Below are 114,359 nucleotides of genomic sequence, written 5' to 3'. Positions count from 1 at the left end.
ACGCCGTACCACTTGCCGGAGCCCATCACGCCGCGCTCGTCGTACTTGGCGGTGGTCTGCAGGCCGCCGGGCAGCAGCTTGTCCCAGCCGCGCTTGGTGGCCTCCTCGCTGAGGTCGGTCAGCAGGCCCTGCTTCGACAGCAGCCCCGACGTGGCGTTGCCCTTGTTGTACTCCATGAGGTCGGGCGCCTCGTCCGAGTTGAGCACCATGCTCGCCGTCTTCTGGATCTGCTCGAAGCCCTTCTCCTCGAACTCGACCTGCACGTTCGGATGCGACGCCTCGAACTTCTTGATCGCCTCGGCCCACGCCTTGCCCATCGCGCTCTCGGCGCTCTCGTAGTGCCAGAGCTTGAGCACGCGCGGCTCCGTGCCGCTAGGGGCGGGGGTCTCCGAGCCGCCCGAACCGCAGGCCGACAATGCCGACAGGGCGAGCACGGCGGCGGCCAGCACCGCCGCGCCTCGTGATCTGACCATGATCCCTCCAGGGGGTGTTACGAGATGACGGCCCGCGCGGGAGCTCCGGCCACCGGGACGATGTCCACCCCGGTGACGCGCTTCGGGCCGGTGACGGCGACGCGCAGCTCGTCGCCGTCCCTGGTGGCGACCGCGACCGTCAGGCCGTCGGCGTCGTGGATGTGGACCGTGCCGTCGCCGCCCCCGAAGGCGACGAGCGTGATCTCGGGCGGCACGTCCACCGTGTCCCCTTCCTCCTGGACCGGGATGAGCGCGCCGTAGCGGACGAAGAGCGGGATCTGGTCGAGCGGCCTGCCGATCCGGACGTAGCGGGCGCCCTCCAGCACCTCGCCCGTCCAGTAGTCCACCCACCGGCCATGCGGCAGGTAGACCTGCCTGACGCCGTCCGGCGCGGTCATGGGGGCCACGAGCAGGTCGCGGCCGAGCAGGTACTCCAGGTCGGCCTGCCAGGCCACCGGGTCGTCAGGGTGGTCGACGCACAGCGCCCGCATCATCGGCGCCCCCGTACGCGCGGCCTCGACGGCCGCCGAGTAGAGGTAGGGCATCAGCCGGTAGCGCAGCCTGAGCGCGGCCACCGCCTCCGCCTCGACGGCGGGGAACTCCCACGGCTCGCGGGTGGTGGTGCCGTGCAGGCGCAGCAGCGGGGACAGCGCGCCGAACTGGGTCCAGCGGACGTACAGGTCGTCGGTCGGGCGGCCGGTGAAGCCGCCGGCGTCGTGGCTCCAGAACGGCACGCCCGACAGGCCGTGCGCCAGGCCGCCCCTGATCGTGCTGCCCATGGCGGCGTAGCTGGTGTAGGTGTCGCCGCCCCACTGGGCGCTGTGGCGCTGCCCGCCCAGGTACGACGAGCGCGCCCACACCAGGTCGTGCCCGTTGACCTCACGGGTGACCTCGGCCACGACGTCGTTGAACAGCAGCGTGTAGACGTTGTGCAGGTCGGAGCCCGACATGCCGTTGAAGGCGACCGCGTCGGCGGGCACGCCCTCGGCGAAGTCGGTCTTGAACGCGGCCACGCCCTGGCGCAGCAGCGGGCGCAGCAGGTCCTTGAACCAGGCGACGGCGGCCGGATTGGTGAAGTCGACGATGCCGCAGGCGGGGAAGGAGCCGTGCCAGCAGTCGGCGACGTAGACGAGCCCCGCCTGATTCTTCAGGAAATATCCGGCTTCGGCGGCCTCGCGGAAGGCCGGGCTGAGATGCGAGACGTACGGGTTCATCCACAGGCAGACCTTGAACCCCATCGTGTCCAGCTCGGCCAGCATGCGCTCGGGGTCGGGGAAGTTCTTCGCGTCCCACCGCAGGTCCGACCAGTGCCCGTCGGTCTGCCAGTACGTGTCCAGGTGCAGCACGTCGCACGGGATGCCGCGCTCCCTGATCGTGCGCGCCCTGGCCAGCACCCGCTCCTGGCTGTCCACGCAGAACCCCGACGAGATCCACGTGCCGAACGCCCACTTCGGCGGCAGCGACGGCCGGCAGGTCAGCCGGTCGTAACGCGCCAGCACCTCGGGCGGCGTCGGCCCGGCGATCACGTAGTAGTCGAGCACGTCGTCGGGCACCACGATCTGCACGACGCTGTGCGTGGACTGGCACACGTCGAACTCCACCGGCGCGCCGCTGTCCACCAGCACGCCGTAGCCGCGGCTCGACAGGTAGAGCGGCACGTTCTTGTACGCCCGCTGCGACTCGGCGCCGAAGGCGTCGAAGTTCCACATCACCGGCCGCTGGCCGCGCTTGTCCAGCCGGGTGAACGACTCGCCGAACCCGCTGAACGCCTCGTCCGGCGCGGCGGCGAAGCTCTCGTGGTAGGCCACCGGGGTGCCCGCGGCGCGGGAGCGGCCGAACGGCAGCGTACGCAGCCGGCCGCTGATGTCGGTGTGGCCGCGGTCCTGCTCGACCAGCGTGGCGCCGGAGGCGCCGGTGAAGCGCAGGTGCCAGGGCGACAGGCCGATCTCGGCGCGCAGCGGGCCCGCGTCGATCACGATCGGCTCGCCCGGCTCCGTCGCCGCTCGCGCTTCGGCGTACGTGCCGGGCTTCACCAGCGCGATCGCCCCCTCCGAGCGGGGGCGCGCGGTCGCGTCCTCCGACAACCTGACCCTGATCACGCCCTCGCCCGCCACGCCCACCTGCACGACCAGCGTCTCCTGGGCCGTGGTCACCGCCTTGAGCAGCACCTCCGCTCCGTCGGCCGCGAGCAGCTCTGCCGAGGCGAGCGCCGACAGGCCGCCCTCGCCCCGCTCGCGGACCGGCAACTCGGGCGGGTCCGCGACGAAGTACTCGTGCGCGACCAAGGGAGGGCGATAGGGCATGGAAGCTCCTTCAACGCGGGCGCCAAACTCGTGAATTAGTTTGCTGTCCATACCAACAAACGTCAACGGTGCAAGCCCGCAGGAAGGCCCAAACAAAAAGGCCGAGGCGGTTTGCCTCGGCCTGTGCGAGCGCCCCCGGTGGAGCGCGGGAGGGTTAGATGGACACGCCCGGCTGCATCAGGCGGCGGGCGGCCTCGGTGATCGAGCCCGACAGGGACGGGTAGACGGCGAACGTGTGGGCGAGCTGGTCGACGGTCAGCCGCTGCTGCACCGCCACCGACACGGCCAGGATCAGCTCGGAGGCCCGCGGCGCCACCACGACGCCGCCCAGCACGATGCCGGTGTGCGGCCGGCAGAACACCTTCACGAACCCGTCGTTGAAGCCCTGCATCTTGGCGCGGGCGTTGGTGGCGAGCGGCAGCTTGACCACGTTCGCCTCGATCTCGCCCGCCTCGATGGCCCGCTGCGCCACGCCGACCGCGGCGATCTCGGGGTCGGTGAAGATGTTGGAGGCCACCGTGGCCAGCCGCAGCGGCTGCACGGCCTCGCCCAGCGCGTGCCACACCGCGATGCGCCCCTGCATGGCGGCGACGGAGGCGAGCATCAGCACGCCGGTGCAGTCGCCGGCCGCGTAGACGCCGGGCGCGGACGTGCGCGAGACCTTGTCGACCTTGATGAAGCCGCCCCTGTCGAGCTGCACCCCGGCCTCCTCCAGGCCGATGCCGGAGGTGTTGGGCACCATGCCGACCGTCATCAGCGCGTGGGAGCCCTCGGCGGTGCGGCCGTCCTCCAGCGTCACCACCACGCCGTCGGCGGTGCGCTTGACGGAGGCGGCCCTGGAACGGCCCATGACGTTCATGCCGCGCCGCCGGTAGACCTCTTCGAGCACCTCGGCGCCGTCGGCGTCCTCGTTGGGCATCATGCGGTCGCGGCTGGAGACCAGCGTGACCTCCGACCCCAGCGACCGGTAGGCCCCGGCGAACTCGGCGCCGGTCACCCCAGACCCGATGACGATGAGGTGCTCGGGCAGCTCCTCCAGGTCGTAGAGCTGACGCCAGTTGAGTATGCGCTCGCCGTCGGGCTCGGCGCCGGGCAGCACGCGGGGCGTCGCCCCGGTGGCCACCAGCACCACGTCGGCCCTGATCGTCCGGTCGCCGGCCCGCACCACCTGCGGATCGACCAGCCGGCCCCGCGCCCTGATGATCTCGACGCCCTCGGCCTCGACCCGCGTCGCGATGTCGGCCGACTGCGCCTGCGCCAGCTCCTTGACCCGCTTGTTGACCAGCGGCAGATCGACGCCCACCGTGCCGGCGTCGCCGTCGGGCCCGCCGGAGAACGACACGCCCAAGGAGGGGGCGTCGAGCAGCGCCTGCTTACGCACGGAGGTCGCGATCAGGGTCTTGGACGGCACGCAGTCGGTCAGCACGCACGCGCCGCCGGGGCCGTCCTGCTCGACCATCGTGACTTGTGCGCCTAGCTGAGCGGCCACCAGCGCCGCCTCGTAGCCGCCTGGTCCACCGCCGATGATCACGATCCTCGTCACGTCACCCATTGTCCCGCATGCCCCGGCCCGAGGTCGAAACGGGGCGCGGTCTCAGGCGCTACTCTTGTCAGCTGTGCCTGTCTACGCCGCCTACGGCAGCAACATGGACCCTGAGCAGATGGCCATGCGTGCCCCGCACTCCCCCATCAGGGGCGTCGGATGGCTGCCGGGCTGGCGCCTGACGTTCGGCGGCATGGACCTCGCCTGGGAGGGCGCGGTCGCCACCATCGTCGAAGATCCCGACGAGCACGTCTTCGTGGTGCTCTACGACGTGCCCGAGTGGGAGGAGACCTCGCTCGACCAGTGGGAGGGCGCCGTACGCGGGGCCTACCACAAGGTGCGGCTGCGGGTGCAGACGCTCGACGGCGAGGTCGTGGCCTGGTTCTACGTGCTCGACGGCTACGAGGGCGGCCTGCCGTCGGCCCGCTACCTCGGCAGCCTGGCCGAGGCGGCCGAGCGGGCGGGCGCTCCCGACGACTACGTCAAAGAGCTGCGAGAGCGCCCCTGCACCTCCTACGGCGGCTAGCTGAGCGGCTTGTCCTTGGTCTCCCTGAGCACGAAGAGATAGACCAGGGTCGAGATCAGCGCCAGCGCCGACATGTACCACGGGAAGAGCCCGGGGTTGCCCGCGTCCTTCAGCGCCGTCCCGATCAGCGGCGCGGTGCCACCGAAGATCGCCACGGTCAGCGAATACGGGAACCCGGCCCCCGCCGCCCGCACCCGGGTGGGGAAGAGCTCGGCGTTGACCGCCGCCGAGATCGAGGTGAAGCAGCCGAGGAAGACCATGCCGATGAGCTGGACGACCAGCAGGCTCGCGTAGGCGTCGGTGAGCAGCCCGAGCATCGGCACCGGCAGCACGACGAACCCGATGCCGAACGTGATCAGCATGGGCCTGCGCCCGATCCTGTCGGACAGCATGCCGAGCAGCGGCTGCAGGATCATGAAGAAGACCAGCGAGATCGTGCCGATCTGCAGCGAGTCCGCCACGTCGAAGCCGACGGTGATCTGCGCGTACGTGGGCAGGAACGTGGTCCACGTGTAGTACGCGACGGTGCCGGCGATCGTGATGCCCACGATGGTTGCCGCGGACCTCGGGTAGTTCTTGAGGAACTCGAACATCTTGGGCCGCTCGGCCTTGCCGCTCTGGATCTCGCCGGCGACGGCGGAGGTCTCGTCGGCGCCCCTGCGGATCCACAGGCCCACGAGGCTGAGCAGGGCGCCCACGAAGAACGGGATCCGCCAGCCGAAGGAGTCCATGTCGGCCTTGATCAGGAGGGTCGCCAGCAGGGCGGCCAGGCCCGAGGCCAGCAGCTGGCCGATCGTGGTGCTGACGTACTGGAAGCTCGAGTAGAGGCCGCGGCGGCCGTGCGGGGCCGACTCGACGAGGAACGTGGTGGCGGCGGCGAACTCGCCGCCGACCGACAGGCCCTGGATGAGCCTGGCCAGGGTCAGGATGACGGGCGCGAGCAGGCCGACCGACTCGTACGTGGGGGTCAGGCCGACGATCAGCGAGCCGACGCCCATCAGCATGATGGTGAACGTCATCGCGGCCTTACGTCCGTAGCGGTCGGCGAACGCCCCGACCACCAGGCCGCCGAGCGGACGCATGAAGAAGCCCACGGCGAAGACGGCGAACGAGCTGAGCAGCGGCACCAGGCTGTTGCCCGAGCTCTCGGCGAAGATCTGAACGGAGAAGATGGGAGCGAGGAAGCTGTAGGCGTACCAGTCGTACCACTCGACGACGTTGCCGATGCTGGCCGCCGTGAGCTGGCGGACACGGCTCTTGGGGATGCCGAGTGGTGATTGCGCCACCGGGGAGGTCGCCACGTGGGCTCCTTTGCTGACAACTGCAGAGATGGCTTACTGTGCATTCGGACGACCGAAACAGTCAAATGTCTCGGCAAACATTTACAAACCAGACATAGAAACGGCCCTAGGTGGATGTTCTCGACCGGCGTCTCGTCGCCGCCCTGCAAGTCAGCCCCCGAGCGTCGTGGGGCGAGCTCGGCCGGGCCGTGGGCGAGCACGAGCGCACGGTCGCGCGGCGGCTGCAGCGGCTGATCGCCGACGGCGTCGTCCGCGTCACCGCCATCTACGACGACCTGCGCACCGGCCACGGCCGTCCCGTGCACCTGCACGTCCAGGTGCGTCCCGGCACCGTGCCGGAGGTGGCGAAGGCGCTGGCCGGCCGGGCCGACACCCGCTCGGTCTACGCGCTGACCGGAGCCGCCGACATCGGCTGCGAGCTGGTCGCCCCCACCAGGGAGGACCTGCACCACATCCTGTCCGCCCAGGTCACCGGCATCGACGGCGTGCTGCAGACGCAGACCCAGGTGGTGCTCCACACGTTCAGGACCGTCGCCGAGTGGCATGCCCCCTACCTCACCGAGCGGGAGGTCGCCGAGCTGCGGCCGGGCCCGCTCCCCGAGTCGGAGCCGGAGCCGCCGCCCGACGAGGAGGGCCTGACACCGCTGGAGCAGGAGATCGCCGAGCTGCTCGCCGGCGACGGGCGCATCGCGTTCACCGCGGTCGCCGAGCGCCTCGACATCTCCGTGCCGACCGCCCGCAGGCGGGTCACCTCGCTCATCGAGCGGCGGCTGCTGCTGCCCCGCGCCGAGGTCGAGCCCGCGCTGCTCGGCCTGGAGGTCGAGGCCATGCTCTGGCTCAAGGCCCGCCCCCACGGCCTCGACCGGGTCGGCCGGCAACTGGCCGCGCACCCCCACGTCCGTTACTGCGCCGCGACCACGGGCACGCATTCCCTCATCGTGCAGGTCGTGGCGGCGCACGAGGCGGCGCTCTACCGTTTCATGACCGGCGTCGTCGGCCGGTACGACGAGATCACCGACGTCGACCTCACCCTGATCACCCGTGCCTACAAGCGCGGTCACCTCCACAAGTCCGGACTGCTCACGCTCGACCACCGTTGGGAGAACACACCATGACCCCTGCTGAGAGGGAAGTCGCCGACCTGTGCGTGGAGCTGATCCGCGCCGACAGCAGCAACTACGGCGACGGCAGCGGCCCCGGTGAACGCGCCGCCGCCGAGGTCGTCATGGCCAGGCTGGCCGAGGTCGGCATCGAGCCGACGTACATCGAGAGCGAGCCAGGCCGCGGCAACGTGATCACCCGCGTCGAGGGCACCGACTCCTCGCTGCCCGCCCTGCTCGTGCACGGCCACCTCGACGTCGTGCCGGCCAACGCCGACGACTGGTCGGTCGACCCGTTCGCGGGCGAGGTGCGCGACGGCTACATCTGGGGCCGCGGCGCCGTGGACATGAAGGACATGGACGCGATGATGCTGGCCGTGCTGCGCCGCTTCAAGCGCGAGGGCATCAGGCCGCGCCGCGACATCGTCTTCGCCTGGGTGGCCGACGAGGAGGCCGGCGGCGTCTACGGCGCCAAATACCTCACCGCCCACCACCCCGAGCTGTTCGAGGGCGTCACCGAGTCGATCAGCGAGGTCGGCGGCTACTCCCTTGAGGTGGACCCGTCACTGCGGCTCTACCTCATCGAGACCGCCCAGAAGGGCCTGGCCTGGATGAAGCTGATCGCCGACGGCACCGCCGGCCACGGCTCCATGCTGAACGACGACAACGCCGTCACCGAGGTCGCCAAGGCGGTGGCCAGGATCGGCGCCCACGACTGGCCGCTGACCTACACCGAGACCGTGCGCCGCTTCCTGACCGAGGTGGCCGACGCCTTCGGCATCCCGTTCGACGAGAACGACCCGCAGCCGATCCTCGACAAGATCGGGCCGCTGGTGCGCTTCGTCGGCGCGACGCTGCGCAACACCACCAACCCGACCCAGCTCGGCGCCGGCTACAAGTCGAACGTCATCCCCGGCCAGGCCACGGCCGTGGTGGACGGGCGGTTCCTGCCGGGGCACGAGGAGGAGTTCTTCAAGACCATCGACGGGCTGCTCGGGCCGAAGGTGCGCCGCGAGTTCGTGCACCACGACATCGCGCTGGAGACCTCGTTCGACGGGGCGCTGGTCGAGTCGATGATCGCGGCGCTGAAGGCCGAGGACCCGGCGGCGCGGGCGATCCCGTACTGCATGTCGGGCGGCACCGACAACAAGACGTTCTTCGCCGACCTCGGCGTGCGCGGGTTCGGGTTCGTGCCGCTGCGGCTGCCCGCCGACATGGACTTCGCCGCGATGTTCCACGGCGTGGACGAGCGGGTGCCGGTGGACGCCCTCCAGTTCGGCGTGCGGGTACTGGACAGGCTGCTCCTAAACTACTGAAGGTGACCAAAGACGCATACACCCTGGCCAGTGAGGCCGCCGCGGCGCTGCGCCGCGCCGCGGGCCTCGACAAGCTCGACGTGCCGCTCGACGTGGCGCTCGTCATGGGGTCGGGGTGGGTGCCCGCCGCCGACGCGCTCGGCGAGACGGTGAGCGAGATCCCCTTCACCGACCTGCCCGGCTTCCGCGCCCCCGCCGTCGCCGGGCACGGCGGCAAGATCCGCGTCGTGCGCACCCCGTCCGGCCGGCACGCGCTGATCTTCCTCGGCCGCACCCACCTCTACGAGGGGCTCGGGGTGGACGCGGTCGTCCACGGCGTGCGCACGGCGGCCGCGGCCGGCGTGCGCACGCTGGTGCTCACCAACGCGGCCGGCGGCCTGCGGCCCGAGACGCAGAACGTCGGCGACCCGGTCCTGATCAGCGACCACATCAACCTGACCGGTGCCAACCCGATCACCGGCACCACCTTCATCGACCTCACCGAGGTCTACTCGCGGCGGCTGCGGGCTCTGGTGCGCGAGGTGGACCCGACCCTGGCCGAGGGCGTCTACGTCGCCTTCAGGGGCCCGACGTACGAGACCCCGGCCGAGATCCGCATGCTTCGCACGCTCGGCGGCGACATGGTGGGCATGTCCACCGTCCTGGAGGCCATCGCCGCCCGCGAGGCGAATGTCGAGGTGCTCGGCCTCTCCCTGGTCACCAACCCGGGCGCCGGGCTGTCCGGCGAGCCGCTCGACCACGAGGAGGTCCTCCAGGTGGGCCGGGCGACGGCCGCCCGCATGGGCGTGCTGCTCGCCAAGGTGGTGGACCGGCTGTGAGCCCGGCGATGAGTCTCGTGGACGAGGCCCGCGCCTGGCTGGCGCAGGACCCCGACCCCGACACCAGGGCCGAGCTGGCCGGGCTGATCGAGCGCGACGACCTGGACGCGCTGCGCGAGCGGTTCGGGGCGCGGCTGGAGTTCGGCACCGCGGGCCTGCGCGGCGAGCTGGGCGCCGGGCCCAACAGAATGAACCGGGTCACCGTGATGCGCGCCGCCGCCGGTCTCGCCGCCGTGCTCGGTCCCGGCCGGCACGTCGTCATCGGCTACGACGCGCGGCACAAGTCCGACGTGTTCGCCCGCGACACCGCCGCCGTGCTGACCGGCGCCGGGCTGCACGCCACCCTGCTGCCACGCCCGCTGCCCACGCCGGTGCTCGCCTTCGCCGTCCGCCACCTGGGCGCCGATGCCGGGGTGACGGTCACGGCCAGCCACAACCCGCCGCGCGACAACGGCTACAAGGTCTACTGGGGCGACGGGTCCCAGATCGTGCCGCCCGTCGACGGCGACATCTCCGCCGCCATCGACGCCGTCGGCCGGGTGGACGAGCTGCCGCTCGGCGGCCCCGGCACGCTGACGGAGCTGGGCGAGGACATCGTCGACGACTACATCGAGGCCGTCACCGCGCTGCCCCTCGGTGACGCGCGCGAGCTGCGGGTGGCGTACACGCCGCTGCACGGGGTCGGCGCGGCCACGCTGACCGGCGCGTTCCTCGCCGCCGGGTTCGAGAGCCCGATGGCGGTCGAGGAGCAGCGCAACCCCGACCCCGACTTCCCCACCGTCGCCTTCCCCAACCCGGAGGAACCGGGCGCGATGGACTTCGCCGCCGCGCTGGCCGGCAAGATCGGCGCGGACCTGGTGCTGGCCAACGACCCCGACGCCGACCGGTGCGCGGTGGGGGTGCCGCTGCCGGGCGGCGGCGTACGGATGCTGACCGGCGACGAGATCGGCGGCCTGCTGGCCGAGCACGTCATCACGCACACCACCGGCGACCGCATGGTCGCCACCACCATCGTCTCCTCCACTCTGCTCGCCAAGATCGCCCGCGCCCACGGCGTGCGGTACGGCGAGACGCTGACCGGCTTCAAGTGGATCATCAAGGCCGGGCCAGGGCTGGTGTTCGGCTACGAGGAGGCCATCGGCTACAGCGTCGGGTCCGACGCGGGGCTGCCGGTCCGGGACAAGGACGGCATCGGCGCCGCGCTGACCGTGGCGGGCATCGCCGCCGCCGCCAAGCGCGACGGGCGTACGCTGCTCGACCTGCTCGACGACCAGGCCCGCCGCTACGGCCTGCACGCCACCACCCAGCTCTCCTTCCGGGTCGCCGACCTGTCGCTCATCACCGACGCCATGTCCCGGCTGCGGGCCGAGCCTCCGGCTGGTCTCGGCGGCCTTGAGGTGACCGCCGCCGACGACCTCGCGCGCGGCGACGGCGGCCTGCCGCCGACCGACGGGCTGCGCTACCGGCTGGCGGACGACGCCCGCGTGGTCGTCCGGCCGTCCGGCACCGAGCCCAAGCTCAAGTGCTACCTGGAGGTGGTCGTGCCGGTCACCACGACGCCCGGCGAGGCGCGAGCGGCTGCCGCGCGGCGGCTCGATGCCGTCAAGTCCGACCTCGCCGCACGGCTGGGGCTGGGGTGACGGAGTCCGAGGATGGCGCCGAGACGGTCCCGGCCTACCTCGTGTACGTGTTCGCGCTGCACGGGCGGGTGCGGCCGTACAGCAAAGTACCTGGAGTGGGAGCTGCGGCGGCATCCGCTGGGCGCGCCGCTGTGGGCGGCCGACGCGCTGCTGCCCCTGCTGGCGGCGGCTCTCACCCTTGAGGCGGGCGGCGCCGTACGGACGCTGCTCAACGACCTCGAACCCCATGCCAGGGCGGCCGGGCACGGCGAGATCTACGACTCGTGGGGCGCGGACCTCGCGTTCCTGCGGGGCCGCTGACCACCTCGCGTTCCCGCGGGGGCGCTGACCGCCTCGGCCGGCAGCCGCGCCGCCAGCCTGAGCAGCCCGGCGGCCGCGAGCGCCAGCAGCGTGCCGAGCGCCGCCCAGAGCAGCGGCGGCCACAGCACGACCAGCGCAGAGAACCCGGCCGGCGCCACCACCTGCCCGACCGCCCACGTCATCTGGTGAATCGCCAGGTACCGCCCCCGCATCGCGGCAGGCGCGGCCCCGGCCGCCAGGGCCGCGGCGGGCGCGGTGTGCAGCAGTTCGGCCAACGTGAACACCAACGTGGCCGCGACCAGCACCGCCACCCTGGCGAGGCCGGCCGGGACCGCCGCCGTCACCGCGTACAGACCGCAGGCGACCACGAAGACCCCGCCCGCGAGTGCCATCGCGTGGGTCCGTCGAGCATGCCGCTGCACATGCCGCACCGGCATCTGCCCCACCGCCACCAGCAGCGTGTTGACCGTGTACAGCACCCCCAGCAGGGCGGGAGGCAGCTCAAGGACGGAGACCGCTTAGAGAGGGTCGCCTGGGTCGCGTAGAGGCGGTCCCGGCCGCCGCCCTCGCTGATCACCGCCACGTAGCTGCTTGAGGCGGGGTAGTAGGCCCGGTCGCCGGCCGCGATGACGGCGGCGATCGCGATGAGCGCGCCGAAGCCGTCCACCAGCGGGTAGACGGCGAAGCCGAGTGCGCGGATCACGTACGTGCCGACCAGCACCGTACGCGCGTCGAACCGGTCGATGAGCATGCCCGCCACGGGATTGGCCGCGAGCCCCAGCCCCGCCGCCACCGTCACCCCCAGCCCCACCGTCGCCGGCGGCAGGCCGGTCACCTGCTGGATGAACAGGAGCGTCAGTGGGACGTACAGGCCGTTGCCGAGAGCGTCCACGAACATGCCGACGAGAAAGGGACGCACGGCACGGCTGCCCGATGAGGTGAATCGCACCCGCAGCAGTGTCCAGGCCGGCCACGCCCGCGCGGATCGGCCACCGGGCCGGGACCGATTCGGCCATCCGTCCTAGGACCGGCCCGCCCCCAGCCACCCCTCGGAGCCGACCACACCGGACCGACGGACGGCGCGTCGGCCCGGCCTCAGGTGCCGCGGCCGGCCGTGCGGCCGGCCGTGCGGGCGGTCAGGACAGGCGGAACTGGAGGTCGGTGAGGAAGTTGGCGGGGTCGTTCTCGACGCGGGGGTCGGTGTTGTAGACCTCCAGGCGGCAGCCCCAGTGCTCGGCGCCGTCGCCCTCGGTCATGTCCCACTTCAGGCCCTGCTCCTCGCCCCACGCCAGCAGGACACGGGTGGCCTCGATGAGGCCGTCGAAGTGGCCGCGGTGGGTCAGGGTGGCGTAGCGGCCGGCGGGCAGGACGGCGGCGAAGTAGTCGCCCTCGCTCTCCACAGGCTCGGCGACCGGCACCCCGGCCTGCATCACCAGCCCGTCGCCTGCCGTGTCGAAGCTCTCGTAACGCAGGAACGGCGCCCCGGCGATGGCGGCACCGCGTCCCAGCAGCCAGCCGGCGATCTCGCCGATCCGGTCCGCGACGACCGGGATGGTGTTCATGGTGATGGCGCCGCGCACCCCGACGTACGGACGGTCGGGGAGTTCCACGATCTCCGGCATAGGTGAACGCATAGGTGAAACCTCCTTCTCCCCGAGTAAGACCGGCCAGGCCCGCGAAACTCATCGCACGCTCACGCCACGACCGCGGCGACCACCAGAGCGAGTGCGACGACCAGCGCCGCGATCGAGTCGTACGACAACGTCACCCGGGCGGGCCCGGCCTCCTGGGAGCGGCGCTTGGCGGACTCGGCGCGGTCGCGGATCTGGTCGCCCACCCAGTCGGCGTGGGTCTTGCCCGCGAACGCCTCGGCCGCCGCCTGCTCGCCCTTCGACAGGGTCGGCTCGGTGGCGAAGCGCCCCCGCTGCTGGGCGGGGGTGCCGCGCCGCTGCGCCTTGGCCCGTTCGCGCGCGCTGCTCATCGGCGTCCACAGCCGCAGCACCTGGTCGTCGCCGTAGCGCACGTTGATCGAGTGGGAGACGCCGACGTCCTCGATGGAGGCCCACGGCAGGAACGTGGTGCGGAACGGGTTGCGCCCCACCAGCCCCTCCTCGGTGAGCACGGTGGCGGGCCGCAGCGCGACCGCGTAGACCAGCGCGGTCAGCACGGCGAGCACGGCCAGCGCCACCAGCGACGCCTTGCCGCTGAAGCGGACGACCAGGTCGACGACGTTGAGCGCGACGAACACCAGCCAGACCCACGCCAGGACGTAGGCGGTCTTGGAGCGGTAGGTCTGCTTCACGGCTGCCACTTGAGCTGTGCGAAGCCGGGCTTGATCACGCCGTTGATGAGCGCCAGCCGCTCGTCGAACGGCAGGAACGCCGACTTCATCGCGTTGACCGTGAACCACTGCAGGTCGTCCCAGCCGTAGCCGAACGCCTCGACCAGCTTGCGGAACTCGTCCGACACGGTGGTGGAGCTCATCAGCCGGTTGTCGGTGTTGACCGTGACGCGGAAGTGCAGGCGCCGCAGCAGCCCGATGGGGTGCTCGGCGATCGACGCGGCGGCGCCGGTCTGCAGGTTGGAGGTGGGGCACATCTCCAGCGGGATGCGCTTGTCGCGGACGTACGCCGCCAGCCGCCCCAGCTTGGCCGTGCCGTCATCGGAGACCGAGATGTCGTCGATGATGCGCACGCCGTGGCCGAGCCGGTCGGCGCCGCACCACTGGATGGCCTGCCAGATCGACGGCAGCCCGAACGCCTCGCCGGCGTGGATGGTGAAGTGGGCGTTCTCCCGCTGCAGGTATTCGAACGCGTCGAGGTGGCGGGTGGGCGGGTAGCCGGCCTCGGCGCCCGCGATGTCGAAGCCCACCACGCCGCCGTCGCGGTAGCGCACCGCCAGCTCGGCGATCTCGCGGGAGCGCGCCTGGTGGCGCATGGCGGTCAGCAGCGTGCCGACGCGGATGCCGCGCCCCTGGGAGCCGCGCTCGAACCCGTCGAGCACGGCCTCCACCACCTGGTCGAGGCTGAGGCCCCGGGTGGTGTGCTGTTCGGGGGCGAAGCGCACCTCGGCGTAGACCACGCCGTCGGCGGCCAGGTCTTCTGCGCACTCCTGGGCGACCCTGGCGAGCGACTCGCGGGTCTGCATGACGGCGACCGTGTGGTCGAAGGTCTCCAGGTAGCGTTCGAGCGAGCCGGAGTCGGCCGCCTCCTCGAACCACTGGCGCAGGTCGTCGGGGTCGTGGGTGGGCAGCCGGCCGTAGTCGGTCTCCCGGGCCAGCTCGACGATCGTCTCGGCGCGGAGCCCGCCGTCGAGGTGATCGTGCAGCAACACCTTGGGAGCCCGCCGGATCTCGTCAAGCGTGGGGCTCATCCGCCCATGATATGAGGACGGCCCGGCTTTCACTCGCCCCCACCGGGCCCGATCCTGGCGCGCGGCCCGCCGTCACTCGCGTCCGGCGGCCTCGGGAGCGAAGGCGGGCAGGCACACCGCGATGTACTCGGCGCCCTCGGGGCCGACGCTGTAGCGGACCTTCTCGCCCGGCGAGGTCACCACCGACTGCCCGGCGTCGACCCGCGTGGTGCCCTCGTCGTGCTCGACCAGCACGGTGCCGCGCAGGACCACGGTGTACTCGGTGAAGGCCGGCGTCTGCGCGGGCTCCTCCCACCCGGGCGGCGCGGTCATGTGGGCGATGGACACCGCCTCGTCGCCGCTGTTGACGCGGCCCACGTGCTCGTCGATCACTTTGCCACCGGGTACGGGGATGCGCGAGGCCCCCTCGATCTTTCTCACCACGACGGTCAGTGTGCCACGTCGAGCACGAGCCGGTCCGGCGACCCCTGCTCGGTGACCCGGAACCCGGCCCGCCGGTCGAGCGCCAGCCCGATCCCGACGCGGCCCTCGAAGTCGCCGGTCCTGACGACCTTGGTGAGGTTGCCGAGCCCGGCGGCGTAGACGGGGCCGCCGCCCCAGGTGGGCTCGCCCTCGTCGTCGTGGGCGTGCGCGGGGAAGAGCGTGAGCTGCAGGTACGCGCCGCCGCTTACGTCGATGGGCTTGCCCGAGCCGTCCTGGACGAACCCGTCCACCCATTTCACGTCATATCCGGGTATGCCGCCGCGCAGATCGACCACGAGCCGGTCATAGGTGTCGTGAGCCGCATACCGTACGTTCGTCACGACCGCCGGCTCCATGCCGCCCCGATCGACCTCCACCTCGGCCGTACGCGTCGGGCCCGGCTGCGCGGCCGGCCCGGAGGAGGACGGGCTCTGCGGCAGCGTGGCCTGCTGCGCGGTGCCGCACGCGGTGAGCACGCTCAGCAGGGCGAGTGGAAGCAGCAGGCGGACACTCGACGGGCGCATGCCCGGTATTTGCCCAGCGTGCGAACCTGCAAGCGCTCATCTCCCGACTCTGCAAGCGCGTCATCTCCCGACGACTCCCGGATGCGCCTCCTCCAGCGCGGCGCGCCCCTCCGGCGTGAGCCGCAGGTAGAGCCCACGGTCCACGTCGAGCACGAGCGGCGTCCCCTTGCCCCTGACCACGACCTGGATGTCGCACTCCAGGTAGGTGTTGACGTGCTCCTGCTCCAGGTAGTTGCGTTCGAGCACGTCGCCGTTGCGCGACCCGGCCTCCTCCCTGGTCTTGGAGGCGCCGCCGACGCCGCCGTACCCGACCGTCGGTGGCCCTTCGTGCCCGCCGCCGGAGTGCGCGCCCCCGTCCGACGGGTTGCGCAGGTTGCCGGAGACCCCGGCGCGGGCCGCCAGGCCCCGGCCCTCGCCCTGGCCGTGCCCTGCCGTGTCCAGGGTCTGCGCGTAGACGCGCTGCTTGACCCGCGCCTCGGCGACCTCGCGGACGCCGGTGACCTCGATGCCGACCGTGCCGACGCCGGGCAGCTCGTACGTGTGCCCCAGCAGGGACCCGAGGTGCGCCCGCATGGTCCGTTCCTTGGTGCCCTCGGTCAGCGCGATGCCGTCCTGACGGGACAGCTCGAACCCGCCGGGCCGGTCGGCCACCGCCGGCGCCTCGCCGCGCAGCCTGGGCGGCACCGTGGCCAGCGGCGCCCACTCCTCGACCAGCCTGGCGGCGGGGAAGGCGACCTGGCTGACGTCACCCTTGGGCATCGCGTCGCCGAGCATGGCGGTCAGCGGGCCTGGCCCGCCCTGCTCCGCCCAGCGCGGCCGGGTGGCGACGACCTCCGTGTGCGCCGCGACCGGCGTGCCGTGCGGGACCTCCGTGGTCAGGTGGCCCGCCACCAGCAGGCCGACCTCGCCGTGCGCCACCGCGCCGGACGTCGTGGTGACGCCGACGTGCCGGTCGAAGAGCCGTACGGCGCCGTCGTGGCCGGTCAGCTCGCCCGCCTTGAGCAGCACGCCGCGGGCCGCGCCCTGCACCGGCTCCATGACGGGGCTGACCTTGGAGCGTTCGAGCGTGATGTCGTACGTGACCGGATGCCGGAACTCCTGCGGCGCCTCCCGCGTCTGGAAGCGGTTGATGTCCTTGACGTTGGTGCCGCGGGCGTCCACGGCGTGACCGTCGCGGGAGGTCGTGACCCCGGCCTCGCCACCTGCGATGTCACCGTCCGAGGTCCTGATGTAGCGGGCGAGCGCCTCCTTGCCGCGGTCCGACCCCTTCTCCTGGAGGTTCAGGTCGCCACTGAGCCGCTCGCTGCGCAGCATGAGCCCCGTGTCGGCCCGCTCGCCGACGTGCACCCCGTCGCCCAGCCTGGCCGTGACCCTGATCCCCACGCGCTCGCTGACCCGGCCCGCCTCGTCGGTGACGAACAGCCAGGACGTCACGCCGTTCCCGCGCAGCTCGCCCAGCTTCGTCCCGAGCGCCTCCTGACCGAAGTGGCCGCGCAGCTGCTCGGCCACCGGGTGGGCGGTCAGCTCCTGGCCGGGGAAGAGCAGCCCCTCGCCGCGCAACGTCTCCACGATCGCGGGCAGGACGCCGCGCGCGTCGAGGTGGTGCACGGAAGCGGTGCTCATCGCCGCCTCAGGCGCCACATAGGTACGGGCGACGTCCACGGGCTGCTCCGGGGCGTGTCCCGGCTCGGGGGCGGGAGGTTCTGGGACGTCCAGGTCGTGGCGGCGGGCCACCTCGTCGGGCAGCACGACGTCCATGATGTCGGACACGCGCAGGTGAACGGGCTCCCCGTGCTCGACGACCGTCCCGGCGGTCCTGCTGGGCGTCACGGTCAGCACCAGGTCGCCCCGGTACCAGTGCGAGGCGCCGCCGTCCCCGTACGTGACCCGGCTGATGTCCCCACCACCCCGGTACGAGCTCTCCAGGGACATCCGCTTGGCGGCGGCGTGCCCGCCCACCCGGGCCAGCACCTTGTGCTCGGTCCCCGTCACCGGGTGGCCGCCCTCGGGGGAGCCGCCGAGTGTGACCCGCACGCCGGCCCGCGCGTGCCCGCCGACGCCGCGCGCGCCCCGCTCCCCCTCGACGACGCGCGAATTGCTGTTCGCGTACGCCTCGTGCTCGACCCCGGTCTCCGACTTCACGTACGTCAGCCCCGCCACGTCGGCCTGCACGTGCAGCTCGTAGCGCCGGCCGCCGTGCTCGGCCACCACGTGCCGCAGCCCGCCGGGATGGGACGTGATCATGGTCTCCAGGGTGATGACGTCCACCACGTTCTCGATCGTGACCGGCACGTCCAGGCGGCCCGCGGGCGCCGGCAGGTCCGCCCAGGCGGCGTGCACCTCGGCCACCGCCCGCGCCAGGTCCGGCATCGCGCCCAGGCGGACGATCGCGTGCAGCCGGTCGTCGTGCGCCCACACGTCGCGGGGCGGCCCGTCGAGCCGCTCCATGCGGCCCACGGCCGTGACGTCACCGGCCAGCAGCGGCGTCTGCTGCAGGTGCGGCTCGGGGACGACGATCTCCGCCCGGCTGCCGTCCACCCGCCACGACGTGTCGGCCACCACCGCGCCGTCCTTCGAGACCCGCAGCTGGACGTCGAACGACAGGTCCCTGGTGAAGGTGAAGCCGCCACCCGCCTCCGTGCGGTCGTATCGCGTGTGCCCCGCGCCGACCGCGACCGTCTCCGCCTTGGAGCCGCTCGCGATGCCCGCGATGTTGGGGGCGTCCACCTTCAGCATGCCCTCGGGCACGCCGGTCCTGAGCGCCCTGCCCACGTCCACCCGCGCCACGGCGGCCACCTCGCCGCGCACGCCGTGCGAGACCTCGCGCTGGCTGGTGCCGTTCCATGAGGTGAGCCTGCGCTCGTTGATCGTCACGGCCGTCGCGCCGACCTCGTGCCGGTGGCCGAGCACGCCCTGCGCCACGACCTCGACCGTGTGGCCGGCGATCGTGGTCTCGTACCTGACGCCGTGCAGCGCGTACGTCAGGTCCGCCTCCAGGGCGGCGCCCCCGTACCTGAGCTCCAGGTCGCGGACGATCTGCCGCCTGATGCTCTGCGGCAGGTCCGGCAGCGCCCCCTCGACGGCCTGGCGCAGCTCGGCGAACAGCCGCGTGTCCGCGTGCACCCTGATGCCGGTGCCGAGTCCTGGCCCGCGACCGGCGGCGAGCGTCCTGGGCTCCAGCGGGTGCGGGTCGTAGCCCGTCCTGTCCTGGGCGAACTCCTGGCGTACGCGCTCCATCTCGCGGTGCAGGCCGGCCAGCTCCCACTGGATCCTGTTGAACTCGCCGGGCGGATGCAGGTCGTGGCCGAAGACGTCCCGTTCGAGGCCGGGCGCGTCGCGCGTCGGCAGGGCCAGCTCGGCCGGCACGTCCACGGTGAACGTGCCCATCGTCTCCGTCTCGACCTTCAGGCGCAGGTGGGCGTCGTACATGGTGAGGTCGGCCCGGTTGGTGACCACGGTGTGGTTGCCGTGGGCCCGGTTCGCCGTCGCGACGTGGTCGGAGCCGAAGCCGAAGCCGACGATGCCGCGCCCGATCGCCTCCGCCCAGTGGCCGGCGCGCACGCCCAGCCTGCCGCCCACGTGCAGGTTGAGGTCCCTGCCCTGCCGGTACGCCACGCCCTCCGCGTTGCGCCGCCCGAGGTCGTCGCGGAGCATGCCCTCGACAGGGGGCTGCCCGTCGCCGTCCACCCGCTCGATCCTGGTCACCTCGCCGGTGATCCTGATCGACTCCTCCGCCGACCGCAGCGCCGACGTCCTGAACCTGACCGCCTCCGTGACCGCCCCGCTCGACAGCAGCGCCTGGCTGCGGTTCTTGATGCCCTGCTCGTGCAGGATGGTCGAGGTGAGGTGGTCGATGATCTTGACGACCTCGCGGGCGGGCACGCCCTCGGCCAGCGCGCGGCGCTGCACCTCCAGGACGAGCGGCGTCAGGTCGAGGCCGCTGACCGTGATGCCGTGGTCGCGGAACCTGCCCGCCGCCCCCTGCGGCACCTCATGACGCGGGCGGGCCGGCGGGTGGTCGGACGGGCGCGGCGGGCCCTCCCTGGTGAACTGCTCGGGGAAGGGCAGGGTCACCGCCAGGTCCTGGATCCTGCCGGCGGTCGCGAGCTTCGTGCCGTCGCGGTAGACGTCCACGGCGACGTCGGCGAGGAAGTAGTCGTGTTTGGGGCTGATGACCTTGTGGCCGCTCATCAGCTCGATGCTGCTGGTGTGCGTGGTCCTGGAGGTGTCGAGCAGTCCGGTACGCGGCAGCGCCGTCGACTCCTCGGCCGCGTCAGGCGACTCGGTCAGGTTGCGGACGAGGCCGCCGCTCACCTCCCTCGACGTGGCGCGTACCGACTTGCCCTCCACGCCGTCGCCGCCGAACGCGACCGGCTTCTCCGGCGCCAGGGCCGGGTGCTCCACGTGGGTGAACCCCTCGGGGCGCAGCTTGACGTAGATCGCCTTGTCCCCGACGTCCAGGGCCACGCCCTTCGCCAGGCGCTGGGTCCAGGCGTCGCGGTCACCGTCGGCGAGCACCTGCTCCAGCCAGTCGCGGACGGCCGCCCGCTCCCGCTTCGTCGCGCCCTCGATCCCGTCGGCCAGCGCCCGCGCCGCCGCCTTGGCGTCCTGCGGCACCTTGACGTCATGCACGGCCGTCTCCCCGAGCGCCCCGATCTCGGTGGTACGCGGCGGCCGCACCGGCCCCCGCCCCGCCTCACTCACATCAGGCCGCACCACCCCGTCAGGCCGCGCCGCCTGGACGGCTCCCTCCGCCCGGGGCGCGGGGGCGCCGCCCTCCGGGGCGTGCGGCGGAGGGGCCGCGTTGGTGCCCTGCTGCTGCGAACCGGGCTGCTGGTGGGCGGGCTGTGGGTCCGGGCTGGACGCGAGTGTGGTCGTGGGGACCTGACCGGCCTGATGCGCCGCCCCGCCGGAACGGGGCTCGCCGCCGCCCGCGGCCGGGCCGGGGTCGGGGGTGGGGGGAAGGCCGCCTGAGGGCGGAGGCGGGGTGTCGGCGGGCAAGCCTCTGACCAGGTGCTGGCCGTCGGCGCCGAGTGCGCTGGACGTGATGCCCTTGGCCAGCAGCTCCCAGCTGAAGTGCCCCTGCGCCAGCATGGTGCCGGCCGTGGTGAGGCCGCCGGTGACGGCGTACTGGGCGGCCTGACCGTACAGGGAGGAGTCGGCCGCGGCGAGCAGCTTCTCGAACGTGGACATCTCCGCCCGGGTCAGCCCGGCCCGCAGGGCGGGCGTGGCCAGCCGGGACAGCGCGCCCGACATCAGCCCCATCATGCCGCCCATCGCGGCACCGCTCGCCGCCGAGATCGCGAGCTGCTTGACGTCGAACTCGTCCCTGCGGTTGGTCAGCTGCAGCGCCTGGATGCCCGCGTCCATCCCGCCCATGATCCCGGCGAAGATGGCGATGTTGCGCAGTGTCCGCCGGGCGATCTGCGCGACGGTCAGCCGCGCGATCTGCACGCGTGGCGGGATCAGGCCCAGGGCCGCGGGGTTGGTGACGGCGAGGTGCAGCAGCACCACCAGGGTCGCGATCAGCAGCCACACGGTGGCCTCGATCATGTACTTGGCGTACTGGATCTGCACGCCCACGCCGTTGAGCGCGACGGCGGTGTTGACCAGCCGCTCGACGAGGTTCGCCACCTTCTCGTCCGCCGTCTTCCTGACGTGGCCGACGAAGGCGAGGTGCGCGTCGCCGTCCCAGTCGGCGCCGATGAGGCGGGCGCTGCCCGGCAGGTGGGCGTCGGTGCCCTCGACGATCCGGTACGCGGCCGTGATGCACGCGTCGGCCATCCGGAAGCAGCCGCTCTCGTCGCCTTCCGGCCAGTCCATGCCGACGACCCAACCCACGTACGGCTTGGCCCAGTCGGGCGTGAGGAACCCGTCGAAGCCCATGGTCGCTCAGTCGCGGCGGGCGGGCGGCCGGTCGGCGGCCTCGTAGTTGCGGCTGGAGACGTGCAGGCCGGTGGTGAGGTCGTCGAGGTCGTCCAGGTAGTCCTTGAAGGCGTCCTGGATGGCCTGCTCCATGCCGGGCAGCTTCTTGGCGAGCTCGGCGCCGTACATGTCGTCGCCGAGCGTCTTCCTGTCCAGGTCGAAGGCGGCGCGCAGGGCGGTTCTCGCCTCCTCGGCGTTGCTCTTCAGCTCCTGGTAGACGGCGCTGTGCCGGCGCAGCGCCGCCGCGCGTACGGTGAATCCGTCGCTCACCTGGAACCCTCCTGCGGGCCGGGGAGGAACGCGTCGAGCCCCTGTCCGAAGACCCCGTCGAGGAGCTCGGGGTCCGGCATGAGCGGCTCCATGAGCGTCCTGCTCCGCTCGGCGACCTCGCCCGCCGCCGCCTCGGCCTGCCGCATGATGGCCTCGGCCAGCTCGGACGGCGACAGGCTGCGGTAGACGCGCGGGTTCAGCTCGATGCCGCGCAGCCGCCCGTTGGGGCCGACGGTGACGCTGACCATCCCGTCCTTGGAGCGCGATGTACGCTCGACGGCGTTGTACTCCGCGTACGTCTCCCGCAGCCGGGCGACCTGCCGGTCGATGTCCCGTGCCATCTCCTCGATCGTCGCCTCGAACGCGTCGGTCACCGAAGCACTCTCCCCCTGTGAATGATCACCGGGATCGTATTATGAGCAGGAACGGACACGACGTCACGTTCGGGCGCTGTTAGCAGAGAATTAACGTCTTTGACGCAAAGCCAGGGCCACCGACCAATTTGCGAAAATTACACCGTTTCGTAGGTCCGCACCGGCTCCGCCGCAGGGATCGCCTTGCGCGCCCGCAGCCCCGTCGCCGAGATCGCCAGCCCGGCCAGCGCCAGCACCAGCGACACCACGATCGCCGCGCGCAGCGAGCCGATCGAGAGCGTCTCGCCGCCGCCCGAGGTGAGCACGGCGGTCACCACGGCCAGCACGATCGCGCCGCCCACCTGCCCCGAGGTGTTCAGCAGACCGGAGGCGAGGCCCTGCTCGTCGTCGTCCACGCCGTTGGTGGCCTGGATGTTGAGCGCGGGGAACGACAGCGCGAACGCGATGCCCAGCAGGACCATACCGGGGATCACCATGCCGCCCAGGCTGGGGGTGCGGTCGATGCCGAGGAAGATCGCGTAGCCGCCGGCCAGCGCCGCCGCGCCGATCACGATCAGCTTGCCGGTGCCGAACCTGTCGGCGAAGTCGCCCATCTTGGTCGAGGTGAGCGCGACCAGCACGCCGGCGGGCAGGAACGCCATCGCGGTGCCGAGCGCCGACCAGCCCAGCAGGTTCTGGAAGTACTGCATGGCCACGAACTGGAAGGCCACGTACGAGCCCATGAGGATGACCAGCCCGAGGTTGGCCCGCACGATGTGCCCGGAGCGCAGGAGGCCCAGCCGCACCAGCGGGTGGCGCACCTTCAGCTCGGTGAACACGAACAGCCCGAGCAGCGCGGCCACCCCGGCGAGCGAACCGATCGTCCGCGCGGACGCCCAGCCGGCCTCGGGAGCCTGCACGACCGTGAAGACCAGCAGCAGCATGGACCCCGTGATCGTCACGGCGCCGACGAGGTCGTGGCCGCCCTCGGCCCGCTCCTCACGGCCGCGCGGCAGCACCTTCAGCGCGGCGATCAGCGCGACGACCGCGACGGGCACCGGCATCAGCAACGTCCACCGCCAGCCGATCTCGGTCAGCAACCCCGACAGCACCAGGCCGAGCGAGTAGCCGCTCGCGCCCGAGGCGGTGAAGAAGCTCAGCGCCTTGTTGCGCTGCGGACCCTCGGGAAACGTGGTCGTGATGATCGACAAGGCGGCCGGGGCGGTGAACGCGGCGGCCACGCCCTTCACGAACCGCGCGGCGATCAGCAACCCGCCGTCGTCCACCACACCGCCCAGCAACGACGCCACGGCGAAGACGCCCAAGGCGACCAGGAACACCCTGCGCCGCCCGAGCAGGTCGGCGGTCCTGCCGCCGAGCAGCAGCAGCCCGCCGTAGCCGAGCACGTAGCCGCTGACCACCCACTGCAGCGAGGACGTGGTCAACCCCAGGTCGTGCTGGATGGCCGGCAGCGCGACACCCACCATCGAGACGTCAAGCGCGTCAAGAAAGATCACTGCGCAGAGCACGGCCAAGGCGGCCCAGCGCGAAGAAGGAGAAGTCATGAGCCAGAACAATACATGCACTCGCATCTAATGCAAGCGCATTTAATTCCGTTGCATGAGAGTTGGGCTGGTGGTAACCTGCGCGACATGGACGCGGACGACGTGGTCGAGACCTGGCACTACGTCCTGGCCAAGCACGCCAAGGCGATGTGCGCGCTGGAGCGCGAGCTGGGCGCGCGGCACGGGCTGGGACCCAGCGAGTTCGAGGTGCTCGACCGGATCGTCCGCCACGACCGCAAGCTGCGCATCCAGGAGCTGTGCGACGAGGTCCACCTGAGCCAGAGCGCACTGTCGCGGGTGGTGGGCCGCCTGGAGAAGGCCGCGCTCGTCTCGCGCGACGTCTGCCGCGACGACCGGCGCGGGGTCTACGTCCGCATCACCGACCAGGGCCGCGCCCGCCACGCCGAGGCCGTGCCCACCCACCGCGCCGTCCTCGCCGAGATCTTCAGCGAAGCCCCCGCCTTCACGAGCTGACCTCCGCACCCCGCACTCCCCGCCTTCCTGGCGAAGGCGGGGATTCGTCATGTCTTCCCTCAGGCTTGTACATTCCGCTTGAGGCGTGCATACCGAGTATGCATACTTAGTACGCATGTCGGTCGATGGAGGAGCGATGACGTTCGTACGGCTGGCCGATGTGGCCAGGGTGCACGGCGAAGGGGCGGCTGCCGTGCACGCGCTGAAAGGTGTGAGCCTCGAGGTGGGACTGGGGGAACTGGTCGCGGTCATGGGCCCGTCGGGGTCCGGCAAGTCGACCCTGCTCAACCTCGCGGGCGGCCTCGACCGGCCCACGTCGGGGACGGTGCACCTCGACGGGCAGGACCTCGCCGCCGTACGCGACCTGGCGGCGCTGCGGCGGCGCAGCGTCGGCTACGTCTTCCAGGACCTCAACCTGATCCCGTCGCTGACGGCGGCGGAGAACGTGATGCTGCCCCGCGAGCTCGACGGCGTGCGCTCAGGCCGGGCCCGCGATGAGGCCATGGCCGCCCTGGCGGAGGTCGACGCGGCCGATCTGGCCGGCCGCTTCCCCGAGGAGCTGTCCGGCGGCCAGCGCCAGCAGGTCGCGATCGCCCGCGCGCTGGTCGGTGAGCGGCGGCTGCTGCTGGCCGACGAGCCGACCGGCGCGCTCGACACGCGTACCGGCGACGAGATCCTGCGCACGTTACGGGCGCGCTGCGACGCGGGGGCCGCAGTGCTGCTCGTCACCCACGAGCCGCGGTACGCCGGCTGGGCCGACCGGGTGGTGTTCCTGCGCGACGGGATGCTCGCCGAGTCCACGGACGTGCCGCTGGAGAGCGCTCGATGAGCGCGATGAGCGCCGCGCTGCGCATCTCCCGCCGCAGCGCGTGGCGGGCCAAGGGCCGAAGCGCGCTCATCATGGTGATGATCGCGCTGCCCGTCCTGGTGATCACCGGGGTCGCCACGTGGTTCGCGACCGTGAGCGTCTCCGGGCCCGAGATGGTGCAGGCCGAGCTGGGCACGGCCGACGCCCGCCTCGTGCAGTTCCCGGAAGGCACGACGATTCACCAGGACCCGCGCGGCACGGCCTGGCAGGGGGACGGCGACAAGCGGGCCATCCCCGAGCGCAGTGCCGCCGAGGTGGCGGCGCTGCTCGCGCCGGGCACCCGGGTCATCCCCTGCAGCGCCGGCGAGATCGAGCTGGGCGCCGGACGGATGGACGCGCTGGAGACCGACCTGCGCGACCCCCTCACCAAGGGCATGCTGATACCGGCCGAGGGCCGGCTGCCCGCCGGGCCGGGCGAGGTCGCGGTGACCCCCGCCACCGGCCTGCGGCCCGGCGACCTCCTGCGGCCGGCCGGCGCGACGCCGCTGAAGGTGGTGGGCGTGGTCGAGCACCCGTACCGCCCGGCACTGCGGCAGGTCGTCGGGCCCGACCTTCCGCTGGTGCCGTCGGAGAGGATCCACTTCAGGAACGAGTACGGCGCCGCCTGGCTCGTCGACACCCCCGCCCCGGTCACCTGGACGGACGTGGCCGCGCTGAACACCGCCGGCATCCACGTCACCTCCCGCGACATGCTCACGAACGTGCCCGACAGGACGGCGATTCGCGGCCTGCCCCAGACGGTCGCGCTCGGCGCGATGGTGATCATGCTGGTGCTGGAGACCGTGCTGCTGGCCGGCCCCGCCTTCGCGGTCGGGCTGCGGCGACGGCGGCGGGAGCTGGCCGAGATCGCGGCGCAGGGCGGCTCGGCCGGGCACCTGCGGCTGATCGTGCTGGCCGACGGCGTGGTGCTCGGCGGCACGGCCACACTGGTGGCGACGGCGCTGGGCGTCGGCGCGGGAGGGCTGGCCGCCGAGATCGGGGCGCACTGGGGCGGGCAGGTCGGCCCGCTGGACGTGCCGTGGCTCACGGTCCTGGGTGTCGCCGTACTGGGCCTGGTCTCCGGGATCGTGGCGGCGCTGGTGCCCGCCGTGCAGGCGGCCCGGCAGGACACCGTGAGCGTGCTGGCCGGCCGCCCGCCCGCCGTGGCCATCCGGCGCGGCTGGCCGCTGGCCGGGGGCGTGCTGGTGCTGGCCGGGCTGGTGGCGACCGTACTGGCCCGCCGCCAGCAGGACCCGGCGACGGTGTGGACCGCCGCGCTGCTGATCATGATCGGCCTGGTCGTGCTGACGCCGTGGCTGATCGGCCTGACCGGGCACGTGGCCGGCCGGCTGCCGCTGTCGCTGCGGGTGGCCGTCCGCGACGCGGTACGCCACCGCTCCAGGACGGCGAGCGCGGTGGCGGCCGTCACGGCGGTCACCGCCACGGTCGTCGCCGTGGGCATCAGCGCGCAGAGCGAGTACGCCGACCAGCAACGCGCCTACACCTCGGCGCGCCCGACCGGCACGCTGGCCGTCTGGGGCGGCGTGATGAGCGACAAGACCTGGACCAGGCTGCGCGCCGAGGCGGTACGGGGGCTTCCAGGAGTGCCGCTCGCCTCGGGCTACCAGGTGCAGGACACCCAGGGCCGCCGCTACGCCCTGCGCTACTCGGTGCGCTGGAACGGCACGCGCACCCGCCGTACGGTGGCCGTCGGCGACCAGCCCCTGCTCACCCTCCTGCAGGGACGCCACGACCCGCGGGCGGCCGCGGCGCTGGCCAGCGGCAAGGCCGTGGTGTTCGACCCGGCCGCGGTGCGCGACGGCAAGCTGCGGCTGCGGGCCGGCTCGACGTCGGGCCCGCCGCGCACCTTCGAGGTGCCCGCGGTGGCGGCCACCCCCGCCGACGAGCACCAGGGCGGGGCCCTGCTGCCGCGCGGCCTGGTCGAACAGGCCGGTTTCACGACCCTGGAACGCCAGCTCTACGCCATGCACCGGCCGCCGGACACACTGGCCGGCGACCTGCACGAGGTGACCTCCCGCGTGACGGTCGCCGTGGAGGACGGGTACCAGCACCTGCCCGGCACCGGCCTGGGCGGCTGGCTCGTGGGCGCCCTGGTGCTGGTCGTCGGCGGCACGCTGGCCGCCACCGGCCTGGCCGCCGCCGACATGCGGCCCGAGCGCTCGACGATGATGGCGATCGGCGCCCCGCCGAGGACGTTGCGGATGGTCGTGGCCTGGCAGGCGCTCTACATCGCCGGTCTCGGCGCGCTGATCGGGCTGGCGGCGGGAGGGGTGACGGGCGTGGCGCTCAGCCGGCCGATGACGTCGCGGGGCTCCGGCGACCCGGCCACGCTCGCCCTGCCGTGGCCGTTCCTGGCCGCCGTCGTGGTGGGGCTGCCCCTGCTCGCGACCCTGGTGTCGCTGCTCACCAGGACCAGGCCGTCCCTCACGCCCCGGCGCTCGTGACGCACGACCCACCGGGCGCCGGTGGGTCGTGCGCTCAGGGGGTGATGCGATCGATGACGAGCGGCAACTGCTGCCCGGCCACCTCGCCCACCTCGTACGCGCCCTCCAGCGCCGCAAGAGCGCGCTCGAAGCGCGAGGTCTCGTCGGCGTGCAGGGTCATGAGGGGCTGACCCTGGCGTACCAGGTCGCCCGGCTTGGCGTGCAGGACGACGCCCGCGCCGAACGACACCGGGTCCTCCTTGCGCGCCCTTCCCGCGCCGAGCCGCCAGGCGGCCAGGCCCACCGCGTACGCGTCGAGCCTGGTCAGCACGCCGGAGGCGGGCACCTCGACCGTCATGGTCTCGGCCGCCCGCGGCAGCAGCGCGTCGGGGTCGCCGCCCTGGGCGGAGATCATCCGGCGCCACACGTCCATGGCGGAGCCGTCCTCCAGCGCCTTGGCCGGGTCCTTGGCACCGGTGATCCCGGCGGCCTCCAGCATCTCGCGGGCCAGCCGTACGGTGAGCTCGACCACGTCGGCGGGCCCGCCGCCCGACAGCACCTCGACCGACTCGGCGACTTCCAGCGCGTTGCCCACGGCCCGGCCGAGCGGCCGGTCCATGGCGGTCAGCAGGGCGACCGTGCGCACGCCCGCGTCGGTGCCGAGCGCGACCATGGTCTCGGCCAGTTCCCTGGCGTCGGGCACGGTCTTCATGAACGCCCCCGAGCCGACCTTGACGTCGAGGACGAGCGAACCGGTGCCCTCGGCGATCTTCTTCGACATGATCGACGAGGCGATGAGCGGGATCGACTCGACGGTGCCGGTGACGTCGCGCAGGGCGTACAGCTTCTTGTCGGCGGGGGCGAGGCCGGAGCCGGCCGCGCAGACGACGGCGCCGGCGGCACGCAGCACGTCCAGCATCTCCGCGTTGGACAGCGAGGCCCGCCAGCCGGGGATCGACTCCAGCTTGTCGAGCGTGCCGCCGGTGTGGCCGAGCCCGCGCCCGGACAGCTGCGGCACGTACGCCCCGCAGGCCGCCACCAGCGGCGCCAGCGGCAGCGTGATCTTGTCGCCGACCCCGCCGGTCGAGTGCTTGTCGGCGGTGGGCCGGTCGAGCGCCGACCAGTCCATGCGCTCGCCCGAGCGGATCATGGCCAGGGTCCAGTCGGCGATCTCGCGGCGGTCCATGCCGTTCAGCAGGATCGCCATGGCCAGGGCCGACATCTGCTCGTCGGCCACCTCGCCGCGCGTGTACGCGTCGATGACCCAGTCGATCTGCGCCGTGGTCAGCTCACGCCGGTCCCGCTTGGCCCTGATGACCTCGATGGCGTCCATCAGGAGCTCCTGCTGAGGTCCTGCGGGCCGAACGCGTACGGCAGGATCTCGGCCATGCGCTTGGGCCCGTCCTCGGTCTCGACGAGCAGGTCCTCGCCGCCGAACTCGTAGAGCAGCTGGCGGCAGCGCCCGCACGGCATCAGCAGCTCACCGTGGCCGTCCACGCAGGTGAAGGCGACCAGCCGGCCGCCGCCCGAGCGCTGCAGCGCCGAGACCAGGCCGCACTCGGCGCACAGGCCCACGCCGTAGGAGGCGTTCTCGACGTTGCAGCCGGTGACGATCCGGCCGTCGTCGACCAGCGCCGCCGCCCCCACGGGGAATTTCGAGTACGGCGCGTACGCGTGCCGCATGGCTTCTGCGGCCTCGTCGCGCAGGCCGTCCCAGTCGATGCTCAATGTTGTTCCCCCCGGCGATAGCTCACGCCGTCCGCCTTGGGCATCCGCAGCCGCTGCGAGGCGACCAGGAGCACGAGCAGCGTGAGCACGTGTGGTGTCATGAAGACGAAGTCGTTCGGCAGCACGTCGATGACCAGCCAGAGCCAGAACAGCACGGCCGCGCCCGCGACGGCCACGGCCATCATCACATACTGCTTGACACCCGGCGCGGCCAGCTCGGCGGGCCGGTCGGGCGCGGTCAGGCGGCGGATCTGCAGGACGAGGTAGGCCAGCAGCAGCACCGCGCCGAACAGGAAGAACGTGGTGACGGTCTGGGCGCTGCGCAGCTGCAGGCTGTTGGCGTAGCCGAACAGGACGGAGCCGGCGGCCAGGCCGCCGGGACGCCAGTTGCCGAAGATCATGGAGGCGAGGCCGATGAAGCCGCGGCCCTGGGTCTGGCCCTCGACGTACTTGCCGGTGAAGAAGACCAGGAACACGCCGCCGAGCCCGGCGAAGGCGCCGGACAGGACGACGGCGACGTACTTGATCCGGTAGACGTTGACGCCGAGCGACTCGGCCGCCCACGGGTTCTCACCGGCCGAGCGCAGCCGCAGGCCGAAGGCGGTGTGCCAGAGCACGTAGAACGTCAGCGGCAGCAGCAGCACGGCCAGGATCACCAGCACGCTGATCCCGTGGGTGAGCCCGCGCAGCACACCGGCGAGGTCGGCCACCAGGAACCAGTGGGTGCTCTCCAGCTTGCCGAGCAGGTCGGGCCCGGCGGACAGCAGCGGCAGGTCGAACGTGGGCGGCTCCCCTTTGACCGCGGGCGAGCCGGTGATGCCGGCGCCCGCCGCGGAGGCGGGCGTGCCCTCCTTGTAGAGCACCTCCGACAGGAAGCGGGTGACTCCGGGGCCGAGCAGGTTGATGGCGACGCCGCTGATGATGTGGTCGACGCCGAACGTCACGGTCGCGACGGCGTGCAGGAGCCCGCCGAGCGCGCCGCCGATCAGCCCGGCGGCCAGCGCGGCCCACGGACCCCACTGGTATCCGGCCCAGCCGGCGAACCAGGTGCCGAGCACCATCATGCCTTCGAGGCCGATGTTGACCACGCCGGCCCGCTCGGCCCACAGGCCGCCGAGACCGGCCAGCGCGATCGGCACGGCCAGGGCCAGCGCGGCGCCGACGGTGCCGGACGAGGTGAGGTCGTCGTAGCCGGTCAGCACGCGGACCAGCGACACCAGCAGGATGAGCCCGGCGACGGCGATCAGCGCGAGGTGGTATTTGCGGACCCTGGTCATGCTGCCACCTCAACGGGGGTGTTCCTGCCGAGCTGCTGGGCCGCTCGCCGTTCCTCGATCCTGAGCGCGATGCGGTTGGTCAGCTCGTTGGCCACGACGACCAGCAGCACGATCGCGCCCTGGATGATGGTGACGACGGAGGCGGGGATGTCGGCGAACTGCAACGGGCCCTGCGCCCGGTCGAGGAAGGCGAACAGCAGCGCGGCGAACGCGATGCCGACGGGCTTGTTCCTGCCGAGCAGCGCCACCGCGATGCCGAGGAAGCCCAGGCCGGCGGTGAAGTTGTTGGTGTAGGCGCCCCGGTCGCCGAGGATCTCCGGCAGGCCGATGAGCCCGGCGATGCCGCCCGACAGCACCATGGCGGCGATGATCATCTTCTTGGGGTTGACGCCGGACGCCTGGGCGGCCGGGCCGTTGAGCCCGCTGGCCTTGACGTTGAAGCCGAACCTGGTGCGCTCCAGCACCACCCAGATGACCACGCCCAGCACGACGGCCACGAGCAGGAAGCCCCACAGACCGCCGTTGCGGGTGGGCGGCAACATGCCGAACCACTCGAAGACGAAGTTCAGGTCGGGGAACATGCCGGACTCGGGCAGCGGTGGCGTGGTCGTGTTGAGCTGGCCCGCCGCCCGCTCACCCGCGAACGGCTCGCGCAGCAGGTACGCCGACAGCGCGATCGCGATGTAGTTGAGCATGATCGTGGAGATGACCTCGTTCACGCCCCTGGTCACCTTCATGACGGCGGGGATGAGCGCGTACAGGCCACCGACCGCGGCCGCCACGAGGATGATGACCGCGATCTGGACGGGGGCGGGCGCGGTGAAGGTGGAGCCCACGAACGCCGCGCAGATCGCGGCGATGCGGTACTGACCCTCGACGCCGATGTTGAAGAGGTTCATGCGGAAGCCGACGGCGACCGCGAGACCGGCGATGAACAGCGGCACGGCCCGGTTGAGGAAGGTCGCGACGGAGTTGGACTCCGCCCGCGCGCTGTTGCCGAAGTCGAAGAAGGCGACCAGCGCGTCGAGCGGGCTGCCGCCCGCGACCACGATGGCCACGCTGCAGATGGCGATCGCCAGCACGACGGCGATGGCGGCGCCGGCGACGGTGAGCAGTGCCCGGTTGAGCCCGGCGGGCATCACGTCTCCTCGTTTCCGGCGATGGCGCCGGTCATGTAACCGCCCAGCTGTTCGGGCGTGATCTCGCGGGGGTCGAGCCCGGCGACGAGCCGGCCCCGGTAGATGACCTGGAGCGTGTCGGACAGGCCGATCAGCTCGTCGAGGTCGGCGGAGATGAGCAGCACGGCGAGGCCGGCGGCGCGGGCGTCGCGCAGGTGGTCCCAGATCGCGGCCTGGGCGCCGACGTCCACGCCGCGCGTGGGGTGCGCGGCGATGAGGAAGACGGGGTCGCCGCTCATCTCGCGGCCCACGATCAGCTTCTGCTGGTTGCCGCCGGACAGGGCCAGGGCCATCGTGTCCACGCCGGGCGTACGCACGTCGTACGCGTCGATGATGCGCTGGGTGTCGGCCTTGGACGCCTTCCTGTCCACCCAGATGCCCTTGCGCGCGGGCTTCCTGGTCTGGTGGCCGAGCACCCGGTTCTCCCACAGCGACGCCTCCAGGAGCAGACCCTGGCGGTGGCGGTCCTCGGGGATGTAGCCGATGCCGGCCTCGCGGCGGCGCAGTGTGGCCCAGGAGCTGATGTCGCGGCCGTCGAGCTCGACCAGGCCGTGCGCGGCCCTGATGCCCATGATGGCCTCGATCAGCTCCGACTGGCCGTTGCCCTCGACGCCGGCGATGCCCAGGATCTCGCCCTTGCGCACCTGGAACGACACGTCGTCGAGCAGCAGCCGCTTGCCCTGGTCGCGCAGCCTGGCGGCGTACTCGGTGACGGCGACGCCCTTGGGGGCCGGGTGGTGGCCGTCGGCCTCCACGGTGAGGTGGGAGACCTGCAGCGCGACCGTGTCGGTCACGGTGGACTCGCGGGTCTCCGGCGTGGGCAGCTCGCTGCCCACCATCAGCTCGGCGAGCCGGCGCGCGGTCACCTCGCGGGGATCGACGCTGGCCACGGTGGTGCCGCGGCGGATGACGGTGATCGCGTCGGCGATGCCGAGCACCTCGTCGAGCTTGTGGGAGATGAAGATGACCGTCAGGCCCTCGGCCTTGAGCTCGCGCAGGTTCTGGAAGAGCTCGTCCACCTCCTGCGGCACGAGCACGGCGGTCGGCTCGTCGAGGATGAGGATGCGGGCTCCGCGGTAGAGCACCTTGAGGATCTCGACGCGCTGGCGGTCGCCGACGCCGAGGTCCTCCACCAGCTTGCCGGGGTCCACCCGCAGGCCGTGGGTGGCGGCCAGCTCGGTGATGCGCCTGCGGGCCGAGGCGGTGTCGAGCCGGCCCGCCCGCTTCGGCTCGGCGCCGAGGACGATGTTCTCCAGCACCGTGAAGTTGTCGGCGAGCATGAAGTGCTGGTGCACCATGCCGATCCCGACGTCGATGGCGTCGCTCGGCGTACGGAAGCTGACCTCCGTGCCGTTGACCTTGATCGTGCCCTCGTCCGGCTTCTGCATGCCGTAGAGGATCTTCATCAGGGTGGACTTGCCCGCGCCGTTCTCCCCTACGATGGCGTGCACCGTGCCGGGCTGGACGGTGATGCGGATGTCGTGGTTCGCGACGACACCGGGGAAACGCTTGGTGATGCCCTCCAGCTCTACGGCGGGTCGCGCCGTGGCCAGGGTGTCAGCACTCATTTCGCCTCTCCTAGAGCGGGTGGGCGACATAGACAGAAGGCCCGAAGTTTACGGACTCCGGGCCCTCAGCTGTCCCTCGTACCCCGATTACGGCTTGGCAGGAACCGTGATCTTGCCGTCGACGATGTCCTTCTTGGCAGCGTCGAGCTTGTCCTTGATGTCGTCGATCTCGCCGCCCGTGGTGGACAGGCCGACACCGTCGACCTTGAGGTCGTACGTCACGTTCGTGCCGCCCTTGGCGCCGCCCTGGAAGGCCTTGATGAACTCGAACACGCCGACGTCGACGCGCTTGAGCATCGAGGTCATGATCACCGACTGCAGGTCGGTCTCCTTGACCGTCTGCCGCTGGTCGGAGTCGACGCCGATGGCCTTCTTGCCGGCCGCGGCGGCCGCCTGGAACACGCCGAGGCCGGAGTCGCCGGAGGCGTGGTAGACGATGTCGGCGCCGTCCTGGTACATCTTCTCGGCCGCGACCTTGCCCTTGTCAGGGGCCTTGAAGCCGCTGAAGTCGCCGTCAGGGGTGAGGTAGGTGACGTCGATCTTGGCGTCCGACTTGACCGACTTCACGCCGGCCACGAAGCCCGCCTCGAACTTCTTGATCAGGTCGGACTCGACGCCGCCGACGAAGCCGACGTGGCCGCTCTCCGACTTGGTCGCCGCGGCGACGCCCGCCAGGTACGAGCCCTGCTCCTCGGCGAACAGCAGGCCGGTCACGTTGGGCGCGTTGGAGGCGGAGTCGACGACCGCGAACTGCAGGTCGGGGTATTCCTCGGCGGTCTTCTTGACGTCTTCGGCGTAGGCGAAGCCGACCCCGATGATCGGGTTGTAGCCGGCGTCCGCGAGCTGACGCAGCAGGTCACCGCGGTTGGAGCCGTCGGCGGAGGGGCTCAGCTCCTTGATCTCCGCGCCCAGCTCCGTCTTCGCCCTCTCGAGGCCGGTGTAAGCCGCGTCGTTGAAGGACTTGTCACCGCGCCCGCCGACGTCGAACGCGAGGCCGACCTTCAGCGAGCCGGTGCCCGCCGCGGAACTCGTGCCCCCTGTCGGCTCTTCGCTGGCTGTGGTTCCCCCACCATCGCCGCCACCGCAGGCGGCCGCTGCCATGAGCATGACGCCGGCGACCGAGCCGAGCATCAGCTTGTTGAATCGCTTGCCGAGCAAGGCGACTCCTTCCATTTCCCCGCCGCCGAATCTCATCGCAGGCGCGAAGAAACGAACGGCACCTGCACGGAAGATAGTTGCTTGACCAGGGACAACCAAACCGGCGCACAGGGTCGCAACCGCTCCGTTATCGACATCACTCGCGTCCGTGACCTGGGACCTGAATCCGGCACGAAGCAGGCACACCGTACGACATCAGGAAAGATTTCCCCAACTTCGCCCCATGGACACCCCTTGCTCCAGCGCTCATCGTGACGGAGATTCCCAGCGAAGGTCGAAAACTCTCATCGGAGCCCGCATGCATTCTCGTAAGGCCCGCAGGAGGCTCGCCGTGCCGCTGGCCGCGTTACTCGTGGCCACCCTGACCGGCACAGTGACCGGCACGACGCCCGCCTCGGCCGACACCCCCGCTATCAAGATCGAGAACAACGCGACCCAGCCCGTCTTCTCCCGGGCGGACGCCATCCAGCAGACGGTGTTCGTCGAGGTCAAGGGTACCGACAGTGACAACGACGGCGAACCGGACAGGGTGGCCGTGGACATCCTCCGGCCCAAGGAGACCGACCAGGGGCTCAAGGTCCCGGTGATCATGGAGGCGAGCCCGTACTACGCCCCGGGCAACGACGTCGCCAACCACCCCGTGGACGTGGACGAGCACGGCAACCCGCTGCCCGCGCTCACCGCGCTCAGCGCCCGCCAGGACGCCGGGCCGTTCGACGGCTACTACGACAACTACTTCCTGCCCCGCGGCTACGCCATCGCCCTGGTCGAGAACGTCGGCAGCGCCCGCGCCACCGGCTGCCCCACCTCGGGCGACCGCAACGAGACGGCCGGGCCGAAGGCCGCCATCGACTGGCTCAACGGGCGCGCCAAGGGCTTCGACGCCGCCGGCAACCCCGTCCACGCCACCTGGTCCACCGGCAAGGTCGGCATGATCGGCGTTTCGTACAACGGCACCCTGCCCAACGCCGTCGCCGCCACCGGCGTCGAGGGCCTGAAGACGATCGTCCCGATCGCCGCCATCTCCAGCTGGTACGACTACTACCGCGCCAACGGCGGCGTCCTGGCCCCCGGCGGCTTCCAGGGCGAGGACCTCGACGTCCTCGCCAAATACGTCCTGACCAGGGAGAACGGCCAGGAAGCATGCGGGGCCGTCATCGACGACATCGCCGCCGAGCAGGACCGGATCACCGGCGACTACAGCGCCTTCTGGGACGTCCGCAACTACATGAACGGCGTGCGCAAGGTCAAGGCCAGCGTGTTCGTCGTGCACGGGCTCAACGACTGGAACGTCAAGACCAAGCAGTTCGCCCAGTGGTGGTACGCGCTGGCCAAGCAGAAGGTGCCGCGCAAGATCTGGCTGCACCAGGGCACCCACATGAACCCGTTCAGCCTGCGTACCGTCGAATGGCTGCGGCAGCTGCACGGCTGGTTCGACTACTGGCTGCACGGCATCGACTCCGGCATCATGCGCGAGCCGCAGGCCGACGTCGAGGCGGCCGCCGGGCAGTGGGAACAGCACCGCTCCTGGCCGCTCCCCGGCACCGTGACCGTCCCCCTGCACCCCGGCCCCGGCTCCTCCCTCGGCCTGCTCCCCCGCCCGCGCGCGGCCAAGGAGACCTTCGTCGACCAGAAGACGCGAACGGCCGAGCAACTGGTCGAGGCCACCGGCCCCGACCCGAACCGCCTCGCCTACACCACCCCCGCCCTCCCCACGGACGTCCGCATCTCCGGCACCCCGACGGTGAAGGTCCGCGCCTCCTTCAAGGACGGCGCCTCCCCGTACCTGACCGCTCTGCTGGTCGACTACGGCACCGACACCCGCCCGAACGGCAGCCTGCTCTCAACCGGCGAGAACTACTGCTACGGCCAGGGCGTCCCCGGCGACACCGGCTGCACGGTCCTCCGCACGCTGGGCACCTCCGTGACCCCGTACAAGATCGTCACAAGAGGCTGGCTGGACACCCGCAACCGCCACCGCCCCGACCGCACCGACGCGCTCCGCCCAGGCAAGGACTACGACTTCACCTGGGACTTCCAACCCACGGACTACACCTTCAAAAAGGGCCACCGCCTAGGCCTGGTGATCATCTCAACCGACCACGACTACACCCTCCGCTACCCGGCAGGTACCAAGATCACCATCACCCCCACCCACAGCAAACTCAACCTCCCCATAACCCTGGGCCGCCTCCCGTAGGAGGGGAAACCCCGCCGCACTTCGGCGGGGGCCCTCAAGGGGGTGGGGTACGGAGCCCCCAGGCATGCCTACCGAAGCACGGCAGGCCCCACTCCCCAACACCAAAAGGACCCCAGCCAAGGTACGGCGGGACCCCCACCCCCAACACCAAAAGGACCCCGGCAAGGTACGGCGGGACCCCCACTCCCCAACACCCAAAAGGACCCCGGCAAGGTACGGCGGGACCCCCACTCCCTAACACCCAAAAGGACCCCGGCCGAAGTGGGGCGGGGTCCTTTTGCGACAGGAGTGGTCAGGCCATGGCGTTGGTGATCGAGTCGAGGGGGCCGACCTCCCACAGGGAGGTCAGTGCCGTGGTGGCCATCACCCGCACCCCCATGGCGATCGCCTTCTCGTCCACGTCGAACGTCCCCTGGTGGATGTCGTACGTCACCCCGTCAGGCGACCGCGTGCCGAGCCGGGCGAAGGCACCCGGGATCGACTCGAGGTACCAGCCGAAGTCCTCGCCCCCGAGCGACTGCTGGGTGGGGACGACGGCCCCGGCCCCGAGGGCCTGCTCGGCGGCGGCGGCCAGCATCTCGACGCTGAGCTCGTCGTTGACGACGGGCGGCACCCCGCGGGTGTAGTCGAGGGCGGCCTCGACGCCGTAGGCGCCGGCGACGGACTCGAGCAGCGACTTGATGAGGTCGGGCGCGGCGTGCCAGGCGTCCTCGTCGAGGCAGCGTACGGTGCCCTCGGCGACCCCGTCGTCGGGGATGGCGTTGGCCGCGGTGCCGGCCATCACCTTGCCCCAGACGAGGCTGAGCGAGGAGCGCGGGTCGACGCGCCGCGACAGCGCGGCGGGCAGCTCGGTGAGGATCTTGGCCAGCGCGAAGACGAGGTCGGCGGTCAGGTGGGGGCGGGCGGTGTGGCCGCCGGGCCCGGACACCCGCACGGCGATCTTGTCGCAGGCGGAGGTGATGGGACCGGTCCTGAGGCCGAACTGGCCGACGTCGACGCGCGGGTCGCAGTGGAGGCCGAAGATGCGGTCGACGCCGCTGATGCCGCCGTGGGCCATGACCTCGAGCGCGCCGCCGGGCAGCTCCTCGGCGGGCTGGAAGATCAGGCGTACGCGGCCGGGCAGCGACCCGGCGGCGGCCTGCTGGGCCAGGAAGAGCGAGGTGCCGAGCAGGACCGTGGTGTGCACGTCGTGGCCGCAGGCGTGGCAGGCGCCCGCCACGGTCGAGCGGTAGGGCACGTCCTTCTCGTCCTGCAGCGGCAGCGCGTCGATGTCGGCGCGCAGGGCGATGGTCGGGCCGTCGCCGCTGCCGACGTCGCAGATCAGCCCGGTGCCCTTGGGCAGCACCGAGGGGGTGAGGCCGGCGGCGGTGAGCCGCTCGGCGATGCGCTGTGTCGTGCGATATTCGGCGAAGGCCAGCTCAGGATGCATGTGGAGGTCGCGGCGGAATGCCACGAGATCCTGCTCGGTCTCCGCCAGGAACGCGTCGAGTTCGCCTCGAAGCTCACGTCCCCGCATATGTCACCGTCCCGTCCGATGCCATGCGCTCCCGGCGAACTGCTGGGCTGCACGGCTCATGCGCTCCAAAAAACTCTCCATCGCCGCCGCGGCCACCTGGTTGAGCGGCCGGTGTGCGGCGGAAACCAAAGATCGGCCCGCCGGATTCGGTGCGCGGATCGTCAAGCACGGGCTTCGCATTCCATCGATCGCGAGTGCCGCCGCAGCCAGGGAGCACGGCGGTCGGCCGTGTGCCTGATGGCGATGCTTCGACTTTATCGCCCTCTCGCGCCTGCACGCCGACAGATACCCCAAATGTTGGCCCGCGGCACGTCCGAAATCGCAGGTTGTCACGTTCCGTGCGGGCGCTGGTGACCCCTAAATAGTCACAAGGGATCAGTAGATCGTGACCCGATGCTGCCAGTTCAAACGTGGTCAGCGATTCCGAATCCTGTCACCTTCCGTCATGGTCATCACACTTCAGCGGTTGCTGTTTTCGGGGGGATTGCGTGTTTCACTCGCTATATGATCACTAATATCCCGTTCGGGGAGAAGTATGCTGGGTTGAGCATCTTCGAGCCGGGCGAGGGGACCCTGGTGGTCGTGCCCTCGCTCTCCCTTCCACAGGATGAGCTCCGCCGGATCACGGGGGCCAGGTCCTACGAGGAGCGCCTGCTGTTCCTGCTCCTGACGCTCCGGGAGCCCGGGGTCAAAGTGGTCTACCTCTCCTCCGCGCCGGTCGATCCCGAGATCGTCGGCTACTACTTCGGCTTCCTGCCCGATCCGGACGACGCCGCCAAGCGTCTGACGCTGATCAGCCTCGACGACCCCTGGTCCCAGCCGTTGACCAGGGGTGTGCTCGACCGTCCCGACGTGATCGAACAGCTGCGCGCGGCGATCGACGGGGACGCTTGGCTGGTGCCCTTCGTGCTGAGCGAGCTCGAGGAGGAGCTGGCGTCGTCACTCAGCGTGCCCCTCTACGGACCCGCCACGTCCCTTTCCTATTACGGCTCCAAGAGCGGGGCCAGAGAGGTGGGACATGAGGCGGGCGTCCCGATGGCCAGGGGCTTCGGTGACGTGCGCACGGCGCTCCAGATCGAGGAGGCCATCGAGGCCCTGCCGGGCGACCGGGTGATCGTCAAGCTCAACGACGGCTACTCGGGGCTCGGCAACGCCATCGTCACCAGGTCAGACCGGTCGCTGATCAGCTTCTCCGCCGACGGCGAGGACTGGGGCAGCTTCACCGCGAAGATCAGGGAGCGGGGTGCGGTGGTCGAGGAGTTCATCGAGCACCGGCCGCTGTACTACCCGAGCGCGCTGGCCGGCATCACGCCCGGCGGGCACGCCAGGGTGCTGGCCACCCACGACCAGGTGCTCGGCGGCCCGAACGGCCACGTCTACCAGGGCTGCACGTTCCCGGCCGCGCCGGAGTACCGCGCCGAGGTGGGCGCGTCGGCGGGCCGCATCGCGCAGGTGCTCGCGGAACGCGGCGTGGTGGGCCTGTTCGGGATGGACTTCTTCGCGCTCAAGGCCGACGCCGGGTACGCGGCGCTGCTCTGCGAGATCAACCTGCGCATCGGCGGCACCACGCACCCGTACGGCGCCGCCGTCCTGACGACCGGCGCCACGTACGACCAGGCCACCGGTCACCTCATGTCAGGCGACCGGCCGAAGTACTACACCGCGACCGACAACTGCGCCTCGGCCTGCCTGCGCGGGCGCACGCCCGGCGAGGTGATGCGGAAGGCCGACCGGCTGGGCGTCGGCTTCGACGCCGAGCGGCGTACCGGCAACGTGTTCCACCTGCTCGGTGCCATCCCCGAGCACGGCAAGCTGGGCTTCACCACGATCGGCGACTCCCGCGAGGAGGCCGACGAGCTGCACGCGCTCACCCGCCGCCTCCTTTGCGGCCCTTGATCCCACTGTCCCCGCCGCGCAACGCGCGCCAGCCGATCACCCCCAGGACGACCCCGAGCACGATGTTCACCGCGATCAGCACGCCGTGCACCACGTAGAACGCGGTGGGGTGGCCGTCGGCCAAGTTAAACCCGAGGTTCACCCACTCGAAGATCATGAATGCGCCTAGGATGATGAGGAATCCGGCGATCTTTCGTGACACATGTGCCTCTCTAGCATCGAACGTGGATCTTCGGGGGATGTGTCGCCACATGTGCACTATCACGGAGCTACGCTGAGACCGCCATGTGGACGAAACTCGTGCCGGTCACGGCACTCATCGCCTCGGTCGCGCTCACCGGCGGGACCGCGCACGCCGAACCGACGACGCCGGTCGGCGGCGAGGCGCTGGGCAGCCGCGGCCTGGTCGCCCCCGCAGGCGTCAAGAAGCCGCCCAAGAGCAAGGCTACTTCGTACGTCATCGCGGACGCCGACACGGGCCAGGTGCTCGCGGCCAAGGACGCCCACGGGCGCTACCTGCCGGCCAGCACGCTGAAGACGCTCACCGCGCTCACGCTGATCCCCAAGCTGGACAAGAACCGCAAGATCAAGCCCAGCAGGAACGCGTGCAACCAGGAGGGCAGCGCGGTCGGCCTGTCTCCGAAGGTGTCGTACAAGATCGAGGACCTGTTCAGGGCGCTGATGATGTCGTCCGGCAACGACGCCGCGATGGCGCTGGCCGAGACGAACGGCGGCGTGGCCAAGACCATGGCCGACATGAACGCCGAGGCCAAGCGGCTGCAGGCGCTCGACACGGTGGCCAAGACGCCGAGCGGCCTCGACGAGAAGGGGCAGAGCAGCTCGGCGTACGACCTGGCGCTCATCGCCCGCGCCGGCCTGGCCAACCCCGACTTCCGCCGCTACATCAGCACCAAGACCGCGAAGTTCCCGGCGCCCAAGGGCCACTACGAGATCAGCAACCACAACAAGCTGCTCTGGCGCTACGACGGCATGATCGGCATCAAGAACGGCTGGACGTCGAAGGCTCGCGCCAGCTTCGTCGGCGCGGCCTCCAGGGGCGGCCACACCATCGTGGTGAGCATCATGCGGCACGAGGGCTTCTTCTGGGACGAGGTGTCCAAGCTGCTCGACTGGGGCTTCTCCGTACGCGGCAAGGCGGCCCCCGTAGGACGCCTCGTGGACCCGTTGCCCGCCACCGCGCTCGCGGGCCCGCACACGGCCGCCACAGCCGCTCCCACGACGGCTCCGTCCGGCGGGGCGTCGGTCACTCCGGCCGCGCAGCCGCCGCTGCTCGACACCGCCGCGTCCAAGCAGACCGACTCCACCAAGATGGTCGGCTCGATCGTGATCGGCGGCGGGCTGCTGTTCGGGCTGATCTGGCTGGGCTTCGGCATCCGCCGCAGGCGCGGCCGCTCAGGTCTCTGACGCCTGCGCCCGCTCCGCCTTCTCCTGAGCCTGCTCGACGGCGGGAATCGGGGACGGGGCGGGCGGCGGGCTGAACCCCGCGGTGGCCGTCCACGCGGCCACGAACAGCACGAGCCTGGCCGAGAAGTTCATCCACACCAGCAGGCCCACGATGACGGCGAAGACGCCGTACAGGGCGGAGTTGCCGAGCGTGGTGGCCAGCAGCAGCGTCGCGATCTGCTTGAGCACCCCGAACCCGATCGCGCCCAGCAGCGCGCCCTTGGCGATCACCCGGAACGGCTGGTCGGTCCGCGCCACCCAGCCCAGCAGGATCACGAACAGCAGCCAGTCGGCCCCCAGCCCGGCGCCCACGCCCGCCGCGCGGAAGCCGAGGTTGGCGAGCACCGACTCCTGGCCGAACAGGAAGTGCATGACGTTGTTCGTCGCCGTGGTGGCGAACCCGGCGACCAGCACCGACGAGATCGCGGTCACCCCGATGAGCAGCAGCGAGGCCAGGTCGCGCAGCTTGCCGACGACGAAGCCGAGCGGCGGCACGGTGGTCATGTACATCTCGCGCAGGGCGCCGCGCAGCGCGTCGAGCGCGCCGAGCCCCGCGTAGAGCAGGCCGAGCAGGCCGATGATGCCGGCGGTCTCCTTGGCCGTGGCGATGGCGGTCAGGTCGAGCTGGTCGGAGATGCCGGGCAGGCGTTCCTCGATGGCCTTGGTGAGCGCGTACTTGGTGGTCTCGCTGGTCGCCACCACGAAGCCGAGCACCGCGTACGAGAGCGCCACCAGCGGGAAGAACGACAGGAACGCGAAGTAGGTGACCGCGCCCGCCAGCCGGTCGCCCGACTGGAGCTGGAAGCGCTGCACCGCCCTGATGAGGTGGTCGAGCGCGGGCCGGCGCACCCGCCAGTCGTTCAGCCTGCCGCGCCCCCGCGCCTTCACCGCCGCCACGCGCTCCGTCAGACTCGCCATCTCACCCTCTCACCCGGGCCCGGGGCGGTGATCAGGCTGCGACCACCGCGCGGGCGCTGTCTGCCAGGGCGGCGACGACCGTCGCCACCTCATGATGGAGCACCTGCCCAGCACGCCTGGCGGCACGCCCGGCGACGAGGACGGTGTCCACGCAGGAGGTGTCGGCGTTCAGCACGAGCCGGCCGGCCGCGTGCCCGACGAGGCCGTCAGGCACGCTGCCGACCCCCTTCCGCGAGGTCCTCGCGCCCCTCGGCAGGCGCCGCCTCCGCTGACCGAAAAACGCGAGCGTTTCACGCGTTCCACGCCCCCGGAAAGGGCCTCTGAGCAGGGCGGAAACCAGGACGGGCGGACAGCGGGAGCCCTAGCCTTTGGGATGTTCCGACCGACCCAGGAGGCGTCCCGCCCATGGCCGAAATCAGCACCGGGCACATGGTCAGGCTCCAGCGCGAGCGAAGAGGCATGAGCACCACCGCGCTGGCCACGCAGTCCGGCTGCACCCCCAGGCACATCGAGCTGATCGAGCACGGCAAGCGCACCCCCTCGCTCCCCCTGCTCAGGGAGATCGCCAAGGTGCTCGGCGTCCGCACGGCGGTCCTGCTCGGCGAGACCCCGCGCGACTCGCACGAGCCCAGCAGGCCGCAGATCGGCGACATCGAGCGGGCCCTGTTCACCAGCCGCTCGCAGACGCCCGACATCGAGCCGCCCGACGCCGACCAGCTGGCCGAGCGGGTGGCCGCCGCCCGCAACGCCTGGTTCGCCTCGACGCGCCGCTACTCCATCCTCATGGCCGCGCTGCCGTCGATCATCACCGACGCCGAGAGCCTCGCCCTGGAGCGCACGCCACGGGCCTGCGGCGTGGCGACCGACGCGTACCTGCTGGCCAGGGGTGTGCTCAAGCATCTGCGCAGGGTGGACCTCGCGCACCTGGCCGCCGACCGGGCGATGCGCTTCGCCGAGGAGTCGGAGGACCCGCTGATGACGGCGTGGGCGTACTGGAGCCTCGGGCAGTCGATGCTCTCCGACGACATGCACGAGATCGCGTACGACGTCGCCCGGCGCGGACTCGAACTCCTCGAACCCCACATCGCCGAGGGCGACGAGCGGCACATCAAGGCGCTCGGCGCGCTCCACCTGCTCGCCGCCATCGGCGAGGCCCGCATGGGCGACGACGACACCGCCAAGGAGCGCCTGCGCGGCGCCGCCGCCCGGCTGGCCGAGCGGGTCGACGACGCCTCAGGCGGCTACGACCTGGCCTTCTTCGGGCCCACGAACGTCGCCATCCACATGGCCAGCATCGAGAACGACATCGGCCGCCCCGAGGCCGTGCTGCGCATCGCCGACGACATCGACCTGCGCCGCACCCCGTCCATCGAGCGCCGCACCACCCATCTCGCCCAGGTCGCCCGCGCCTGCGAGGACCTCGGCGACGACGCCGCGAGCCTGCTCCACCTGCTGCGCATCGAGCGGGAGAGCCCCGAGGAGCTCGACCACAAGCTGCTGCTGCGCGAGATGGTCAGGTCGCTGGCGCGGCGGGCCCGCCCGTCGTGGGCCCCCGAGGTACGCCACCTCGCCGAGCGCCACCACATCACGGTCTGAACCCCGAACTCCGAGTTCGGTCAGTGCGAACGGGGAGATCCTTCGCCCGAGTTCGTCACCGTCAGGCGCTGGAGTGCCACGCTGCGTCCATGACCACAGCGCCGAGTGCCGATTTCGTCATGGAACACCTGCTCCAGGAGGCCACGCGGGAGTTCCCCGGATGGTCGTTCGAGCGCGACCGCTCGGGCTGGACCGCCACCCGCGACGAGACCCGCCTGCGCCGGCCCAGCCTGGCCGCCCTGCGCGCCATCCTGCGCGTGCACCGGGCCGTCCGCCACGACCCGGAGTGCCCGTGCGCCTAGGTGCGCCCGTCGCGAGCCGGTGCGGTCAGAGCAGGAAGCCCACGCGGTCGCGCACCTGCTCCATCGTCTGCCTGGCCACCGCCGACGCGCGCTCGCCGCCGATCGCGAGCAGCCGGTCGAGCTCCTTCTCGTCGGCGAGCAGCTTCTCCGTGCGCTCCCTGATCGGCGTGAACGTCTCGACCACCGCTTCCGCCACGTCCTTCTTGAACGTGCCGTAGCCCTGGCCCTCGTAGCGGGCCACCAGCTCGGGGATGGGCGTTCCGGTCAGCGCGGACTGGATGCGCAGCAGGTTGGAGATGCCCGGCTTGTTCTCCTCGTCGAACAGCACCTCGGAACCGGTGTCGGTGACCGCGCGCATGACCTTCTTGCGCAGCGGCCCCGGCTGCTCCAGCACGTCGAGGATGCCCGCGGGGCTGGAGGACGACTTCGACATCTTCGACGTCGGGTCCTGGAGGTCGGTGATCTTCTCGACCTCCTTCGGGATGAACGGCTCGGGCAGCGTGAACGTGTCGCCGAACCGGTGGTTGAAGCGCCCCGCGAGGTCGCGGGTCAGCTCGAGGTGCTGCTTCTGGTCGGCGCCCACCGGCACGCTGTCGGCCTGGTAGAGCAGGATGTCGGCGGCCTGCAGGATCGGGTAGGTGAACAGGCCCACGCTGGCCGCGCTCTCACCGAACTTGGCCGACTTGTCCTTGAACTGCGTCATCCTGGCCGCCTCGCCCATGCCGGTGAGGCAAATGAGGATCCACGCCAGCTCGGTGTGCTCACGCACGTGCGACTGCACGAAGACCGTCGACCGCTCGGGGTCGAGCCCGGCGGCGAAGAGCTGGGCCGCGGCCACGCGGCTGCGGCGGCGCAGTGCGGCGGGCTCGGTCGGCACGGTGATCGCGTGGAGATCGACCACGCAGTAGAACGCGTCGTGGGTCTCCTGCAACGTGACCCACTGACGGAGCGCACCCAGGTAGTTGCCCAGGTGGAAAGAGTCCGCTGTGGGCTGGATGCCGGAGAGAACACGAGGTCTGGCCATAGCAGCCAATTGTGTCAGGAATCCTGCTCAGGTGCCGACTCGGCGGCCGGTCGGCGTTTCACCCTGACCCGGGCGATCCTGCGGCCGTCCAGCTCGGTCACGGCCAGCTCGAAGCCGCTGAACTCCACCCGCTCGCCCACCGCGGGCACGTGGCCCAGCATGGCCATGACGAAGCCGGCCAGCGTCTCGTACGGGCCGTCCGGCAGCCTGATGCCGGTCTCGGTTGCGAAGTCGTTGAGGTTCGTCAGGCCGTCGATCTCGATCTCGCCGGCGGGCAGGACGACGACGTCCTCCTCGATGTCGTACTCGTCCCTGATGTCGCCGATCAGCTCCTCCACCAGGTCCTCCATGGTGACGATGCCGGCCGTGCCGCCGTACTCGTCCACCACGATCGCCAGGTGCTGGCCCTCGTCGCGCATCTCGTTGAGCGTGGTGAGCAGGCGCTTGGACGCGGGCACGAACTTGGCCGTCCTGATCGGCACCACCGCGCTGATCGGCTCGGTCCGCCCGATCAGCTCCGGGTCCAGCAGGTCGCGCACGTGGACGAAGCCCACCACCTCGTCGTACGACTCCCGGTAGACGGGGAAGCGCGAGTGCGGCAGCGTGGCGGCCAGCCTGGCGGCCTCGGTCAGCGGCGTGTCCGCGTCCATGAACTCGACCTCGGTACGCGGCAGCATCACCTCCCTGAGCTGCCGTTTCCCGGCGGCGAACACCTCGGCGATGAGTTTGCGCTCGTCGGCGGTCAGGTCGGTGTGCCCCACGACCATGTCGCGCAGTTCCTCGGTGGTGACCTCCTCCCTGTCGGCCGCCGGGTTGCCGCCGAGCAGCCGGACCACGAGGTCGGTCGACTTCGACAGCATCCAGATGACCGGGCGCGACAGGGCGGCGATGCGGTCGAGGAACGGGGCCACGACGAGCGACAGGCCCTCGGTGCGCTGCAGCGCCAGCCGCTTGGGCGCCAGCTCGCCGAGCACCAGCGACACGTACGAGATCGCGAGCGTCACCAGCACCAGCGCGAGCACGGGCGCGACGGCCTCGGGCACCCGCCAGCCCACCAGCACGGGCTCGAACTGGGCGGCGAGCCGGTCGGCGCCGAACGCGGCCGACAGCATGGTGGCCACGGTCACCCCGATCTGCACGGCCGACAGGAACCTGTTGGGGTCCTGGGCCAGCTTGGCCACCCGCTCGCCGCGCCTGCCCTGCTGGGAGAGCTTGCGCACCTGGCTGTCGCGCAGGGAGACCATGGCTATTTCGGCGGCGGCGAAGAAGCCCCCGATCAGAATGAACAGCAGGACCAGGGCGATGTTGGCCGCGACGGTGTCAAACATGGTGGTTGGCAGCGTACTCGTCGGGTTTCCCGCGTATGCTGAACGGCAAGCCTTACAAAATCAAACATATCTCCACAGGAGTACACATGAGACTGCTGGTCACCGGAGGGGCCGGATACGTCGGCAGTGTCGTCGCCGCCCAGCTCGTCGAGGCGGGACACGAGGTGACCGTGCTCGACGACCTGTCCACCGGGCACGAGGACGCGGTGCCCGAGGGCGCGCGGTTCGTGCGCGCCGACATCGCCGAGGCCGGGCAGGCGCTCGACGGCGTGGACGCGGTGCTGCACTTCGCCGCCAAGTCGCTGGTCGGCGAGTCGGTGCAGCAGCCTGCGCGCTACTGGGCCAACAACCTGGGCGGCACGCTGGCGCTGCTCGACGCCATGCGGGAGCACGGCGTGGACCGGATCGTGTTCTCCTCGACGGCGGCGACGTACGGGGAGCCCGAGCGCTCGCCCATCGAGGAGAGCGATCCCACGCGCCCGACCAACCCCTACGGCGCCACCAAGCTGGCCGTGGACAGCGCGCTCACCGCGTATGCGGGTCAGCGCGGCCTCGGCGCGGTGAGCCTGCGCTACTTCAACGTGGCCGGCGCCTACGGCCGCTACCGCGAGCGGCACGCCGTCGAGACCCACCTGATCCCCAACGTGCTCAAGGTCGCGACCGGCGAGCGGGAGTCGGTCAGCGTGTTCGGCACCGACTACCCCACGCCCGACGGCACCTGCGTGCGCGACTACATCCACGTCGCCGACCTGGCCAGGGCCCACCTGCTCGCGCTGGGGTCGATCACGCCCGGCCGGCACGAGATCTACAACCTGGGCAGCGGCGCCGGCTTCTCCGTGCAGGAGGTGATCTCGGTCTGCCGCGAGGTCACCGGGCACGAGATCCCCGCGGTGGTCGGCGAGCGGCGGCCCGGCGACCCCGCCGTGCTGGTGGCGTCGTCCGCGAAGATCCAGCGTGAGCTGGGGTGGAAGGCCGAGCGGCCGGCGCTGCGCGACATCGTCGCCGACGCCTGGGGAGCGCTTTCTCGGAAATGACCCTACGCGTGCGCGATCTATGCTGTGATACCCAAATGTGAGGAGCTTTTCACCAAGGGTCACGAAGCTGCTCTTCGTCGCCCTCGTCGTGACGGGCAGCCTCCTGGCCGCCGCCGGTGTGGTGTTCGCCACGCCCGGCCCCGTACCGGCCGCCGACCCCGTGCCGAGCGACCAGGCGGCCACTCCGTGACCGGCTGACCCCCGAGACGCGAACGCGCGCCCCCGCGAAGCGGAAGGCGCGCGTCAGCGAAAGCACGTCAAATGAGGCCGAGGTCCTTGACCGCCTGGCGCTCCTCCGCCAGCTCGCGCACGCTGGCGTCGATGCGCTCGCGGGAGAACGGGTCGATCTCGAGGCCCTGGATGATCTCGAACCTGCCGCCGGCCGCACGCACCGGGAAGGACGAGATGAGACCCTCGGGCACGCCGTAGGAGCCGTCGGAGACCACGGCGGCGGAGGTCCACTCGGTGCCGTTGACCCAGTCGAAGACGTGGTCGATCGCGGCGTTGGCCGCCGAGGCGGCCGAGGAGGCGCCGCGCGCCTCGATGATGGCCGCGCCGCGCTTGGCCACGGTCGGGATGAACGTCTCGCGCAGCCAGTCGCCGTCGACCTGCTCGGCCGCGACCTTGCCGCCCACCTCCGCGTGGAACAGGTCCGGGTATTGCGTCGCCGAGTGGTTGCCCCAGATCGTCATGTGCTTGATCTCGGTGACCGGCACCTGGAGCTTGGCCGCGAGCTGCGACAGCGCGCGGTTGTGGTCGAGGCGGGTCATCGCGGTGAAGCGCTCGGCCGGGACGTCGGGAGCGTTCTGCTGGGCGATGAGCGCGTTGGTGTTGGCCGGGTTGCCCACGACCAGGACCTTGATGTCGTCGGCCGCGTGGTCGTTGATGGCCTTGCCCTGCGGGCCGAAGATGCCGCCGTTGGCGCCCAGCAGGTCGCCGCGCTCCATGCCGGCCTTGCGGGGCATGGCGCCCACCAGCAGCGCGACGTTGGCGCCGGCGAAGGCCACGTTGGGGTCGTCGGTGATCTCGATGCCGGACAGCAGCGGGAACGCGCAGTCGTCCAGCTCCATCGCGGTGCCCTCGGCCGCCTTCACCGCCGCCGGGATCTCCAGCAGGCTCAGCTTCACCGGCGTGTCGGCGCCGAGCAGCTGCCCCGACGCGATGCGGAACAGCAATGCGTAGCCGATCTGGCCGGCGGCTCCGGTGACGGTCACCTTGACAGGCACCTTGACGGGCTCAGTGGCTGACGACGCCATGGCCTTCCCCTAACTCGCAGCGTGAATCATTGACGTTCGGGATGTTACCCGCTCGTCATCAGCAGGTTTCCATCGCGGGCACCTTGAGCTCCTCCTTGAAGTCGACCTTGCCGAAATAGCTGGTCAGGAGCTGCTCCATGACGCCCTTGGCGTACATGTCGGCGATCACGCCCGACACGGCCTTGCACGTCTTGACGTCGCCGTCCTTGATGCCGACCGCGTAGCGCTCGTTGCTGAGCTTGGCGCCGAGGATCTTGAAGCGCAGGTTCTCACGGGCCGCGAACCCGGCGAGTATCAGGTCCTCGCCGGGCACCGCGCTCACCTTGCCGGTGCGCAGCAGGTCCATGCAGGCGGCGTAGTCGCTCGCCGCGACCGGCTTGACCGGCACGCGGTCCTGGACGGCGCCGACCGACGGGCTGTTGAGCGCGCACACCCGCTTGCCCTTGAGCTGGTCGATGTCGTCGATGTCGCCGGCGCGCACCAGGACGTCCTGGTGGGCCAGGTAGTAGGGCCCGGCGAACTGGGTATCACTCCTGTCGATCGAGTACGTCGCCACGACCAGGTCGACCCGGCCTTCGGCCAGCGCGGACGCCCGGTCGTCCCGCCCGACCCTGACGAACGTCGTCTGCCTGGCACCCAGCTCGGCCGCGATGCGCTTGGCGACGTCGACGTCGAAGCCCTCGAAGGAGCCGCCGTTCTGCAGCCCGATGCCGGGCAGGTCGCCCTTGACCCCGATCACGATCTTCCCGGTCTGGGCCACCTTGTCCACGACCGACGTGGCCGCACCGCCGGAGTCCTCCGGCGGCGCATCGACCTGCTCGAAGTAGGCGAGCGGGCGCCAGCCGTTCGCTAACAGCGCCAGCGCCGCGGCGGCGAGCAGTACGAGCACGGTGGCCACCGCGATCCACAGCCCGGCCCGCCCGCGCCGGGCGGGCGCGGCGGGCCCGGTCGGCGCGTACGGCGCCGCACCCCCCTCCGGCGGCGCCACGCCGCCAGGGTGCTGCCCCGGGCCGGTCGGCGCGTTCTGGAGCGCGGAGGCCCCGGTGTGGGGCGCCGGCAGGTGCGGGACCTGGGCGCCGGTGTGCGGACCTGGGACAGCCTGCGAGCCCGTGTGGGAGCCGGTCGGAGGGCCGCCGGTCGGGGGGCCGGACTGAGGGCCGGTCTGAGGGCCGGTCTGAGGGCCGGTCTGAGGGCCGGTCTGGGAGCTCTGCGCGGACTGGGGGCTCTGCGCGGACTGGGGGCTCTGCGCGGACTGGGGGCTCTGCGCAGTCTGGGGGCCGGTCGGGGCGGGCGGGGCCGGGGAGGCGCCCGTCACGCCGGGACGGTCGGTGATCGAGCCCGCCGACACCCGCAGGAACGGCGTGGTGTCGTCGCTCGCCACCTGCACGCCCTTGGTCAGCACCGCCGTCGAGGCGCCCGCCGTGGACGACTGGCCGAGCAGCCGCAGCAGGATCTGGTCGGCGGACGGCCGGTCGGCCGGGTTCTTCGCCAGCGCCGAGCTCACCACGCCGCGCAGCGGCTCGGCCATCATGGTGACGTCGACCTCGTGGTTGAGGATGCGGTTGAGCACGACCGCGATCGACTTGCCCTCGAAGGCGACCTGCCCCGTGGCGGCGAACGCGATGGTCGCGCCCCAGGAGAACACGTCGGTGTAGGGCCCGATGTCGTCGCCGGCGATCTGCTCGGGCGCCATGTAGGCGGGCGTCCCGATGGCGCGGCTGGTGATCGTACCGGTGGAGTCGATGATGCGGGCGATGCCGAAGTCGACCACGCGCGGCCCGTCGGCGGCGATCAGCACGTTGTCGGGCTTGAAGTCGCGGTGCACGATCGAGGCGTGGTGGATGGCGGTGAGCGCGGTGGCGGTGCCGATGGCCAGCCGGTCGAGCACGGTGCCGGTGAGCGGCCCGTCGGTCTCGACGATCTCGCGCAGCGGCCGGCCGTCGATGTACTCGCTCGCGATGTACGGCGTGTCACCGTCGAGGTCGGCCTCGATGACCCGCGCCGTGCAGAACGACGCCACCCGCTGCGCCGCCTTCAGCTCCCGCGCGAAGCGCGAGCGCGCGATCGTGTCGCCGCTGAACTTGACGTGCAGCAGCTTGATCGCGGCCCGCTCACCCTGGTTGTTGACCCCCAGATAGACGATGCCCTGCCCGCCCTCCCCGACCCGTCCTGACAGCCGGAAGGACCCCAGCTCGGTGGGATCGCCGGCGACCAGCGGCGAGATCTGCGGCATTCGTCATCCCCACGTGTACTGAACCCATCGACGCAAACTTTACGACGCTCAGCAACTTCTCAGGGATCGGTTGAGGCTTAGGTACGTCACGGGTTCGCCTCTTTCCTGCCCCGGCGCCGATCTCAGACGCCGGGGTCGACGTGGGTCGCGGGTGGGGCCGGTCAGTAGGGCAGGCTCCAGGTCGCGAACGCCTTGCGCAGCGAGGGCGCCTTGAACTTGGGATACGCCACCGTACGCGGGTCACCGTCGGAGGTGTAGCGCATGTCCGGGTTCTTCTTCAGCCAGTCGAGCCACGCCTCGGAGCAGAACTGGGCGCAGTCGCCCTTCTTCTCCATGACCTTGATCCTCGGGATGCCGGCCGGGTCGAACGCCTTGCTGAACGGCGCCGGTGCCGGGGTGTAGCCGGCCAGGAACGCGCCCGCGTGCTTGTACGCCTTGCCGCGCAGCGCCCAGTTCTTCTTGCTCGGCTGGTTGCCGTACGGCAGGGCGATGGTGACGGGCTTGACGTACGACAGGGACTCGATCTCCTTGCCGATCGAGCCGATCTGCTCCTCGACCTCCTTCTGCGAGCGGCCCCGCAGGTTGAAGTGGTCGCGGGTGTGGTTGCCGAGCTCGAAGCCGTTGTCCTTGAGCCACAGCAGCGCCTGGGCCTGCTCCTCGCGCACGGTCTTGCCGAACATGTCGCGCGTCACGTAGAAGGTGGCCTTCGGCTTCCAGCCGGGGTGCGCGGCGGCCACCTCCTTCAGGATCGCCACCGCGGTGTCCTTCTGCGGCACGCCCATCGCGTTCAGGGTGAGCTGAGAGGGCGACGAGTCGTCGAACGTCAGCACCACGGGATGCTTGCCCGCCGGGATGTCGATCTTGCCGGTCACCAGTTCGGCGGCGGAGACGGGCACGTAGCCCTCCTTCACCAGGCGTTCGAGATCGGCCCTGAACTGCTGGGGCGACCGGTCGTCGGTGGTCTGCGGCTTGGGCACGATGCGGTGGAACATCAGCACCGGGATCTGCCCCAGCTCGTTGGCCTTCACCGCGGCGGCCCGCTTCACCTTGGCCGCCCTGTCCGCCTTGGCCTTGGCCGCCGCGTCGACCTTGTTGTTGGTCAGCTTGGCGGTCTCGGGCTGAGAGTCGCAGCCCGCGAGGAGAGCGGCGGCGATGAGCGCCCCCAGCCCACTCAGATAACGCAGTCGCATCCTTACCCCCCGAAACGCGTACGACTGTTCTGAGCTGGCTCTTACCCACGTGATCAACTACGCCACGCCGTCCCTGGGGTCAAGAGCTGGGAAAACGCGCCGCGTCCGACAAAACGAACGGCCCCTGCCGGGGGAGGCAGAGGCCGTAGCGCGGAGGAGGAGGTCCTTCAGGCGGACATCTTCTTCTTGAGGTTCTCGTCGAGCGCCGCGAGGAAGTCCTGCGTGGTGAGCCACTCGGCGTCGCCGCCGACCAGGAGCGCGAGGTCCTTGGTCATCTGGCCGCTCTCGACGGTCTCGATGCAGACCTGCTCCAGCTTGTCGGCGAAGTCGGTGACGGCGGGGGTGCCGTCGAGCTTGCCGCGGTGGGCCAGGCCACGCGTCCACGCGAAGATCGAGGCGATCGGGTTGGTGGAGGTGGGCTTGCCCTGCTGGTGCTGGCGGTAGTGGCGGGTCACGGTGCCGTGGGCGGCCTCGGCCTCGACGGTCTTGCCGTCGGGGGTCATCAGGACCGAGGTCATCAGGCCGAGGGAGCCGAAGCCCTGCGCGACGGTGTCGGACTGGACGTCGCCGTCGTAGTTCTTCGCGGCCCAGACGTAGCCGCCCTCCCACTTGAGGGCCGCGGCGACCATGTCGTCGATGAGGCGGTGCTCGTAGGTGAGGCCGGCCTTCTCGAAGTCGGCCTTGAACTCGGTCTCGTAGACCTCGGCGAAGATGTCCTTGAAGCGGCCGTCGTAGGCCTTGAGGATGGTGTTCTTCGTGGAGAGGTAGACCGGGTAGTTGCGGGCCAGGCCGTAGCGCATGGAGGCGCGGGCGAAGTCGCGGATCGACTCGTCGAGGTTGTACATCGCCAAGGCGACGCCGCTGCCGGGGAAGTCGTACACGTCGAGCTCGATCGGCTCGGAGCCGTCCTTCGGCGTGTACGTCAGGGTCAGCGTGCCCTCACCGGGGATCTTCAGGTCGGTCGCGCGGTACTGGTCGCCGAAGGCGTGACGGCCGACCACGATGGGCTTGGTCCAGCCGGGCACCAGGCGCGGCACGTTGGACATGATGATCGGCTCGCGGAAGATCACGCCGCCGAGGATGTTGCGGATGGTCCCGTTGGGGGACTTCCACATCTTCTTGAGGCCGAACTCCTCGACACGCGCCTCGTCCGGGGTGATGGTGGCGCACTTCACACCGACGCCGTACTTCTTGATGGCGTTCGCGGCGTCGATGGTGACCTGGTCGTCCGTGGCGTCGCGGTGCTCGATGCCGAGGTCGTAGTACTTCAGGTCGACGTCGAGGTAGGGAAGGATCAGCTGGTCCTTGATGAACTGCCAGATGATCCGGGTCATCTCGTCGCCGTCAAGCTCGACGACGGGGCCCTCCACCTTGATCTTGGGCATGCGAATGGTTCCCCTTCAATGAATGGATGCGTTGAGGCTATCGGACCGTCAGGTCACGGGGCGAAAAGGGACAGGATGATCGCTTTCAGCTCGTTGTTGCCGAGCAAGAGCGAGGTCAGCACCAGCACGAATCCGAACACGGACAGCGTGATGACGTCGATCTTCTTGCTCCTGAGTGCGAGCTGACCGCCGTAACCGGCGAAACGCAGCGCGGCCGCGATCATGATGACGGCCCCCAGCACGAACCCGCCCCAGCGCGGGTCGGCGATGAACATGGCGAGCACACCCGCGGCCGCACCCACCAGGATCAGCGGGTACGGCCCCCAGGTCTCGCGTTCGGTCCCGTTGCTCAACGCTCTTCTATCGGCTTCCACTTCTGGTCGGTCTCACCGATGTACTCACTGTCGGGGCGGATCAGCCGGTTGTCGGCGTGCTGCTCGATCACGTGAGCCGTCCAGCCTGACATGCGGCTGACGGAGAAGACCGGCGTGAACAGGTCTGTCGGAATGCCAAGGTAGTGGTAAACGGAAGCGGCGTAGAAATCGACGTTGGGATAGAGGCCCTTGGTCTCGAAGACGACCTCCTCCATCTCCTTCGACATCCGGTAGTAGGTGTCGTCGCCGCTCGCCTCGCCGAGCTCGGCGGACATGCGGCGCAGGTGCGTGGCGCGGGGGTCCTCGGTCTTGTAGACGCGGTGGCCGAAGCCCATGATCTTCTCGCCGGCGGCGAGCTTGTCGCGTACGGCCTGGGCCACGCCGCCCGGCGACAGCGACTCCAGCGTCTTCATGACCTGCTCGTTGGCCCCGCCGTGCAGCGGGCCCTTGAGGGTGCCGATGGCGGCGACGATGGCGGAGTGCATGTCCGACAGCGTCGCGGCGCACACGCGGGCGGCGAAGGTGGAGGCGTTCATGGTGTGGTCGGCGTGCAGCACCAGGCACTCGTCGAAGATCTCGACCTCGCGCCGGCCGGGGGTGCGGCCGGTGACCTGGAGCAGGAAGTTGGCGGCGAGGCTCAGCGACGGGTCGGGCTCGGGCGCCTCCGAGCCGGTGCGCGCGGCGTGGTAGCGGGCGACGAGCAGCGGTTGCTGGGCCACCAGGCGGGCGGCCTTGCGCAGGTTGGCCTCGGGGTCGATGGAGTCCTTGTCGGCGTCGTCGGCGCCCGCCAGCGAGACCAGCGTGCGCAGCGCCTCCATGGGTTTTTGTTTCTCGGCGATCTCGGCGATGTTCGCGGACACCAGGGCGCCCAGCTCGCGGCCCCGTGCCAGCTCGTCGCCGTAGGCGTCGAGCTCGGAGCGGGTGGGCAGCTTGCCACGTTGGAGCAGGTGTGCGGTCTCCTCGAACGTCGCGCGGCCGGCCAGGTCGTGGATGTCGTATCCACGGTAGAAGAGGCGACCGGCCTTTCCGTCGATGTCGCTCAGCGCTGTGGACGCGGCGACGACATCGGCCAGACCTTTCGTGGGCTTGTCCGCCATGAGTGTTTCCTCCGCTTATCTCCGCCCGAAGTCTACCCGTGAGCAGGCAAAACCGACGTCAAAGGTCCAGACCAATTTCACGACGGATTCTCCTTTCGGCAAAGGAGATTCCGCATCCCCTCGGTTGGGTAAGCCGGAGCTGTAGTAATAGTTACGGCGGGCTACCTGGGGAGGAACTGCCGTGGAGGGGCCGTTCATACGCATCGAGGACACTGGCGAGGTGGTCCCGTTGCGCCCCGAGATCACGACGGTCGGAAGGGGCCGGGGTGTAGACATCCGGCTCACCGACCCCAGCGTGTCTCGACTCCATGCCGAGTTCGTCAGACGAGGACCCTACCTGTATGTCGTCGACCTGGGACTGTCCAGGAACGGCACACGGGTGAACGGCAGGCCGATCGCCCGGAGGGTCCTTGACGACGGCGACGTCGTCTCCTTCGGCGCGGCGCGCGGCCGGATCGGTGGAGTCCCCCGTGAGGACTTCACCCCCGAGGTCGAGCTGCGCAGGGCGGCGGCACCCGAGCTGACCAGGCGCGAGGTCGATGTGCTGACCTCGCTCTGCCGGCCGGCGCTGTCCGATGAGGCGTTCGTCGCTCCGGCGACGGCACGCGAGATCGCCGACGACCTGGTCGTGACCGAGGCCGCGGTCAAGCAGCATCTGCTGCGGCTCTACCAGAAGTTCAGGATTCCCGAGGGCACCAACCGGCGCACACGGCTGGCCAACGAGGTCGTCGCGCTCGGGCTGGTCCGCCCGACCCCTGTGGTGCCACCGCAGCGGTCGTCGGGAGCCGCACCCGAGCAGGCTTCGGCGGCCGGGCGCAGGGCTTCGTAGTCCCAAGGTTCGCGACCGGGGCCACGGCGAGGGGTTCCGGCAGCGTCGGAACCTGAACATCACCCCCTCCGGGGGGCGCGGGCAACGGCGTACGCCCTGCTCAGGGCGGCGCCGCGGCCCGTCGCCGGTCTGACCGGCGACGCAGCCGGGCGCAGCACGCTCTCAGATCACCCTGAACCCGTTGCTGGGCTTGCTGGTCCTGTTCGCCCGGTCCACCGCGACGACGTAGTAGTGGTGGCCGCGCTTGCCTTCGGCGTCCACCCAGCGCAGCTGCCGGTCACCGGGCACGACGGCGACCAGGTTGCGGGCGTCGTCGAAGGCGCGGGAGTGCGCGGGCCGGTCGAAGCGGAAGACGGCCCACTGGAAGGGCTCGTCCTTCCCGGTGGCCACCGCCCGCACCTCGACCCCGCCGTGGCGGCGCAGCGCGTACGCCACCACCGGCCGCGACGGCGCCCTGCCGCCCGCGAGCCGGGGCAGCACCGGCGCGAGCGCGGGCCGCTGGTAGTGGTCGTTGACCGCGGTCGTGATGGAGGCGAGCCTGTCCACCTTGACGTCGTTGGCGTTGTACCAGATGTCGCCGCCGATCTCGGGGTGGTCGCGGTTGAGCGTCAGGTGCCTGGACAGCTCGTCCGGCGCCTGCCACTCGGCCGCCTGCGCCGGGTCGCCCGCCTTGTACGCCGCCTGCCCGATCCACAGCAGCGTCTTGGTGCCCGCGGCCACGTCGGACCACCACGGCACGAGCTTGGAGTAGTCGGCCGGCGGCTGCCCGATGTACCAGTAGAGCTGCGGCGCGATGTAGTCGAGCCAGCCCTTCTTGACCCAGCCGCGGGTGTCGGCGTGCAGGTTGTCGTACGACTGGCCGCCGTTGGTGTCGGAGCCGAGCGGGTCGGTGCCCTTGTTGCGCCAGATGCCGGACGGGCTGATGCCCCAGGCGATCTCCGGCTTGGCCTTGAGCACGCGCTGCTGCATCTCCTGGACCATGAGGTCCACGTTGTTGCGGCGCCAGGCGGCGAGGTCGGGGAAGCCGGCGCCGTACTCGGCGAACTCTTCCGCGTCGTCGAAGCCGGTGGTGTTGGTCGGGTAGAAGTAGTCGTCGAAGTGCAGGCCGTCGATGTCGTAGCGGGTGACCGCGTCCATCATGGCGTCCTGGCAGAACTTCCTGACCTCGGGCATGCCGGGGTTGTAGTAGAGCTTGCCGCCGAACGGCACGAGCCAGTCGGGGTGCTTGCGCCCGGGGTGGTCGGGGTGCAGCTGGGCCGGGTCGGCCTGCATCGAGACGCGGTAGGGGTTGAACCAGGCGTGGAAGGCCAGGCCGCGCTTGTGCGTCTCCTCGACGGCGAACTTGAGCGGGTCGTAGCCGGGGTCCTGGCCCTGGGTGCCGGTGAGATATTGCGACCACGGCTCGTACGGCGACGGCCAGAACGCGTCGGCCGTGGGCCTGATCTGCACGAACACCGAGTTGAGCTTGCGCTGCACGGCCACGTCGAGCCAGGCGAGGTATTCCGCCTTCTGCTCCTCGGCGGTCAGTCCGGGCTTCGACGGCCAGTTGATGTTGACCACCGACGCGATCCACATGCCGCGCATCTGGCGCAGCGGGGGCACGTACCCGGGCTGGGCGAAGGCCGGGAGGGGAACGGCCGATGCGGCGGCGGCGAGAGCGAGACCCTTGAGGAGAGTCCTTCTGCTGGGCATGGGGGGTGCCTCTCGGAAGTGGTTGTATCGAAGGCGACGATGACAGAAAATTACCTTCAGATCAACAACCGTGAAGGAAAATGCCGATGAGCGGTGACCTGTACAGACTGGCGATGACGGTGCTGCATCCGGGGTTCGAGGGGACCTCTGCTCCCGACTGGCTGCGCCGCGCGCTGGGCGAGGGTCTGGGCGGCGTGGTGCTGTTCGCCCGCAACGCCATCGGCGCCGATCTCGTCCGCGGGTTGCGGGCCGAGAACCCGGACGTCGTCGTCGCCGTCGACGAGGAGGGCGGCACGGTCACCCGGCTCGAAGTGGCGGACGGCAGCTCCTTCCCCGGCAACAGGGCGCTGGGCGTGGTGGACGACGTGCGGCTCACCGAGCAGGTGGGCCGGCAGATCGGCAGGATGCTCGCCGACCTGGACATCACGCTCGACTACGCGCCCTCCGCCGACGTGAACGCCGACCCGGCCAACCCCGTGATCGGTGTGCGCTCGTTCGGGCCTGCCGCCGAGCTGGTCTCCCGCCACACCGCCGCGTACGTCGAGGGCGTGCAGGGCGCCGGGGTGGCCGCCTGCGCCAAGCACTTCCCCGGGCACGGCGACACGGTCACCGACTCCCACCTGGCGCTGCCCACTGTGCACGCCACCAGGGAGGTGCTCCAGGAGCGCGACCTGCCGCCGTTCCGCGCCGCGATCGAGGCAGGGGTGCGCTCGATCATGTCAGGCCACCTGCTCGTGCCCGCACTCGATGCTGCGGTGCCCGCGACGCTCAGCCGTACCGTGATGACCGAGCTCCTGAGGGGCGAGCTCGGTTTCGACGGGATGCTGGTCACCGACGCGATCGAGATGCGGGCGGTCGCCGCCATGGCGCCGCCCGGTGAGATCGCCGTGCGCGCGCTCGACGCCGGCGTGGACGCCGTCTGCGTCGGCCTGAGCGACGAGAACGGCCTGCGCGAGATCGCTGAGGCGATCGTCGCGGCGGTCCGCGAGGGCCGGCTGGCCGAGGAGCGGCTGGCGGCGGCCGCCGCCCGCGTGCGGGCCCTGTCCACCTGGTACGCCGCCCAGTCCGAGCTGCGCGCCAAGGCCCACGGCGACGTGGACGAGGGCGTCGGCCTGGTCGCCGCCCGCCGCGCGCTCACCACGACCGGCGACGGCAGGCTGACGAGCGCCCCGCTGGTCGTCGAGGTCAACACCCGGCTCAACAAGGCCATCGACGCCGACACGCCGACCGGCGTCGCCACCGCGCTGACCGCCCTGCTGCCGGGCACCGCACGAGTGCGGCTGGAGCAGGGCGGCGAGCTGCCCGCGTTCGGCGAGCGTCCCGTGGTGCTCGTGGTGCACGACGCGGCCAGGCACCCGCAGGTGCGCGAGACGGTCGCGCGGGCCCTGGCCGCCCGCCCCGACGCGTTCGTGGTGGACACCGGCGTGCCGGCCGCGCCGGAAGGTGGCACGCACGTCCATACGCACGGCATCTCCCGCGTGTCGGCCCAGGCCGCGGCCGAGTGGATGACCCGATGAGCGTCGAGCCGGCGAACCCGGTGGCGGCCGTACGCGCCGTCCTGCCCTCGCTCACCCCCGCCGCGCAGTCGATCGCCCGCCTCATCGTGGACGACCCCGGCCTCGTGGTGCGCAGCACGATCACCGAGTTCAGCGCCGTGTCGGGGACGAGCGAGGCGACGATCGTGCGCACCGCGCGGGCCCTCGGCTTCGCCGGATACTCACAGATGCGCTTCGCGCTGGCGGCCGCCGTCGCCAAGGAGCCCGAGCGGCTGGTGCCCGGCGACCTCGCGCCCGACGACCCGCTGACCGACGTCATCGCCAAGGTCGCGCGGGCCGAGTCGGAGGCGCTCGCCGACACCGCCGCCCAGCTCGACCCCGACCGGCTCGGCGAGGTCGTCAAGGCCATCTCCGAGGCGCGCAGGATCGACGTGTACGGCGTCGCCGCCTCGGGCCTGGTCGCGACCGACATGTCGCAGAAACTGCTGCGCATCGGCCTGTCCAGCCACCCGTTCAGCGACGCCCACCTCGCGCTGACCAGCGCGGCCCTGCTCCGCGACGGCGACGTCGTGGTGGCCGTGAGCTGCAGCGGCGAGACGCCCGACGTGCTGGTGCCGGCCCGCACCGCCGCAGAGGCGGGCGCCCTGCTGGTGGCCATCACCGACAACCCGCGCTCGTCGCTGGCGGAGCTGGCCGATCACACGCTGGTCTCCGCGGGCCGCGAGACGGCGTTCCGCCCGGGCGCGCTGGCCAGCAGGATCAGCCAGCTCCTCATCGTGGACTGCATCTTCGTCGGGCTGGCGCAGCGGCGCTACGAAACCGCCGAAGCCGCCATCCGCGCCACCCGCGAGGCCACCGACCGCTACCGCAACCGCTAGAACGGGTAACCGGCGATGTCGCCCTGCACCGTGACCCACTGCGTCTCGGTGAAGGCGTCGACGTTGGCGCCCGTGCCGCCGAAGCGGCTGCCGGTGCCCGAGGCGCCCACGCCGCCGAACGGCGCCACGGCCTCGTCGTCCACGGTCTGGTCGTTGATGTGCACGATGCCGGTCGGCACCTGCTCGGCCAGCGCGAGGCCCTTCATGACGTCCCTGGTGAGGATGCCGAGCGACAGGCCGTACTCGGAGTCGGCCGCCAGCGCCGCCGCCTCCTCCAGGGTGGAGAACGTGGTGACCGGCGCCACCGGGCCGAACACCTCCTCCGCGTACGCGGGCGCTCGCACCGGCACCTCGGCCAGCACCGTCGGCCGGTAGAACAGCCCCTCGTACGAGCCGCCCGCCGCCAGCCTGGCCCCGGCCGTCACGCTCTCGGTGACCAGGCGGTGCACGCGGTCGCGCTGCCCGGCGTCGATGAGCGGGCCGAGCGCGACCTGACCGGTGGCCGGGTCGCCGACCGGCAGCCCGTCGGCCTTGGCGGCCAGGCGCTCGACGTACTCGGCGGCCACCGACTCGTGCACGATGTGGCGTCCCGAGGTCATGCAGATCTGGCCCTGGTGGAAGAACGACGCCCACGCGCCCGCCGAGGCCGCGGCGTCCAGGTCGGCGTCGTCGAAGATCACCAGCGCCGAGTTGCCGCCCAGCTCCAGGTGCACCCGCTTGAGCGCGCGGGCCGCCGCCTCTCCGACCTTGCGTCCCGCCGCGGTCGAGCCGGTGAAGGAGATGACGGGGATGTTCGGGTCGGCGACCAGCACCTGCCCGGCCTCGGGCCCGCCGGGCAGCACGTGCAGCAGCCCAGGGGGCAGCCCCGCCTCCTCGAAGACGCGGGCGATGGCGTAGCCGCCGCAGACGGCGGTGCGCTGGTCGGGCTTGAACACGACCGCGTTGCCCAGCGCCAGGGCTGGGGCGACCGACCTGATGCCGAGGATGAGCGGGAAGTTGAACGGCGCGATCACGCCCACCACGCCGACCGGCACCCGGCGGGCGAAGCTGAGCCGCCTGCGCGCCGTGGGCAGCATCTCGCCGACCGGCTGGCTGGCCAGCGCCGCCGCCTCGTAGCACTCCTGGGCGGCCACGTGCGTCTCGAACCCGGCCTTGCCCGGCACCCCGCCGGACTCCCTGACGATCCAGTCCTGGATCTCCTGGGCGTGCTCCTCGAACAGCCTGCCCGCGCGGCGCAGCAGGGCGGCCCGCTCCTCGTACGAGGTCGCCGCCCAGGCCCGCTGCTCCTGCCTGGCGCGTACGGCGGCGGCCGCCACGTCCTCGGCGCCGGCCGTGCCCGCCCTGCCCAGCTCGTTGCCCGTCGCGGGCTCGATGACGGGCGCCTCACCGGCCCGCGCGGCCGTCCAGCTCCCGTCGAAGATCGACCCCGTCCACGTCTTCGGGTCTAAGAACGTCATGGTGTGCCTCCTCAGGGCTGGAACCGCGGATCGACCGCCACGGCGACGTCGAGCAGCAGGGGGCTGTCGCGGCCGGGCAGTACGGGCATGATGTCATCGAGGGCCGCGGTCAGCTCGGCGTGCGAGCCGATCCTGACGGCCGGGCAGCCGAGCGACCTGGCCAGCGCGCCCATGTCGATCTCGTCGAACGCCGGCCACGGCGCCTTGCCGCCGCCGTGCTGCTCCGCGAGCCGGTCCATGACCGCGTACCTGCCGTTGGCCAGCACCACGAACAGGGCGCCCACCCGGTAGTGGGCGGCACTCCACAGGGCGTGCAGGCCGTAGAGCGCGGAGCCGTCGCCGACCACGGCCACCACCGGCCGGTCGGGCAGCGCCATCTTCAGCCCCACGGCGGCGGGCAGCGCGAACCCGAGCCCGCCCATCGCTGCCGACAGGAAGCCGAGCGAGGTCCTGGCGGGGACGAGGCGGTGCAGGTCGGGGCGGGCCGAGGGGGTCTCCTCGATGAGCGCGGCGTCGGCGGGCAGCCGCAGCGCCAGCTCGCGCAGCACGTCGACGGGCTGGAGCGGGCCGTTCGTGATGGTTTGCTGTGGTGCCTCAGGCGGATTGCTCGTGGCGCGTGGCCGCTTGCTCGTGGCGCGTGGCCGCTGCGGGAGCAGGGCGGTCAGGCGGGCGCAGACGGCTTCCGGCGCGGCCAGGACGGCCAGGTCGGCCGGGCTGCGGTGGGCCTCGGCCGGGTCGTCGGTGACCAGCGCGACGGCGGTGCCGGGCGGGATCAGCGGCCCCGGCACGTACGGGTACTGGCGGAACACCGGCGCGCCCACGGCGAGCACCACGTCGTACGCCGCCAGCCGCTCCCGCAGCCTGGCCCGGTCGGCGGGCAGCACGCCGGCGTACTGGGGATGGTCCTGGGGGAACCCGGCCCGGCCGCCGAACGACTCCTGGTGCACCGGGCATCCCAGCCGCTCGGCCAGCGCCACGAGCGCGTCCCACCCGTCGCGCACGCCAGCGCCCGCCACGATCGCCGGCCTCTCGGCCCCGGCCAGCAGCTCCACCAGCGGGGCCAGCTCGGCGTCCGACACCGACGCGGGCCGCACGAGCCTGGCCGGCGCCGCCATGACCTCCTCTTCGAAGGGTGCGTCCCAGTCGTCCATCGGCACCACGACCAGCGCGGGTCCCCGGCTGGTACGCGCCTCGTGCACGGCCCTGGCGACCGCGCCCGGCACGTCCTGGGCGCGTACGGGCTGGTCGACCCGTACCGGATAGTCGCCCGCCAGCCCCGCGAGCCGCCCGGCCAGGAACGGCTCCAGCGCCAGGTGCCGGCGGTCCTGCTGCCCGACGAGCACGACGAGCGGCGCCCGGTTCTCGCGCGCGGTCGCGATGGCGCCGACGGCGTTGCCCAGCCCGGCGGTGGTGTGCAGCACGGCGAGCGCGGGCGCGTCGCGCCCGATCGCCCAGCCGGTGGCCATGCCGACGACCGAGCCCTCGTGCAGGGCCAGTACGAAGCGCAGGTCGTCGGGCAGCCCCGTGAGCAGCGCCACCTCGGTGGAGCCCGGGTTGCAGAACAGCGTGGTCAGCCCGTGGCGGCGCAGCACGTCGAAGACGGCGTCCTTGACGGTGGTCATCGTTCTCCCCTCGCCCGCTGGATCTGCCGGTAGACGTGCCCGCGCAACTCGCCGAAACGCGGCAGCGACCGGGTGGTGAGCTGGTCGCGTTCGGGCGGCAGGTCGATCTTGAGGTCCTCCATGACCGTGGTCGGGGACGACGAGAGCACGATGACCCGCTGGCCGAGGTAGACGGCCTCGTCGATGTCGTGGGTGACGAAGAGCGTGGTGACGCCGAGGTCGCGCCACAACCGCAGGATGAGGTCCTCCAGGTCCGCCCTGGTCTGGGCGTCCACGGCGGCGAACGGCTCGTCCATGAGCAGCACCTGCGGCTCGTACGCGACCGCCCGCGCGATCGCCACCCGCTGCTGCATGCCGCCGGACAGCTGCCAGGGATGCGCGTCGGCGGCGTCGGCGAGCCCGACCGCCTCCAGGGACCCGGCGACCAGCTCCCGCCGCCTGGCCGCGAGCAGCCGCTTCTCCTTCAGCGGCAGCTCGACGTTCTCGCGCACGGTCATCCAGGGGAAGAGGCTGCGGGCGTACTCCTGGAAGACCACGGCCATGCGCGGCGGCGGGCCCGTCACCGGCACGCCGGCCACCCGCACCTCGCCGCCGGTCGCCGTCAGCAGCCCGGCCACGCAGCGCAGCAACGTCGTCTTGCCGCAGCCAGAAGGGCCGACCACGCAGACCAGCTCCCCCGCGCCGACCTCGAGCGTCACCTCACCGATCGCCTCGACCCTGCGACCTGGGCTCGCGTAGACCTTGTGCAGGCCGGAGATCTCAAGCACGGGCCGCTCCACTCCCGTGGTACCAGGCCAGCACCCGCCGCTCCACCACGCGGAACAGCGCCGACAACCCGAGGCCGAGCAGCCCGAGCAGCAGGATGCCGCTCCACATCTCGGCGATCTGGAACTGCCGCTGGAACAGCACGATCGTGAACCCGAGGCCGCTGGAGCTGGCGAACATCTCGCTGATGACCATGAGGATGATGCCGATCGACAGCGCCTGCCGCAGCCCGGTCATGATCTGCGGGCTCGCGCCGCGCAGCACGAAACGCCGCATCCGGGACGCGCCGCGCACGCCGTACATGCGGCAGGTGTCGGCGAGCACCTCGTCCAGCGCGCGTACGCCCTCCACGGTGTTGAGCAGGATCGGCCAGAGGCAGCCCGAGACGATGACCAGCACCTTCATCGGCGTGTCGATGCCCGCCAGCAGCATGATCAACGGCACCAGCACCGGCGGCGGGATCGCGCGGAAGAACTCCAGCACCGGCTCCAGCGTCGCCCGCAGCCGCCGAGAAAGCCCGATCGGCACGCCCAGGCCGACGCCGAGCAGCCCGGCCACGGCGTAGCCCGCGAGCAGCCGGCCGACCGACGGCAGCACGTCCTCGGTCAGCCGCTCGGAGAACCACGTCCCGGCGAACGCCCGGCCCACCGCGGCCGGCCCCGGCAGGTAGAACGTGGCCCCGCCGACCGCCCACCAGACCAGCACCAGCAGGGCGGGCAGCGCCAGCACCCTGATCACCTTCACGCGGCCACCTCCGAGCGCACGGCGGGATGCCAGGCCAGCACCCGGCGCTCCAGCAGCCGTACGGCCGCGTTGACCGCGATGCCGACCAGGCCGGACAGCACGATCAGCGCGTACACGGACGGCACCGCGCCGCTGCTCTGCGCGATCTGGATCTCCGCGCCGAGCCCTGGACTGCCGATGACCAGCTCCGCCGTCACCGCCAGGATGAACGCCACCGCCGCGGCCAGCCTGAGGCCGGTCATGACGTACGGCAGCGCGGTCGGCCACACCAGGTGCCTGATGCGCGACCAGGCCGACAGTCCGTACGACCTGGCCGTGTCGTAGGCGACCGCGTCCACGGCGGCGACGCCGTACAGGACCTGGATGAGCACCTGCCAGAACGCGGCGTAGACGACGAGCAGCAGCGTCGAGCCCAGCGAGGGCCCGAACAGCAGCGTCGCCAGCGGCACCAGCGCCACCGACGGGATCGGCCGCAGGAACTCCACCGTCGAGTTCGTCAGCGCGCGCAGCCCAGGCACCACGCCGATCAGCACGCCCGCGCCGACCGCGGCGCAGAACGCCAGCGCCAGCCCGATCGCCCAGCCGCGCAGGGTCTCGGCCAGCGCGATCCACAGCTCGGCGGTGGCGAGCTGCCCGGCCAGCGTGCCGAGGACGACCGTGGCGGGCGGCAGGAACCGCTCGTCCACCAGGCCCAGCCTGGGCACCGCCTCCGCCAGGAGCAGCAGCCCGGCCAGCCCGGCGGCGCCGTACCCGAGCCGGGCGGGCAGGCCGGTCAGACCCGCGGCGCCGTTTGCCGGCCGGGCGAGCCGACCGTCCGCGCCCCTCACGGCACCAGCTCCGAGACGTCCACCTTGTCCTGCAGCACCCCGTCGGCCAGCGCCAGGTCCGCGATGGTCTGCACGGACGCCTTGTTCACCTCGACCGGCCACTTCGGCAGCTTGATCTGCGCGATCACCTCGGGCGCGATCTTCGTGTACGTCTTCAGCACCTCGCGCACCTCGTCAGGGTGGCCGTCGGCGTACTCCAGGGACTTGCGCATCGCGGCGGTGAAGCGGCGGGTCAGGTCGGGGTCGGTGCGGCCGGTGGTGAAGTACATGGCCACGGTCAGGTCGGGGGCGGCGTCGGCGAAGTTCCACGCCACCGGACGGGCGCCCTGGCTGATGGCCTGGCTGACGAACGGCTCGACCACCCAGATCGCGTCCACCCGGTCGCTCTGCAGCGCGGCGGGCGCGTCGGGGAAGGGCAGCTCGACGAACTCGATGCCGCTCGGGTCGCCGCCGGCCTTGCGCACGGACGCGCGTACGGTCGTGTCGCCGATGTTCTTGAGCTGGTTGACCGAGATCTTCTTACCCGCCAGGTCCTTGGCCGTCTTGATCGGACTGTCCGGCTTGACCAGCACCGCGCTGAAGTCCGCGCCCTGCTCGCCCGTCGAGGAGACGCCGTTCGCCACCACCTTCACGTCCAGGCCCTGCTGCTTGGCGGTCAGCAGCGACGTGGTGTTGGCGAAGGCGAACTGGAACTGCCCGCTCACCGCGCCCGACACCGAGGCGGCTCCGCCCGCGACCGGGGTGATGGCGAGGTCGATGCCCTGCTCGGTGAAGAAGCCCTTGGCCTTGCCGAGGTGGATCGGCGCGGTGTCGACGATGGCGATCACGCCCGCGTTGACTTTGTCGGGGCCGGTGCCAGTGGATTCTCCGGCCGGTTCTGAGGTGCCACAGGCTGTCACGAGTGCGGCGGTGCAGGTGAGGATCACAAGAGCGCGACGCACGACTGCTCCTCTTTCTGTTCGCTGTGCGCACAGGTATTCTCTGACCGAACGACCCCGTATCGCGGAAGCTACGCTCTTGCCCGCCGCTGTCAAGGGGGCAGCTCATGGTCGATCATGTGCAGTCGCTCGCCCGGGGGCTCGCGGTGATCCGGGCGTTCAGCGCCGCCCAGCCCGAGCTGACGCTCAGCCAGGTGGCCCGCGCGACCGGGCTGAGCAGGGCGGCGGCCAGGCGGTTCCTCATCACGCTGACCGATCTCGGCTACGTGCGCAGCGACGGGCGGCTGTTCGCGCTCACACCGCGGGTGCTGGAGCTCGGCTACGCCTACCTGTCCAGCCTGTCCCTGCCCGAGGTCGCCGACCCCCATCTCGAACGGCTCGCCGCCGAGGTCCGCGAGTCCGCCTCCGTCGCGGTGCTGGACGGGGAGGACGTCGTGTACGTGGCGCGGGTGGCCACCGCCCGGATCATGCGCGTCACCATCAACATCGGCACTCGCTTCCCCGCGTACTGCACCTCGATGGGGCGGGTGCTGCTCGCCGGGCTGCCCGCCGCCGAGCTGGACGCCTACCTGGAGCGGGCCGAGCTGCGCCGGCTCACCTCCCGCACCATCGTCCTGCCCGCCGCCTTGCGGGCCGAGCTCGACGAGGTGCGGAGGCGCGGGTGGGCGATGGTGGACCAGGAGCTCGAGGAGGGGTTGCGGTCGATCGCGGCGCCCATCAGGGACCGGTCGGGGCGGACGGTGGCGGCGGTGAACGTGTCCACGCACGCCAGCCGTACGAGCCTGCAGGCCGTACACCGCGACCTCCTCCCGCCTCTGCTCGCCACGGCCGCCAAAATCGAGTCCGACCTGGCCGCGCTGTCCGTTACCTCCGCCTGACCCGCCGTGCCTTGGACGCGCGGCGCCTGGCTCCGCATCAGGGCGCGGCACTTGCCTTCCACCGACCCTGCGAACGGGAGCCCGGCGCGCGGCCGTACCCTGGCCCGCATGCACATCCGTCTTCGCCTGCCCGCCGACCTGGACGCCTGCGTGGAGGCGCTCGCCCAGGTCCAGGCCGCCGACCGCTACCCCGTCGACTGGCCGGGCGACCCCGGCGGCTGGCTCACCCCCTCCGACCTGACGTCGGCCTGGGTCGCGGTCGAGGACGGCGCCGTACTCGGGCACGTCGGCCTCACCCGGGACGCGGAGATCGTCCGCCTGTTCGTCACGCCGGCCGCGCGCGGCCGGGGCCTGGCCGCCCGCCTCCTCGACACCGTCCGCGCCACCACCCCTGGCCCCCTCAAGCTGGAGGTCTCGTCAGAGGGCACCGCCGCCATCGCCCTTTACGAACGGACGGGCTGGCGCCACACCGGCACCACCCGCGGCCGGTGGCTCAACGCCGCCGGCGAACCCGCCCTCCTCCACCACTACACGAGCCCCTGACCACGTTCACCTCCGGAAGTGGTCGATGACGCGGGCGTAGCTGTCGAGGGCGTGCCCGCAGTCGATCGCCTCGGCGAGCAACTCGCCGGTGTACTCCGCCATGGTGGCGTCGATGCCGCGCATCCGGCTCTCGTGGATGAGGTGCCGGACCGGCGGGACCTGGGTCTCCAGGGTGGCGTCGGCGGCGGCGAAGGAGTTCGCGTCGATCTGGTGGGCGTAGGCCGTCAGGAACGACGCCACCCCCTTCAGCCAGTCCGTGGCCATCGGCAGGAAGTCGGTGGCCGCGATCTTCTCGGTGCCCAGGAGCGCCGCGCCGTGCATGAAGCCGTTGAACGTCGACCACATGATCCCGAGCAGCGCGACGTCGTACAACGACGGGAGGCCGACGTCGGTGCTGATGAGCGTGGTGCCGCCGCCCAGCACCCGCAGGGTCTGCTCGTACGCCTCGTACGCGGCGGACGGGCCTCCGTACAGGATGACCGTCTCCGGCGCGCCGATGCCGGGCGGGGTCATCATGATCGCCCCGTCCAGGTACTCGGCCCCGTGGTCCGCCGCCCAGCCGGCCATCGCGCGGGCCTCGTCGGACGCTCCCGAGGTGAGGTTCACCAGGGCGCGGCCGGACAACTCCGTCTCCGCGGGGGCGAGCAGGTCGCGTACGGCGTCGTAGTCCCGTACGCAGACGATGACGAGCGGGGCGGCGGTGACGGCGGCGCCCACCGTCGGAGCCTCGCTCGCGCCCGCCTCGACCAGGGCCTGCGCCCTGCCCGGCGTGCGGTTCCAGATGGTCGTGGGGTGGCCCGCCTGCAGGAAGGCGGCGGCCAGTGCCCGGCCCATCATGCCCATGCCGATGACGGTGACCGGTGTTTCTGCCATGTCTGTCACTTTCTGTCCGTTTCGATGGTGACGGGCCACCATGATGGCAACGCGAGCCGGCGGCCGACATTGGCAGGAGTGCCGACATTCACCAAATTCCTGCCATAGGGTGAGCGTCGTGAGTGCCGGCACCGTGGCGCTCGTCGTGATCGACGACGCCATCTCCATGTGGGACATGTACGAGCTGGGCATCGCCACAGCGGTCTTCGGCGTGGACCACAGCGACCTCGCGGACCCGTGGTACGACCTGCGGGTGGTCGGGATGCGCCCCGGGACGACCTCCTCGGTGCCGGGGTTCACCTGCAACGCGCCGTACGGGCTGGAGGAGCTGGAACGGGCGGACACGGTGATCGTCCCGGTCGTGCCGGAGGCGTACATGCGGGGCGACCGCGACCTGCCACGGGAACTGCTCGACGCCCTGCGCCGCGCGGGCGCCGCGGGAGCGCGGATGGTCTCGCTCTGCAACGGCGTGTTCGCGCTCGCCGCCGCGGGCCTCCTCGACGGCCGTCCCGCCACCGCCCATTGGGAGCACACCCGCGAGCTGGCCGAGCGGTACCCGCAGGTGCTGGTGGACGACTCGGTCCTGTACGTCGACGACGGCGACGTGCTCACCAGCGCCGGGCTCAGCGGCGGGCTCGACCTGTGCCTGCACATCGTCCGCCGCGACCTCGGCGCGCGGGTGGCCAACCAGCTCGCCCGCCGTCTCGTGGTGCCCGCCCACCGGCCGGGCGGCCAGGCCCAGTTCGTGGAGCGCGCCGTCGATGTGACCGACGACGGGATCGCCCCCGTCCTGCACTGGGCGCTGGAGCACCTCGACGCCCCGCTCACCGTCGAGGACCTGGCCGCCCGCGCGGGGATGAGCGTACGCAGCTTCCACCGCAACCTGCGGGCGGCGACCGGCACCAGCCCGATGAAGTGGCTCCTCCACCAGCGGCTCGCCCGCGCTCAGCAGCTCCTGGAGACCACCGATCTGTCCATCGAGCAGATCAGCGAACGCAGCGGGCTCGGCGGCGCGAACAACCTCCGCCACCATTTCGCGGCGCATCTCGGGGTGACGCCCACCGAGTATCGCCGCGCGTTCCCCTGCCCTTCCACGGACCTGAACCGCCCACAACGCCCTCCGCGCCACCCCGTCCGGTCCGCGTCTTAGAGCGCGGACGCCGCCGCAGTCTCCTTGAGAGCTCAGGGCCCCATGGGGCTCCGGGTCCTTGAGGGTCCATGGGGCCCGTGGCCCCACGGGCTCCCAGGCCCAGGGCGGGCCCGGGGTGCCGGCAGCAGGCCCGCATGAACGGCCGGCGGGGCCAGGGTCAGGCGAGCCGGCGTTCGGCGGCTTCGACGACGTTGGCGAGGAGCAGGGCGCGGGTCATCGGGCCGACGCCGCCCGGGTTGGGCGTGAGGTAACCGGCGACCTCCTCGACGTCCGGAGCCACGTCCCCGGCGATCTTGCCCGCCACCCGGGAGACCCCGACGTCGAGCACGGCGGCCCCCGGCTTGACCATGTCACGCGTGATCAGCTCGGGCACGCCGGCCGCCGCCACGACGATGTCGGCCTGCCGAACGTGCGAGGCGAGGTCCTGGGTGCCGGTGTGGCAGAGGGTCACCGTGGCGTTCTCGCTGCGCCGGGTCAGCAGCAGCCCGAGCGAGCGCCCCACCGTGATGCCGCGACCGACCACGGCGACCTCGGCACCCTTGATCGGCACGCCGTACTCGCGCAGCAGCAGCACGATGCCGTGCGGCGTGCAGGGCAGCGGCGCGTCCACCATGTGCACGAGCCGCCCGAGGTTGACCGGGTGCAGCCCGTCGGCGTCCTTGGCCGGGTCGATGCGCTCCAGCAGCGCCATCGTGTCGAGGTGCTTGGGCAGTGGGAGCTGCACGATGTAGCCGGTGCACGCCGGTGAGGCGTTGAGCTCGTCGATGGCCGCCTCGACGTCGGTCTGGGACGCGGTGGCCGGCAGATCGACGCGGATGGAGGCGATGCCCACCTCCGCGCAGTCGCGGTGCTTGCCCGCGACGTAGATCTGGCTGCCGGGGTCGTCCCCCACCAGAACGGTGCCCAGGCCGGGCGTGATCCCGCGTTCTTTGAGCGCGGCCACCCGCTTGGTGAGATCTGCCTTGATCTTTGCGGCGGTGGCCTTGCCATCGAGTTTCACAGCGCTCATGCCGCAATCCTGTCATGCCCCCTGACCTCCCCCGCACCACCCCACACCCCCGGCCACGGACGCTGCCACGGACGCCAAGCCCCACAGCCCGACCACCCCGCACGACCAGATCCCGCACACCCGATCCCACTCAGCGGCCACCCCCACCCCGCCAGATGCCAGGCCCGGGTCCGACCGCCAACCACCCGGCGCCGCCGTCCCGCCCCGAAGTGGTGGCGGCCGACTCCCAGAGGACCACCACCCACACCACAGACGCCGCAAGCCTGACCCACCACCACCACAGACGCCGCAAGCCTGACCCCACCACCACCACCAGCCACACCACTGTCCCGCCCCTACGAAGTGGCGATCGGGTCCCGGGGGACGGCCATCCATAGCGGCCCGCAGCGGCGGGACGCGGTCCGTCTGTGGGGTACCGGTTGCCGTCGTTCCCGGTGACTTATCCACAGGCCACGAGCGGCCGGGGCGGGCTATCCACAGCCGAAGCCTGACATCGTTGTCATCGATTCGGCGAAGGCTTAGTGTTTTCGGCGCCAGCACCACGCGTCCGGAGGTCCCCCTTGCCGTTCCGCCTCTTGTCCGCCGAGTCCACCGACCTGTTCGTCGGCTCCCAGGAGGAGCCGCACCAAGTCCTGCGCGTCACCGTGGCGGCAGGCGAGCGCGAGTCGTCGCTGAAGCTGCGCGGCGCGGGCGTCCGGCTGGCCGGGAATGTCACGATCCCACCAGAAGCGGGAGTGCACGAGGTCCCGCTGGAGGTGTCGGCCGCGCCGGGCACGACCGTCCCCTGCCTGCTCACCCTCGACGGCGAGGAGCTGGAGGTCGAGGTCACAGCCGAGGAGCCGGGCTGGACGATGTTCATGGTGTCCCACTTCCACTACGACCCCGTGTGGTGGAACACGCAGGCCGCCTACACCAGCCCGTGGGAGCTGCTGTCGGCCGACGCCACCACCAGGCCGCTCTGGGAGGGCAACGCGTTCGCCCTGGTCGAGGCCCACATCGAGCTGGCGCTGCGCGACCCCGACTACCGGTTCGTGCTGGCCGAGGTCGACTACCTCAAACCGTTCTTCGACACCCATCCCGAGCGCCGGGCCGACCTCAGAGCCCTCATGGCCGAGGGCCGGGTCGAGCTGGTCGGCGGCACGTACAACGAACCCAACACCAACCTCACCGGCGCCGAGACCACGATCCGCAACCTCGTCTACGGCATCGGCTACCAGCGCGACATCCTCGGCGGCGACCCGCGCACGGCGTGGCAGCTCGACGTGTTCGGCCACGACCCGCAGTTCCCCGGCTACCTCGCGGCGGCCGGGCTGACGGCCAGCGCGTGGGCGCGCGGCCCGTTCCACCAGTGGGGCCCGATCAGCAAGAACTTCAAAGAGGCCAAGAACGACGCGGCGCTGATGCAGTTCCCCAGCGAGTTCGAGTGGATCGCGCCGTCGGGGCAGGGCGTGCTGACCCACTACATGCCGGCTCATTACTCCGCCGGCTGGTGGATGGACTCGTCGCCGTCCCTTGAGGACGCCTGCCAGGCGGTCTACGACCTCTACCGCTCGCTCAAGCCGGTGGCCGCGACGAAGAACATCCTGCTCCCGGTCGGCACCGACTACACCCCGCCCAACAAATGGGTGACCGACATCCACCGCACGTGGGCGTCCCGCTATGTGTGGCCCAGGTTCGTGTGCGCCGTCCCGCGTGACTTCCTCGACGCCGTACGCGCCGGGCTGTCGTCCTACAGCCCCCAGACGCGCGACATGAACCCGATCTACACCGGGAAAGACGTCTCCTACATCGACACCAAGCAGGCCCAGCGCGCGGCCGAGGTGGCGGCACTCGACGCAGAGCGGCTGGCGACGTTCGCTCATGTGCTGGGGCTGGGCGGCTACCCGCACACGGCGCTCGACAAGGTGTGGCGGCAGCTCGCCTACGGCGCCCACCACGACGCCATCACCGGCTCCGAGTCCGACCAGGTCTACATCGACCTGCTGACCGGGTGGCGCGAGGCGTACGACCTGGCCGCCGAGGCCCGCGACAACGCCCTGTCGGCCCTGTCCGCCCAGGTCACGACCGACGCGCCGGGGGTGCTCGTCGCCAACACGCTGCCGTTCGCGCGTGACGGCCTGGCGACGGCCGCACTGCCTGAGGGTCACGTGCTGGCCGACCCCTCCGGGGTCCCGGTTCCCGCAGTGGCGGAGGGCGGCACGCTCACGTTCCTGGCCCGCGACGTGCCGTCGGTGGGCTGGCGCACGTACCACGTGGTGCCCGGCACCCCCGAGTCGTGGCAACCGGCATCCGGCGTCACCATCGAGAACGACCGCTGGCAGATCACCGCAGACCCCGACAAGGGCGGCACCCTCGTCTCCATCGTCGATCGCACCACCGGCCAAGAGGTCCTCACCGGCCCCGGCAACGAGCTGCGCCTCTACGACGAATATCCCCAGCATCCCGACATGGGCGAGGGGCCCTGGCACCTCATCCCGACCGGCCACGTCATGGGCTCGTCGTCGGCCGCCGCGACCGGTGTGCGCGCCGAGGTCAGCCCGGTGGGCCGGCGGCTGATCGTGGCCGGGCAGGTCGGCGAGATCACGTACGAGCAGGTCGTCACCCTCCCGGCCGGCTCCGACCGCATCGACTTCAGGACCCGCGTCCTCGACCACACCGGCGCCGACCGGCTGCTGCGGGTGCGGTTCCCGGCCCGGGTGGAGGGGGCGCTGCCGGTGTCCGACGTCTCGGGGGCCGTGGTGGGGCGCGGTTTCGCGCTGCCCGACGTCGACACGGCCCACCACCCGTGGACGCTCGACAACCCGGCCAACACCTGGTTCGGTCTCTCGGCCACCGTGAAGGTCGATCTGGGCGCGGCGGGCGCACGCGCGCTCGGCGTGGCCGAGGTCGTGGTGCCCGCCCTCGACGACGCTCCGCAGGCCCGCGACCTGGTCGTGGCCCTGGCCAGGGCCGGCGTCACCGCCACCACCTCGTCCGCCGACGGCACCCGCTACGGCTGGCTCGACGTCGACTCCAACCTGCCCGACGTACGCCTCGTGCTGGGCGGCCCCGACACCAACCCGGTGGCCGCCGACCTGCTCGCCAGAGCCGACGAGTCCTACGCGAAGGCGCTGAGCGAGGGGGCCACCCGCGTCTGGATCCCCGCCGAGCGCCCGCTGCCCGAGACCTGGCAGCCCAGCGCCGACCTGCGCGACCTGCGTGCCCTCCCGGCACTCATCGTCACCGACTCCATCGCCGACCTGGTGGCCGACCTGGCCGACGCGACCATCGAGGCCGTGTGCCCGCTGGGCGGCGAGCGCCTTGAGGACCGTACGGTGGCGCTGCTGGCGTACGGGCTGCCCGGGTTCGCGGTCGACCCGTCCGGCGCACTGCACCTGTCGCTCATGCGGTCCTGCACCGGCTGGCCCTCCGGCATCTGGCTCGACCCGCCCCGCCGCACCACGCCCGACGGCTCCGGCTTCCAGCTCCAGCACTGGACGCACGAGTTCTCCTACTCCCTGGTCTCGGGCCCCGGCGACTGGCGCGCCCTGCGCCTGCCCGCCGCCGCCCAGGAACACATCACCCCCCTCCACACCCGCCTCCTCGAAGCTCCGCAGACGGGCTCCCTCCCACCTGTCCACTCCCTGCTTACGGTGTCCCCCGAGCGCGACGTCCTCCTGAGCACCCTGAAGTCCACCGGCAACCCCCACGCCCACGGCCGCACGGAGGGATCCTCGGAAACCTCCGCCGTAACGATCCGCCTGACCGAATCCACCGGCCTGGGCACTCGGGCCGAGCTGACCTCCCCCGTCCTCGACCTGCACACCCTCACCCCCGCCAACCTCCTCGAACACCCCACGACATCCACCTCCCACGCGCTGACCCGCACGAGCGGAAGCACCACACGCACCACCCCCGGCGAGCCCACCCCGCCGGCACCCGGCTCCCTCGCATCCTCCGGCTCCGCAGCCACCACGGCTGCGGCCAGCGATGAGCCCGCAGGCCCCTCGCCCGCGCCCGCGCCCGCGCCCGCGCCCGTGCCTGCGCCTGCGCCTGCGCCTGCGCCTGCGCCTGCGAGCATCGACCTCGGTGGCTTCGAGGTCGCCACCTACCTCGCCTCGGCATCGCTCCCGTCCACGGCACCGCTCCTGTCCGCGGCGCCGGAGCTCGCGCGCACGACCGAGCAGGCCCAGCCCGTCTACAGCCGCTACTGGCTGCACAACAAGGGCCCGGCACCCCTGGGCTACCTCCCGGTCTCCATCGCGGTCACGCCGGGTCTCGTGGAGTCGCCGGAGGGGCCGTTCGAGGTGGAGGTCGTCCTGGCCTCCCACCTCACGGACACCGCGCACGAGGGCGTCGCCGAGATCCGCGTCCCCGAGGGCTGGACGGCCACCCCGTCCGCCCGCCCGTTCCGCCTCACCTCCGGCGGACACCTCCGCTTCCCCGTGACGGTGACACCCACCGCCGACCCGGAGCCCGGCCTGCACTTCATCTCCGCCCGCACCCACACGAGTGGGCAACTCGTCGAAGACATCACCACGGTCGCCATCGGCCCCGCGCCCGAGCTGCCCGTCCCCGGCACCCCACCCGAGCTCGCCAAGGCGACGCGCGGCACCACCGCCGACACGGCCCGCCCCACGGGACTGTCGATCACCACCGTCGAGGACTCCCTCACCCTGGCCCCCGGCGACCAAGCCCAGCTCACCCTGCGCCTCACCAACACCACCGCCGGCGAAATCCGCGGCGAAGCCCAGCTGGCCTCACCTTGGGGCACCTGGTCCCTGCTCCCGGAGGTCATCAGGGGCTTCACGGTGGCGGCAGGAACGACCGCCGAGGTGTCGTTCCCGGTGCGGGTCCCCCACGACCACCCGACCGGCCACGCGTGGGCCCTGGCCAAGGTCATGTGGTTCGGCCGCTGCCAGTACACCCCGGCAGTACGCCTGGAGGTGACCCCATGACACCAGCGAACCCCTCGACCAACCCCAACAGCTCAGCCGTTCCGGCCGGAGAGGGCCCCACAACGGTGGTCGGCGACCCGGCAGGAGGTCACTCGGCGATGGAGGTCGATGGAGTGGCCGGAGGCGGACCGGAGACGGCGGTGATCGGGTGGATCGACGGCCGTCCGGTTCCTCGCGCACGCCTTGACGCTCGCCTCGCCACCCTCCGGGACGGCCCGCTCAGCTCGGCCCTTCCCGTGCCCGGCACCTCGGAAGACCGTCAGCTCGCTCGCTGGCTCACCCAGGTCATCCTCACCGAAGCCCTCTGCGAGTCCACCGCCACCGAGATCGGCCTGTCCGTAGGACCGCAGGCCACCCCGGCCCTGTCCATAAAACCGCAGGCCACCCCGGCCCTGTCCATAAAACCGCAGGCCACCCTGGCCCTGTCCATAGAACCGCAGGCCACCCTGGCCCTGTCCGTAGGACCGCAGGCGATCTCGACCCTGTCCGTAGGACCGCAGGCCACCCCGGCCCTGTCCATAAAACCGCAGGCGACCCCGGCTCACCCGTCGCCCGAAGAACACGCTGCCTCGGATGCCCCGGCGAAGGCGGCCGCGACGGCAGCCCTTACGCTCGATCGGGTGGCCGCAGTAGAACTCGGTTCGATCAACGCCGCCGCCTACAACGCCAGCCCCTGGGTGCGGGCCGTGTTCGAGCACGTTACGGCCACGGTGACCGTTCCCGAGGAATGGCGCCGCCCACCGACCCCCGAACAACCGCCCCGCCACCACGTACGCCACCGCCTGTTCGGCACCCTCTCGCACGCTCAGGCAGCGACACCCTCCGACCTCGAACCCCTCGGCCTCATCACGCTCGACTCCCTGCCCACCACCATCGCCCAAGCCCTCGAAAGCCACCCGTACAACACCCTGGTCGGCCCGATCAGGGACGCCCTCGGCTGGCACGTGGCAACCGCCACCCCACCCGAGACGCCCACCCCCGCCCCACCACACCAGACGACCGTCACCACCCCACCTGGCCAGACGACCACCACCACGCCTTCACCTGGGACGACCGCCCCCACGTCACCGTCCCCAACGGCCGCTACCACACCGCAGTCCGACGAACCGGAAGGAATCGTGCAGACACTGCCTCACCCCGCCTCCCGGCCGACCGGCCACGACCACGACCTTCTGGCCGCCGCTCGGCGTAAGGCGTTCGCGCGCTGGCTGGACGACATGCGGGCCAGGAAGGTCACCCTCGTTCCCGGCCTGGAGCATCCTGGCGACCCCCGCCAGCCCGACAACCACCACAAACACTGATGAACTGCGTACTTGCCATTGACATCGGAGGGACCAAACTCGCCGCCGCGCTGGTGGACGAGGAGGGTTCCATCCTGCGCTCTGCGACCCGGCCGACCCCGCGTACGGAGGTGATGTCCGCCCTCGCCGCCCTCATCGCGGAGGTGACGGCAGGCGGCCCGGCGCCCCTGGCGGTCGGCATCGGCTGCGCCGGCCCGCTCGACCTGGCGACCGGCGCCGTGAGCCCCGTCAACATGCCGAGCTGGCGCGGGTTCCCGTTGCGGGACGAAGTGCACAAGCTGACCGGGCTGCCGACGCTGCTCGCGGGTGACGCGCAGTGCTTCGCGCTGGGGGAACACTGGCTGGGCGCCGGACGCGGCTGCTCGTCGCTGCTGGGCATCGTGGTGTCGACCGGCATCGGCGGCGGCCTGGTCATCGACGGCGCCCCGCTCCTCGGCCCCACAGGCAACGCCGGACATGTCGGGCACATGAGCATCGATCCGTACGGCGAACGCTGCGAGTGCGGCGGCCGAGGCTGCGTGGAACGCTACGCCAGCGGCCCGAACATGACCCACTGGGCCCTGGACAACGGCTGGTCCCCCTCCCCCGACACCGCTACGGCCGCCGTCCCAGAAAAGCCCCTCGTCCACGTTCACGACGCGGCTCCAGGGGCAGGGACCCCTCGGGACAAGCAGGGGAACGGGAGTACTGAGGAAAATCAGGGGATTGCACTCTCCGGGAACAGCCGGGAGAACCGCCCTTTTGGGGGAGGCCGAGGCAACGGGCCCGTAGGGGACGGACCACTCGAGGACGGTAGAGGACCCTTCGGGGACGGCCGGGTGAACGGGACTCCTGGAGAAGAGGAGCACACGCACAACGAGGAGGGCAGGGCCCAGGGCGAGGGACAACGGGCAGACGCACGGGCGTTGGCACGGGATGCCGCCGCCGGGGATGAGATCGCGGTGCAGGCGTTCGAGCGGGGCGCCAGGGCGCTGGCGGGCATGATCGCATCCACAGCGGCCGCCGCCGAGGTCACGACCGTGGTGATCGGCGGAGGCGTGTCGGCGGCGGGCAGCGTGCTGTTCGATCCGCTGGAGCGAGCACTTGACGACGTGGCCGGGCTCGCGTTCGTCCGGGCGGTCCAGGTGAAGCAGAGCACGCTCGGAGTCCGAGCGGGCCTCGCCGGTGCCGCAAACCTGGCCTGGCAAGCCCTCAACTCCACAACCTGACCGCTACTGGCGTCGCGCAGACGGACGCGCCGTCCCGGGTGGCGCCGCCGGGACGCGGTGCGTCGGCACGGCGCCAAGCGGTGTGCGGCCCGGCTGAGATGTGCGTCCCGGCCGAGATGTGCGGCCCGGCCGCATTGTGCGGCGCTGCCGAGCAGTTGTTACGGCACGTGCCGTGGGAACGCGCTACGTCGGCGCGGGAAGCGGTGAACGGGCCGCCCACGCAGTTGGGCACATGCCGCTGTGGTGGGGTGATTTGGTGGCGCGACCTGCGCTGTTGTGTGCGTGGGTTCTCGCCGAAGGGGGTTACTCGCGTTCGGCGAGTTGAGCTTCGCGGCGTTCGATGATGCGGCGGGTGAAGGGGATGACCTCCACGATGCGGCCGCCGAAGTAGGCGCCGATGAGGGCGAGCACCACGAGGACGATGGGGCTGGAGGAGAAGCCGTTCAAGGCGACGAAGGCCTGCAGGAATGCGTCGAGCGCCATAAAAGAACTCCGAGGGACGGGAGCGGGGAGGAGGAGTTCAGGCTAACGTTCCTCGACGACTGCTCGCTACAGAAAGGGATAAAAGCGACAAGATCCATCAGATTGGTCTTGATGTCGCACCCGACGGCACCTCCCACGACCCTCCGCGAGCCCCCGCGAACCACCGCGAGTCCCCGTGAGTCCCCGCGAACCACCGCGAGCCAGGCCATGACGCGGGATGGCCCGCTTCCGGATGACGGAGGCGGGCCATTTGTTTGTGGCTGATCAGTGGAAGAAGTGGCGGGTACCGGTGAAGTAGAGGGTGATGCCGGCTTTTTCGGCCGCCTCGATGACCTCCGCGTCGCGGACCGAGCCGCCGGGCTCCACGATCGCCCGTACGCCGGCCTCCGCCAACACCTCCAGCCCGTCAGGGAACGGGAAGAAGGCGTCGGAGGCGGCGACCGAGCCGGCGACGCGTTCGCCGGCTCGCGTGACGGCGAGGCGGCAGGAGTCGACGCGGTTGACCTGGCCCATCCCGACGCCCACGGTGGCGCCGTCGCTGGCGAGGAGGATGGCGTTCGACTTCACCGAGCGGCAGGCCCGCCAGGCGAACTCGAGGTCGGCCAGCACCTCGGGCGAGGCGGGGGCGCCGGTCTTGAGCTCCCACTGGGCGGCGGAGTCGCCGGGCGCGTCGACGCGGTCGGTGGTCTGGACGAGCAGTCCGCCGTCGATACGGCGGAACTCGGTCGGGTCGGCGGGCCCGGAAGGGCAGCGCAGCAGGCGCAGGCTCTTCTTGCCGCGCAGCACATCAAGCGCCTCGGCGTCGAAGTCGGGCGCGATGACGACTTCGGTGAACACGTCGAAGATCTGCCGAGCCAGCTCTTCGGTGACGGGCCGGTTGACCGCGATGACGCCTCCGTACGCGGAGACCGGGTCGCACGCGTGGGCCTTGCGGTGGGCGTCGGCCACGTCGGCGCCGACGGCGATGCCGCACGGGTTCTGGTGCTTGATGATGGCGACGCAGGGGTCGGGGAAGTCCCACGCGGCGCGCCAGGCGGCGTCGGCGTCGAGGTAGTTGTTGTAGGACATCTCCTTGCCGTGCAGCTGCTCGGCGTTGGCCAGCCCGCCCTCGCCCGCGGTGTAGAGGGCGGCGCGCTGGTGCGGGTTCTCGCCGTAGCGGAGGGTGGCCTTGCGCTCGTACGCGGTGCCGGTGAAGTGCGGGAACTCGCCCTCGCCCACGTACGTGCCGCCGAACCAGTTGGCCACGGCCACGTCGTAGGAGGCGGTGTGGGCGTAGGCGATGCCGGCGAGCCGGCGGCGCTCGGTGAGGGTGAAGCCGCCCTCGGACAGGGCGTTGAGCACGTCGCCGTAGAAGCCGGGGTCGACGACGACGGCGCAGGTGTTGTGGTTCTTGGCGGCGCCGCGGATCATGGCGGGCCCGCCGATGTCGATCTGCTCGACGCACTCGGCGTCGGACGCGCCGGAGGCCACCGTCTGCTGGAACGGGTAGAGGTTGACGACCACGAGCTGGAACGGGTCGATCTCGAGCTCGTCGAGCTGGGCGACGTGGTGCGGCTTGGTGACGTCGGCCAGCAGACCGGCGTGTACGCGCGGATGCAGCGTCTTGACCCGCCCGTCGAGGCACTCGGGGAACCCGGTGAGCTGCTCCACCTTCGTCACCGGGATCCCGAAGGAGGAGATCGCGGCGGCGGTGCCACCGGTCGAGACGATCTCCACCCCGGCACCGTCGAGGGCTCTGGCCAGCTCTTCGAGCCCGGACTTGTCGTATACAGCGATCAACGCGCGCCGGATGGCGATGCGAGTCACGTGGTTTCCCCTCCTGTGTGGTTGCCGATGCGGACCATACGTCCGCTGACCGTCCAGCCCTCGCGGGCCATCCGGCCGACGGTTTCGACGAGCAGGCGCCGCTCGGCCTGCTTGATGCGCTCGTGCAGGACCTCCTCGTCGTCGCCGGGGAGCACGGGCACCGCCGCCTGCGCCACGATGGGCCCCGTGTCGACGCCCTCGTCGGCGAGCATCACCGTGCAGCCGGTGATCTTGACGCCGTGGGCGAGCGCGTCGCGTACGCCGTGGGCGCCGGGGAACGACGGCAGCAGCGCCGGGTGGGTGTTGAGCACGGGGAAGGCGTCGAGGGTGGGGGTGCCCAGAATCTTCATGAATCCCGCGGACACGACGAGGTCGGGTTCGTACGCGGCGATGCGGGCCGCGATCGCGGCATCCCATTCCGCCCGAGTCGCGTAATCACCCAATTTTTCGACAAATGTCGGGACCTGTGCTCGTTCGGCCCTGACCAGCCCTTCTATGCCCTCCCTGTCCGCGCCCACCGCGACCACGCGAGCGCCGTACGACGGATCGGCGGAAGCGTCCAGCAGGGCCTGTAGGTTGGTTCCAGAGCCGGAGACGAGGACGACGAGCCGCCCAGCCTTAGACACGCACACTCCAATGAGGAAACAGGGTGGGGGTCACAGGGTATCTGTTCATCGTCCGGCGACGCAGAGGAGGTCAGGTGTCGACACCGGTGAAGGCACCGGCAGGCCAGCAGCCCGCGGATTCCGCGGGCCGCCGAGCGATCTGGTTGTCCATCGCAGCGCTGGCCATGACGTTCATGTTGCCCCTCGCGGGCCTGGTCATGGCGTTGTTCGCGCTGATGGCGGGGGTCCGGGCGCTGCCACTGCTCAGGAGCGAGGGCAAGCCCACGGGCGTGGCGGTGGGCGGCATCACCGTCTCCTCGCTCGCGCTCGCGCTGTCGGCGGGGGCCACGGCCATGCAGCTCTATCTCGCGGACGAATACTCCGCCTACACGGAGTGCATGAAGGGCGCCGGCACGGTGGCCTCGCAGGGTGAGTGCTTCGCCGAGTTCAAGGAGGCGGCGCAGCGCAAGCTTCCCGCCGACGTCCTGCAGATGCTCGGCACCATGCAGCCCTGACCTAGTCGCGATCCCAGGCGTAGGGGTCGACGTAGATCACGTGGCCGCCCCGGTCGTCTGACTCGTCCACGATGTCCTTACGGGGCGGGCGGGCCGCGGCCGGTTCGGGCTCGGCGAGCCGGGGCCGGGCCTGGGCCAGCGTCTCGGCCTCCGCCGACGCGTGCTCGTCCTGCCAGTCGTCCCTGATGACGGGGATCTCCTGGGTGTCGGCCTCGGTGGCGTCGAGCCAGTGGCCGGGCAGCGGGCGCGGGTCGCTCTCGGCGAGCCCGACCTTGCTCGCCGCCTTGGCCAGCGCCGCTCCGGCCTTACGTACGGGGGCGGCGGCCTTGTCGAGCGGCGCCCTGGCCTTCTTGTTGAGCAGCAGCAGGTTGGTCACGCCCGCGGAGATGCCGGCCGCCACGCCGACCTCGAGCGCCACCGACAGCGCCACCTCCCAGGGCGACGGCCCGACCGTGGCCAGCCGCCCGCCGCCGATCGGCCCGCCCGACAGCGCCGCGAGCACCCCGGCCACCAGGCCGCTGGTGATGCCGGACAGGAACCCCCACAACGGCGCGGCCTCGTACGACGGCGAGGGCGAGATGCGGGCCACCATGACGCCCGCCACCGCGCCCGCCGCGAACGGCAGCGCGATCACCGCCATCATCCACGCCGGCACCGGCCCGCTCTCGGGCAGCGCGCCCAGGATCGGCAGGCTGGGCACCGTGCCGAGCTGCACGCCCGTGGGCGCGACCAGCGTGTCGGCGCCGATCGCGAAGCCCGGCCCGGCGATGTAGGAGAACGCCCAGACGACGGCGTTGAGCAGGTAGAGCAGCTGGAGCAGGATGAGCAGCACCCCGCCCACGAACCCCGGCGACAGCACCTCCGACAGCTGCCTGACCTGCCCGAAGTTGAGCACGACCGCGAGCAGCACCAGCGCGAGCCCGGCCACCACCAGCACCGCGGTGGCGACCGCCGTGCCGACGGTCAGGGCGCGCACGCGCTCGGGCAGCAGCCGCAGCATGACCCGCCAGGGCCCGATCATGCGCGCCGTGGCCAGCGAGCCGGCGAGGAAGGCCAGCAGGAAGTGGCTGAGCAGCGCCTCACCGATGAACGGCTGGGTGATCTGGTTGCCGGCGACCAGCGCGATCAGCCCGGCCAGCAGCGCGTAGGGGGCCGCCAGCGACACCCCGGCCTGCACCACGAGCACGAGCTGGGCCCGCCGCCTGGCGCCCGCCTGCTCCTTCGGGCTGTTCTTGGGCAGCCGGGCGGGCAGCCGCAGCCGCAGGTCGGCGTCGCGGGCCATCCAGCGGCCCGCGCGGTAGAGCAGCATGGCGGGCAGGATCATGAGGCCGAGCGGCAGCAGCCCGACCCGGCCGCCGGGGATGGCGAACCCGGCGTGGTGGGCGGCCAGCCAGAGCTGCGCCGCCGTACGGAAGACGCCCGGCAGCCCGGCGCCCAGCGTGCCGCGCGGCGCGGCGATCCAGCCGACGAGGGTGAGCGTGGTGAGCACGGCGAGGCCGACACCGAGCGTGCAGGCGGCGGCCAGCATTCCCGACACCGGCAGCGGCCGCCGCGTCTCGTCGTCGTCGCTCGGGGCTCCGGGGAGCTTGCCGAGCACCGACCGGGGGGCAGTGCGCAACTGGTCGAGGATCGCCGTCACAGTAGGCGATTTTCTCAAGCTTTCCCGACCGAAGCTTGGTTGACGCGCCGGGTATCGCCGCGTTCTGTCGCTTCTTCGCCGAGGGCGTAGGGGCTTTCGGACGCGCGAAGGGCTCCGCATGGCGGCATACCACGCGGAGCCCTTCGGGAAACGATCAGCGCGCCTGCATGATCTCGCGCATGAGGCGGGCGGTCTCGGAGGGGGTCTTGCCGACGCGGACGCCGACCTTCTCCAGGGCCTCCTTCTTGGCCTGGGCGGTGCCGGCCGAGCCGGACACGATGGCGCCCGCGTGGCCCATCGTCTTGCCCTCGGGGGCGGTGAAGCCCGCGACGTAGGCGACGACCGGCTTGGTGACGTGCTGCTCGATGTAGGCGGCGGCCCGCTCTTCCGCGTCGCCGCCGATCTCGCCGATCATCACGATCGCGTCGGTGCCGGGGTCGTCCTGGAACGCCTGCAGCGCGTCGATGTGGGTGGTGCCGATGACCGGGTCACCGCCGATGCCGACGGCCGTGGAGAAGCCGAAGTCGCGCAGCTCGTACATGAGCTGGTAGGTGAGCGTGCCGGACTTCGAGACCAGGCCGATGCGGCCGGCGGTGGTGATGTCGGCGGGGATGATGCCGGCGTTGGAGGCGCCGGGCGAGGCGATGCCGGGGCAGTTGGGGCCGATGATGCGGGTCTTGTTGCCCTTGGCCACCGCGTACGCCCAGAACTCGGTCGAGTCGTGCACCGGCACGCCCTCGGTGATCACCACGCAGAGCGGGATCTCGGCGTCGATGGCCTCCTTGACCGCGTCCTTGGTGAACTTCGGCGGCACGAACACCACCGACACGTCGGCGCCGGTCTGCTCGATCGCCTCCTTCACCGTGCCGAACACGGGCAGGCCCTCGTGCGTGGTGCCGGCCTTGCGGGCGTTGACACCGCCCACGACGCGAGCGCCGGAGGCGAGCATGCGGCGGGTGTGCTTGGTGCCCTCACCACCGGTCATGCCCTGAACGATGATCTTGCTGTTCTCCGTCAACCAGATGGCCATGGGTCACGCACCTACCGCAGCGAGCTCGGCGGCGCGCTTGGCCGCCTCGTCCATCGTGTCAACCAGCTCGACGCGCGGGAGCGCGGCGTCGGCCAGGATCTGCCGCCCGAGCTGGGCGTTGTTGCCGTCGAGGCGGACCACCAGCGGGTGGGTCACGGCCTCACCGCGGCTCTCCAGCAGCTTGAACGCCGAGACGATGCCGTTGGCGACGGCATCGCAGGCGGTGATGCCGCCGAAGACGTTCACGAAGATCGACTTGACGCTCGGGTCGGAGAGGATGATCTCCAGGCCGGCCGCCATGACCTCGGCGGACGCGCCACCGCCGATGTCGAGGAAGTTCGCGGGCGAGGGCTTGCCGGGGAACGCCTCACCGGCGTAGGCCACCACGTCGAGCGTGGACATGACCAGGCCGGCGCCGTTGCCGATGATGCCGACGTCGCCGTCGAGCTTGACGTAGTTGAGGTCCTTCTCCTTGGCCTTGGCCTCGAGCGGGTCCTCGGCGGCCTTGTCGGCCAGCGCCTCGTGGTCGCTCTGGCGGAAGCCGGCGTTGTCGTCGAGCGTGACCTTGCCGTCGAGTGCCTTGACCTGGCCGTCTGCCGACAGGATCATCGGGTTGACCTCGACGAGCGTGGCGTCCTCGTCGACGAAGCAGCACCAGAGCTTCTCGATGAGCTCGGCGGCGCCGTCGAGCGCCTTCTCGGGCAGGCCGCCGGCCACCGCGATCTCGCGGGCCTTGGCGCGGTCGACACCGGTCAGGGCCGAGACGGGAACCTTGGCGACCTTCTCGGGCGCGGTGTGGGCGACCTCTTCGATGTCCATGCCGCCCGAGGCCGAGCAGATGGCGAGGAAGGTACGGTTCGCCCGGTCGAGCAGGAAGGAGAAGTAGTATTCCTCGGCGATCGCACTGGCCTCTTCGACCAGCACCTTGTGGACCGTGTGGCCCTTGATGTCCATGCCGAGGATGCCCTCGGCCTTGGCCACGGCGTCGGCGGCGTCGTCGGCCACCTTCACACCGCCGGCCTTGCCCCGGCCGCCGGTCTTGACCTGGGCCTTGACGACAACGCGGCCGGTCAGCTCCTGAGCCGCCGACCGCACCTCCTCCACGTTGTGGGCGACGATGCCGCGTGGCACCGGGATGCCGTAGTCAGCGAAGAGCTCCTTCGCCTGATGTTCGAACAGGTCCACGAGGGTCCGTCCTTGCTTATCCGACTGATGTTCGACGGCCCGGGCATCTGTGCTGATGGTCGCGTGCGCTTCGCCGTGCGCGGGCTTCGTTCCTCGCTCTGCTCTGTCACGGCGAGCTCCTGCGCTCAGGGGTCGTGCCGGGCGTTTCCGCCAGTGAAGCCTAGCCCGAAGCTTGACCTGCCCAGGTCATCGGGTCGCGGTTCTTCCGCTATGTGACGGTGATCTCACTTCTCCAGGACGGACCCTGCACACAAATTGCACGGTTTAGCCGACATAAGACCCTTCGCTCGATATATGTTCGTGATCTTCAAATGTCAGGCTTGCTCCCCGTTCTTGCCTAATGCCGAAGGAAACCCTATGAAGCGAATTGTCGCGGGGCTGGCGCTGGCGTCGTCGGCCGCATTCGTGACCGCCGCGCCCGCGCAGGCCGCGCCCGCAGACCCGGTGAAAGCGCTGAAGAAGCAGTACGTCACCGGGCACGGCGTGCGGATCTCCGAGTCCGCTCGCACGGCCGCGGGTTCGACGGGGGCCGTGAGCATCACCACGAACGGCACCATCGGATTCGGCAAGTCCGGAATCGTGGCCATGGACCTGCGTACCGGGGTGAAAGGCGCGGGGTCATCACTCGGCGCGCCGCCGCGGATGGTCACGGTCGGCAATTACACGTACGCGAAGGGCGGGTTGTTCAGCGATGAACTTCCCGACGGCAAGAAGTGGGTGCGCTACCCGAACCAGACCGGTGGGCGGGCCGGCAGCCAGCCGCTGGACATCTTCCGGCCCGAGGTGCTCAAGGCGCTCGTGACGGGGGCCAAGAGCTTCAAGGGCGGCTCGTACCGGGGGACCGTCACCTTCGGCCGGCTCGGCAGGCTCTACGGGGAGAAGGTCGACAAGCGGCTGGGCAAGGTCGCGATCTCGTACGTGCTCGACGTCAACTCCAAGGGCCTGATCACCCGGGTCCGCAGCGAGTACAAGCTGGACTTCGGCATCCTCGGCAAGACCACGTCCACCGTGAACACCCGCTACACCGGCTGGGGCAGCAAGGTCACGATCAAGGCCCCGCCGGCGGACGAGGTGATCGACGTCAGCGAGCTGAGCACTGAGAGCGACGTGCCGCAGAGCATTCCCGACGGGTCGCTGAACTCGCTCAGCGCGGTCGAGTAGCCGCCACACCCGCGCCGGGGCCTCTCCCTTCCGGCCCCGGCGCACATCAGCAACTCCTCCTCAACACCTAAGGAATCCGCATGAAGCGAATCCTGACCGGCGTGGCGTTAGCCACGACCGCCGCTCTCGTGAGCGCCACCCCGGCGCTGGCCGCCGCGCCCAAGAACCCGGTGGCGGCCGTCAAGAAGCAGCTCGCCCCCGGCAAGGGGGTGAAGTTCACCGAACGGACCACGCTGAGCGATGGTCGCCTCCGTCAGGTGTTCGTCCGGCGTACCGGCGCCCTGCAGTTCGGCAAGTCGGGCGTCGCCGCCTCGGACATCACCGGCAAGATCAACATCAAGGCCGGCGACGTGGAGGGCCTGGGCGACGGCGAGACCGGCACGCTGCTGAAGGCGCTGACCGTGCCCGAGCGCACGATCCGCGTCGGCACCACCTCCTACCTGTCCGGCAACCTCTGGTCGGCGCTGCTGCCCGAGGACAAGCCCTGGTACAAGATGCCGAAGGGCCTGACCGGCGGCTTCACCGGCACCTACGGCCAGCCCATCAACGTGGCCGAGCCCGTCACCCTCGCGACCCTGCTCAAGCGCTCCAAGGCGACCGGCAGCGGCTACGCGGGCAAGGCCAGGGTGGCCGACCTGTGGAAGGTCTCCCCCTGGCTGCGCTCCAGCTGGATGGACAAGCCCTCCGCCAAGGCGATGAAGGCGTCGATCAGCTGGAAGCTCACCGTCGACAAGGCGGGCCGTCCGACGCGGCTCGTGACGACGTACCCGATGTCGGTGCCCGGCCTCGGCAAGACGGGCAGCATCAGCGTGGACACCCGCTACACCGGCTGGGGCGGCAAGGTCGTGGTCAAGGCCCCGCCCGCCGACCAGGTGACCACCACGTTCAAGAACGGCGAGGACGACATCTCCAGCCTCGAACTCCCCATCGGCAGCCTCGCCGGCTGACCCACGCGTTGAGCACCGGCCTGGCCGCTCCGGCGGCCGGCTGGGTGAGTCGCTCTGAGTGCCGGCCCGGTTGAGCCGGGCCGGCACTTCGCGCCCTGCCTTATGTCCCTTTTCGAATCAGGGGAGTCGGGTGGGGCGGAGGGTGGCCCATTCGAGTGAGTGTCTGATGCCGTCCTCCAAGGAGAAGCGGGTCTGCCAGCCGAGCAGCTCGCGGGCGCGGTCGCTGCGGGTGTAGGCGCCGGCCACGTCACCTGGGCGGGCGGGGGCCTCGACGGCCTCGATCGGGCGGTCGGCCACCCGGTTGAACACCTCCACCAGCTCGCGGACGGTGGTGCCTGAGCCGGTGCCGAGATTTATCACGTCGGCCTCCAGCGAGTCGAACCGCCGCAGGGCCGCCACGTGCGCCTCGGCCAGGTCCCAGACGTGGATGTAGTCGCGGATGCCGGTGCCGTCGGCCGTGGGGTAGCCGGTGCCGGTGATCTGGAAGGGGACGCCCTCGTCGTACGCCTCGATCATCTTGCCCAGCGCGTGACTGGGGCGGCGGAGCTGCAGGCCCGTCCGCATGAGAGGGTCGGCCCCGACGGGGTTGAAGTAGCGCAGCGACAGAATCCTGATGGGCCGGCCGGCGGCGATGTCGGCGAACATGCCCTCGCAGACCGCCTTCGTCCGCGCGTACGGGCTCTGCGGGGCCAGCGGCGACTCCTCGGTCACCGTGTGGTCGTCGCCCGCCTGGTAGATCGACGCCGACGAGCTGAAGATCATGCGCGTGCACCCGTTGCGGAGCAGGTGCTCGACGAAGTCGAGGCTCTTGGCGACGTTGGCACGGTAGTAGCCGATCGGGTCGGCCACGGAGTCGGGGACGACGATGAGCGCGGCACAGTGGATGACGGCCGAGATGTCGGGACATTCGGCGAAGATCTTGTCGATGAGCGGCCCGTCACCGATGTCGCCTTCGTAGAACACCCGCCCCTCGGCGAACTCCCGCCGCCCCGTGACGAGACTGTCGAGGATCACGGGATCGATCCCCGCGTCGAGGCAGGCGGAGGCGATCGTGCTCCCGATGTAACCGGCTCCACCGGTGATCAGTACGCGCATGCCTGCACCCTAGCCAGCCTCGCGGGCCCCGCCGCGGGCCTTGGGCCAACCTGTGGACAATGCGAACGGCCTGTGGACGACGGGGGTTCCTTTGCCTTCGCGGTATGGCCTAGTCGGCTTCGGCGTGCGACATTTCGAGATATGGGCAGGGACGTGCCGGTCGTCGTGTTCAGCAGGGACGATCGCCGGCAATACCGGGAGAAGGTGCACCGCTGCCTCGACGTGTTCGCCCGGATGCTGCGCGAGTCCCGTTTCGCGTTCGAGCACCCGCTCGCCGGACTGGAGATCGAGCTCAACATCGTGGACGCGCGGGGCGAGGCCCTCATGCGCAACGCCGAGGTGCTCGCCGCCATCGCGCAGCCGGACTGGGCGACCGAGCTGGGCCAGTTCAACGTCGAGATCAACGTCGAGCCCCAGGAGCTGAGCGGCGACGGCGCCCTGCGCCTGGAGAACGACGTACGCGCCAGGCTGAACCACGCCGAGTCACGCGCGCGTTCGGAGGGCGCCCACCTCGTCCTCATCGGCATCCTGCCCACGCTGCGCGAGCAGGACATCGGCGAGGGCACGCTGTCGGCGAACCCCCGCTACCGCCTGCTCAACGAGCAGATCTTCGCCGCCAGGGGCGAGGACCTGCACCTGTGCATCGAGGGCGTCGAACGGCTCGACACGCACGCCGACAGCCTCGCCCCCGAGGCGGCCTGCACCAGCGTGCAGCTGCACCTCCAGGTCAGCCCCGACATGTTCGCCGCGCACTGGAACGCCGCCCAGGCCATCGCCGGGCCGCAGGTGGCGGTGGCGGCCAATTCGCCGTACCTGTTCGGCAAGGAGCTGCACAGGGAGACCAGGATGGCGCTGTTCGAGCAGGCCACCGACACGCGGCCGGCCGAGCTGAAGACGCAGGGCGTACGGCCGCGGGTGTGGTTCGGCGAACGGTGGATCACCAGCGTCTTCGACCTGTTCGAGGAGAACGTCAGCTACTTCCCCGCCCTGCTGCCCCTCTGCGCGGACGAGGACCCGCGCGCCGAGCTGGACCAGGGCCGCATCCCGGAGCTGCACGAGCTGACCCTGCACAACGGCACCATCTACCGCTGGAACCGGCCCGTGTACGCGGTCGTCGACGGGGTGCCGCACCTCCGCGTGGAGAACCGGGTGCTGCCGGCGGGTCCGTCGGTCGTCGACATCGCGGCCAACGCGGCGTTCTACTACGGGTTGATGCAGGTGCTGCCGTACGACGAGCGTCCGATCTGGAGCCGGATGTCGTTCCAGGCGGCGGCGGACAACCTGGCGGCCGCCGCGCGGCACGGGCTCGACGCGCGGCTGTACTGGCCGGGAGTGGGCGAGGTGCCGGCCGCCGAGCTGATCCTGCGGCGGCTGCTGCCTCTGGCGCGTGAGGGGCTGGCGAAGTGGGGCGTGGACGGGGCTTCCGCGGATCGGCTGCTGTCCGTCATCGAGGGGCGGTGCCTGACGGGGCGTACGGGGGCGAGCTGGCAGGTGGACCGGGTGCGCGCGCACGGTGGCGACCGGCACGCGGCGCTGCGGGCCATGACCTTGGAGTACATCGAACGCATGCACAGCAACGAACCCGTGCACAGGTGGGACGCGTGACGCATGCTGGAGGTGTGACTTCGCCCCGCTCGGTCCGGTTCATGGCCGCCGTCCTGACGTTGGTCCTGGTCGTCGTCTCGACGGGCTGTGGAGTGGTGCGGCGGGAGTCGATGGACAGGGCGGGGGACGACACGTTCGAGGGGGACGTACGGACCGCGCGGACGCTGACGGAGGAGTTCTGGCGGCTGCAGTTCCAGGAGTCCGGCCGGACTTATCGGCCTGTCAATGATTTCATTCCCTACTCGGGACGTTTCGGGCCGAGCTGCGGCGACCAGCCCGCCGTCCCGAACAACGCCTTCTACTGCCCGCTGGGGCATTTCATCGCGTTCGACCAGGACTGGATGGAGTCCTTGTGGAGTGAGATGGGCGACGGATCCGTCTATGTCATCATCCCGCATGAGTTCGGGCATGCCGTACAGGCGCAGCTCCGCACCGGCTACCAGCTGAACATCCAGATGGAACTGCAGGCCGACTGCTACGCGGGCGCCGCCCTGAGCGGCATGGTCGCGTCCGGCGCCCTGGCCGCCGAGGAGGGCGACGAGGAGGAACTGCTCTACAGCCTGGCGGCGGCCGGTGACCCCACGGACGACTGGCTCGACCCCTCGGCCCACGGAACGGCCGAACAACGCCAGAGGTCCTTCGCCGCCGGCTACCAGAACGGCGTTTCCGCCTGCTGACGACGTAATCGCCTGGTCGTAGGCCAGGGATCAACCCAGAGGATGATGCCACCGATCTTGTCCTCGGCCTACCGTTGGTGCATGCCACTGGAGGAAATCGGCTGGCTGCGCAGGGGGGCATGCCGCACCAGCGACCCTGACCTCTTCTTCCCCCTGGCCCCCACCCCGCTGCAGGAGGCCCGAGCGAAGGCCATCTGCGCCGGCTGCCAGGTCGTGGAGGAATGCCGCGCGTACGCGTTGGACGCCGGCGAGTCCGAAGGCATCTGGGGTGGCCTCACCCCGGAAGAACGACGCCGCACCCGCCTCACCCGCCCGACCGCCTCCTGACCGGGTCAAAACGGGCTGAGCCGACCTGGCACAATCGGCCGATGATCTCGCTGACAACTGAGCGGCTCCTCCTGCGTCGCCCGACCGAGGACGACATCGACCCGCTCGCCGCGATGGACGCCGACCCCGAGGTCATGCGCTACATCGGCGATGGATCGGCGTCGCCGTTTGATCGCGATCGGGCTGCGGCCGTCATCGCCCGCGCTCAACGCGAATGGGACGAGCGCGGCTTCGGCATGCTCTCCGTGGTGGTGCGGGATACGCACCAGTTCGCCGGGTGGGTGGCGCTGACCGTGCCGGCCTTTCTTCCCGAGATCCTTCCCGCGGTGGAGATCGGGTGGCGGCTGAGCCGCCGGCACTGGGGAGCCGGCCTTGCCACGGAGGCCGCTGGAGCGTTGCTGCGATACGGGCTCATCGACCGTGGTCTCGACCGCGTGGTCAGCGTCCGGCACGTCGACAACCACCGCTCGAAGCGTGTCATGGACAAGATCGGCATGCGCTTCGGCTTCGACGCCGTCGTCCCGGCAACCGGCCGACCAGCCGCGGTGCACGAGATCACCCGCGCCGAGTACGTCCGAGATCACGACGGCTCCGCAGAACGGCCTCACGTTTGAGGCCGGCGCGTCCGGGGCGGGACAGGTGCTTGGGCGGGCCCCTGGTCGGACCCCTGGTCGGACCCCTGGTCGGACCCCTGGGCGGGCTCCTGGGCGGGCTCCTGGGTGGGCTCCTGGGCGGGCTCCTGGGTGGGCTCTTGGGCGGGGCGGATGCTCCTGCGGTCAGGAGGGCTGGCGGAGGTCGCGTGGGGTGGGCTCTTGGGCGGGGCCGGGAGCGGCGAGGCGGGCGAAGAGGTAGCCGAGGGAGTTGGTGGCGAGGTGGAGCATGGCGGGGGTGAGCAGGCCCCGGCGCCGGCGCAGCTCGCAGAACAGCACTCCGGCCGCCGCCGTCGACACGACGCTGCCCACGACCACCCGGGCCACGTCCAGCCGCCCGGGCGACTCTCCGGCCGTCAACGCGCCCAGCGCCGGGTTGGCCCGCGCCATGTCGATCGACGGCAGGATGTGCCACAGCCCGAACAACCCGGAGGAGACGGCCGTGGCGGCGAGCGTGCCGTGGCTCTTGCGCAGCATGCCGTACAGCGCCCCCCTGAACCCGACCTCCTCCAGCAGCACCGTCCCCAGGGGGACCTGAAGCAGCGCCTCCTCGAAGACCCGGGCGCGCGACAACGACAGCGCCCGCTCGTCGTGGAAGAGCGGCCTCGTACGCGGCGACGCCACCCCCACGGTGTAGACCGCGGCCACCGCCGCCGCCAGCACACCCCCCGCGACCGCTCCCCGTCGCCCGTCCTCGAACCCGATCTCCTCCCACGTCAGCCCGGACCTTCGGGCCATCGCGACGAGCGCGCCGGTGGCGAGGGTGGACGTCAAGGGCCCCAGGCGGGGGACGACCTTGTTGTTGAGCACGTTGGCGGCGGCCAGCACGGCGATCGAGCGGAGCAGCATCCTTGCAGGCTACGTCTCAGCTCACGGAGACACGCCCCGCGCCACTTCCTCTGCTCAGCTCGCGCAGGCGCTGCTCGGTCGCATGGCCGGCGTTCGGACTGGTGGGGAGCCGGCCTGACAGGTCCCGATCGTCCGGGAGGCAGGGGTGGGTGGGTGGCGAGCCTTCATGAGGGGTCAGGCGATGGGGACCACCTGGAAGCCTTCGGGAGCGGGGGTCAGGCGGTGGGGACGACCTGGAAGCCTTCGGCGTAGTGGCCCTCGCCGAAGCCGGCCTGCTCTGCCCACGCGCCGAAGCGGCTCTTGACGAAGTCGGCGAAGCCCTCCACGTGGGCGACCTGGCTGACGTGCGACTGCAGCGCGGCGAGCTTGCGGTCCATCGAGGCGGTGATGTCCACCCAGTGGTTGGGGGTGGGGCCGCCGTTGAGCCACACCTCGCGGACGGTCCACGCCTCCAGGCCCTCGTCCTTGAGCAGCTCGGGGAACGCGTAGGGGTTGCGGGCGTCGGGGTAGACGGCGTCGAGGGCGGCGCCGCCCACCGCGCGGTGGTCGGGATGGCTGGGGGCGATGAACTGGTAGTTGCGGTCGGGGTGGTGGGTGATGACGAGGTCGGGTTTGACCTGGCGGATCACCCGGGCGATGTCGCGCCGCAGCTCAAGCGTGGGGGTCACCTGGCCGTCGGAGTAGCCGAGGAAGCGTACGTCGGTGACGCCCACGGCCTTGGCGGCGGCGAGCTGCTCGGTGCGGCGGAGCTCGGCCATGCCGGAGTTGTCGAGCGTGCGCTCGTTGCCGCCCGCGTCGCCGTCGGTGACCAGCAGGTAGGTGACCTCCACCCCCCGGTCGGCGAACAGCGCGATGGTCCCGGCGGAGCCGAAGTCGGCGTCGTCGGGGTGGGCGCTCACCACGAGCACGCGGTTGATCTCGCTCTCAGGCAGCATGATCCCTCTTTCCTGACCTTCTGTGGGGGTCAACCGGCACCCTCTCGTCGGCATTCCGGGCGCCTTTTGTCGGTGGAGCGTCTTACCCTGGGTGGGTGCCGACCCAAGTCTCTGTTGACCACCCCTTGCTCGATGGCCTCAATCCGCAGCAGCGCGAGGCCGTGATCCATCATGGCAGTCCCCTGCTCATCGTGGCCGGGGCGGGCTCGGGGAAGACACGGGTGCTCACGCACCGCATCGCCTACCTGCTGGCCGAGCGCGACGTGCATCCCGGCGAGATCCTCGCCATCACCTTCACCAACAAGGCCGCCAAGGAGATGAAGGAGCGCATCGACAAGCTGGTCGGGCCGCGCTCGCGGGCGATGTGGGTGATGACGTTCCACAGCGCCTGCATGCGGATCCTGCGGCGTGAGGCCAAGCGGCTGGGGTTCCCGTCCAGTTTCTCCATCTACGACCAGGCCGACTCTCAGCGGCTGATGGCCATGGTGTGCAGGGAGATGGACCTCGACCCCAAGCGCTATCCGCCGCGCTCGTTCTCCGCGCAGGTGAGCAACTTCAAGAACGAGCTGGTCGACTACGAGACCGCGATCGACCGGGCGGGCTCGCACCTGGAGAAGACGCTCGCGCAGGCGTACAAGGCCTATCAGCTCAAGCTGACCGAGGCCGGCGCGATGGACTTCGACGACATCATCATGAACACGGTGACGTTGTTCCAGCTCTTCCCCGACGTCGCCGAGCACTACCGGATGCGGTTCAGGCACGTGCTGGTCGACGAATACCAGGACACCAACCACGCCCAATACATCCTGATCAGGGAGCTGGTGGGGCATCCCGAGCTGCGCACCGACGACGGCGAGCTGGTGCGCTCGGGGTCCGACATGTCGGAGCTGTGCGTGGTGGGCGACGCCGACCAGTCGATCTACGCCTTCCGCGGCGCGACGATCCGCAACATCCTCGAGTTCGAGCGCGACTATCCCGACGCCCGCACGATCCTGCTGGAGCAGAACTACCGCTCGACCCAGAACATTCTGGCCGCCGCCAACGCGGTCATCTCCCGCAACGAGTCGCGCAAGCCGAAGAACCTCTGGTCCGACCAGGGCGACGGCCCGCAGATCGTGGGCTACGTCGCCGACAACGAGCACGACGAGGCCATGTTCGTGGCTCAGGAGGTCGATCGGCTCAGCGACGAGGAGGGGGTCAAGCCGGGTGAGGTGGCGGTGTTCTACCGCACCAACGCGGCCTCCCGGGTGTTCGAGGAGATCTTCATCCGCACCGGGCTGCCCTACAAGGTGGTCGGGGGCGTGCGCTTCTACGAGCGCAAGGAGGTCAAGGACCTGCTGGCCTACCTGCGGGTGCTGGCCAACCCCAACGACGTGGTGTCGCTGCGGCGCATTCTCAACGTGCCCAAGCGCGGCATCGGCGAGCGGGCCGAGGCGATGATCGAGGCGCTGTCGTCGCGCGAGCGCATCTCGTTCTGGGACGCGCTGCGCCGCGCCGACGAGGCCCACGGCATGGCGACGCGCTCGCTCAACGCCGTACGCGAGTTCGTCGCGATGATCGAGGAGCTGATCGGCAAGGCCGAGGGGGTGCCGCCGTCGGCGCTGGCCGAGGAGGTGCTGGTCGCCACCGGCTACCGCGCCGAGCTTGAGGCGTCGGAGGACCCCCAGGACGAGTCCCGCCTGGAGAACCTCAACGAGCTGATCTCGGTGGCCTCGGAGTTCGAGGAGGCCAACCCGGAGGGCACGCTGGTCGAGTTCCTTGAGCAGGTGTCGCTGGTGGCCGACGCCGACCAGATCCCCGACTCCGACGGCGGGCAGGGCGTGGTGACGCTGATGACCCTGCACACCGCCAAGGGGCTGGAGTTCCCCGTCGTGTTCCTGACCGCGATGGAGGACGGCGTGTTCCCCCACGTGCGGTCGCTGGGCGAGCCGAAGGAGCTGGAGGAGGAGCGGCGGCTGGCCTACGTCGGCATCACCAGGGCCCAGCAGCGGCTCTACCTCACCAGGGCGGCCGTGCGCAGCTCGTGGGGCGCGCCGTCGTTCAACCCCGCGTCCCGGTTCGTGAACGAGGTGCCGGGCAAGCTCATCGACTGGCGTACCGACCCGGAGAAGTCGGCCTGGAGCGCGGCCACGCGGCGCGAGCCCGCCGCGCGTCCCGCCCCGGCCAAGGGCGGCGGTGGCGGGCGGACGATGCCGTCGCTGGCGCCCGGTGACCGGGTCTCGCACGACAGCTTCGGGCTCGGCACCGTCGTGTCCGTGGACGGGGTCGCGGAGAAGACCAAGGTGAAGATCGACTTCGGCACTGGCGGGGAGAAGACGCTGTTGCTGTCGTACGCGCCGCTGGAGAAGCTCTAGACGGCGCAGGGCCGCTCCCCTGGCGTGGGGCGCGGCCCTGCGGTGTCGTCGAAGCGGGTCGAGTCCGTCAGCTCTTCAGGGCGCTGCCCTTCTTCCACTGGGTCCAGTTGAGCTGCCAGTAGCTCCAGCCGTTGTTCCACTGGAGCTTGCGCTTGGTGCCGGTGATCTTCACGACGTCGCCGCGCTGGGCGATCGTGTAGAACCACTTGGCGCCCGCCGGGGTGGCCCGCACGCAGCCGTGGCTCTGGTTGGAGCGGCCGAGGAAGTGGTAGTAGCCGGCGCTCTGGTGGACGTACTCACCGCTGTCGGAGATCCGCACCGCCCACGGGATCTCCTCCTTGTAGTAGCGCGGGTCCTTGGGGTCCGTGACGCCCATCCAGGACGACGTCATGGTCTCCACGGCCTTCTTGCCCATGGTGAGGTGGGTTCCGCTGGTGGTGAGGTAGACGTCCACGCCGTTGCGGACGAGGCCGCCCTTGCCCGCGCTGATCGGGATCTTCTTGGCGAGCTTGCCGTTGCGGTACACCTTCATGACGTGCTTGCGGGTGTTCACGACGGAGATGTGCTTCGCGCCGACCGCGAACCTGCGCGAGACGTTCTTGGCGCCGGTGTTGCCGGGCAGCTCCGACAGCCGCGCGGTGAACAGCACCTTCTGGTACGGCTGCCAGTACGTCTTCGTCCGGTAGATCACCTTGCGCTTCGACACCCAGCGCCAGGCCCCGTCCACCGGCTTCTCGGGCTTCACCTCGAGCAGCGCCTCGACTTCGGCCTTGTTCTTCACATCACGGTCGAAGGTGACGATGATCGGGAATCCGACGCCGACCTTCTCGGTCTTCTCCCCCATCGGGGTGATGTCGGCGATGCCCAGCGTGACCTTCTTGCGAGCCGTACCGGTGGTGGTGGGGCTCGGCGTCGGGGTCGGGGCGGTCGTGACGGCCGCCTGGGCGACGACGACGGGGGTCTGGGCTCGGGGTACGGGGGCGCTCTGTGCCGCGCAGGCCGACGCGGCGGCGAGCGCGACCAGTGCCGGAAGCATCCGGGTGACGCGCATCAAAGGGGTTACTCCTGGACTAAGTGCTTTCGACTACCTCCTTGTGTGACAACCGGGACGGTCGATTCGTGTGCGAAATGGTGATTACTATCCTGTAACGATCCAAATTTGAACAAACCGCTGGTCAGAAGCGGCGTTCACAAGGAAGGGCTCAGACGAGCCTGCGGGCGGTCGCCCAGCGCGACAGCTCGTGCCGGTTCGACAGCTGGAGCTTGCGCAACACCGACGACACGTGCGTCTCGACGGTCTTGACCGAGATGAACAGCTCCTTCGCGATCTCCTTGTACGCGTAACCGCGCGCGATCAGCCGCAGCACCTCGCGCTCGCGCTGGGTGAGCGAGTCGAGCTCGGGGTCGATGGACGGCGCCTCGGAGGAGGCGAACGCGTCCAGCACGAACCCGGCGAGCCGCGGCGAGAACACCGCGTCGCCCTCGGCCACCCGGTTGATGGCGTCGGTCAGCTCCTTGCCGCTGATGTTCTTGGTGACGTAGCCGCGGGCCCCGCCCCTGATCACCCCGATGACGTCCTCGGCCGCGTCGGACACCGACAGCGCCAGGAACCGCACCTGCGACCCCGAGCCCAGCACCCGCCGCAGCACCTCCTGGCCGCCGCCGCCCGGCATGTGAACGTCGAGCAGGACCACGTCGGGCTGATGCGCGGCGATCGCCTTGACCGCCGTCTCGACGTCCTCGGCCTCCCCGACGACCTCGATCGAGTCGCCCAGCTCGGCGCGCACGCCCGACCGGAACAACCGATGGTCATCGACGATCAGTACGCGCGTCATGCCTTCTCCACCTTCATCGTCAACATCACTTCCGTGCCCTCACCCGGCGCGGTGCGTACGCGGGCCGTGCCGCCGTGCCGCTCCATTCTGCCGATGATGGACTCCCTGATGCCCATCCGGTCGAGCGGGATCGCGTCGAGGTCGAACCCCTTGCCCCGATCCTTCACGAAAATCGTGACTTCTTCACCCTCGACCTCCGCGTACACCGAAATGGACGGACTCTCAGAGTATTTCGCCGCGTTGACCATCGCCTGGCGGGACGCCTTGAGCATGGCCGCGAGCTTGCCCGCCGCGTCGAGGTCGATGTCGCTCACGCACACCACCTCGATGGGCACGCCGTGCGCGTCCTCCTCCTCGGCGGCGATCCTGCGCACGGCCGCCGCCACCGTCGCGTCGGCGTCCTGCGCCGGCTGGTAGAGCCAGTTGCGCAGCTCGCGCTCCTGCGAGCGGGCCAGCCGCGACACCTCGCGCGGGTCGTGCGCCACCCGCTGAATGAGCGTCAGCGTGTGCAGCACCGAGTCGTGCACCATGGCCGCCACCTCGGCGCGCTCCTCCTGCCTGATGCGCTCGCGGCGCTCCAGCTGGAGCTCCTTCCACAGGCCCGCCAGCCAGGGGGCGGCGATCACCGCCAGGCCGCCCACGACCACGATCGTGAACATCAGGCCCGGCCTGGCCTGAGCCAGCTCGCCCTGCGAGTACAGGAAGCCGACCGCGCCGATCACCACCAGCGCGATGCCGAGCAGCGTACGGACGCGGTTCTTCCTGATGCTCAGCGCCGCGCCGCTCATCCAGCTCCGGCGCCGCTCCGGGTCGGCCTGCTGCCACAGGATCAGCGCGCCGATCCCGCCCACCGCGAACGGCAGCAGGCCGATGCCGCCCTGCGAGGCCCCCGTCAGCAAACCGAACGCCAGCACCGCCACCCCGATCGCGGTGAACGCGGCCAGCTGGCTCCAGTCGCGCGGCGGCACCTGCCCCTCGTACGGCTTGCGCGGCGTCACCATCCACAGCACCGCGTACGCCGGCGCGCCCGCCCAGCCCACGGCGGTGAGCAGCACGAACATCAGCCTGATCACGACCGGGTCGAGCTTCAGCTGGGTCGCCAGCCCCTGGGCGACACCACCGAGCAGGCGTCCCTCCATAGGGCGCAGCATCCGGCGAAAGGGCTTGTCGCCGCTCTGCTCGGCGAGTGTCTTCTGGTCAGCCATAACATGGCCATGGTCACACGTCCCGGGCCAAATGGGCATCAGGGAACAACCCCCGGGTCCTGTCAGGGGTCTCCCGGATGCGGGCGTAGCGTGCGTGGGACACGATGGTACGCATGACAGAAGCACCGCCAAGGCAACCGGCTGCTCCCCCCTCCCAGCTGCGACGCAGCGGCGAGGGACGCTTCCTCATGGGAGTGTGCGCGGGGCTCGGGCGGCACACCGGCATCGACCCGGTGGTGTTCCGCGTCGCCTTCGCGGTGCTGCTGCTCGGGTCCGGCATCGGGCTTTTCCTCTATCTCGCGGCGTTCCTGCTGATGAAGGAGCCGAACGGGCGGCCCGGCATCATCGAGCAGTGGACGCGGCGCGACTTCGACGCCGAGACCGTGCTGGTGCTGCTGACGGCGGTGCTGGCGTTCGGCCTGGCGATCAACGTGGCCACCGTGTGGCTCGACACCGGCTCGCTCGTGGTCGGCGTGTTCCTGGCGGTGTCCCTGCTGGCGGCCCACACGAACGGGGTCGATCTGGTGGGTCTGGCCCGCTCGATGCCCGAACGCCTGAGCCGCCGCCGCTCACCCGATGCGGCGGCCTTCGACCCGGCCCCGTCCGACACCACCACTTCGGTCCCTGCCTCGCCTTCGGACACCGTCCCTAGCCCGGAGCGCACCGACGCCCCCGTCGACGCAGGGACGACCGACCGTACCGAAGCGCCGGCGAAGGCGCCGCAGGAGCGCGCGGCGGCTCTGCGTCAGGAGGGGGTGCCCGTCGAGGAGGCGGTCGCGGAGGCCGACGACGAGGCGACCCGGCGGGTCGGCGACACGCCGGCCTGGAACGTCGAGGGGTTGCGTCAGGCGGCGGAAGACGTGCGTGACGCCGCCTACCAAGCCAGGCGCCATCGCCAGGGGCAGTCGGGCGCATCTCTTCCGCCCTCAAGCGAACCACCCACCACCCAGCACCCGGCCCCGCACGCAAGCGCGCCGGGCGCGACCGCCGGCGCTCCGGGGACGAGCGCGGGGGTCCCCGACGCGGAAACGTCCGATGCAGGGATGGCCGGCGCGGGCACGTCCGGTGCGGGCACGTCCGGTGCGGGCACGTCCGGTGCGGGCACGTCCGACGCAGCCATGTCCGGCGCAGGGGCGGCCGGTGCGGGAGCTGCGGGGGTCAGGGATTGGGAGGAGCGGCTGCGGTGGCGGGAGCAGTTCGAAGGGCCCGTTTCGCCGGAGGCGGCGACGGCCGAGCATCCGGTGCCGAAGCGGCCCCGCGACTACCGTCCTGACCCGCCGACCGCGATCGACCACAGCCAAGGGGCGCCGTTCGCGCCGCACGGCCCGTACCGGCCGCTGGATCCGGCCAGGCGGGCCGGCTACTCACCGTACGACCCGGCGTTCTACGGCCGCCCCCCGATGCCGGTGCATCCGCGGCGGCCGCAGCGCCGGCCGCAGCCGAAGTCGTACATCGGCGCGATCACTGTCCTGCTGGCCATCATCATTGGAGGGATCGTCGTGGCCGTCCAAGCCAGGTCGGCCGCCGGAGTGAGCCCCACCATCGTCGGCGGCGCCATGCTCATCACGTTCGGCGCGGGCCTGCTCGTGGCCGCCTGGTGGGGCCGGGGCGCCGGCCTGGTCGCGGGGGGCACGACGGTCGCGCTGCTCATAGGGATGGGATTGATGCTGGGCGGCGTGCCGAAGAGCATCGGCCCGTCCGAGTGGGCGCCGACGAGCGTGGCGGAGGCGGCCAGACTGTACGACGTGGGGCTCGGTGACGGCCGGCTGGACCTGTCGGAGCTGGCGCTGCCACCGGGGACGAAGGTGACGTTCAACGCGGCGGTGCAGGCGGGCGAGCTGGAGGTGATCGTGCCACCGACGGTCAGGGTCGAGGTGCACGCGACGAACAAGGTGGGCGACATCATGATCGGCCAGTCCCTGCGCGGCGGCGTGGACCTGCGGATCAACCGCGTGCTGGAGCCCGAGGTCAAGCCGGAGGGCAAGCTGTCGACGATCGTGCTCAACCTCAAGGGCGGCCTGGGCGACATGACGGTGCGTCATGCGGCGTGATCTGGAGGAGCGGCCGCGCCGGCTGCACAGGACCGACTGGATGGCGCTGCTGAGCGGTGTCCTGTTCATCGTTTTGGGAATCTTGACGGTGACCCGCGCGATCACGGATCCGCTGGTCCTGATGGGCGTGCTGGTGCTGGGGCTGGCCTTCGCGGGACTGGTGGCGATCATCGCCAGGGTGTTCCGCGGTAAGTAACCCTTGACCGGGAAAAACACCGGCGTAGGTTCGGAGTGTCCGCTTTTCCCCCTGCTCCTGAGGGAGGACGTATGCCCCGAATCACCGTCACTGTCGACGGGGTCAAGTACGAGGAGGACGTCGAGCCGCGGCTTCTCCTCGTTCACCTGCTACGAGAGCGGCTGGGCAAGACCGGCACCCCCATAGGGTGCGACACGAGCAACTGCGGCGCGTGCACGGTCATGCTCGACGGCAAGAGCGTCAAGAGCTGTTCGGTGCTGGCCGTGCAGGCCGACGGCTGCGACGTCGTCACGATCGAGGGTCTCGGCACGAACGGCGCGAACGGCTCGATGCATCCGATGCAGCGGGCCTTCCACGAAGAGCACGCCCTGCAGTGCGGCTACTGCACGCCCGGCATGGTCATGGCCGCGATCGACCTGCTCAGGGACGACCCTGAGCCGTCGGAGGAGACGATCAGGCAGGGGCTGGAGGGCAACCTCTGCCGCTGCACCGGATACTGCAACATCGTGCGGGCCGTCCGCAGGGGCGCCCAGGAGATGGGGCAGGCGGTGAGCACGTCATGACCGTCCAGGAGGTCGGCCGGCCGCGCAGGCGGAAAGAGGACGCCAGGCTGCTGACGGGGCGCACGCAGTGGACGGACAACCTCTCCAGGCCCGGGATGCTGCACGTGATGTTCCTGCGCAGCCCGATGGCGCACGCGCGCATCACGCGGGTCGACGTCTCAGGGGCACGCGACCTGCCGGGGGTGGTGGCGGCCTTCAGCGGCCAGGATCTGGCGGCGGAGCAGGGCAGCCTGCCGTGCGCGTGGCCGGTGACCGAGGACGTCGTCATCCCCGACCATCCGCCGATGGCGGTGACGGAGGTCAGGTACGTCGGCGAGGCGGTGGCCTGCGTGATCGCGACCGACCGGTACCGGGCGGCGGACGCGCTGGACGCGATCGAGGTCGACTACGAGCCGCTGCCCGCGGTGCTCGACATGAACGAGGCGCTGGCGCCGGACAGCCCGAAGGTGCACGAGGCGGGCAACAAGGCGTACAGCATGCAGATCACCTCTGGTGACATCGAGGCGGCGTTCAGGGACGCGCCGGTCGTGGTCGAGCGCACGTTCACCCAGCAGCGGCTCATCCCGAGCGCGATGGAGCCGCGGGCGGTGCTGGCCGACACCGACGGCGAGTCGTACACGCTCTGGACGTCCTCGCAGATCCCGCACGTGCTGCGGGTCATGCTGGCGGTGACGACCGGCATCCCCGAGCACAAGATCCGGGTCGTCGCGCCCGACGTGGGCGGCGGGTTCGGCTCGAAGCTGCAGGTCACCGCGGAAGAGGTGCTCTGCCTGCTGCTGGCGCGGCGGATCGGCAGGCCGGTCAAGTGGACGGAGTCGCGTTCCGAGGGCAACCTGACCGTGCACCACGGCCGCGACCAGATCCAGCACCTCCGACTCGCGGCCGACGCCGACGGGCGCATCCGCGGCCTGCGGGTGGAGCTGATCGCCGACATGGGCGCGTACCTGCTGCTGCTGACGCCGGGCATCCCGCTGCTCGGCGCGTCGATGTTCAACGCGATCTACAAGATGGACGCGTACGAGTTCGGCTGCACGGGCGTGTTCACCACGAAGATGCCCACGGACGCCTACCGGGGAGCGGGCCGGCCCGAGGCCACGTTCGGCATCGAGCGGATGATGGACGAGCTGGCCGCCGAGCTGAACATGGACCCGCTGGAGGTACGCAGGCGCAACTGGATCAGGCATGAGGAGTTCCCGTACACCACGATCTCGGGGCTGACGTACGACTCGGGCAACTACGAGGCGGCGACCGAGCGGGCGCTGTCGTTGTTCGGCTACGACAAGCTGCGCGCCGAACAGGCCGACCGGCGTGACAGGGGCGACCCGGTGCAGCTCGGGATCGGGGTGAGCACGTACACGGAGATGTGCGGGCTGGCGCCGTCGCGGCTGCTCGGCGAGGGCCGCTTCGGGGCGGGCGGCTGGGAGCACGGCGAGGTGCGCATGCTGCCCACGGGCAAGGTCGAGGTCGTCACCGGCAGCTCGCCGCACGGGCAGGGCCACGTGACGTCGTGGAGCCAGATCGTGGCCGACGCGCTGGGCGTGCCGTTCGAGGACATCTCGGTGCTGCACGGCGACACGGCGATCGCGCACAAGGGCATGGACACCTACGGCTCGCGCTCGCTGGTCGTCGGCGGGATCGCGGTGCTGAAGGCGTGCGAGAAGGTCAAGGACAAGGCGCGCGTGCTGGCGGCGCACCTGCTGGAGTGCTCGCCCGACGACCTGGAGTTCGAGGCGGGGACGTTCAAGGTGCGCGGCACCGACTCGGGCAGGACGATCCAGGAGCTGGCCTTCGCCGCGTTCACCGCGCACAACCTGCCCGACGGGGTGGAGGCGCGGCTGGACTCCGTGGCCACGTTCGACCCGGAGACCTACTCCTTCCCGCACGGCACCCACCTGTGCGCGGTGGAGGTGGACACCGAGACGGGCCGGACGAAGATCCGCTCGTACGTGGCGGTGGACGACATCGGCAAGGTGATCAACCCGCTGATCGTGGAGGGCCAGCTGCACGGCGGCATCGCGCAGGGCATCGCGCAGGCGCTGTTCGAGGAGGCCGTGTACGACGCCGAGGGCAACCTGCTGACCACGACCATGGCCGACTACCTGCTGCCGTCGGCGGCCGACCTGCCGGACGTCACGTTCGACAGGACGGAGTCGCCGGCGACCAGCAATCCGCTGGGCGCGAAGGGCGTGGGCGAGGCGGGCACGATCGCCTCGACCCCGGCCGTGGTGAACGCGGTCGTGGACGCGCTGCGGCCGTACGGGATCGACGACGTGCGCATGCCGTGCACGCCTGAGCGGGTCTGGAGGGCCCTCCAGGAGCGGGCGCAGGAAGGAGAGCGGCCATGATCCCCGCGCAGTTCGAGTACGTGCGTCCCGGCTCGGTCGCCGAGGCGTGCGAGGTGCTGGCCGGCGACGAGGACGCCAAGGTCCTCGCGGGCGGGCAGTCGCTGCTGCCTTTGCTGCGGCTGCGGCTGGCGTACCCGTCGGCGCTGGTGGACGTGGGCCGGCTGGAGGAGCTCAAGGGCGTGCACGACCGGGGCGACCACGTCTTCATCGGCGCGCTGACCACGCACGACGAGGTCATGCGCTCCCCGGTGGTGACGGCGGGCTGCCCGCTGGTGGCGCTGGCGACGGCGCACGTGGCGGATCCGGCGATCAGGCACCGGGGCACGTTCGGCGGCTCGCTGGCGCACGCGGACCCGGCGGGTGACCTGCCGGCCGTGGTGCTGGCGCTGGACGGCGTGTTCGTGGCGGTCTCGGCGCAGGGCGAGCGGGAGATCCCGGCGTCGGAGTTCTTCGTGGACTACTGGGAGCCGGCGCTGGCGCAGGGCGAGATCCTGGCCGGCGTGAAGATCCCGAAGCTGGGCGAGGGCTGGGGCTTCCACTACGAGAAGTTCCACCGCACCGCGCAGGCGTGGGCGATCGTCGGCGTGGCGGCCGCGGTCAAGCGCTCGAACGGCTCGATCGCCGAGGCCAGGATCGGCCTGACGAACATGGGCGCGACCCCGCTGCGGGCCGGCGCGACGGAGGCCGCCCTGACCGGCGTGGAGCTGGGCGACCAGGTACGCCAGGCGTGTGACGAGGCGGCGGAGGGCACCTCGCCCCCGGCAGACCTGCACGCCCAGCCGGACTACCGGCGGCATCTGGCCAGGGTGCTGACCTATCGCGCGGTCCGTGCCGCGGCCGGGGCGCCCTGACGACGTGACGGGGGCGTCCCTCTTCCGGGGCGTCCCCCTCGCGACGTAGTGTCACAGGCATCGGCGGAAGGAGCGGATCGATGGCGATGCGGTTCGAGCACGAGTTCACTGTTCCCGTCCCGATCGAGCAGGCCTGGGCCGTGCTGCTCGACGTCGAGCGGGTCGCGCCGTGCCTGCCAGGGGCGACCTTGGACGTCTTCGAGGGTGACGAGTTCACCGGCAGGATGAAGGTCAAGGTCGGGCCCATCACGGTCACCTACCGGGGTTCCGCCACGTTCGAGGACGTGGACAAAGACTCCTACTCGCTCACCATCCGGGCGTCGGGCAAGGAGGCCAGGGGCTCGGGCACGGCCTCGGCCACGGTCAAGGCCCGCATGCAGCCGCGCGACGACTCCACGCTGGTCACCGTCGAGACCTCGTTCAACGTCACGGGCCGGCCCGCGCAATTCGGGCGGGGCGTGATGGCCGAGGTAGGGGGCAAGCTCATCGAGAAGTTCGCCGGCAACCTGGCGGAGCTGCTGTCGGAGCCCAAGGTGATGCCCGCCGAGCAGGAGGAGCAGGAGGAGGAGCGGCATCTGAGCGCGGTGCCGGAGCCCGAGCCGGTGCAGGAGCGGCAGGTGGGCTCGTTGCGCTCGTCGCGCACGCCCGACGAGGAGGCGCTCGACCTGCTGGAGATCGCCGGGCAGCCGCTGCTGAAGCGGGTGGCGCCGATCGTGGGCGGACTCGCCGCACTCCTTGTCATCATTTGGGTGATTCGTCGCCTGACGCGCTGATTTTGGGCAAATAGTCCATCAAGTCCGGTCACTTCCTCCTGGGCGGGGGAAGCCCAATCCCGCCGGGATGTCTCACGGGGGGATGCGCGATGCCGGACTGCACCGTGGTCGTGATCACCTACAACGACGCGGCCCGCCTGCCCAGAGCCGTACGTTCGGTGCTCGGCCAGTCGCTGCGCGACCTCGAAGTGATCATCGCCGACGACGCGAGCACCGACGGCACGCCCGAGGTCGCCAGGCGGCTGGCCGCGAGCGACCCCCGGGTCCGCTACCTGCGCAGGCAGGCCAACAGCGGCGGCTGCGGCGCCCCGCGCAACGACGGCATCGACGCCGCGCGCTCCCCGTACGTGATGTTCCTCGACAGCGACGACGAGCTGCCGCGGCACGCCTGCAAGAGCCTGCTCGCCGAGATCGAGCGGACCGGGGCCGAGTTCGTCGCGGGCCAGATCTCCCGGCTGCACGAGTCGAACGGCCGGCTGCGCCCCTACTACCCGTCGTTGTTCGCCCGGCGGCGCGTGGTCGAGGGCATCAGGCGGGAGCCCGAGCTGTTCCTCGACAGCTTCAGCACCAACAAGCTCTACGACGTACGGCTGCTGCGCGAGAACATGCTGCGCTTCCCCGAGGACATCCACTACGAGGACCACGTCTTCGCCACCGAGCTGTACGCGGTGACCCGCAGGTTCGCCGTCGTGCCCTGGGTCGTCTACCACTGGCACCGCTCGACCGCGAACGACTCCATCTCGCTCAGCATCGAGGACCTGGAGAACGTGCGCCAGCGGGTGATCGCGGCCCGGCTGAGCGACGACATCCTGCGCGAGCACGGGGCCGCCGACCTGGTGCCGCACCGGCAGTACCGGTTCCTGCGCCAGGACCTGCGGGTCTACCTCAACCCGCTGCCGGCCAGGGACCTGGTGTGGGTCAAGGAGTTCGCCTCGGTGGTGCGGCCGTACCTGGAGGAGATCTCCGGCGAGGTGTTCGACCGGCTGGACCCGCTGGACCGGGTCTGCGCGCAGCTCATCATGGACGACCGTGTCGAGGACCTGCGGGTGGCGGCCGGCTCGCTCACCGGCCCGCGCGCCGCGCCCAGGACGGCGGTGCAGCTCGGCGGCAGGACCTACTGGGGCAGCACGCCGTCGCCCGGCATGGACATCACCCGGCTGCGGCTGGCCGAGCTGCCCTTCACCGCCTCCCGGCTGCGGCACGAGGTGGCCGACCTGTCCTCGGACGGGCGGCGGGTGCGGATGACCGTGCGCAGCTACGACCCGTTCGGCGCGCTGCCGCCAGAGTGGATGGCGTTCCTGCAGCTCGGCCGGGTCCGCGTGCCGATCGACCCGCAGCCGTCGGCGCAGGGCGCGTACGTCACGCACGTCGAGTTCACGCCCACCGGCCGGTGCGAGCCGCGCATCGGGTTCACCCGGCTGTCCGACGGGCTGACCACGACCGACCGGCTCATCGCCGACCCCAGGACCGAACCGATCGAGCTGCCCGGGTGCACGCTCGGCGTCGAGGGGTACGCGGCCTACCTGTGCGTGCGGCCCGACTCGGTCACCCGGGCGGTGCTGCGGCGGGTCAAGCGGCAGGTGCTCAAGCGGATCAGCACGCCGCGCAACAAGCTGCTGGCGTACAAGCTGCTGGTCAGGGTGCTGCCGCCGCGCAGGAACCTGGCGCTGTTCGAGTCGGACGTCGGCAAGGGCTACAGCGGCAGCCCGCGCGCCATCTACGAGGAGGTGCGCAGGCGGCGGCTGCCCATCGACGCGGTCTGGTCGGTCGCCAAGGGGCGCGGCAGCTTCCCCTCCGACGCCAAGCTCGTACGCAGGGGCAGCTGGCGCTACGTCTACACGATGGCGCGGGCCGGGATCTGGGTGGACAGCCACGGCTTCCCGCTCGACTACCCCAAGCCGCGCGGCACCCGCTACCTGCAGACCTGGCACGGCCAGGGCATCAAGTCGATCGGCTTCGACGCGCCCGACCTGCGCGGCGACTTCGACGGCCCGCGCGCCAGGTGGCGGGCCGCGGTGGCGCGGTGGGACGCGCTGGTGTCGCCGAGCGCGGAGTTCTCCCGCGTGTTCCTGCCGTCGAACGGTTACGCGGGCAAGGTGTACCGCTGCGGCACGCCCCGCTGCGACGCCCTCGTGCGGGGCTCCACGCAGGACGGCGGGGCCCTGGAGGTGCTGCGCCGGCTGGAGGTGCCGCCGGGCCGCCGCGTCCTGCTGTACGCCCCCACCTACCGCGACCAGGCCAAGGGCAGCGGCCGCTCGGTACGGGTGGACCTGGAACTGCTGGCCGAGGAGCTGGCCGACGAATGGGTGGTGCTGCTGCGTACGCATCCGGTCGAGCGTTACCAGCCGCCCGAGCACCTGCGGCACTTCGTCCGCCCCGCGAGCTCCTATCCCGAGATCAACGACCTCATGCTGGCCTCCGACGCGCTGCTGACGGACTACTCCTCCGTCATGTGCGACTACGCGCTGACCGGCAAGCCGATGGTGTTCTACATCGACGACTGGGACGACTACCGCCTGTCCGAGCGCGGCGTCTACCACGACCTGCCGGCCATCGCGCCAGGGCCGTGCGTGACGAGCACCGAGGACCTGGCCGAGGTGCTGCGCAGGCTGCCCGCCGTGCACGAGTCGTACGCCGAGCGCTACGCCGCCTTCCGCCGCATGTGGTGCGCCGACGAGCGGGGTGACGCGGCGGCGCGGATCGTCGCCGACTTCTTCGAGGAGGCCCGGTGAGCGTCGTGTTCACCTGCCTGGACGCCGACACGCTCGGCGGGATCCAGCAGGTCACCCACACCCTGGCCCAGGGTCTCGCCGAGCGCGGCCACGAGGTGCACGTGATCGGCCTGCACCGCACCGGACGCCCGTTCCGCTACGTGGACGAGCCCCGCTACCACCGGCATCTGGTCAGCCCGCGGCCGGTCGACGGGCCGATCGCCCGCAGGCTGGCCGACCGGCGGCTGAAGGGGCTGCTGCGCGAGATCCCGCCCGGCTACGCGGTGCTGACCTCGCCGTCCGTGGTGGCCCGCGTGTCGGGCCTGCTGCCGCCCGGATTCCGGCCGATCGGCCAGTATCACGGCTCGTACGGCCACGCCCGCGGCTGCTGGCACCTGGCCTCGATCCGCCGCCACTACCCGCCGCTCGACCAGGCGCTCTTCCTCAGCGACGACGACGCGCGGCGCTTCTCCGAGCACGCGCTGCTGCCCAACGCGGGCGCGCTGCCGAACCCGCTGGCCCGCTGGCCTGAGGAGATGTCCCGGCTGGACACGCCCAGGGTGGTGGGGGTGGGCCGGCTGGAGGGGGTCAAGCGGTTCGACCGGCTGATCAGCGCGTTCGCGAAGTCGCAGGCGCCGCCGCCGTGGGAGCTGCACCTCATCGGCGCCGGCGGCGAGCTGGAACGGCTGCGTGCGCACGCCGAGCGCGAGGGGGTCGGGGACCGCGTGGTGTTCCGAGGGGTGGTGCCGGCCGAGCGCATGCCCGCCGAGTACCTGGACGCCTCGATCCTGGGGCTGACCAGCGAGCATGAAGGGCTGCCGATCGTCCTGCTGGAGTCGGCGGCGCACGGGGTGCCCGCGGTGGCGTTCGACGTGTCGGGCGGCGTGCGCTCGGCCGGCCCTGTGCTGGTGCCGCCCGGGGACGTGGCGGCGTTCGCGGCGCGGCTCGCGCGGCTGGTGGCCGACGAGGAGGAGCGGCGCCGGCTGGGCGCCGACGCCCGCGCACGGGCCGAGGCGTTCCGCCTCGACCACGTGCTGGACGGCTGGGAACGGGTCTTCGCCCACATCGAGCGCTGACCCGAGGGGGCTGACCCGAGAGCCTGACGCCAGAGCGCTGACGCCAGAGCGCTGACCCGAGAACTCAGACCGGCTCGGTCAGCTCTTTACGCTGCTGCGGCACGCCGGCCAGCGACCGCTGGCGCGAGGTGAGCAGCGCGGCGACCGGGCTGGGCTCGCGCAGCCGGTTGAACCGGTCGCGCATGTGCTTGCGCATCCTGCTGGCCCTGCGCTTCTGCATCGTCTTCTGGGCGGTGGTGATGTGCTCCTTGGACGGCTTGGGCGCCCCGCTCAGCTCGTAGCCCATCGACTCCAGGCGGTCGCCGAGCATGTGCTCGCACAGCGCCACCTCCCAGTCCTCCAGCCGGTTCGCCCAGCTGCCGACCCGGCTGCGGGTGACCTCGTGGTGGGTGTTGCTGTGCCAGACCTTGTGCTGCGGCACCGCCACGCTGGCCGCCTCGCGCGGCGAGATCATCGCCGGCGAGAAGTCCTCGTCGAGGAAGTGGCAGAGCTTCTTGAGCTCGGTCATCGGGTCGTCGGTGAGGTCCTCGTAGCGCAGCTCGTAGTAGGTGTCGTCGGGCAGCGTACGACGCAGCCTGCCGCCCGCGTCGATGGCCTCTGCCCAGGTGGAGACGGCGTGGAAGGAGTCCAGGGTGTACCAGGGCATCTCCTTCAGCGAGGCCACGCAGTCACGGCCGTCCCTGATGAGGTGGATGAACTGGGCGTCGGGGAAGAGCCGCAGCAGCATGTCCACCTGCTTGACGTAGCTCGGCCGCTTGTCGCCCCAGCGGGCCTTGTCGAAGCGGTCGGCGTACATCTTGAAGGCGGTGCCGAGCACCGAGCCCAGCGAGCCGGGGCCCTCGACGGCCTGCCGGACGAACTCGTCCTTGTCGATCTTCAGCTCGCGGAACTTGGTGCTGCGGTCGGTCGCGATCCACTGCGCCAGGGCGCGGCGGCGCTGGGCGACCCGGAGGTCGCCCCACTTGCGGCGGCGGTAATAAGCGGGAACGAGGAAGCGCGTCTCCGGTGGCACCGCGAGGCGCGGGTGCGAGTGGAGCATGAGCTGGAGCATCGTGGTGCCGGACCGCGGGCATCCGATGACGAAGACTGGCCGGTCGTTCATGTCGTACTAACCCCCGAAAACTTAGACGAGAACGTGCTCTCGGCTCTCCTGAGGCGAGCCCACGCCGTGCCTGCGCGTGAAGAGCCACATCCGGTACACAAGGAAGACCTCGTTGGCGAGCAGCAGCGCCCCAGACGACGCGGCGAGCGGGATCAGCGCCCACGCCCCCGCGATGGGCGCGACCACGAACACCGCCGCATGGAACTCGATGCCGCTCACGAGGTGCGAGCGCACACGATGACGGGCCAGGAACCGGTTGAGCCTGCGGAAGAACCGGGCGAAGATCCGCCGCTGAGCGCGCCCCCGCGGCTCGCCCTCCGGCCGCTCGGCGAAGAACGGCTCCGGGCCCACCGGGTCGGCGCCGAGCGGGTCGGCGTCGATCGGGTCCTGACCCAGCGGGTCCGGCTCCGCCTCCTGCCGTTCCTCTCTGATGGCCTCGCGTACGCGCTTCATCTGCGGCGCGTTGACGTACCTGAACAGGTCCAGGACCGCCACCGCCGCGCCGAGCACGACGTAGTGCACGTCGCCCGTCAGCGCGTACTGCCCGTACGCCAGCCCCCCGGCGCACAGGACGACCCTGATCCGATCCCCCACGTAGTCGAGCCAGAGCCCGAACGGCGTGCCCGTGCCCTTCAGCCGGGCGATTTTGCCGTCCACGCAGTCGATCATGAAGCTCAGATAGAAGAAGCCCGCGCCCGCTATGAGGTGGTTCGCCGCGAAACAGGCGGCCGACACCGTGCCGAGGACCAGCGAGAGCACAGTGAGCGCATTGGGCGTGAGCCGGGTGTGATTGGCGACGGGAAGGGCGACCCGGCAGGCGACCGGATCCACGAAATAGACGGTCCACCAGGAGTCTCTCCGCTTGCGTGTCTCGTAGACGTCATCCAGCGAATAGGTCCTCATGGATCCCAGCATGACCACGCGACGCGCCGGAGCGATTACTGTCTGGAACTACTGGGGGATGTCCATAACGGTTCTTGACCATCCCGGCACTGACCATCGCCACGTGCCGCCCGCCTCTCCGTCGCGGCACCAGCCCTTGAACACCAGGCCGCGCAGCTCGGCCCGCACCCCCAGTTTCCAGGGGCGATCGCCGTCGAGCCGGGCCGGGTCCACGACCGCGAGTACGCCGTACCTGCCCTTGCGCCGCACCTCCAGCGGCACCCTGCGGCGGCCGTCGCTGAGCCACAGGCTCACCTTCGGCACTTTGCGCTCCACCCGGTGGATGCCCACGTATGCGCGCAGCCGGTAGTCCGTCCCCGTCCAGGTGCACTCCTCGACCCTGGCGACCAGCTTGAGCTCGTCGCGGGCGTCGAACACCTCGTCCGGGATGCGCAGGCGGCGGTCGCGGAAGAAGGGATAGTCGCCGTACCAGCCGGTCGTCCGCCAGCCGCGCGGCACCACGCGGGCGACCTCCTCGCGGCCGCGGCGGAACTCCCGTACGGTGCGCAGCTCCCTGATGAGCCCGCGCCGCAGCAGGTGCAGCTCCAGGCGGCGCAGCGAAGGCGCGCCGGCCAGCACGTGCGGCCCCAGCTCGGCCAGCCAGGCCCGGCCCAGGTCCAGCAGCGGCCCCGGGTCCTCCGTGCACCGCTCCAGCGCCTGGAACAGGAAGATCGTGTCCTTCTCCAGCACGAGCGCGTCGAAGCCGTCGAGCAGTTCGGGCGCGCGGTCGTCGAAGAACGTGCGCACCGAGCGGATGGCCGACAGCCGCTCCTGGAGGTTCGGCAGCTCCGAGCGGCGCTGGGTGATCGAGGTGCCGCCCTCCTCGCGCTTGCGCCAGTGGTAGACCACGTCGCCGACCATGTCCACGCTGGTCGCGAGCACATGGGCCTGCATGGCCACCGGGACGTCCTCGTAGATGCCGGCGGGGAAACGCAGGCCGCAGCGCTCCCAGAAGTCGCGCCGGTACACCTTGTTCCACACCGTGCGGTCCCTGACCAGCACCGGCCTGTCGGTGATGTGGGTGCACAGGTGCGGGCGCCTGAACACCTTCTCGTGCAGCGTCGACTCCTCCAGCCCGCCGTCCACCAGCCGCCGCACGGCGCCGGTCGCGAGGTCGGAGCCGGTCTCGGCGAGCGTGCCGACCAGCCGCTCGTACGCTTCCGGCGGCACGACGTCGTCACCGTCGGCGAAGGCCAGGTACGTGCCCCGCGCCCGGCCGACACCCACGTTCCGCGCCGGCCCGGGACCCAGATTGCGCTGGCTCACCAGCACGAACCGGCCGTCGCGGGCGGCGAAGTCCTCGGCGACCCGCCGGCCGCCGTCGGTGGACCCGTCGTCCACGACGATCACCTCGATGTCCTCCAGCGTCTGCGCCGCCAGCGACTTCAGGCACTCGGTCAGGTACGGCTCCACGTCATGAACGGGGACGACCACGCTGAGCAGGGGGATCATGCCGAATTGCTCCTTGCACTCGGTGTGCGTTCGAGGGCAGCATGCCGTGACGGCCGACCTCACTACGTGCCCGATGGCCCTCCCTGATGAGCTCTTTACCGAGCGCGTAATCCGCTACGTTGTGCAAAGGATCGAGCACTTACGGTAGGGGGACGCCGTGTTGAGAGACGCTCAAGAGGACGATCTGCCGGCCATGCGCCACTGGCGCAACCACCCTCGGGTCCGCGCCACCAGCTTCACCACGCACGAGATCACGCCGGACGAGCACAGCCGCTGGTGGCGGGCCACCCGGGTCGACGGCACCAGGCGGGTGATGGTCTACCAGCACGCCGGGGCCCCGGCCGGGGTCGTCACCTACACCGGCATCGCGGGCGGCGCCGCGTACTGGGGCTATTACCTCGACCTCGACGGCCTGGAGCGGCACGGCGAGCTGCTGCCCGCCTGGGTCGGCCTGGAGCGGGCGGCCATCGAGCACGCCTTCGGGCCGCTCGGGCTGAGCCTGCTGCGCGGCGAGGTGCTCGCGGGCAACGAGCCGGTGCTGCGGCTGCACCGGCGCTTCGGCTTCGCCGAGACGGGCTCCTACCGGCGGGACGTCGACGGCGTCCTGCGCGACGTCGTGACCATCGAACTCAGGAAGGACCACACATGATCTCCATCGGGGGGCGGCCGATCGGCCCAGGGCATCCGCCGTTCGTCGTCGCCGAGCTGTCCGGCAACCACAACGGCAGCCTGGAGCGGGCGCTGGCCATCGTGGACGCCGTCGCCGACGCGGGGGCGCACGCGCTGAAGCTGCAGACGTACACGCCCGACACGCTGACCGTCGACTGCGACGCTCCGGCGTTCCGGGTGGGGGACGAGCACGAGCTGTGGGGCGGCGAGACGCTCTACCGGCTCTTCGAGCGCGCCCACACGCCGTGGCAGTGGCACGACCCGATCTTCAAGCGGGCCCGGGAGCGGGGGCTCGTCGCC

100 protein-coding genes (2 of these 100 cut by a window edge) are annotated in these 114,359 nt (G+C 71.1%); 43 read left to right on the top strand and 57 right to left on the bottom strand.

Features of this window, described 5'->3' with window-relative positions; all coding sequences use genetic code 11:
• The 3 genes from AB0K18_RS18080 to AB0K18_RS18070 all read right to left on the bottom strand — a co-directional run.
• Positions 1 to 473, bottom strand: partial view of an extracellular solute-binding protein gene (locus AB0K18_RS18080; protein ID WP_364915219.1) — the 5' end (the start) only. The gene continues 841 nt to the left of window position 1, outside the view; the window shows 473 of its 1,314 coding nt (coding positions 1–473); its start codon is at positions 471 to 473; its stop codon lies beyond the left edge, outside the window.
• Positions 474 to 490: 17 nt separating this feature from the next.
• Entirely contained in the window at positions 491 to 2,776 is a 2,286-nt protein-coding gene (locus tag AB0K18_RS18075) for a TIM-barrel domain-containing protein (RefSeq protein WP_364915217.1), read from the bottom strand.
• A 154-nt stretch (positions 2,777 to 2,930) separates the two neighbouring features.
• Complete coding sequence (locus AB0K18_RS18070) at positions 2,931 to 4,319, bottom strand: NAD(P)H-quinone dehydrogenase (RefSeq protein WP_364555001.1); 1,389 nt, start codon at positions 4,317 to 4,319, stop codon at positions 2,931 to 2,933.
• Positions 4,320 to 4,392: 73 nt separating this feature from the next.
• Here AB0K18_RS18070 and AB0K18_RS18065 point away from each other — a divergent pair, with 73 nt between their 5' ends.
• Positions 4,393 to 4,845 carry a gamma-glutamylcyclotransferase gene (locus tag AB0K18_RS18065; protein WP_345396149.1) on the top strand — a complete coding sequence of 151 codons (453 nt, stop codon included), beginning with the start codon at positions 4,393 to 4,395 and terminating at the stop codon, positions 4,843 to 4,845.
• Here the strand turns inward: AB0K18_RS18065 and AB0K18_RS18060 are convergent.
• Positions 4,842 to 6,146, bottom strand: coding sequence for an MFS transporter (locus AB0K18_RS18060; protein ID WP_364915215.1), 1,305 nt, complete (start codon positions 6,144 to 6,146; stop codon positions 4,842 to 4,844). The two genes, AB0K18_RS18065 and AB0K18_RS18060, sit on opposite strands and share 4 nt — an antisense overlap.
• A gap of 110 nt (positions 6,147 to 6,256) precedes the next feature.
• Here AB0K18_RS18060 and AB0K18_RS18055 point away from each other — a divergent pair, with 110 nt between their 5' ends.
• The 5 genes from AB0K18_RS18055 to AB0K18_RS18035 are packed head-to-tail and all read left to right on the top strand — an operon-like array spanning position 6,257 to position 11,320.
• Positions 6,257 to 7,261 (top strand): Lrp/AsnC family transcriptional regulator, encoded by a 1,005-nt coding sequence (locus tag AB0K18_RS18055; protein WP_364915213.1) that lies wholly within the window; start codon positions 6,257 to 6,259, stop codon positions 7,259 to 7,261.
• Entirely contained in the window at positions 7,258 to 8,562 is a 1,305-nt protein-coding gene (locus tag AB0K18_RS18050; RefSeq protein WP_364915211.1) for a M20/M25/M40 family metallo-hydrolase, read from the top strand. Before AB0K18_RS18055 ends, AB0K18_RS18050 begins: the two co-directional genes overlap by 4 nt.
• A gap of 2 nt (positions 8,563 to 8,564) precedes the next feature.
• Positions 8,565 to 9,380, top strand: coding sequence for a purine-nucleoside phosphorylase (locus tag AB0K18_RS18045; protein ID WP_364915209.1), 816 nt, complete (start codon positions 8,565 to 8,567; stop codon positions 9,378 to 9,380).
• An 8-nt stretch (positions 9,381 to 9,388) separates the two neighbouring features.
• On the top strand, positions 9,389 to 11,020 hold the full coding sequence (locus AB0K18_RS18040; protein ID WP_364915207.1) for a phospho-sugar mutase: 1,632 nt from the start codon (positions 9,389 to 9,391) through the stop codon (positions 11,018 to 11,020).
• 12 nt (positions 11,021 to 11,032) lie between these two features.
• Positions 11,033 to 11,320 (top strand): hypothetical protein, encoded by a 288-nt coding sequence (locus AB0K18_RS18035; RefSeq protein WP_364915205.1) that lies wholly within the window; start codon positions 11,033 to 11,035, stop codon positions 11,318 to 11,320.
• Here the strand turns inward: AB0K18_RS18035 and AB0K18_RS18030 are convergent.
• From AB0K18_RS18030 to AB0K18_RS17980, 11 genes are all read right to left on the bottom strand, one after another.
• A complete protein-coding gene (locus AB0K18_RS18030; RefSeq protein ID WP_364915203.1) occupies positions 11,275 to 11,766 on the bottom strand; it encodes a hypothetical protein in 492 nt (163 codons plus the stop codon). The genes AB0K18_RS18035 and AB0K18_RS18030 overlap by 46 nt on opposite strands.
• Complete coding sequence (locus AB0K18_RS18025; protein ID WP_364915201.1) at positions 11,661 to 12,269, bottom strand: MFS transporter; 609 nt, start codon at positions 12,267 to 12,269, stop codon at positions 11,661 to 11,663. The genes AB0K18_RS18030 and AB0K18_RS18025 overlap by 106 nt, the downstream gene beginning before the upstream one ends.
• 187 nt (positions 12,270 to 12,456) lie before the next feature.
• Complete coding sequence (locus tag AB0K18_RS18020) at positions 12,457 to 12,954, bottom strand: GyrI-like domain-containing protein (RefSeq protein WP_364915199.1); 498 nt, start codon at positions 12,952 to 12,954, stop codon at positions 12,457 to 12,459.
• Between the two features lie 59 nt (positions 12,955 to 13,013).
• Positions 13,014 to 13,622 (bottom strand): PH domain-containing protein, encoded by a 609-nt coding sequence (locus tag AB0K18_RS18015; protein ID WP_364915197.1) that lies wholly within the window; start codon positions 13,620 to 13,622, stop codon positions 13,014 to 13,016.
• Complete coding sequence (locus tag AB0K18_RS18010; protein WP_364915195.1) at positions 13,619 to 14,692, bottom strand: adenosine deaminase; 1,074 nt, start codon at positions 14,690 to 14,692, stop codon at positions 13,619 to 13,621. The genes AB0K18_RS18015 and AB0K18_RS18010 overlap by 4 nt, the downstream gene beginning before the upstream one ends.
• A gap of 72 nt (positions 14,693 to 14,764) precedes the next feature.
• Positions 14,765 to 15,115 (bottom strand): cupin, encoded by a 351-nt coding sequence (locus tag AB0K18_RS18005; protein ID WP_364915193.1) that lies wholly within the window; start codon positions 15,113 to 15,115, stop codon positions 14,765 to 14,767.
• A 5-nt stretch (positions 15,116 to 15,120) separates the two neighbouring features.
• Positions 15,121 to 15,678, bottom strand: a complete 558-nt coding sequence (locus AB0K18_RS18000) for a hypothetical protein (protein ID WP_364915191.1) — start codon at positions 15,676 to 15,678, stop codon at positions 15,121 to 15,123.
• Positions 15,679 to 15,738: 60 nt separating this feature from the next.
• Positions 15,739 to 21,564, bottom strand: coding sequence for a hypothetical protein (locus tag AB0K18_RS17995; protein WP_364915189.1), 5,826 nt, complete (start codon positions 21,562 to 21,564; stop codon positions 15,739 to 15,741).
• Between the two features lie 6 nt (positions 21,565 to 21,570).
• Positions 21,571 to 21,873 (bottom strand): type VII secretion target, encoded by a 303-nt coding sequence (locus tag AB0K18_RS17990; protein WP_364915187.1) that lies wholly within the window; start codon positions 21,871 to 21,873, stop codon positions 21,571 to 21,573.
• Positions 21,870 to 22,247: a YbaB/EbfC family nucleoid-associated protein gene (locus AB0K18_RS17985; RefSeq protein WP_364915185.1), complete on the bottom strand. Its 378-nt coding sequence runs from the start codon at positions 22,245 to 22,247 to the stop codon at positions 21,870 to 21,872. The genes AB0K18_RS17990 and AB0K18_RS17985 overlap by 4 nt, the downstream gene beginning before the upstream one ends.
• A 137-nt stretch (positions 22,248 to 22,384) precedes the next feature.
• Positions 22,385 to 23,743: an MFS transporter gene (locus AB0K18_RS17980; protein ID WP_364915183.1), complete on the bottom strand. Its 1,359-nt coding sequence runs from the start codon at positions 23,741 to 23,743 to the stop codon at positions 22,385 to 22,387.
• A 135-nt stretch (positions 23,744 to 23,878) separates the two neighbouring features.
• On the opposite strand from AB0K18_RS17980, the gene AB0K18_RS17975 reads away from it, so the two are divergent.
• From AB0K18_RS17975 to AB0K18_RS17965, 3 genes are all read left to right on the top strand, one after another.
• Entirely contained in the window at positions 23,879 to 24,265 is a 387-nt protein-coding gene (locus AB0K18_RS17975; RefSeq protein ID WP_364915181.1) for a MarR family transcriptional regulator, read from the top strand.
• A 136-nt stretch (positions 24,266 to 24,401) separates the two neighbouring features.
• On the top strand, positions 24,402 to 25,094 hold the full coding sequence (locus tag AB0K18_RS17970; protein WP_364915179.1) for an ABC transporter ATP-binding protein: 693 nt from the start codon (positions 24,402 to 24,404) through the stop codon (positions 25,092 to 25,094).
• Positions 25,091 to 27,577 carry an FtsX-like permease family protein gene (locus AB0K18_RS17965; protein ID WP_364915177.1) on the top strand — a complete coding sequence of 829 codons (2,487 nt, stop codon included), beginning with the start codon at positions 25,091 to 25,093 and terminating at the stop codon, positions 27,575 to 27,577. Before AB0K18_RS17970 ends, AB0K18_RS17965 begins: the two co-directional genes overlap by 4 nt.
• A gap of 34 nt (positions 27,578 to 27,611) precedes the next feature.
• Here AB0K18_RS17965 and AB0K18_RS17960 read toward each other — a convergent pair whose 3' ends face one another.
• From AB0K18_RS17960 to AB0K18_RS17935, 6 genes are all read right to left on the bottom strand, one after another.
• Positions 27,612 to 28,889, bottom strand: coding sequence for a thymidine phosphorylase (locus AB0K18_RS17960; protein WP_364915175.1), 1,278 nt, complete (start codon positions 28,887 to 28,889; stop codon positions 27,612 to 27,614).
• Positions 28,889 to 29,284, bottom strand: coding sequence for a cytidine deaminase (locus AB0K18_RS17955; protein ID WP_355411064.1), 396 nt, complete (start codon positions 29,282 to 29,284; stop codon positions 28,889 to 28,891). The genes AB0K18_RS17960 and AB0K18_RS17955 overlap by 1 nt, the downstream gene beginning before the upstream one ends.
• The gene (locus AB0K18_RS17950) at positions 29,281 to 30,561 is read right to left on the bottom strand and encodes an ABC transporter permease (RefSeq protein ID WP_364915173.1); all 1,281 of its coding nucleotides are present in this window, start codon (positions 30,559 to 30,561) and stop codon (positions 29,281 to 29,283) included. Before AB0K18_RS17950 ends, AB0K18_RS17955 begins: the two co-directional genes overlap by 4 nt.
• The gene (locus tag AB0K18_RS17945) at positions 30,558 to 31,700 is read right to left on the bottom strand and encodes an ABC transporter permease (RefSeq protein WP_364915171.1); all 1,143 of its coding nucleotides are present in this window, start codon (positions 31,698 to 31,700) and stop codon (positions 30,558 to 30,560) included. Before AB0K18_RS17945 ends, AB0K18_RS17950 begins: the two co-directional genes overlap by 4 nt.
• Entirely contained in the window at positions 31,700 to 33,307 is a 1,608-nt protein-coding gene (locus tag AB0K18_RS17940) for an ABC transporter ATP-binding protein (RefSeq protein ID WP_364915169.1), read from the bottom strand. Before AB0K18_RS17940 ends, AB0K18_RS17945 begins: the two co-directional genes overlap by 1 nt.
• A gap of 87 nt (positions 33,308 to 33,394) precedes the next feature.
• Complete coding sequence (locus AB0K18_RS17935; RefSeq protein ID WP_364915167.1) at positions 33,395 to 34,465, bottom strand: BMP family ABC transporter substrate-binding protein; 1,071 nt, start codon at positions 34,463 to 34,465, stop codon at positions 33,395 to 33,397.
• 298 nt (positions 34,466 to 34,763) lie between these two features.
• On the opposite strand from AB0K18_RS17935, the gene AB0K18_RS17930 reads away from it, so the two are divergent.
• Positions 34,764 to 36,665 (top strand): Xaa-Pro dipeptidyl-peptidase, encoded by a 1,902-nt coding sequence (locus AB0K18_RS17930; RefSeq protein WP_364915165.1) that lies wholly within the window; start codon positions 34,764 to 34,766, stop codon positions 36,663 to 36,665.
• A 292-nt stretch (positions 36,666 to 36,957) separates the two neighbouring features.
• On the opposite strand, the gene AB0K18_RS17925 is transcribed toward AB0K18_RS17930, so the two are convergent.
• Positions 36,958 to 38,181, bottom strand: coding sequence for an amidohydrolase (locus tag AB0K18_RS17925; RefSeq protein WP_364915163.1), 1,224 nt, complete (start codon positions 38,179 to 38,181; stop codon positions 36,958 to 36,960).
• Between the two features lie 543 nt (positions 38,182 to 38,724).
• On the opposite strand from AB0K18_RS17925, the gene AB0K18_RS17920 reads away from it, so the two are divergent.
• Positions 38,725 to 40,077, top strand: coding sequence for a peptide ligase PGM1-related protein (locus AB0K18_RS17920; protein ID WP_364915161.1), 1,353 nt, complete (start codon positions 38,725 to 38,727; stop codon positions 40,075 to 40,077).
• Here the strand turns inward: AB0K18_RS17920 and AB0K18_RS17915 are convergent.
• Positions 40,049 to 40,234, bottom strand: coding sequence for a hypothetical protein (locus AB0K18_RS17915; protein ID WP_364915159.1), 186 nt, complete (start codon positions 40,232 to 40,234; stop codon positions 40,049 to 40,051). The genes AB0K18_RS17920 and AB0K18_RS17915 overlap by 29 nt on opposite strands.
• Before the next feature lie 128 nt (positions 40,235 to 40,362).
• Here AB0K18_RS17915 and AB0K18_RS17910 point away from each other — a divergent pair, with 128 nt between their 5' ends.
• Positions 40,363 to 41,502, top strand: coding sequence for a D-alanyl-D-alanine carboxypeptidase (locus tag AB0K18_RS17910; protein WP_364915157.1), 1,140 nt, complete (start codon positions 40,363 to 40,365; stop codon positions 41,500 to 41,502).
• Here the strand turns inward: AB0K18_RS17910 and AB0K18_RS17905 are convergent.
• Positions 41,491 to 42,459, bottom strand: coding sequence for a YihY/virulence factor BrkB family protein (locus tag AB0K18_RS17905; protein ID WP_364915156.1), 969 nt, complete (start codon positions 42,457 to 42,459; stop codon positions 41,491 to 41,493). The two genes, AB0K18_RS17910 and AB0K18_RS17905, sit on opposite strands and share 12 nt — an antisense overlap.
• Before the next feature lie 31 nt (positions 42,460 to 42,490).
• Entirely contained in the window at positions 42,491 to 42,673 is a 183-nt protein-coding gene (locus tag AB0K18_RS17900; protein ID WP_364915154.1) for a hypothetical protein, read from the bottom strand.
• 191 nt (positions 42,674 to 42,864) lie between these two features.
• Here AB0K18_RS17900 and AB0K18_RS17895 point away from each other — a divergent pair, with 191 nt between their 5' ends.
• Complete coding sequence (locus AB0K18_RS17895; RefSeq protein ID WP_364915153.1) at positions 42,865 to 44,055, top strand: helix-turn-helix transcriptional regulator; 1,191 nt, start codon at positions 42,865 to 42,867, stop codon at positions 44,053 to 44,055.
• 89 nt (positions 44,056 to 44,144) lie between these two features.
• Positions 44,145 to 44,357: a hypothetical protein gene (locus AB0K18_RS17890; RefSeq protein ID WP_364915151.1), complete on the top strand. Its 213-nt coding sequence runs from the start codon at positions 44,145 to 44,147 to the stop codon at positions 44,355 to 44,357.
• Between the two features lie 25 nt (positions 44,358 to 44,382).
• Here the strand turns inward: AB0K18_RS17890 and trpS are convergent, their stop codons facing one another.
• Positions 44,383 to 45,381 carry a tryptophan--tRNA ligase gene (trpS, locus tag AB0K18_RS17885; protein ID WP_364915149.1) on the bottom strand — a complete coding sequence of 333 codons (999 nt, stop codon included), beginning with the start codon at positions 45,379 to 45,381 and terminating at the stop codon, positions 44,383 to 44,385.
• A gap of 14 nt (positions 45,382 to 45,395) precedes the next feature.
• Entirely contained in the window at positions 45,396 to 46,709 is a 1,314-nt protein-coding gene (locus AB0K18_RS17880; protein WP_364915147.1) for a hemolysin family protein, read from the bottom strand.
• Between the two features lie 86 nt (positions 46,710 to 46,795).
• Between AB0K18_RS17880 and galE (AB0K18_RS17875) the strand changes: the two genes are divergently transcribed.
• Both galE (AB0K18_RS17875) and AB0K18_RS17870 read left to right on the top strand, forming a co-directional pair.
• Positions 46,796 to 47,743 (top strand): UDP-glucose 4-epimerase GalE, encoded by a 948-nt coding sequence (gene galE / locus AB0K18_RS17875; RefSeq protein WP_364915145.1) that lies wholly within the window; start codon positions 46,796 to 46,798, stop codon positions 47,741 to 47,743.
• Between the two features lie 37 nt (positions 47,744 to 47,780).
• Entirely contained in the window at positions 47,781 to 47,933 is a 153-nt protein-coding gene (locus AB0K18_RS17870; RefSeq protein ID WP_364915143.1) for a hypothetical protein, read from the top strand.
• Positions 47,934 to 48,000: 67 nt separating this feature from the next.
• Here the strand turns inward: AB0K18_RS17870 and AB0K18_RS17865 are convergent, their stop codons facing one another.
• The 6 genes from AB0K18_RS17865 to AB0K18_RS17840 all read right to left on the bottom strand — a co-directional run bounded on the left by AB0K18_RS17865 (position 48,001) and on the right by AB0K18_RS17840 (position 55,278).
• Entirely contained in the window at positions 48,001 to 48,999 is a 999-nt protein-coding gene (locus AB0K18_RS17865) for a malate dehydrogenase (protein ID WP_364915141.1), read from the bottom strand.
• 58 nt (positions 49,000 to 49,057) lie between these two features.
• Complete coding sequence (locus AB0K18_RS17860; protein ID WP_364915139.1) at positions 49,058 to 51,232, bottom strand: transporter substrate-binding domain-containing protein; 2,175 nt, start codon at positions 51,230 to 51,232, stop codon at positions 49,058 to 49,060.
• Positions 51,233 to 51,393: 161 nt separating this feature from the next.
• Positions 51,394 to 52,422, bottom strand: coding sequence for a polysaccharide deacetylase family protein (locus AB0K18_RS17855; RefSeq protein ID WP_364915137.1), 1,029 nt, complete (start codon positions 52,420 to 52,422; stop codon positions 51,394 to 51,396).
• Positions 52,423 to 52,589: 167 nt separating this feature from the next.
• The gene (locus AB0K18_RS17850; RefSeq protein WP_364915135.1) at positions 52,590 to 53,807 is read right to left on the bottom strand and encodes an NADP-dependent isocitrate dehydrogenase; all 1,218 of its coding nucleotides are present in this window, start codon (positions 53,805 to 53,807) and stop codon (positions 52,590 to 52,592) included.
• Positions 53,808 to 53,860: 53 nt separating this feature from the next.
• Positions 53,861 to 54,160 (bottom strand): DUF3017 domain-containing protein, encoded by a 300-nt coding sequence (locus AB0K18_RS17845; RefSeq protein ID WP_364364851.1) that lies wholly within the window; start codon positions 54,158 to 54,160, stop codon positions 53,861 to 53,863.
• Positions 54,157 to 55,278 carry a citrate/2-methylcitrate synthase gene (locus tag AB0K18_RS17840; protein WP_364915133.1) on the bottom strand — a complete coding sequence of 374 codons (1,122 nt, stop codon included), beginning with the start codon at positions 55,276 to 55,278 and terminating at the stop codon, positions 54,157 to 54,159. The genes AB0K18_RS17845 and AB0K18_RS17840 overlap by 4 nt, the downstream gene beginning before the upstream one ends.
• Before the next feature lie 181 nt (positions 55,279 to 55,459).
• Here AB0K18_RS17840 and AB0K18_RS17835 point away from each other — a divergent pair, with 181 nt between their 5' ends.
• Positions 55,460 to 56,107 carry an FHA domain-containing protein gene (locus AB0K18_RS17835; RefSeq protein WP_345396031.1) on the top strand — a complete coding sequence of 216 codons (648 nt, stop codon included), beginning with the start codon at positions 55,460 to 55,462 and terminating at the stop codon, positions 56,105 to 56,107.
• 162 nt (positions 56,108 to 56,269) lie between these two features.
• Here the strand turns inward: AB0K18_RS17835 and AB0K18_RS17830 are convergent, their stop codons facing one another.
• The gene (locus tag AB0K18_RS17830) at positions 56,270 to 57,799 is read right to left on the bottom strand and encodes a family 10 glycosylhydrolase (RefSeq protein ID WP_364915131.1); all 1,530 of its coding nucleotides are present in this window, start codon (positions 57,797 to 57,799) and stop codon (positions 56,270 to 56,272) included.
• Positions 57,800 to 57,885: 86 nt separating this feature from the next.
• Between AB0K18_RS17830 and AB0K18_RS17825 the strand changes: the two genes are divergently transcribed.
• Together AB0K18_RS17825 and AB0K18_RS17820 are read left to right on the top strand one after the other, a co-directional pair.
• Entirely contained in the window at positions 57,886 to 59,316 is a 1,431-nt protein-coding gene (locus tag AB0K18_RS17825) for a glycoside hydrolase family 3 N-terminal domain-containing protein (RefSeq protein WP_364915129.1), read from the top strand.
• A complete protein-coding gene (locus tag AB0K18_RS17820; protein WP_355411010.1) occupies positions 59,313 to 60,173 on the top strand; it encodes a MurR/RpiR family transcriptional regulator in 861 nt (286 codons plus the stop codon). Before AB0K18_RS17825 ends, AB0K18_RS17820 begins: the two co-directional genes overlap by 4 nt.
• Here AB0K18_RS17820 and AB0K18_RS17815 read toward each other — a convergent pair.
• Genes AB0K18_RS17815 through AB0K18_RS17790 form a run of 6 tightly spaced genes read right to left on the bottom strand, consistent with a single transcriptional unit; the run spans position 60,170 to position 66,529 of the window.
• Positions 60,170 to 61,630, bottom strand: a complete 1,461-nt coding sequence (locus AB0K18_RS17815; protein ID WP_364915127.1) for an aldehyde dehydrogenase family protein — start codon at positions 61,628 to 61,630, stop codon at positions 60,170 to 60,172. The genes AB0K18_RS17820 and AB0K18_RS17815 overlap by 4 nt on opposite strands.
• Positions 61,631 to 61,641: 11 nt before the next feature.
• A complete protein-coding gene (locus AB0K18_RS17810; protein WP_364915125.1) occupies positions 61,642 to 63,252 on the bottom strand; it encodes a thiamine pyrophosphate-dependent enzyme in 1,611 nt (536 codons plus the stop codon).
• Positions 63,249 to 64,019: an ABC transporter ATP-binding protein gene (locus AB0K18_RS17805; RefSeq protein WP_364915123.1), complete on the bottom strand. Its 771-nt coding sequence runs from the start codon at positions 64,017 to 64,019 to the stop codon at positions 63,249 to 63,251. The genes AB0K18_RS17810 and AB0K18_RS17805 overlap by 4 nt, the downstream gene beginning before the upstream one ends.
• Complete coding sequence (locus AB0K18_RS17800) at positions 64,012 to 64,761, bottom strand: ABC transporter permease (RefSeq protein WP_364915121.1); 750 nt, start codon at positions 64,759 to 64,761, stop codon at positions 64,012 to 64,014. The genes AB0K18_RS17805 and AB0K18_RS17800 overlap by 8 nt, the downstream gene beginning before the upstream one ends.
• Positions 64,758 to 65,537 (bottom strand): ABC transporter permease, encoded by a 780-nt coding sequence (locus AB0K18_RS17795; protein WP_364915386.1) that lies wholly within the window; start codon positions 65,535 to 65,537, stop codon positions 64,758 to 64,760. Before AB0K18_RS17795 ends, AB0K18_RS17800 begins: the two co-directional genes overlap by 4 nt.
• Positions 65,538 to 65,584: 47 nt before the next feature.
• Positions 65,585 to 66,529, bottom strand: a complete 945-nt coding sequence (locus tag AB0K18_RS17790; protein ID WP_364915120.1) for an ABC transporter substrate-binding protein — start codon at positions 66,527 to 66,529, stop codon at positions 65,585 to 65,587.
• 104 nt (positions 66,530 to 66,633) lie between these two features.
• Here AB0K18_RS17790 and AB0K18_RS17785 point away from each other — a divergent pair, with 104 nt between their 5' ends.
• Positions 66,634 to 67,404, top strand: coding sequence for an IclR family transcriptional regulator C-terminal domain-containing protein (locus AB0K18_RS17785; protein ID WP_364915118.1), 771 nt, complete (start codon positions 66,634 to 66,636; stop codon positions 67,402 to 67,404).
• A gap of 108 nt (positions 67,405 to 67,512) precedes the next feature.
• Positions 67,513 to 67,947: a GNAT family N-acetyltransferase gene (locus AB0K18_RS17780; RefSeq protein ID WP_364915116.1), complete on the top strand. Its 435-nt coding sequence runs from the start codon at positions 67,513 to 67,515 to the stop codon at positions 67,945 to 67,947.
• 6 nt (positions 67,948 to 67,953) lie between these two features.
• Here AB0K18_RS17780 and AB0K18_RS17775 read toward each other — a convergent pair whose 3' ends face one another.
• Entirely contained in the window at positions 67,954 to 68,862 is a 909-nt protein-coding gene (locus AB0K18_RS17775) for an NAD(P)-binding domain-containing protein (RefSeq protein ID WP_364915114.1), read from the bottom strand.
• A 76-nt stretch (positions 68,863 to 68,938) separates the two neighbouring features.
• Here AB0K18_RS17775 and AB0K18_RS17770 point away from each other — a divergent pair, with 76 nt between their 5' ends.
• Positions 68,939 to 69,970: a helix-turn-helix domain-containing protein gene (locus tag AB0K18_RS17770; RefSeq protein ID WP_364915112.1), complete on the top strand. Its 1,032-nt coding sequence runs from the start codon at positions 68,939 to 68,941 to the stop codon at positions 69,968 to 69,970.
• Between the two features lie 157 nt (positions 69,971 to 70,127).
• Here AB0K18_RS17770 and AB0K18_RS17765 read toward each other — a convergent pair whose 3' ends face one another.
• Entirely contained in the window at positions 70,128 to 70,979 is an 852-nt protein-coding gene (locus AB0K18_RS17765; RefSeq protein WP_364915110.1) for a bifunctional methylenetetrahydrofolate dehydrogenase/methenyltetrahydrofolate cyclohydrolase, read from the bottom strand.
• A gap of 560 nt (positions 70,980 to 71,539) precedes the next feature.
• Here AB0K18_RS17765 and AB0K18_RS17760 point away from each other — a divergent pair.
• Genes AB0K18_RS17760 through AB0K18_RS17750 form a run of 3 tightly spaced genes read left to right on the top strand, consistent with a single transcriptional unit; the run spans position 71,540 to position 78,425 of the window.
• On the top strand, positions 71,540 to 75,916 hold the full coding sequence (locus AB0K18_RS17760) for an NEW3 domain-containing protein (RefSeq protein ID WP_364915108.1): 4,377 nt from the start codon (positions 71,540 to 71,542) through the stop codon (positions 75,914 to 75,916).
• Complete coding sequence (locus AB0K18_RS17755; protein ID WP_364915106.1) at positions 75,913 to 77,217, top strand: hypothetical protein; 1,305 nt, start codon at positions 75,913 to 75,915, stop codon at positions 77,215 to 77,217. Before AB0K18_RS17760 ends, AB0K18_RS17755 begins: the two co-directional genes overlap by 4 nt.
• Entirely contained in the window at positions 77,217 to 78,425 is a 1,209-nt protein-coding gene (locus tag AB0K18_RS17750) for an ROK family protein (RefSeq protein ID WP_364915104.1), read from the top strand. The genes AB0K18_RS17755 and AB0K18_RS17750 overlap by 1 nt, the downstream gene beginning before the upstream one ends.
• Before the next feature lie 303 nt (positions 78,426 to 78,728).
• Here the strand turns inward: AB0K18_RS17750 and AB0K18_RS17745 are convergent, their stop codons facing one another.
• From AB0K18_RS17745 to purN, 3 genes are all read right to left on the bottom strand, one after another.
• Positions 78,729 to 78,908, bottom strand: a complete 180-nt coding sequence (locus AB0K18_RS17745; RefSeq protein ID WP_364915102.1) for a hypothetical protein — start codon at positions 78,906 to 78,908, stop codon at positions 78,729 to 78,731.
• Positions 78,909 to 79,172: 264 nt separating this feature from the next.
• The gene (purH, locus tag AB0K18_RS17740) at positions 79,173 to 80,714 is read right to left on the bottom strand and encodes a bifunctional phosphoribosylaminoimidazolecarboxamide formyltransferase/IMP cyclohydrolase (RefSeq protein WP_364915100.1); all 1,542 of its coding nucleotides are present in this window, start codon (positions 80,712 to 80,714) and stop codon (positions 79,173 to 79,175) included.
• On the bottom strand, positions 80,711 to 81,340 hold the full coding sequence (gene purN / locus AB0K18_RS17735) for a phosphoribosylglycinamide formyltransferase (RefSeq protein ID WP_364554911.1): 630 nt from the start codon (positions 81,338 to 81,340) through the stop codon (positions 80,711 to 80,713). Before purN ends, purH begins: the two co-directional genes overlap by 4 nt.
• A gap of 74 nt (positions 81,341 to 81,414) precedes the next feature.
• On the opposite strand from purN, the gene AB0K18_RS17730 reads away from it, so the two are divergent.
• Positions 81,415 to 81,834 carry a hypothetical protein gene (locus AB0K18_RS17730; protein WP_364915098.1) on the top strand — a complete coding sequence of 140 codons (420 nt, stop codon included), beginning with the start codon at positions 81,415 to 81,417 and terminating at the stop codon, positions 81,832 to 81,834.
• 1 nt (position 81,835) lies between these two features.
• Here AB0K18_RS17730 and AB0K18_RS17725 read toward each other — a convergent pair whose 3' ends face one another.
• From AB0K18_RS17725 to sucC, 3 genes are all read right to left on the bottom strand, one after another.
• A complete protein-coding gene (locus tag AB0K18_RS17725; RefSeq protein WP_364554907.1) occupies positions 81,836 to 83,452 on the bottom strand; it encodes a DUF6350 family protein in 1,617 nt (538 codons plus the stop codon).
• A 175-nt stretch (positions 83,453 to 83,627) separates the two neighbouring features.
• Positions 83,628 to 84,503, bottom strand: a complete 876-nt coding sequence (gene sucD, locus AB0K18_RS17720; protein WP_345395968.1) for a succinate--CoA ligase subunit alpha — start codon at positions 84,501 to 84,503, stop codon at positions 83,628 to 83,630.
• A gap of 3 nt (positions 84,504 to 84,506) precedes the next feature.
• Positions 84,507 to 85,688 (bottom strand): ADP-forming succinate--CoA ligase subunit beta, encoded by a 1,182-nt coding sequence (gene sucC / locus AB0K18_RS17715; RefSeq protein WP_364915096.1) that lies wholly within the window; start codon positions 85,686 to 85,688, stop codon positions 84,507 to 84,509.
• A 357-nt stretch (positions 85,689 to 86,045) separates the two neighbouring features.
• On the opposite strand from sucC, the gene AB0K18_RS17710 reads away from it, so the two are divergent.
• Positions 86,046 to 86,849 carry a hypothetical protein gene (locus AB0K18_RS17710; protein ID WP_364915094.1) on the top strand — a complete coding sequence of 268 codons (804 nt, stop codon included), beginning with the start codon at positions 86,046 to 86,048 and terminating at the stop codon, positions 86,847 to 86,849.
• A gap of 80 nt (positions 86,850 to 86,929) precedes the next feature.
• Positions 86,930 to 87,796 (top strand): hypothetical protein, encoded by an 867-nt coding sequence (locus AB0K18_RS17705; RefSeq protein ID WP_364915092.1) that lies wholly within the window; start codon positions 86,930 to 86,932, stop codon positions 87,794 to 87,796.
• Between the two features lie 117 nt (positions 87,797 to 87,913).
• Here the strand turns inward: AB0K18_RS17705 and galE (AB0K18_RS17700) are convergent, their stop codons facing one another.
• Positions 87,914 to 88,891: a UDP-glucose 4-epimerase GalE gene (gene galE, locus AB0K18_RS17700; RefSeq protein ID WP_364915090.1), complete on the bottom strand. Its 978-nt coding sequence runs from the start codon at positions 88,889 to 88,891 to the stop codon at positions 87,914 to 87,916.
• Positions 88,892 to 89,032: 141 nt separating this feature from the next.
• Here galE (AB0K18_RS17700) and AB0K18_RS17695 point away from each other — a divergent pair, with 141 nt between their 5' ends.
• From AB0K18_RS17695 to AB0K18_RS17680, 4 genes are all read left to right on the top strand, one after another.
• Positions 89,033 to 90,496: a glutamate--cysteine ligase gene (locus AB0K18_RS17695; protein WP_364915088.1), complete on the top strand. Its 1,464-nt coding sequence runs from the start codon at positions 89,033 to 89,035 to the stop codon at positions 90,494 to 90,496.
• Positions 90,497 to 90,510: 14 nt separating this feature from the next.
• Positions 90,511 to 91,173, top strand: a complete 663-nt coding sequence (locus tag AB0K18_RS17690; protein WP_364915086.1) for a neutral zinc metallopeptidase — start codon at positions 90,511 to 90,513, stop codon at positions 91,171 to 91,173.
• An 81-nt stretch (positions 91,174 to 91,254) separates the two neighbouring features.
• On the top strand, positions 91,255 to 91,500 hold the full coding sequence (locus AB0K18_RS17685; RefSeq protein WP_364915084.1) for a WhiB family transcriptional regulator: 246 nt from the start codon (positions 91,255 to 91,257) through the stop codon (positions 91,498 to 91,500).
• A 41-nt stretch (positions 91,501 to 91,541) separates the two neighbouring features.
• Positions 91,542 to 92,114 (top strand): GNAT family N-acetyltransferase, encoded by a 573-nt coding sequence (locus tag AB0K18_RS17680; protein ID WP_364915082.1) that lies wholly within the window; start codon positions 91,542 to 91,544, stop codon positions 92,112 to 92,114.
• 162 nt (positions 92,115 to 92,276) lie between these two features.
• On the opposite strand, the gene AB0K18_RS17675 is transcribed toward AB0K18_RS17680, so the two are convergent.
• Both AB0K18_RS17675 and AB0K18_RS17670 read right to left on the bottom strand, forming a co-directional pair.
• On the bottom strand, positions 92,277 to 92,999 hold the full coding sequence (locus AB0K18_RS17675; protein WP_364915080.1) for a CPBP family intramembrane glutamic endopeptidase: 723 nt from the start codon (positions 92,997 to 92,999) through the stop codon (positions 92,277 to 92,279).
• 215 nt (positions 93,000 to 93,214) lie between these two features.
• Positions 93,215 to 93,934 carry a PIG-L deacetylase family protein gene (locus AB0K18_RS17670; RefSeq protein ID WP_364915078.1) on the bottom strand — a complete coding sequence of 240 codons (720 nt, stop codon included), beginning with the start codon at positions 93,932 to 93,934 and terminating at the stop codon, positions 93,215 to 93,217.
• 125 nt (positions 93,935 to 94,059) lie between these two features.
• Here AB0K18_RS17670 and pcrA point away from each other — a divergent pair, with 125 nt between their 5' ends.
• The gene (gene pcrA / locus AB0K18_RS17665) at positions 94,060 to 96,288 is read left to right on the top strand and encodes a DNA helicase PcrA (protein WP_364915384.1); all 2,229 of its coding nucleotides are present in this window, start codon (positions 94,060 to 94,062) and stop codon (positions 96,286 to 96,288) included.
• A gap of 67 nt (positions 96,289 to 96,355) precedes the next feature.
• Here pcrA and AB0K18_RS17660 read toward each other — a convergent pair whose 3' ends face one another.
• From AB0K18_RS17660 to AB0K18_RS17650, 3 genes are all read right to left on the bottom strand, one after another.
• Positions 96,356 to 97,339, bottom strand: coding sequence for a L,D-transpeptidase (locus AB0K18_RS17660; RefSeq protein WP_364915076.1), 984 nt, complete (start codon positions 97,337 to 97,339; stop codon positions 96,356 to 96,358).
• A gap of 151 nt (positions 97,340 to 97,490) precedes the next feature.
• Positions 97,491 to 98,123, bottom strand: a complete 633-nt coding sequence (locus tag AB0K18_RS17655; RefSeq protein WP_237106330.1) for a response regulator transcription factor — start codon at positions 98,121 to 98,123, stop codon at positions 97,491 to 97,493.
• Positions 98,120 to 99,328, bottom strand: a complete 1,209-nt coding sequence (locus AB0K18_RS17650) for a PspC domain-containing protein (protein ID WP_364915074.1) — start codon at positions 99,326 to 99,328, stop codon at positions 98,120 to 98,122. The genes AB0K18_RS17655 and AB0K18_RS17650 overlap by 4 nt, the downstream gene beginning before the upstream one ends.
• A gap of 104 nt (positions 99,329 to 99,432) precedes the next feature.
• On the opposite strand from AB0K18_RS17650, the gene AB0K18_RS17645 reads away from it, so the two are divergent.
• The 8 genes from AB0K18_RS17645 (at position 99,433) to AB0K18_RS17610 (ending at position 109,894) form a co-directional block, all read left to right on the top strand.
• The gene (locus AB0K18_RS17645) at positions 99,433 to 101,379 is read left to right on the top strand and encodes a PspC domain-containing protein (protein WP_364915072.1); all 1,947 of its coding nucleotides are present in this window, start codon (positions 99,433 to 99,435) and stop codon (positions 101,377 to 101,379) included.
• A complete protein-coding gene (locus AB0K18_RS17640; protein ID WP_364915070.1) occupies positions 101,369 to 101,575 on the top strand; it encodes a hypothetical protein in 207 nt (68 codons plus the stop codon). Before AB0K18_RS17645 ends, AB0K18_RS17640 begins: the two co-directional genes overlap by 11 nt.
• Positions 101,576 to 101,646: 71 nt before the next feature.
• Entirely contained in the window at positions 101,647 to 102,138 is a 492-nt protein-coding gene (locus AB0K18_RS17635; protein WP_364915068.1) for a (2Fe-2S)-binding protein, read from the top strand.
• Positions 102,135 to 104,483 (top strand): xanthine dehydrogenase family protein molybdopterin-binding subunit, encoded by a 2,349-nt coding sequence (locus AB0K18_RS17630; RefSeq protein WP_364915066.1) that lies wholly within the window; start codon positions 102,135 to 102,137, stop codon positions 104,481 to 104,483. The genes AB0K18_RS17635 and AB0K18_RS17630 overlap by 4 nt, the downstream gene beginning before the upstream one ends.
• The gene (locus AB0K18_RS17625; RefSeq protein WP_364915064.1) at positions 104,480 to 105,334 is read left to right on the top strand and encodes a xanthine dehydrogenase family protein subunit M; all 855 of its coding nucleotides are present in this window, start codon (positions 104,480 to 104,482) and stop codon (positions 105,332 to 105,334) included. Before AB0K18_RS17630 ends, AB0K18_RS17625 begins: the two co-directional genes overlap by 4 nt.
• An 80-nt stretch (positions 105,335 to 105,414) precedes the next feature.
• Positions 105,415 to 106,107 (top strand): SRPBCC family protein, encoded by a 693-nt coding sequence (locus tag AB0K18_RS17620; RefSeq protein ID WP_364915062.1) that lies wholly within the window; start codon positions 105,415 to 105,417, stop codon positions 106,105 to 106,107.
• Between the two features lie 89 nt (positions 106,108 to 106,196).
• Positions 106,197 to 108,839, top strand: coding sequence for a CDP-glycerol glycerophosphotransferase family protein (locus tag AB0K18_RS17615; protein ID WP_364915060.1), 2,643 nt, complete (start codon positions 106,197 to 106,199; stop codon positions 108,837 to 108,839).
• A complete protein-coding gene (locus tag AB0K18_RS17610; protein WP_364915058.1) occupies positions 108,836 to 109,894 on the top strand; it encodes a glycosyltransferase in 1,059 nt (352 codons plus the stop codon). The genes AB0K18_RS17615 and AB0K18_RS17610 overlap by 4 nt, the downstream gene beginning before the upstream one ends.
• Before the next feature lie 64 nt (positions 109,895 to 109,958).
• Here AB0K18_RS17610 and AB0K18_RS17605 read toward each other — a convergent pair whose 3' ends face one another.
• From AB0K18_RS17605 to AB0K18_RS17595, 3 genes are read right to left on the bottom strand one after another with little or no spacing between them, the layout of a single operon-like run.
• Positions 109,959 to 110,996, bottom strand: a complete 1,038-nt coding sequence (locus AB0K18_RS17605) for a sulfotransferase (protein WP_364915056.1) — start codon at positions 110,994 to 110,996, stop codon at positions 109,959 to 109,961.
• 21 nt (positions 110,997 to 111,017) lie between these two features.
• On the bottom strand, positions 111,018 to 111,899 hold the full coding sequence (locus AB0K18_RS17600) for a CDP-alcohol phosphatidyltransferase family protein (RefSeq protein ID WP_355410939.1): 882 nt from the start codon (positions 111,897 to 111,899) through the stop codon (positions 111,018 to 111,020).
• A gap of 48 nt (positions 111,900 to 111,947) precedes the next feature.
• Positions 111,948 to 113,390: a glycosyltransferase family 2 protein gene (locus AB0K18_RS17595; RefSeq protein WP_364915054.1), complete on the bottom strand. Its 1,443-nt coding sequence runs from the start codon at positions 113,388 to 113,390 to the stop codon at positions 111,948 to 111,950.
• Between the two features lie 157 nt (positions 113,391 to 113,547).
• Between AB0K18_RS17595 and AB0K18_RS17590 the strand changes: the two genes are divergently transcribed.
• Complete coding sequence (locus AB0K18_RS17590) at positions 113,548 to 114,039, top strand: GNAT family N-acetyltransferase (RefSeq protein WP_364915052.1); 492 nt, start codon at positions 113,548 to 113,550, stop codon at positions 114,037 to 114,039.
• Positions 114,036 to 114,359 carry the 5' end (the start) of a pseudaminic acid synthase gene (gene pseI, locus AB0K18_RS17585; protein ID WP_364915050.1) on the top strand. The gene runs 720 nt beyond the window's last position, so only the first 324 of its 1,044 coding nucleotides appear in the window; its start codon is at positions 114,036 to 114,038; its stop codon lies off the right edge, out of view. Before AB0K18_RS17590 ends, pseI begins: the two co-directional genes overlap by 4 nt.

Source organism: Nonomuraea sp. NPDC049421 (assembly GCF_040677005.1).
In the GTDB taxonomy this organism is placed as follows: domain Bacteria; phylum Actinomycetota; class Actinomycetes; order Streptosporangiales; family Streptosporangiaceae; genus Nonomuraea; species Nonomuraea salmonea.
This window is presented reverse-complemented; position numbering and strand designations above follow the sequence as displayed.

What these genes read in the sequence shown, in the direction of transcription:
- AB0K18_RS18075 (WP_364915217.1), bottom strand. Translation starts at nt 2,776, where the DNA reads ATGCCCTATCGCCCTCCCTTGGTCGCGCACGAGTACTTCGTCGCGGAC.
- AB0K18_RS18050 (WP_364915211.1), top strand. Translation starts at nt 7,258, where the DNA reads ATGACCCCTGCTGAGAGGGAAGTCGCCGACCTGTGCGTGGAGCTGATC.
- AB0K18_RS18040 (WP_364915207.1), top strand. Translation starts at nt 9,389, where the DNA reads ATGAGTCTCGTGGACGAGGCCCGCGCCTGGCTGGCGCAGGACCCCGAC.
- AB0K18_RS18035 (WP_364915205.1), top strand. Translation starts at nt 11,033, where the DNA reads ATGGCGCCGAGACGGTCCCGGCCTACCTCGTGTACGTGTTCGCGCTGC.
- AB0K18_RS18020 (WP_364915199.1), bottom strand. Translation starts at nt 12,954, where the DNA reads ATGCGTTCACCTATGCCGGAGATCGTGGAACTCCCCGACCGTCCGTAC.
- AB0K18_RS18010 (WP_364915195.1), bottom strand. Translation starts at nt 14,692, where the DNA reads ATGAGCCCCACGCTTGACGAGATCCGGCGGGCTCCCAAGGTGTTGCTG.
- AB0K18_RS18000 (WP_364915191.1), bottom strand. Translation starts at nt 15,678, where the DNA reads ATGCGCCCGTCGAGTGTCCGCCTGCTGCTTCCACTCGCCCTGCTGAGC.
- AB0K18_RS17995 (WP_364915189.1), bottom strand. Translation starts at nt 21,564, where the DNA reads ATGGGCTTCGACGGGTTCCTCACGCCCGACTGGGCCAAGCCGTACGTG.
- AB0K18_RS17975 (WP_364915181.1), top strand. Translation starts at nt 23,879, where the DNA reads ATGGACGCGGACGACGTGGTCGAGACCTGGCACTACGTCCTGGCCAAG.
- AB0K18_RS17970 (WP_364915179.1), top strand. Translation starts at nt 24,402, where the DNA reads ATGACGTTCGTACGGCTGGCCGATGTGGCCAGGGTGCACGGCGAAGGG.
- AB0K18_RS17965 (WP_364915177.1), top strand. Translation starts at nt 25,091, where the DNA reads ATGAGCGCGATGAGCGCCGCGCTGCGCATCTCCCGCCGCAGCGCGTGG.
- AB0K18_RS17960 (WP_364915175.1), bottom strand. Translation starts at nt 28,889, where the DNA reads ATGGACGCCATCGAGGTCATCAGGGCCAAGCGGGACCGGCGTGAGCTG.
- AB0K18_RS17950 (WP_364915173.1), bottom strand. Translation starts at nt 30,561, where the DNA reads ATGACCAGGGTCCGCAAATACCACCTCGCGCTGATCGCCGTCGCCGGG.
- AB0K18_RS17945 (WP_364915171.1), bottom strand. Translation starts at nt 31,700, where the DNA reads ATGCCCGCCGGGCTCAACCGGGCACTGCTCACCGTCGCCGGCGCCGCC.
- AB0K18_RS17940 (WP_364915169.1), bottom strand. Translation starts at nt 33,307, where the DNA reads ATGAGTGCTGACACCCTGGCCACGGCGCGACCCGCCGTAGAGCTGGAG.
- AB0K18_RS17930 (WP_364915165.1), top strand. Translation starts at nt 34,764, where the DNA reads ATGCATTCTCGTAAGGCCCGCAGGAGGCTCGCCGTGCCGCTGGCCGCG.
- AB0K18_RS17925 (WP_364915163.1), bottom strand. Translation starts at nt 38,181, where the DNA reads ATGCGGGGACGTGAGCTTCGAGGCGAACTCGACGCGTTCCTGGCGGAG.
- AB0K18_RS17915 (WP_364915159.1), bottom strand. Translation starts at nt 40,234, where the DNA reads ATGATCTTCGAGTGGGTGAACCTCGGGTTTAACTTGGCCGACGGCCAC.
- AB0K18_RS17910 (WP_364915157.1), top strand. Translation starts at nt 40,363, where the DNA reads ATGTGGACGAAACTCGTGCCGGTCACGGCACTCATCGCCTCGGTCGCG.
- AB0K18_RS17905 (WP_364915156.1), bottom strand. Translation starts at nt 42,459, where the DNA reads ATGGCGAGTCTGACGGAGCGCGTGGCGGCGGTGAAGGCGCGGGGGCGC.
- AB0K18_RS17895 (WP_364915153.1), top strand. Translation starts at nt 42,865, where the DNA reads ATGGCCGAAATCAGCACCGGGCACATGGTCAGGCTCCAGCGCGAGCGA.
- AB0K18_RS17890 (WP_364915151.1), top strand. Translation starts at nt 44,145, where the DNA reads ATGACCACAGCGCCGAGTGCCGATTTCGTCATGGAACACCTGCTCCAG.
- trpS (WP_364915149.1), bottom strand. Translation starts at nt 45,381, where the DNA reads ATGGCCAGACCTCGTGTTCTCTCCGGCATCCAGCCCACAGCGGACTCT.
- AB0K18_RS17880 (WP_364915147.1), bottom strand. Translation starts at nt 46,709, where the DNA reads ATGTTTGACACCGTCGCGGCCAACATCGCCCTGGTCCTGCTGTTCATT.
- galE (WP_364915145.1), top strand. Translation starts at nt 46,796, where the DNA reads ATGAGACTGCTGGTCACCGGAGGGGCCGGATACGTCGGCAGTGTCGTC.
- AB0K18_RS17865 (WP_364915141.1), bottom strand. Translation starts at nt 48,999, where the DNA reads ATGGCGTCGTCAGCCACTGAGCCCGTCAAGGTGCCTGTCAAGGTGACC.
- AB0K18_RS17860 (WP_364915139.1), bottom strand. Translation starts at nt 51,232, where the DNA reads ATGCCGCAGATCTCGCCGCTGGTCGCCGGCGATCCCACCGAGCTGGGG.
- AB0K18_RS17855 (WP_364915137.1), bottom strand. Translation starts at nt 52,422, where the DNA reads ATGCGACTGCGTTATCTGAGTGGGCTGGGGGCGCTCATCGCCGCCGCT.
- AB0K18_RS17850 (WP_364915135.1), bottom strand. Translation starts at nt 53,807, where the DNA reads ATGCCCAAGATCAAGGTGGAGGGCCCCGTCGTCGAGCTTGACGGCGAC.
- AB0K18_RS17840 (WP_364915133.1), bottom strand. Translation starts at nt 55,278, where the DNA reads ATGGCGGACAAGCCCACGAAAGGTCTGGCCGATGTCGTCGCCGCGTCC.
- AB0K18_RS17830 (WP_364915131.1), bottom strand. Translation starts at nt 57,799, where the DNA reads ATGCCCAGCAGAAGGACTCTCCTCAAGGGTCTCGCTCTCGCCGCCGCC.
- AB0K18_RS17825 (WP_364915129.1), top strand. Translation starts at nt 57,886, where the DNA reads ATGAGCGGTGACCTGTACAGACTGGCGATGACGGTGCTGCATCCGGGG.
- AB0K18_RS17820 (WP_355411010.1), top strand. Translation starts at nt 59,313, where the DNA reads ATGAGCGTCGAGCCGGCGAACCCGGTGGCGGCCGTACGCGCCGTCCTG.
- AB0K18_RS17815 (WP_364915127.1), bottom strand. Translation starts at nt 61,630, where the DNA reads ATGACGTTCTTAGACCCGAAGACGTGGACGGGGTCGATCTTCGACGGG.
- AB0K18_RS17810 (WP_364915125.1), bottom strand. Translation starts at nt 63,252, where the DNA reads ATGACCACCGTCAAGGACGCCGTCTTCGACGTGCTGCGCCGCCACGGG.
- AB0K18_RS17785 (WP_364915118.1), top strand. Translation starts at nt 66,634, where the DNA reads ATGGTCGATCATGTGCAGTCGCTCGCCCGGGGGCTCGCGGTGATCCGG.
- AB0K18_RS17780 (WP_364915116.1), top strand. Translation starts at nt 67,513, where the DNA reads ATGCACATCCGTCTTCGCCTGCCCGCCGACCTGGACGCCTGCGTGGAG.
- AB0K18_RS17775 (WP_364915114.1), bottom strand. Translation starts at nt 68,862, where the DNA reads ATGGTGGCCCGTCACCATCGAAACGGACAGAAAGTGACAGACATGGCA.
- AB0K18_RS17765 (WP_364915110.1), bottom strand. Translation starts at nt 70,979, where the DNA reads ATGAGCGCTGTGAAACTCGATGGCAAGGCCACCGCCGCAAAGATCAAG.
- AB0K18_RS17755 (WP_364915106.1), top strand. Translation starts at nt 75,913, where the DNA reads ATGACACCAGCGAACCCCTCGACCAACCCCAACAGCTCAGCCGTTCCG.
- AB0K18_RS17750 (WP_364915104.1), top strand. Translation starts at nt 77,217, where the DNA reads ATGAACTGCGTACTTGCCATTGACATCGGAGGGACCAAACTCGCCGCC.
- AB0K18_RS17745 (WP_364915102.1), bottom strand. Translation starts at nt 78,908, where the DNA reads ATGGCGCTCGACGCATTCCTGCAGGCCTTCGTCGCCTTGAACGGCTTC.
- sucD (WP_345395968.1), bottom strand. Translation starts at nt 84,503, where the DNA reads ATGGCCATCTGGTTGACGGAGAACAGCAAGATCATCGTTCAGGGCATG.
- AB0K18_RS17710 (WP_364915094.1), top strand. Translation starts at nt 86,046, where the DNA reads ATGAAGCGAATTGTCGCGGGGCTGGCGCTGGCGTCGTCGGCCGCATTC.
- AB0K18_RS17705 (WP_364915092.1), top strand. Translation starts at nt 86,930, where the DNA reads ATGAAGCGAATCCTGACCGGCGTGGCGTTAGCCACGACCGCCGCTCTC.
- galE (WP_364915090.1), bottom strand. Translation starts at nt 88,891, where the DNA reads ATGCGCGTACTGATCACCGGTGGAGCCGGTTACATCGGGAGCACGATC.
- AB0K18_RS17695 (WP_364915088.1), top strand. Translation starts at nt 89,033, where the DNA reads ATGGGCAGGGACGTGCCGGTCGTCGTGTTCAGCAGGGACGATCGCCGG.
- AB0K18_RS17685 (WP_364915084.1), top strand. Translation starts at nt 91,255, where the DNA reads ATGCCACTGGAGGAAATCGGCTGGCTGCGCAGGGGGGCATGCCGCACC.
- AB0K18_RS17680 (WP_364915082.1), top strand. Translation starts at nt 91,542, where the DNA reads ATGATCTCGCTGACAACTGAGCGGCTCCTCCTGCGTCGCCCGACCGAG.
- AB0K18_RS17675 (WP_364915080.1), bottom strand. Translation starts at nt 92,999, where the DNA reads ATGCTGCTCCGCTCGATCGCCGTGCTGGCCGCCGCCAACGTGCTCAAC.
- AB0K18_RS17670 (WP_364915078.1), bottom strand. Translation starts at nt 93,934, where the DNA reads ATGCTGCCTGAGAGCGAGATCAACCGCGTGCTCGTGGTGAGCGCCCAC.
- AB0K18_RS17660 (WP_364915076.1), bottom strand. Translation starts at nt 97,339, where the DNA reads ATGCGCGTCACCCGGATGCTTCCGGCACTGGTCGCGCTCGCCGCCGCG.
- AB0K18_RS17655 (WP_237106330.1), bottom strand. Translation starts at nt 98,123, where the DNA reads ATGACGCGCGTACTGATCGTCGATGACCATCGGTTGTTCCGGTCGGGC.
- AB0K18_RS17650 (WP_364915074.1), bottom strand. Translation starts at nt 99,328, where the DNA reads ATGGCTGACCAGAAGACACTCGCCGAGCAGAGCGGCGACAAGCCCTTT.
- AB0K18_RS17645 (WP_364915072.1), top strand. Translation starts at nt 99,433, where the DNA reads ATGGTACGCATGACAGAAGCACCGCCAAGGCAACCGGCTGCTCCCCCC.
- AB0K18_RS17640 (WP_364915070.1), top strand. Translation starts at nt 101,369, where the DNA reads ATGCGGCGTGATCTGGAGGAGCGGCCGCGCCGGCTGCACAGGACCGAC.
- AB0K18_RS17635 (WP_364915068.1), top strand. Translation starts at nt 101,647, where the DNA reads ATGCCCCGAATCACCGTCACTGTCGACGGGGTCAAGTACGAGGAGGAC.
- AB0K18_RS17630 (WP_364915066.1), top strand. Translation starts at nt 102,135, where the DNA reads ATGACCGTCCAGGAGGTCGGCCGGCCGCGCAGGCGGAAAGAGGACGCC.
- AB0K18_RS17625 (WP_364915064.1), top strand. Translation starts at nt 104,480, where the DNA reads ATGATCCCCGCGCAGTTCGAGTACGTGCGTCCCGGCTCGGTCGCCGAG.
- AB0K18_RS17620 (WP_364915062.1), top strand. Translation starts at nt 105,415, where the DNA reads ATGGCGATGCGGTTCGAGCACGAGTTCACTGTTCCCGTCCCGATCGAG.
- AB0K18_RS17615 (WP_364915060.1), top strand. Translation starts at nt 106,197, where the DNA reads ATGCCGGACTGCACCGTGGTCGTGATCACCTACAACGACGCGGCCCGC.
- AB0K18_RS17605 (WP_364915056.1), bottom strand. Translation starts at nt 110,996, where the DNA reads ATGAACGACCGGCCAGTCTTCGTCATCGGATGCCCGCGGTCCGGCACC.
- AB0K18_RS17600 (WP_355410939.1), bottom strand. Translation starts at nt 111,899, where the DNA reads ATGAGGACCTATTCGCTGGATGACGTCTACGAGACACGCAAGCGGAGA.
- AB0K18_RS17595 (WP_364915054.1), bottom strand. Translation starts at nt 113,390, where the DNA reads ATGATCCCCCTGCTCAGCGTGGTCGTCCCCGTTCATGACGTGGAGCCG.